Consider the following 113,132-nt stretch of genomic DNA (forward strand, 5'->3'; position numbering starts at 1 on the left):
ACGTCACCCCGAAGGGATCCGTCGGCTTCCTCCGCTCGACTTGCATGTATTAGGCACGCCGCCAGCGTTCGTCCTGAGCCAGGATCAAACTCTCCGATGAAGTCCGGCGGTGGCCGGGCCACCTCCGGACCGAGCTTGAAACGCTCATTGACAGGGTCATGTCTGCGCTCTTCAGTTTTCAAGGAACGCTCTCGTCGCGGCTTCCCGCGACCGCCGCTCCCTCGCGGCGACAAGTAATACTATAACACCGTCCAAAAGTGCAGTCAACACTTTTTTTCGTTTTTTTCTCCGCCCTTTTTTTCATTTCAGTGAGCGCCCGGAGGGCAGACGGTAATGTTGTTCCGCCACGCCTTTTCCGTTGATGATCACTTCTTCCACCAAGGCTCGGCGTACCAACTCTTCCATGATTAAAGACAAATCCAAACGGATTCTTTCCAGGCGAAGACGGTCATGGATCTGACTCAAGGTCCAGCAGCCGTCTTCGGAGGAAAGCAAATCCAAGAGGTAGCTGCAGTAAAACTCCAGCTTGTTCAAAATGGCATACTCCTCGGCCAACAATACGAGATGGATCCGCTGTTCCATCGACTCTTCTCCGCGAACCAGCTCTCTCATCAGTTTCACAATCCCCGGACTGATCGTTTTCACTTGGCTCCAAAGCTGCCCCCGGGGATACTGGCCCTTTTCGATCAGGGCTAGTCTGACCCAGTGTTGCAGACTTTTCTGCAAAGAACAAAAGGCGTCCAGCACATCCTTTTCTTTCATATAGTATTTGCTCTCCGAGTGGCCTCTTAACAACCCGGAAAATTCCACGCACATTTTTTTCCGTCTCAGTTCGTTTGGAAAACGGCGCAAATGGTCACAGAGATCCCGGAGGGTCTGCCGGGGGTCATACAGGACCTCCCCATCGAGCAAACAGTCGATCACCTCCTGCCGGTCACCGTTCACCACCTCCGCGGTTAATTCCTCCAGCCCGACCCAGAGCTCTTTTACTTTCCAAACACCCGCCATATAAGTAAGGTTCCAACCACTGAATTCCGGGTTTCCGGTCACAACCAGCACCAAGAGATCAGCCGGGCCTGAAACCACCGGGGGCTTCCGGTCGGCCGACAGGACCATGGCCCCCGCAGCATGGCGATTCTCATTCAATTGTTGGATCAGCTTCGGGTAGAGCGTTTGGATCATGGCCCGTTCCCCCATCTCCGGCAAGTTCGAAATGCGCTGTGGTATTCAACGTTTTCGACGATTCCGTGAAAACTCCTTCCCTTCGTCCGTTTTCGATTCTTCTTTTGAAAATGCTCCATTTTTCTCCTCTGCCGTCCCATGGTATACTGATACACAGCACAAGCATGAAATCATGCACCCGAGAGGGGGGACCCGGATGCTGTTCGCAAGCAAAATCAATAAATTCCGCACCATCGCTCTCCTGATGATTTTTGCGGGCATGGGTATCATGTATTTCGGTTTTCTCTGGCGGGAAGCGATGGTGTTTTTCTTCATACTTGGTTTGCTCGGAATCGGCTCCAGCGTCGCCATTTACTTCTGGGTGGGGGTTCTTTCCACCCAGGCGGTTCAGGTGGAATGCCCCGAGTGTGGAAGGATCACCAAGATCCTCGGCAAGAGCGATCAATGCATGTATTGCGAAGCCCATCTGACCCTGGATCCCCAACATGCAACAAAGGAAAACCCGTTGCAGGAAGATGAGTGAATCTCCGCCCCCGTGAAGGGGGTTTTTCAATGGACAAATAATTCAGCATCACCCCACATATTTTTTAAGGAAAATATCCAGAAAGTTCTATTGTTTTTGTCGTTGATTTTGGTATCATATGTGTACGCTGACGTACTGCCGGGAGGGTGTAAATAAAATATGACAACCGACACAAAACAGCGGGAATATCTCCATTCCCTCGATCAACTGCTCGGAGACAACCACCATGTCCCGGATCAGGAAAAGCGGCTCATTTCAGCCTCATTGGAAGCGCTTACGGAAAAAGGGTACATGGATACCACGGTGGATGACATCGTTGCATGCGCCCGGGCATCCAAAAGCACCTTTTACAAGTACTTCCGCAACAAAGAAGCCGTCCTGATCCGGACCCTCCACTTGCTGGTCGATGTCCTCATCAACAAAGTGGAAGAGGCGATCCGATCCCACCCCCCGACGACCAAACGTACATACCATGCGATCCGGACCTATATCGAAACCTGTTTTATGCACCGGGAAGTCACGAAGTTGTTGATGGTGGATACCGTCGGCGTCGCGCCCTCGTTGGAAACCACCCGCCTGATGTTCCATCGGTACTTTTTCAATATCTTCCACCGGGAAATCAGCGAAGCGGTGCGGAAAAAGAACCTGTCGAACTGCGACCCCTGGGTACTGTCTTATGCCATGGTGGGCGCCGTTCAGGAGGTGATCATCCAGTCCATCATTCTGGAAACTCCCCCCGCTCCCCGTCATCTGGCGGAGGTATTGGAGGGGATGATGAGCCGTTCTCTGCGGCCGGAGGGTTAACCCATACTCCTTATGGTGTATCTTCTTTCATAAGGCGTATACCCGTGTAAAGGAGGGAGACCCCATTGACCAAACCTGTCCGCGTCTTTTTGTTACTGGGCATCGTCGGCTTACTGGGTGTAGGAACTTGGGCGGCTGCCGGTCACAGCTCCTGGGCCGAAGAGCTTGAGGAGGTTCACCATAAGGCGGATCTGAACGGAATGCTGGAGAAGATCGGTAAAAACAACGACCGTCTGGGAGCCAGCAACCAATCGATCCTCGGGAACCTTCAAGCCATTAATCAAAAGTCCCTGGTCACCAAAGACATCCACGGGAAGCTCAACAACGTCCGGTCCGGGCTCGGGGGCCAGAACTCCACCTTGACCGACATCGAAAAGGTGACGGGGCAACAGGTGGGACTGAGTAAGAACCTGAACAGCCTCAGTATTTTCCTGGAAGGGAAAATGAGCGTGATCAACGGGAGCACCGAATCCCAGATCAGCCAGGTGGGAAATCTCCGTTCCATCACGCTGGATACCCGTAAGAAAATGAAGTCGGTTCTCAATGAAAATGTGACGCTGGAGAAAAAACTGCGCTCTGCAGCGGAGAAAAGCAAACGGGCGGAACAATCGATGCCCTAAAAAGGAGGGGAGCCACGATGATCCGTAAAGTGCTTTCCATCCTTGGAATCCTCGTACTCGCCGGGTTCCTGATCAACGGGGTGACCATGACCCAGAACATGAAAAAATTGCATGCGGGGTTGGAAGACAACCTGGAATCGACCGAAAAGCTGAATGACGTTCAGGCGGCGGTCATCGATAAAAACGAAGAGCTGAAGGGCATGTTGGTCACCGTCGACAAGGTCAACGGCAGCCTGGATGAGACCACGGACAAGACGGACCAAACCTTAGAACTGCTCTCCCAGGTGGTGGATTACAACGCGGATACCCTGCGACTCAACAATCAGATGTTGAAATATTCCACCACTTCAGGCGAGAACATCAAAGCAGTCGGCCAATCCCTGAAGGAACTGTCTCCGTACATGGACCAACTGGATGCCATGTTGAAGGACCTGGACAAAACAGCGGCCAAGGATGAAAAACACCTCCGTGAAATCCTGAAGGCCACCAGAAGCCTCAATAACAAGACCCCGGGAGGGACGCCCTGATGAAAGCCGCAATTGCCAAAATCAAGGTCGTCCCCGTCCTGATCACCCTCCTGTTGGGGGCGGCTGCCGGAAACACCTGGCTCCAGGTTTGGATTCAACAGGACATCGCAAAAAAATCGGAAGTCTTGGAAACCAAACTGGGAGAATCCGCCGAGAAGTCGAAAAAAATGAACACTCAGCTGGCGGATGTGCAGAAGCTGAAACAGCAAACGGACAACCTGAACAAAAAAGTCACCGGGATTGAAAAAAACACCGCCGGTCTTGACAGAGAGCTGAAGGAGCTGGATCGGGTGGTCGCCACCATCGCCAAACGGGTCCACGCCATCAGCGGCAATACGGCCGTGACGGAAAAAGACCTGAAATCGATCCAGGCGACCGTGGACAACAGCACCAAAGTGCTCCGTTCGATCCAGAACTCCAACGCCAATATCGTCAACACCCTGAACACGATGGAGAAAATCCAGCTTGAGATCAACGCCAACCTGAAGGAGATCAACCGGAAGACCCGGGCTGTCCCGGAGAAGCCGAGGGGGTGAGCTTATGTTAAAAAGGATTTGGGACCTGGCGATTTTCCATAAGAAAAAGGTGATCGCCGGGGCGGCCGCCATCACCCTTCTCTCCGTCTCCCCCGCTCTCGCCCGCTTCAGCGACGAAAAGGTTTTGCCGGCACTGTCGGAAAACAACATCTTCGGCCTCTTATCCGACCTCCAGGGCATGACGGGTGAGATGGTGGAGGACACCAAGGAGCTGGAAGACCAAGTCACCCAAGCGGAAAACGCCATGCAAGGCCTGGACCGGCAGGAAGCGCTGCTGAAAAAGCAGATTAACACTAACGAGGCCATCAAGGACGAACTGGATAAACAGCTCTCCGGCAACGTGGAGGCCCGGGGATTGATGGAAGCCATCCTGAAACGTGAGAAACAGACAGCCAAACTGACCGACACCGCAGCTGCAAAAGGAAATGAAGTGACCGCCCAAATGACCGACACCGTGGCCAGCCTCGGGGTTACGGCGGATTATACCGGCAAGGTGGGGAATGCCACCGCCAAGACGAACAGCCGGATGGACCTGTTGCTCGCCGAGCTGGACCGGTCCGTGGAAAACTTCCGATACGTCGCCCTCGTTCCGCAGTTTTTAAGCAGTCTGAACAACCTCCCGGGACTGGACTCACCGGATACGGGCGATGATAAAAACCCTCCGACTCCATCCTCAAGGGAGGTGATTGACGACACCGTCAACTCCCTGACAGGAAAAGAAAGCGAAGGCCAACAGGATGAAGAGGATGGGGAAAGCAACGGATTGCTTTCCGACCTTCTACCCTGAATGAAAGGGGGTTTTGACCCATGTGGGGTCGTACCCTGATCATCCTCATCAATCTCGTCTTCCTGGTGCTGATTGGAGTGGGAACCGCGAAACAGATCGAAACGCAGAAGGAGAACAACCAGGTGATGGCCGGTGTTCACGACAACATCAAAAAGGCCAAGGAACTGACCACGGAAACCAATGAAAAGCTGAAACCCCTCCGGGCCACCGCCGACACCATCGAAGAGATGAACGGCAAACTGGTCCGCACCAAGACGATGCTGACCGGCATGAATCAAAACCTTGCCGGTGTGATCAACAGTGAAACGAAGATCGTCCATGGTCTGGACGAATTGAACCGAAACACCACCCAAGTCATTCAACAGCTGGATGGGGTGAAGCAGAAGAACGCGGCCTTGCTCGGTCCGGCCAAAACCGTGGCGAAGCAGACGGGCACGGAATACGGAACCATCGAACGGCTGTATAGCCTGACCGGGATTTCGATTCGTGAGCTGGCGGAGATCAACAATAAATTCGGTTGGCTGAATGTCAACTATTAGGAGAAGCCATGTTTTTCAGCGTACTTTACCTGATCACCATCGTCGGCATCCTCGTCTTTTCCGGCCTTGCCATCGCCGCCATTATCCGGAACCGGGCCGTTACCCGTTGGCTGGCCGGCCTCGCCGGGGTGACATTGTTCTACATCCTTGCGGTTTGGATCACGGCCATGACCTAAAAACATCAAGGAAAGACCCGCCCGTATGATGGGCGGGTCTTTCCTTGATGGTGGATCAAACCGCTTTTTCGTTCTGACATTCGGCACAAACCCCGTAAATCTCCATCCGGTGGTTTTCCACCCGGAAACCGGTTTTGCGCGCCGCTTCCTTTTCCACATCGACCAGGGAAGGGTAGTCGAAATCCACAATCCTGCCGCATTCCCGGCAGATGATGTGGTAATGTTCTTCCATATTGGCATCAAACCGGCTGGAGGCATCCCCGTAGGTGAGCTCACGGACCAGCCCCGCCTCCTTGAAGACGCGCAGGTTGTTGTACACCGTCGCCACACTCATATTGGGGAATTTGTCCTCCAACGCACGGTAGATTTCATCGGCGGTGGGGTGGCCCATCGAGGTCAACAAAAATTCCAATATGGCGTACCGCTGCGGTGTCATGCGGACACCTGTCGATTTCAGTTTATCAATCGCTTGGTTGAGGCGGTTCTTTTCCATTGCCATCACCCCGTTGTCACCGCCAATAATGATCAGAAATGATTCTCTCTTAATAATTTCTACAATCAGTCTACTGCCCTTTCCGGGATTTTGTCAACGGTTCTTCCTGATTCCGGTTCTTTCCGTACCAGCAACAGGGGAAAAGGTCGCACCGTTCACACTTGGGATTGCGGGCTGTACAGATCCTGCGTCCGTGCCAGATGAGCCGGTGATGAGTGATGGTCCATTCCTTCCGCGGGATCCTCTTGGTCAGCTGTTTTTCCGTTTCCAGCGGGTTACTGCTGTCCGCCAAGGCCAGTCGGTTGGAAACCCGTTGGACATGGGTGTCCACTGCCAGGGCCGGCACACCGAAGGCGTTTGACAGCACCACGTTGGCCGTTTTTCTCCCCACCCCGGGAAGTTCTTCCAGCGCTTCTCTTTGAGCCGGCACTTTTCCGTTGTATTTTTCCACAAGTATTTGACAGGTTGCTAAGATATTGCGGCTTTTATTCCGGTACAGGCCCAACCCACGAATTTCCTCCGCCAGCTCCTCTTCGGTCAGTTGCAGGATCTCTTCGGGGCCGGGATATTTGGCAAACAGCTTGTCTGTCACGATGTTCACCTGGCGGTCGGTGGACTGGGCAGACAGAATGGTGGCAATCAACAATTCGAAGGGGTTCCGGTAATTCAGTTCACAATGGGCGTCGGGATACATATCGGCCAATGTGTCCAAGATTTTTCTGGTGGGTACGCGTTTGGGTTTTTCTTTCATCGTCTTCCTCCCCCTTCAGTATCCCCGGTCCGGGTCGAGAAGATTGACAACCTTCCCCTCCCCCGAAAGATACACGACGAGATTGCGATGAAACAGTTCCAGTGCCCGGGTCATGTACATCGGAGAGCGGCCCGATACGTGGGGGGTAATCAACAGGTTGTCCAAATTCCAAAAAGGATGTTCCTTCGGCAGGGGTTCTTGTTCAAACACATCCAAAACCGCGCCGCCGATCCGGCGGTGGGTGAGTGCGTTCAGGAGTGCTTCTTCGTCCACCACCGCTCCTCGGGCCATATTGATCAGGCAGGCGGTCGGCTTCATCCAGCCAAGCTCTTCCTCGCCGATCAACCCACGGGTTTGATGCGTGAGGGGCAGCGTGACCACCACGAAGTCCGAACGTTTCAGGATGGATTTCAGTTCTTCGGGACCGGCCATCTCATCAAACCCGTCCATAGGAGTTCCGGACGTGTTCATACCCAGTACCGTGACGTCAAAAGCTTTCAGCCGCTTGGCAATTCCTCTGCCGATCGCTCCCGCACCCAGGATGGCGACGGTTTTTCCCGCCAGTTCCGACACTCTGAGACTCCGGTCCCATTTTCGTTCCCTCTGACGGTCCACGAATTGATGAAGACGGCGGGTCCACTGGAGGATGACGGCCAGTGCGTACTCCCCCATCGGAATGGCATGGATGCCCCGGGAGTTGGTGACCATCACCTTCCTTTTTTTGAGTGCATCAAAGGGAAGCAGTTCCACCCCCGCGCTGATCACATGGACCCAACGAAGATTGGAAAGACGGGGAATATTGTCGGGCGTTAAGTCTTCCCCGTAGGTAATCAGGACTTCGGCTTCGGGTGCAGCGTCCAGCACCTCCCCGATCTCTTCAAAAAAGGAAAACCGGACTTGTGGAAACGCCTCCCTCAATCGCCTTTGGTGCTTTTCACTGATCCTGGCGGAAGAAGTGACATGAGTCATCTCCCATCCTCTCCTTTCTCCGGTCCCTGCGATCTCGCTTCCACCACCAACTCGCCGCTTTCCGGTCCGAAAGGCTCCCGGCGGAACCCTCCGAAACAGTGGACCACTTCAAACCCGGCGAGATTCAACAGGTGAAACAACTCGGTTGGAAAAACGTAACGGATGGAAAAACGGGTCCGCAATCGTTCAAGAGAGACTCCGTCAGGTGCGAACCGTTCATAGTAGCGGGTAACATTCGCCCGTTGGTAAAAATGTTCGTATTCCGTGTAATCGAAGACTTCTATCGTCTCTTTCGTACCGGGGACGGGAAAGTGCCCCCGGTGGACATAGCGTTCCTCCTCTTCCGCCATTTGGGAAAGATCGGGAACAAAAACATTGAAAGCCAAGATCCCCCCCTCCGTCAAGTGCTCCTTCACTTTGCGGAGGGTGGCCATTTGGTCCTTGACTCGAAGGAGATGAAGAAAGGAACGGTACGGAATCAACACCAAGGGAAACTCCCGCTTCAGTTCCAGTTCCCTCATATCCCCACACACCCATTGGCAACGGTCGGACAATCCCATCGCTTTCGCTTTTTTCTCGGCCATTCGGATCATCTCGGGTTGAAGATCCACTCCCACCACCTCCATCCCGTGACGGGCGATGCCGAGAGTGCAACGTCCGGTTCCGCAACCCAGTTCCAAAACGGGGCCACCCGACTCCATGGAAAGATGGGCATAATAGGCCACGTCCCCGTCCAACCCCTCGGAAGTCCAGTCGTAATAATCCGGCCAGCGGTACATATTGTCTCCCGTCAAAGGCAACCCTCCCGTCATCCAGCAAAGAAGGGTTGAAGATCCACCTCCTTCAACCCCTCCCGCAGATGCGAATGATTTACTTATTTCAGGTTCTCCCGAATCCACTTCAGGGCTTCGTCCACATGACCGTCGACTTTGACTTTCCTCCATACTTTGGCGATGGTGCCTTTTTGATCGATGATGAAAGTGGATCTTTCAATCCCGAGTTTCTTTTTACCGAACACGTTTTTCTCCTTGTACACCCCGTATTTTTTCGAAATCTCCGCCTCCGTGTCGCTGAGGAGGAGAAACGGCAGGTTATATTTTTGAATGAATTTTTCGTGGGATTCAAGATCGTCCAGGCTGACACCGAGAATCACCGTGTTCAGGTCCGAAAAATCCTTCTCTCGATCCCGAAAGTCACAGGATTCGGCGGTGCATCCCGGTGTGTTGTCCTTCGGGTAAAAGTAAAGGACCACGTTTTTGTCACCCCGGTAGTCGGACAGGGACACATTCTCTCCGTTGGATGCAGGCAAAGTGAAATCGGGTGCCTGATCGCCTTCCTTGATCATGTGCAGCCACCTCCATAGATTGTTTCTCTTTTATTTTATCATTTCACCGATGAAGGAGGGAAAACGGCAAATCAAAAAAAGCCGGAAAAACCCGACTTTTTGAAGGAAATGAGGGTGGAAAGGGAAGCTTCCATGGTTCATTACAGAGAATCTTTGAAAAACGGAGGACCGAACAACGGATCCGGTCTCATTTGCCGAACAGATGTTCAGGAACCATCGGAACCGGCGGGATGACGGGGCGCGGGATGACATAGAAGGGTTCCGTTGACGGAAAAGAACCTCCGCCCTTTGCGGCCTGCCCTGCGTCAGTCCGGCGTGAGGCTCTGGAGGTGGTTCCGGAAGAGCCGGGAGGAGTCGCCGGACCGGGAGGTGAGGGCGGGCCGGGAGGAAGGGGAGGCTCGGCAGGTTCTTCCGGAGGAGGTTCCGGTTCCCGGTCCGGAGGCCTTGGAACCGGTTCCCTCTCCGGCGGAACGTCTCTTTTCAAACAAACATTGAGCGTACTCCCGATATTGACGGAACCGTAATTGCTCACGGCGTTCACGTTTAACTTGTAAGTCTTGATACAAAGATTCATGCCAACTTCCACCCGCCTCACACTTGGTCGATGACATCGGGGTCGATGGCCTGGTTGCGTTCGAGGTCAATGTTTTTCGCAAAGTCCCCGATGGGTGAGGAACCGCCGAGAGATTTGGAATTGCTTTCCGCACCGATGTTGACGGTATTTCCGAAATTGACAGACCCGGCGCTGGAAACGCTGTGAATTTTCAGGTTGAAGATATTGTTGATGGTTCCCATGAATCGAGCCTCCCCGCTGGGGTCTAAGGCATCGTATGTCCCGGTTTTGGGCGATGTGCCTGTTTCCAGTCAGTCCCGGATGCGTATGGACGGAGAATCGGATTCAACCTCCCCCCTGGGAAGCCGGACTTCCAGCACCCCCTTCCGATAACGGGCGCTGCTGTTTTTCCGGTTTACGGAGGCCCCGAGCTGGATTCGCCGTTCAAAATCGCCCGTATACCGTTCCTGCAGGACGGGCTCGTAATGCGTTTGTCGGGGGCTCATCCTCCCCTTGACCAGCAGGGCATCCCCTTCGACACTCAACCGGATCTGATTGACATTTTCCAATCCGGGAAGGTCCACCAAAACCAGTAATTCATGATCACCGTGATACACGTCGGCTTTCGGGACGGTGGCCGGCAGGTGTTCGATCACATCGGACCAGAAATCATCCCCCAAAAATTTCTTTGCCAACTGACTCCATTTCATGAAATTCTGGTGCGGATCCACTCTTCTCTCCTCCCCGTTCGCCGGAATATTCCCTCGATATCAACCTATTCAGCTGACGCCCAGCCTGACACACCTCGTGAAAAGGTCATGATTTGTCGGGGAAAAGCCATATAATGAAGCAAGGCCGGGGAGGGGAGGAAAGAAAACGTGTATGCCTATTTGTGGGACCGGATCAACCGCATGGAGCAGGAGCTCGAAGACCTGAGGAAAGAAAACCAGGAATTGCGGAAAAAGATTGATTCCATCCAGCCGGTTTCCATCGAACAGTTGGTGTACAAGATCCAGGAATTGAACGTGCAAACCCTGAGCGGAACCCTGAACGTGGGCTTGACCGCTCAGGGAGACGGGGAAAACGTCACCCAGCTGATCGAAAAGCTTCACCGGGAAGGAAAGACCCAGTTTGAAATCGGGGACCCGGAGGAAACCCATACCGTTCCCCTCCGGGAGGATGAAAGCTCCTCCGCCTCCGTCGATCCTCCCGGAGAACCCTCTCCCGAAACCCAACCGGACGCCGATGATGACAGATAAAAAGCCGCCGAGCTTTCAGCATTCAGTTTCCGGCTCCCCGATAGTTTCGGATCCCCCGGTTCCACACGGCGACCCCCAACATCAGCCAAACCGCTCCAACCAGCGGCGTCAGCAAGGCAAAGGTCATCCAACGTTCCTTGTCCAAAAGGAAGCTGGCCGGATAGAAGCCGACAAAAGCAAAGGGGATCACCCAGGTCAGCACCAGCTGGATCACCCGATTGTAAACGTTGATGGGATACCGACCATAGTTTCCGACATTGTACATAATCGGCTGGATATCCGTCTTGGAATCGGAGTACAGACTGATACTGGTCAGCAAAATGTAGATCCCGGCATAGATCGCCGCCCCTCCCGCCACGAACAAAATGAACAGGAACGGGTCGTACCAGGAAAAATCCACTTCCATCTCCTTCACGGCCCACCCCATCACCATAAAACCGGTGACCGCGCCGGTCAGAGACTCGGGAGTCATCGTTTCCAGAATGACCTGATAGAGGCTGTGGGCGGGGCGGGTCAACACCCGGTCCAATTCCCCTTTGATGATATAGCGTTCATTGAAGTCCCACAGGTTGAAAAAAGCGGAGAAAAAGGAGAAAGGAACGAGAAAGTATCCATAGATGAAGATGACTTCTTCCCGGGTCCACCCGCTCAGTTCGGTTGTGTGGGAGAAGACCACCAGGATAAAGACCAGGTTGACCGCCTGAAACAGAAGATCGGTGGCCAACTGAACCAGAAAATCGCTCCGGTACGCCATCCGGATCTTCAGATACTGCATGAAATAATGAAAAAACAATTTCACATGGAACAACGTTTACCCCCCCTGTACGATCAGACGGCGCCGAGCCGTCATCCACAGGAGCTGGATGGGGATCCACAGAAGGATCCCCCAGAGGAGTTGGATCCCCAGATACCGGAACAGCTCCTCCATAGGCAGCCCTCGGGAAAGAATGGTACTCGGGACGTAACTGATCCCTTGGAATGGAAGGTAAGACAGCACCCGTCCGGCCCATTCCGGAAAAAAGTGGATCGGGATGATCAATCCGGACAGAAGGTCCACCAACACCCTTTTCGCCCGGATCAAACCGGTGTTATTCAGGATGAAGAAAGCCATCAGCCCGGTGAGAACATTGATCTGGGAGTTGATCACAAAAGCGAATATGAGGCTGATCACAAACCCGAGCCAGCGTCCCGCATCCGTCGGCAGGTGAATGGGGAAGACCAGGGAAACGATCACAAGCCCCGGCACACTGAACAGGAGGAGACGGAACAATCCCTCCCCCAGGCCTTGGAAGCACTTGACCAGCAGATAATGATAGGGGCGGATCAGCTGCACCGCCACGGTCCCGTCCCGGATCTCTTCCGCAATTTCCCGGTCCAGGTTGTTGAAATAAAAAGCCCGGGACATCCAGGCCACCGCCACATAGGTGGCCATCTGGACCGCCGTGGTGCCGTTGACCGTTGAATTTTCCCCGTAAATCGCCATCCAGAGGAAATAGTACACCCCGATATTCAGGCTGTAGATGATCATTCCGCTGTAATAATTGACCCGGTAGGCCAGCATCATCAAAAAGCGAATGCGGATCAGCTCCAGGTAGGTGTTAAGCATGGGCCGCTCCCTCCCGGTAGATCCGCCGGACGATGTCCTCCGTGGTCGCCTCCTCAATCTTCAATTCCTGTACAGCCACGGCGGGCACCAGACGGGAGAGAACGTCGGACACCGTCGTTCCCTTCTCCAGACGCGCCGTGTAACGGGTGCCTTCCCCTTCCCATTTCACGGAAAGACCCCGGGTTTTTTCATTGAGGACAAAGGACGGAACCTCCTCCTTCAGTTCCAGGATCAAACGCCGCCCGTCGCCCCATTGGGTCCGGAGTCGTTCCAGGTCCCCGTCGTAGATGATATTCCCCTTGTCCAACATCACCACCCGGGAACAAAGCGCCTCAATATCGGACAGATCGTGAGTCGTCAAAAGAATCGTGGTTCCGTATTCGGCGTTGACCTGTTTGAGAAATCGGCGGATATTCTCCTTAACCAACACATCCAGACCGATGGTGGGTTCGTCCAGGAAGAGCAACCGCGGCTGATGCAAAAGGGCGGCCGCCAGCTCACACCGCATCCGCTGCCCCAGGCTCAACTTGCGCACCGGCTGATCGAGGAATGGACCGATCTCCAGAACTTCCACCAGCCGATCCAAATGCTGCCGGTATCCTTCCCCGGAAAGCCGGTAGAGCTTTTTCAGGAGACGGAAGGACTCCTTCACCGCAATGTCCCACCACAACTGGCTTCTCTGCCCGAACACCACACCGATGGTTCGGACAAATTCTTCCCTTTCCCGGTGGGGGTCGTACCCGTTCACCCGAAGGCAGCCTCCCGTGGGTTCCAGAATGCCGGTCAGCATCTTGATGGTGGTGGATTTGCCGGCTCCGTTCTCCCCGATGTATCCGACGATTTCACCCGGTTCGATGGTCAGGTCGATCCCGTTTACCGCACGGATCGTGCGGTATTGCCGGTTGAAAAGATCCCGAAAGGCGCCCGTCAAACCGGACCGGCTCTGATAAACCTTGAATTCCTTTGTCAGCCCGCGGGCTTCAATACTCCGCATCTTCTACCACTCCCCGGTGCTCCCGCCCACAAAAAGGCACCCCAAAACCTGGGATGCCCGTTCCGCGGTGTGGGCGAACTCCGATTTATACCGAATCGTTCCTACGAAATGGAAACCGTTCTTCAACCGCTTTATATGTTAACACACTTCCGGTAAACCGGCGAGGCTCCTGACATGGGCCATCCGCCCATCAAAAAGACGGCAGGAAATATTCCTGCCGCCAACGGAATCCCGAACCCCTGAGTCCTCGTCAATGGGAATGCTGGTAAATCAGGTCAGCCAGCTTACGTTCCAGTTCCTGATCCCCGCCTTTCACTTCCTCGGCGGTGACCGACACCCGGAATGTCTTGCGATCCAGCTCCAGGGCTTCCTCCAACGAAGTCATCAGGTCGGTTGCCCTTCGATCCACTTGGAAAATCGCCTCCAGCCGCTCCTCACCCACGTAAAACATCAGATCCAGTTCATCCAGTGACCCTCTCAGGTCGCCGGTGGGTTTAAACTCAAATTCCTGAATGAAGGGATGACGGGAATAGAAGTTTTCAAACTCAAAATCGATGTCCACCAACTGGAAGCCGATCCGTTCCACCACTTGAAGCACTTTCTCCACCAAGGGGTGGGGGAGGACTTCGATGCCATCGGTGTCATCGGGATCGACCGCCATCTGGATGTCGAGACCGGTTTTCAGAAATACCGGGCATCCTCCCGTGGTGACGGGAGTGTCGTGGGGCAACTGAAATTCGAAGGGAATCACTTTGGTCTCCCGAGGACCGATGGTAAACACCTCCGAAAGTCGGTGCTCTTCCATCACATATTCGTGCTGAGAATTCTCCCGGTGGTAGAGGATAACCAGGTAAAGGTAGATTTCATCGATTTTCTGTTCCACTTGTCCTCCCTGGATGAAAACTTCCCCCTCCACCATTTCTCCCTGACGGTATTGGGCCTGTTTCAGCCGGGTGTCCACTTTGGCGTTACCGATTCCGGGGCTGGCCACCGGCTCGTGACGACCGCTGTGGTCATTGGTGAGCGAACCGTCCGGATCGTTCAATTGCCAGCTGAAGGAAGTGTTCAGCGTGCGGGTCCCCCGGCTGATTTCCACATCCATATGAACTTCATGCGCCGAAACATCGAAAAAGAGATTCATTTCGTCCAGATAACCGTGATACCGCTCCGCCGGCCGGAACTGGAAGATCTGAATGAAGGGCAACGTCTTGGACTGGGGAACATGTTCATTAAACAGGCGGTACATCAGAAACCCGGATTGTTCGATCTCTCCGAGCACTTTCTCGACGGTGGCGTGAGGAAAAACCTCAATCCGGTCCAGGTCGGTCGGATCCTTGGCCATTTTGATGTCGAGACCCGTTTTCAGATAGATGGGGAAACGGCCGCAGGACATGGGGGTCTGGTAGGGAAGCCGAAATTGGAACGGTATGATCTGATAGCCCTTTTCCTGAATTTCAAAGGATTCACTCAGGTGAAATTTTTCCATGACAAAGGGAACTTTCCTATCATTTTTTAAATAATGAATGATTAAGTACAGGTAGATGTCATCCACCACCTGACGGGCACCCCCGCCTCGGATCATCACTTCCCCCCGGACAAGATCCCCCGGTTGGTACTGGGTCTTCTCCAGCCGGGTATCCACTTTGGCGCTCCCCACCCCGAGGCTGGCCAGGGCTTTTGTAAACATGGGCTGTTTCACCTCCTGAAGGGGTTTCGTTCGGCCGGTCCATCATCCTCCGGGATCAGGTTATCGGGGTCGAGGACCCGCTCGGCTTCCTCCTTCGTCAGGATCTTCTCCTCCAGGATCACCTGCCGGACGGTTTTCCCTTCCCGGAACGCTTTTTTGGCCACTTCCGCCGCTTTGTCGTATCCGATGACCGGGTTGAGGGCGGTGGCCAGAGCCAGGGACTGTTCCATCAGGCTGCGGCAACGCTCCTCGTCCACTTCCAAACCCTCAATGCAACGTTCCCGTAAAGCGTCCATCCCGTTGGTCAGGATGTTGATGGAGTGAAGCAAATTATGGGCGATCACGGGCATCAACACATTCAGCTCCAATTGGGCGTGCTCTCCTGCGGCGGTAATGGCGGCATCGTTACCGATCACCTGCACGGAGATCATGTTCATCATTTCGGCCATCACGGGATTGACTTTCCCCGGCATGATGGAAGAGCCGGGCTGAACGGCGGGGAGCCGGTACTCGGCCAGACCCGTCCTCGGGCCGGAGCTGAGCAGGCGAAGATCGCTTGCCAGCTTGCCGAGGTGAACAGCCAGAACTTTGAGCGCGGAACTCGCTTTGATCGCCGCACCCGTATTTTGCATAAAAGCATACCGATATTTGGGTTGACGGAAGGGAAGACCGGTCCTCCGGGCGATTTCCTTCACCGCCTCATCCGCATAACCGGCGGGAGTATTGATCCCGGTGCCTACCGCGTTGCCGCCCAGACCGATTTGACAGAGAAGGTCCAGGGTTTCCTTCACTCCATCCCGCGCTTGTTCCAAAGCCCCGATGTAGCCGGACAATTCCTGCCCCACACGCAGCGGAACCGCATCCTGCAGGTGGGTGCGGCCTGATTTGACGATTCGGCCGAATTCTTCTTCCTTTTTCCGAAGGGATTCAATCAAGGATTCGAGAGAGGGGACCAAGCGATGGACCAGCTCTTCCGCCGCAGAAATGTTGATGGCTGCGTGGATGGTGTCATTGGTCGATTGTCCCCGGTTCACATGGTCATTGGGGTGAACGAGGGAAGTGTCCCCCACTTCCCCGCCCAGAATCCGGGCCGCACGGTTGGCGATCACTTCATTGGCGTTCATGTTTTGGGAAGTTCCCGCTCCCGCCTGATACACATCGACCACGAAGTGTTCATCCCACCGGCCCTCGATCACTTCTTCCGCCGCTTGGATGATGGCGGCGGCAACCTTCTCTTCCAGATCCCCGCATACCCCATTGGCATGGGCGGCGGCCGCCTTGATCAATCCCTGGGCCCGGATAAACCGGCGGGGCAGCCGCCAGCCGCTGATCGGAAAATTTTTCACGGCCCGCTGTGTCTGGGCCCCGTAATACCGGTCCGAAGGGACACGCACTTCCCCGAGCGAATCCCGTTGAATCCGAAAATCTTTCGACATGCTGGTTCCACCCCCGGAAAATTTTTGGTTCCTCCGTTACTTTTCCCGGGGACTATCGATTAAACACGTGCTGCACGTATTCCTCCATCTGGGCGGCGATCCGGTCGTGCTGCTCACGTTCCAATTTGGCACGGGACAGCCGTTCCCTCTCCAGCCGTTTCGCCTCTTCCGCTTTTCGTCTGGCCGCTTCCCGTTCCCGGCGTTCTTTTTCGAGGCGTCCCGCCTGGAGAAGGATCTGACGGGCCCGTTCCAGGTGGGCTTCTTGTTCCGCTTTCCGCCTCGTCTCTTCCGCTTTTCGGTCTTCTTCCTTTGCCTGTTCCTCTTCCGGGAGGGCTTTTTCTTCCGTTTTCCGCTCTGCTTCTTCCTGTTCGAGGCGTTCCCGCTCCAGGCGCTCCCTCTCCTCAGGGGCCCGCCGTTCTGCTTCCAGATGGTCCTTTTCTTCTGCTTTTCGCTCCGCTTCTTCCTCTACCCTTTGCTCCCGTTCCTGACGCTCCGCCTCCTCACGGGCCTGTCGTGCCTGTTCTTCTTTCATTCGCCGGGCTTCTTCCAGTCGTTGCTGAAGCACCTGGGATGGTGGCGTGCCCGGTTCCTTCCCGACCTCCCGGGATTCCGTCTCCTCCTCCTTTCCGGAGGGCTGGGGCCGCTTAAAAAGCTGGTCCAAGAGGCCTTTGGATTCCCGCTTTTTAAGATAGGCATCCATTCGTGAAGCGACATAGCCGGCGGGTCGGTTGAAGCTTTTTTGAATCAGTTTGGCCAACGGTTTAGGAAAATCGGCATCGGCAGGGAGCTTTTTGATCGGTTCATCCACCAGATTTCCGGAGAACAACATATAGAGAAGGTTTCCCCAATCCATCTCCGGATTCGGAAGCGTCCGTCCCTCCACCCCGCAGTAGAGGACCTGAAGTTCTCCCGAAGCAGTGATGGCGATATTCGCCGGGTGAAGGAGGGTATACATGCGAAGGGGTTTTTCCTTCAGGATGTTCTCCACGGGAAACAGACTTCTCACCCAGGAGAGGATTCTTTCCTCTTCCAACCCGCCCCGGGCCATACGTTCGTGGAGGCGATCCTCAAAGGGGACATAGGGACGGATCATGACCAATGACCGCTCTTCCGAGTAAACCTGAAGGTACGGTACAATGGAGCGATGTTTCAGAGACAGATACTGCTGAATCGCCCGGGGCGGTGCCGGCCGTTGCAGACGGGTGTATTGAAGATAGAAGCGTTTTCCGCCCGCGGCTGCCACCGCCAGTTCCCCCTGAAAAAACGGTTCCACATGTTCAATTTGATATGTATCCCGGTAGATCTCTCCAACGTTGAAAAACGACAATATCCTCCCCCCACTCCATGATTTCAAGGGCTGGATCAAGGCGAAAATCATAGAAAATGCCATTTTCAGAATACCACAGCCCCTTTCGATCGTACAGTCGGTTTCCGACAAAGAGTTCCATCCGCCGACACATTCCGATCATTCAATACCGTCCGCTTTCCGGACGATGGGGCGCCTACAAAAAAAACGGCCGCCTGAAAAAGCCTGCGAATTGCATCGCGGACTTTTCAGGCGGCGTTGTTCTCTCAACTCTCCGTATCCAGATACAGGTTCCCCCGATCATCCCGGCGCCAGCAATGACCCCGCGTGAGCCGTGCTCCTCCCAGCCACCAGTCAATGCCGGAGGCCCGGACGCGATCCTCGCTGCCTGACAGCACCTCTTCTCCCAGGGGGGTCAGGAATATCCGGCCCTCCAGCCCGTCCGCTTCCCCATCCCCCTTCTCGGTCCGGATCAGGGGAAACGGGCCGTCTCCGAGTTCGTTCAGCAAAGCCGCGAAATGAACGTCGCTCAGTCCGTCACCCTCCCGGGCCCGGCTCACTTCCCGGAAGAGCTCTCCGAATGTCGGGGCTTGCTCCCGGATCCGATTCATCGCGAGTTCCTCCACCCGGTTCAACCCGTTTTCCGCCGACGGGAAATAGTCGAGATGCCGGCGAAAGCTTGCGAAAAGGTATGGCAGGTGATTGTCCTCCGTCTCCAACCAGCGTTCCACGTCCCGGGGATCGGTGGAGATGTAAGCGTTCCAGGCGGAGACGGCTTGTTCCATGTGGCGCTTCTCCAGCGGAAGCCGATCTTCGTACAACCGGACGAGATCTTCATTGGACAGGGATTTGCCTTCGGGAAGGTCGACCCAATCCACGTTCTCCAACCCCAGCCGGTCCATCCGTTTCAAAAGATAGATCAGCATCATCTGGTCATAGCGGTCGGGTTCAAACCAGAGCACCACCCTGGAGGACTCCGGGATCCTTTCCAGGCGCTGCTCCTGGTAGCGGGTCACCATTTCCAGCTGTTCCGCCGGAATGCCGATCCGGTCTTCGAAAAAAGCCGCCCGGTCCTCCAGACTGACTCCTTCTTCCCATTGGGGGGAAAACGGGCCGAAATCGTACATTTCCCGCCAGACGAACACTTCTCCTTTCAGGGGGGCGCAATCCCGCAGGCGTTCCCCCGGAACATCCCCGTTCACAATGTGGATCAATGGCCTCTCCCCTTTCTGTCTCAGCGGCTTCCTCCATCACGAATCTCTTCTTTTCCAGCATGACATAACCACCCGCCTGTTTCCAAGCGTAAAAAACCCGGGCGGCAGCCGGATTTAATGACCAAGTTTGTCAGAAGATCCTTCCGCTTTGAAGATGCCCCATCGTCCCCCTCTCCCCCAGCCCCAATCAACCCCATGTTTTTGTTTTGGGTTTCTCTTCAGATGTCTACTTTTGTGTGTCACAAAGGAACCGCGAATAAAGCTCGCAAAAATAGTTGGGCCTGAATAAATTGGCAGCATGACCGGCCAACGGAATCTCTTCATAAACAACATGGGGAAGAATGGTGTTCAGATCATAGAGACACGACTGATACAGTTCATCATGTTTTCCCATCACCCAAAAAGTCGGTTGACTCAGTTTCCGTAAACGGGACTTAAGATCGAACTCCAGACGATGTCGCAGAGATTCCGGAAGAATGGATGGATGCAATTCCATTCCCAGACGATAGTAAATTTTTCTGGAAATCAAAGCGCTCGATGATTGCCGATTAATCCATGGATAAATACGATCGTTTCCTTCCCCGGATCCTTTCTTGTTTGCAAGGATAATCCCCTTTCAAAGGATGAATGATTGGATTACCGCGTCAAACGATTCATCAGGGATATCTTAACCTCTCACTATGTAGCTTATATAAAGATCGGATTGAATGTGGAGCAGGAATCGGCGGAAACCCAGGCACACCCAAGAGACCCCGCAGGATCAGACCCGTCGTCATTTTTCCCTCCCTCGTGTACACAGTTGGGAGCCTCTCCGTTTAACCTCCTGATTCACTCTTCCCCTCCTTTTCCAAACATATCTTTCCACGCATCCGGGGCTGTCTTGCCGCTTTCCGGTTTCACCCCGTACAATGGGAGAGAACCCGAAAAGGAGGCAGCCATCATGACATACCCGAAATCCCAATCCTTACATAAAGAAGCGACGGATGTGATCGTGGGCGGCGTAAACAGCCCCTCGAGGTCCTTTGCTCCCGTCGGCCTGGATCATCCGGTGTATATGAAGAAAGCCGCGGGTCCTTACTTCTGGGACGAAGACGGCAACCGGTACATCGATTATCTGGCCGCATTCGGCCCCATCATCCTGGGCCACGCCCACCCGGGAGTCACCGAGGCGATTCAACGCACGGCCGAAGAAGGAGTCCTGTATGGCACCCCGACGGAAAAAGAGATCCGTTTCGGAAAAATGCTCCGGGAGGCCATTCCCTCCTGCGAACAGCTTCGTTTCGTCAACAGCGGAACCGAAGCGGTGATGAGTACCATTCGACTCGCCCGGGCCTTTACAGGAAAAGATAAGATTATCAAATTTGCGGGCTGTTACCACGGGCATTCCGATCTGGTTCTGGTGGCGGCCGGCTCCGGCCCCTCCACCCTGGGAACGCCGGACAGTGCCGGTATTCCCCAAAGCATCGCCAACGAGGTGGTCACCGTCCCCTTCAACGACACGGCAGCTCTGGAAGAAGCGCTCACCCGCTGGAAAGATCAGGTCGCAGCGGTGCTCGTGGAACCCTTGGTCGGCAATTTCGGCATTGTCGAACCGGCTCCCGGGTTTTTGGAGTCGGTGAACGAACAAGCCCATGCTGCGGGAGCATTGGTCATCTATGACGAAGTGATCACCGCGTTCCGTTTTCATTACGGAGGCGTTCAGACCCTTTACGGGGTGGAGCCGGACCTGACCGCCCTGGGCAAAATCATCGGGGGCGGACTGCCGATCGGCGCCTATGGCGGCCGCCGGGAGATCATGGATAAAGTGGCGCCCACGGGCCCCACTTACCAAGCGGGCACCATGGCGGGGAACCCCCTGTCGATCTCAGCCGGCATCGCCTGCCTTGAAGCCCTGTCCGTGCCCGGAACCTACGAGGAACTGGACCGGAAAGGGGCCACACTGGAAAAAGGACTTCTCTCCGGAGCCGAAAAAGCCGGCGTCCCCGTCCGGATCAACCGGAAAGGCGGGGCCCTGACCGTCTATTTCACCGAGCATCCGGTGACGGATTACGAGGGAGCCCAACAGGCGGACGGCCGGCGCTTTGCCCGCTTCTTCCGGAGCATGCTGCGGGAAGGGGTCTACCTCGCCCCTTCCAAGTACGAGGCCTGGTTTTTGACCACCGCCCATTCCGACACGGATATCGAAGACACGGTCGCAGCCGCGGAAAAAGCTTTTCAGGAATGTGTCTGATCCGATTTCACGGAGAGGAGGCAACCGATTGTCACAGGAACCCTTGACGATTTATGAACGCATCGGCGGCGACGATGCCGTCACCCGGATTGTGGAGGCCTTTTATCCACGGGTTCAGAAAGATCCGCTGCTGGCCCCGCTCTTTCCCGAAGACATCCGGCCGGTGATGGAAAAACAACGGCGGTTTCTCACCCAGTTTTTCGGGGGACCGCCTCTGTACAGTCAACAGTATGGACACCCCCGGCTCCGGGCCCGCCACCTTCCCTTCCCCATCACCCCCCGCCGGGCCGAAGCCTGGCTTCGCTGCATGGCGGAAGCATTGGACGAAGCCGGAATCGAAGGCGACGTCCGGGAAGAGATGTGGAGCCGCCTCTACTTCACCGCCGGTCACATGGTGAACACCCCGGAAGGAGAAGAAACGTAAAACCGGCTTTGGGATTCGAAACGGTCTCCGCAGCCGGAGCGGCATTGAGTAAATGCTGCCGCTCACATTACGCGTAACCACATCGGTCCCTCCGCCCCATGCTGACCCTCAACCGCCGAATGGGATTTCAAATCGGCGAAAAACGGGGATACAATGACCCTTCCCCTTTCTGAATATTAACCCCCACCCGCGGTACAAGCGGGTGGGGGTTTGATTTGTGATCACAGGGACCCGGTCAGGATCAGAAGACATAACGCCAGGGAGATCAACGGAAACGCGCTGAGCATTCCGCCGATGATCACTGCATGGGCGGTGATTCTCTTTTTCAGGACCTCGTTGGAGCGGGGGTCCTGAACCACCTGCATTCGGGTCAGGAAAACGTTCACCCATCCGAAGATGAGGAGCAAAAAGATCAGAATCAGGGGCACTTCCACTTCGACGGCCCCTCTCCCCTCCAGGACTTGAATGAAAAAGAATATCACGAGAAGGAGGGGGAGACTTTCAATGACAAGCATTTTGATGAAGAAGCGTGTAAACTCCCGTTGAACCAGGGATGGAACCCCTTCTTCAGCCCCCTCCATTTGGCCCGCCGAGAGGACGTTGGAAACCGTCTGTCGAAAAGCAATCACGATGCCCACCACGACGATTGCTGAGGCTGCAAACAACAGCCAGGCCGGATTTTCCACCAACATACGCATTCCCCCTTTCCGATGTTTGGGAAGATCGGCGTTCCCCCCTATTACCATACCGTATTTGATTGGAATGAAAAGTGCAATTTTTCCGCCCCCGAATCCCCACACTGTTCCCGCCACAAAAAAAGGTGGCCCGAAGGCCACGAATTAACCACCATTTCAGCAGAGAGTACCAGCTACTCTTATTATAGAAGATTCGTTCCGGAAGTACAAGAACATTCGTTCCTCTTTTCATGGGAAACTTGAGCTGTGTACGTGGAAAACGGGTCCAAGAATTGACGGATCTATCTGCCGGAGCGGGGAGATCGGGTGCTTGAGTCCCCGGAAATGATGTTCCGTCCGGAGGGTTTGAAGGCGGAACCCATCGGTCAGACTTCCTTTGAGTCCGTCGAACCCGGGGGGAGAGCGAAAACGACCTGGCGTGTTCTCCGCGGATGAAGTCGTAGTCCGGGTTGTAGTTGAACGTGACGATCGATACGGGGTGTCCCTTTTTTTCATAAAGAAGGTTGGCCCGCTGGATGAGGTTCCGGGTCAGCCCCCCTCGAATGTGACTGACCGAGTTCAATAGATAATAGAGGGGTACCATTAACACACCACCTACAAATTTCAGACTTAAAAACAAAGGAAAAATTCATTTGATATCAAAATTATGGCTTATAATCGATTGTTTGATCTTTCTCTTTTTACTCTTTTATCTGGTTATTCGAAACCAGATCCCTGTGTTTTGGTGTTATTTTGTCGATTATCGACCAAAATCATTTCTGAAGAAAATTTATTTTCGATTATCTCCAAGACCGGCAGGTCATGACCGTTCATGTCATGGTAACGATACCCGAACGGGCAGCCGGGGGGTTGATTGAATGGCCCCTCATGAAAAACATCCATCCAAGGTTCTTGTCCGGTCTGAAACGGTGATTCCACCGTTCATCCCCCCCTGTCAAACCATTCACTTTCCGGAGGAAGCAATATGAACCTGAATGATCCCTTATACGGCTGTTTTGAAGTGGATGAGGTCCTGGCAAACTTGATCCGTTCCCGGCCGGTTCAACGGTTGAAGCGGATCCATCAGACCGGAACGGTTCCATTGCAGGATATATCCGTTACAAGACGCCACCGGACATCGTTCAATTCCGGGAGGCCCCGGTCCCTTCCGGAGACGGGGCGATCCAGTCCGTGGTCTCTCCCTTTTTTTCGGTGACTGCTTCATCGTCCGGGATCCCATATCGGTCTTTCTCCCCCTCCCGGCGGACCCATTGCAGGAAGGTGTGGCCGAGCGCCACGGCGTAAGTGATCTCTTGGAGGATTTTCATGGTCACCCCACCCAGTTGCTGATCGTTCTCCGGGGAAAGGACCGAAAAAATCGCCGATCCCGAATAGGAAGCGAACAGCAGGTGATCGGCGAAGATGATCAGTGCGCAGGCGGGAGTCAACAGCCAACCGGCCGCGGCGATATAAACCATCTTTTTCAGGGGGGAGAGTACCTCCGCCTCACTCAGGGGTGTCATCACCGGCCACCACATCAGCGTTGCGGTGAGGACCAACAGGCCATGGGAAAGCAGATGGTATCCTTCATTCCCCATTAAAAAATCGAGTACCCGCGGCACGTGATAGAGGGAAAAGAGACCGTTAAACATCAGCAGGGCCACCACCGGCCTTTTTCCCCATGACGCCCATTTCTTGCCCGGTGCCGTTTGCAGGATTCTCTTCCACATCCAGGGGGCGATTCCCCGGATCAAGAGCGGAGGCATGATCAGGTAGAGGATCGACTGTTGCAACATATGCACGCTGAATAGTTCATGGCCGATCGGATGGATGGGACTGCCCAGCGCAAGGTAAAAGAGCGCCAAGCCGGTCAGAAAGAGCATTTTTTTGCCAATGGGGACCGGAGTGGAACCCGGGAATTGTCCCCTCCATCTCCCGGTGGCTGACAGATACAGCCCACCGATGCTCACCACGACCCAGTTGAACCCCACATTCCACAATCCGGGGGTGAAAAACGCCCCGATCAAGGCTTCCATATCCTTCCCTCCCCGTCCTCGCGATTCAGGGGATCATCCCCATCAGGTAGACCACTGTGAAAATAAAAATCCAGACCACATCGACAAAGTGCCAATACAGGCTGGCCACATAAAACTTGGGGGCCGTATGAACGGTAATCCCTTTGTTTCTCCCCTGGATCATCAACCCCAGAATCCACAGCACTCCGAACAGCACGTGGCTCCCGTGGGTCCCCAAGAGCAGGTAAAAAGAGGAGCCGAAGGCGCTGCTGGTGATGGTGTGCCCCTCGTGGATATACTCCACGAACTCATATACCTCCAACCCCAGGAACACCGCCCCCAACAGGATGGTGATCCCAAACCAGCGCAGCATTTTTTGAAGATCATTTTCGTGCATGCCCATAATCGCCAGCACGCTGGTCAGGCTGCTGGTCAGGAGCACCAGCGTGGAAGCCGCGACCACCGGCATCTGGAACAGTTCATATGGAGTCGGCCCGTTCAGGCTGGACCCCTTCAACGCCAGGTAAGTGCCAAACTCCGTGGCGAAAAGGGTGGTCTCCGCGGCGATAAATAACCAAAACCCAAGGATTTTGTTTTTTCCTTCCAGGGTCGCCCGTTCCGGCTCGGCGGGGAGACCTGCCACCGAAGCATTCTCCTCGATTTTCATCAATGTTCCACTCCTTTCAACTCATCCGGCTGAATGTGGTAGCCCGGATCCTCCTGGAAGGAACGGACATACATCGTGACCACCACGACGATCAACCCCAGAACCCCCACCTGCCAACTGTGAAAGACAAAGCCGAACCCCGAGATGAAGAAGCCGAGGGACATCACAAAGGGCAGGTGCGACGGAGAAGGCATGTGGATGGGGCCGAGGGGCTCGGCCGGTTTCAGTTTGCCGTCCCCCTCGTGTTTCTCCAGCCACCAGGGATCCAGTCCCCGGACCCGGGGAGTTTGGGCGAAGTTATAAGCCGGGGGCGGGGAGGAAATCGCCCATTCCAGCGTCCGGCCGTCCCAGGGATCCGGGCCGGCCGCCTCCCCGTGACGGAACGTCTGAACGACATTGTACAGGAGAAAAAGAAGCCCGGCCGTCATCAGGATCGCTCCGAGGGAACTCAAGAGATTGCCCAACTCCAGATTGTAACCGGCTTCATAAGTGAAGACCCGCCGCGGCATCCCCCACAGCCCGAGGAAGTGCTGCGGAAAAAACGTGAGGTGAAAGCCGAAATAAAAGAGCCAGAAATTCCATCTCCCCCATCTTTCATCCAGCTTGATGCCGAACATCTTGGGCCACCAATAATAAACACCGGCCAGGATCCCCATGATCGTTCCCCCGATAATCACATAATGGAAGTGGGCCACCACAAAATAGGTGTCGTGAAACTGGTGGTCGGCCGGCACCACCGCCAACATCACCCCCGTGACCCCGCCCATGACGAAGTTGACGATGAACCCCGCGGCGTACAGCATGGCCGTGGTAAACCGGATCCGTCCCCCCCACATGGTGAACAGCCAGTTGAAGACCTTGATCCCGGTGGGAACGGCGATGGCCATGGTGGAGACGGCGAAGATGCTGTTGGCGATCGGCCCCAGTCCGACGGTGAACATATGGTGAACCCAGACCATGAAACCCAGGAAACCGATCAGAACCACGGCAAAAACCATGGAATTGTACCCGAACAGACGCTTGCGGGAAAAGGTGCTGATCACATCCGAGAAGACGCCGAATGCGGGAAGAACCAGGATATAAACTTCCGGGTGTCCGAAAATCCAGAAGATGTGTTGCCAAACGACGACGTTTCCCCCGCCGGCGGTGACGAAGAAGCTGGTTTCAAACAGCCGGTCGAACATCATCATAAATAACCCCGCTGTCAACGGCGGAAAGGCGAACAGGATCAGGGCGGAAGTGACAAAGGTAGTCCAGGTGAACAGCGGCATCCGGAGATAGGTCATTCCGGGTGCCCGCATGTTAATGATGGTCACCAGGAAGTTGATCCCGCTGATCAATGTCCCGATCCCGGCGATCTGCAACCCGAGCACATAGTAGTTGACTCCCGGACCCGGACTGAAATCGTTCAGGGCCAGGGTCGGGTAATTGAACCAACCGGAATCGGGGGCACCGCCGAAGAGCCAGCTCAGGTTGAGAAGGAGTCCTCCGGAGAAATACAGCCAAAAACCCAGGGAATTGAGAAAGGGAAAGGCCACGTCCCGTGCCCCGATCTGCAGGGGAACGATGAAGTTCATCAAACCGAACAGGAGTGGCAGCGCCACCAAAAAGATCATCGTCGTTCCGTGCATGGTCATCAGCTGATTATAAACGTCCCCGACAATGAATTTGCTGTTGGGGAACATGAGCTGGATCCGGATCAGAAGCGCCTCCAGCCCTCCCATAAGAAAGAAAAACCCGCCGGCAATCAGATACAGGATCCCAATCCGCTTATGGTCGACGGTGGTAATCCAGTTCCAAAGCCAGTTTTCCTGAAGAAGATCCAAGTATCTGCGGTTGTAACCACCGGTCAGGATGGCTGCGAGAAACAGGATGAACACGATCAATACGACAAGGGTGGCCAAGAAACTCCCTCCTTTACGGATATGGTGCTCCTGAACTCATTTGAGCTCTTGCAGATAGTTCACGATGGCGTCCAGATCTTTTTCGCTCAGATGGTCAAATGCCGGCATCCGGTTACCCGGTTTGATGTCCTGGGGATTTTTCAGCCAGGCTTTCAGATTGTCCCGGTTGTTGTCCAGCACACCGGCAATGCGGGTCCTCTCTCCGAAGGCGGTCAGCTCGGGGCCGGTGCGGCCCAGGACTCGGTAGCCGGCTCCGCGCACCGCATGGCAACCGATACAGTTTTGTTCCACCCATCGCCGACCCTCTTCCGCCCTTCCGACTGTCGGTCGGGACTTTGGATTCTGTTGGGAAGAAATCCATTGATCAAAGTCTTTCGGCTCGTGGGCGATCACCCGGAAATTCATCAATGAGTGGGACGCCCCGCAAAGCTCCGCACACTTCCCCTCATAGATTCCGGGTTTGTCCGCCTGAAGGACCAACCGGTCGGTCTTTCCCGGGCTCAGATCCTGTTTCCCTCCCAGGCTGGGCACCCAGAAAGCGTGAATCACATCATGGGCCGTCATGATCAAGTCCACTTTTTTCCCGGTCGGGATATGGACTTCATTGGCGGTGGTCACTTTCTGTTCGGGATACTCAAACCCCCACCAGTATTGGTATCCGGTAACGTTAATCCGGAGAGAGTCGGCGGGATCGGGTTTTTCTTTGAGGCTAAAGGTGGTGGCAATGGTGGGCACCGCGAGAACGATCAGCAGCATGATCGGAATGACGGTCCACAGGACCTCCAGCTTTTTGCTCCCGGCCACCTGCTCCGGAATCCCTTTCTCTTCATCTCCCGGACGCTCCCTGTATCGCCACACGACATAGATGTAAATAACGGTGACAACGACCACAACGAAGGTCATGATGCCGGTGCTCAGATAGATCAGATTTAACTCTGACTTTCCGACGGGACCCTGGGGATCCAGAGCAGACATATTATGGTTGCCGCACCCGGTCAGCAGGCTGAAGGCGGTAAGGATTCCCATCGCGGCCCCACTTGCGGGCAGACATCGTTTCATCCTGGCTCACTCCCTTTCTTCACCTCGTGATGATATTCCCGACAGGCTGGAAGGACCTCATGGCAGAGCTGTGTCGGCAAATACGGCCAATGCCGTCAGGATGACGGTCAGATATGCCAGGGAAAACCGGAACATCCTCCGGGCCCACTTTTTTTCCTCGGTCGCAAACATCCCCCGAACCGAAAGACAGAAATAGATCCCCCCCAACACCGATGCAATCAACAAATACCCCCCTCCCACCGTCCCGGACAAGACCGGCAGCAAGGAAACGGGTATCAGAAGAGCCACGAATGCGGTCATTTGAATCCAGGTGGCACGGCTTCCTTTCACCACAGGCAACATCGGAATATCAGCCTTCCGGTAGTCTTCCTTTTTTAAAATGGCCAAGGCAAAAAAATGGGGGGGCTGCCAAAGGAAGAGAATTCCAAAGAGCACCCAAGCGGGCCAGTCCAGCGTATCCCGGACCGCCGTCCAGCCGACCAAGGGCGGCACGGCTCCGGAGAGACTGCCGACAATGGTGTTGGAAACGGAAACCCGCTTCAGCCACAAGGAATAGATGACGACGTACAGAAAAGCTCCACAAGCCGCCAAAAACGCCGTGAGAGGATTTACACCCAGAAAGAGGAGGGCTTCACCAACCGCCGTCAGGAGGGCTCCCAGGGCAAAGGCGGTTTCCCGATGAATTCTTCCAGCGGGGACCGGGCGGTTCTTCGTTCGCTCCATGAAACGGTCAATATCTCCGTCCATGCTGTTGTTCAGCGCACAACTGCCTCCCACCACCAGCAAAATTCCCGCCAGGGTCAGAGACAGATTCCCCCAATCCCATGCTCCGTTTGAAGCCAGCCAGAGCCCGGTCAGACAAGCCCAGGCGTTGGAAAGATTGATTCCGGGCTTCGTCAGGGAAAGAACATCCTTCCAACCGACGACGGACACGGACACGCCCTCTTGAAGAGAAGCCCGATCCGAGGGGGTTCCCTGACCGGAAACGGAAGTTTGATCCATGCGATTTCTTCCTTTCTGACTGTTGACTGACATCACCATTCAGGGGAGATGTTTCATCAAGCATTAAGGTTCCTAAAACCGGTGAGGATTATGTAAAAAGTTGGATCGGATGGTTTTTCTTCATGGGTTTTTATTTCTTCAGAGGATTCATTTGGAAAGGTCGTTGGCCTGTATCTCGAGAAAAAACCGGTGCCACGTTCCCGCCTATCCAGACTCGGAAACGTTCAGCACCGGTTTTCAGGCAACTTCCCCGTCAACAAATCCTCCAAAGTGGTCCGGTCCAGGACATGGGCGACGGTGTCGCGAACCAACGCCCACAGGGGCTTTAACAGGCACCCTTCTTCCAACGGGCAAGCCTCGTACGCCGTCAGACTGACACACCCCATGGGAGCCAGCGGTCCCTCCAACTGCCGCACCACTTCTCCGATCACCACATCCTTCGGCCGGACCCGGAGAGTGTACCCCCCGTTGGAGCCCCGCTTGCTTTTCACGTATCCGTGTTGTTTCAACCGCAGAAGAATTTGTTCCAGATAGGGAGCGGGTACCAAAATTTGTTCCGATATCCCTGACAGCGGCATCATCTCTTCTCCCCTGTTTCGGGCCAATACCAACAATGCCCGGAGAGCGTATTCCCCTCGACTGGATACCTTCATGTTTCTTCACAATCCCTTGAATGAATTAAAGGTGAGGTCTTGAATCCTGTGGTTTTTCCCTTTCTTTTTTTCGTTTCCACACGGCCAACGCCAAACAGGTGACCCAAAAAACAGACAAAATGCCGTAGATTGCGGTGTGCCAAGAGCTCGGCACGGACAAAGATTCGAGCAGCGTCCGGGCATTGATGGTGATGATGAGTCCCCCCACCAACACTCCGAGCAGATAGGAAGGGATCATTCGGACAAACCACGCCGCAATCGGGGCAGCCACGACTCCCCCTGCCATCAGCATCCCCACCCAGATCCAATCCACTTCCCCGAGGCCGAGGGATAATAAAAAACCGGCGGAGGCGGATACGGCTATGGCAAATTCGCTGGTATCGACGGACCCGATCACTTTTCTCGGTTCCATTCCTTTGTGGGACATGAGAACCGGGGTGGTCAGCGGCCCCCACCCGCCCCCGCCGGTGGAATCAAAGAATCCGGCGAACAATCCCAATGGAACGGTCCAACGCCCGGGCTTACCGGATCGTTTGTTTTGCTTGGAAGACTTCATGAACAAAAAACGGTAAATCACGTAAAATCCGAGCAAAAACAAGAATACGGCGATAAAGGGTTTGACCGTGTCCCCCGGCAGGCTGCTGAGAAAGCAGGCCCCGATGAAAGCTCCGATGGAGCCGGGGATCATCAGACGCCGGACCACGGTTTTGTCGATGTTTCCTAACTTCCAGTGGGAAACGCCGGCCGCCGCCGTGGTCACCACTTCAGCCATGTGGACGGATGCCGAGGCGACTGCCGGAGCGATCCCGTACATCAAGAGCAGCGAAGTGGAGGTGACCCCGTAGGCCATTCCGAGAGAACCGTCGATCAGTTGGGCAACAAATCCGATAAAAGCGAGGACGATCAGCCTTTGCATGAACCCTTTCCTCCCCAAAGCGCAATTCTGCCGGTTTCCCAGGCCGGAAGTGGACCCGGGGCCAAACACGACCTTTCCGAGTATTTTGGTCGGGTTCGGAACGATACGGCATCTTATGCGCCGGAAAGTCGTCCGGTTCCAGATCGATTGCCCGGGAAATGAATCCAATAAAAAAAGCGTGCGCAGATGCACACGCCTTGTTCCTTCAGTCAATTCCCACAGGCCGGAGAGGAAGAGTTCCGCCCCTTTGCCGTTTCCTCCTGTTCCGCTTTGTCTGCTTCCCGCTGCTTTCGCACCCATTGGAAGAAAGTGAAGCCCAAAACACTTCCATAAGCGATCTCCTGAATGATCTTCATGACGACTCCGCCCAGGGACTGATCATCCAGGGGCCCCAGGAATGCAAACACCTGAGGCGCATCCCGGTACATTTCGTACATCAGGGTATCGGAGAATGCGATGATCGCACAGGCGGGGGTGAGAAGCACACCGTCCGCAAAGATATACGCCATTTTTTTCAACGGACTGAGACGATCCCGTTCCGGCAACGGACAGACGATCGGCCACCACATCATAAAGGCCACCACCGTCAGTACCAGGTGGGACACCCCCATCCACCACGCACTTGCCATAATGGTGTCAAATACCATCGGAATATGATAGAGCGAGATCAACCCGTTAAAGGAAAAAAGGGTGATCAAAGGGTGTGTCAGGAAGGAAAAGACCTTCCGCCGGAGTGTTCCCCCGAACAGCGGACGGAACACCCAGGAAGGCAGCCCCGCCAGTACCAGGGGTGGAACCAGCAAATATTGCAGGGACATTTCCGTCATGTGGGCGCTGAACAGCAGTTGACCGAAAGAATGGACCGGGCCACCGGCCACGTAATACAGGATCAGACCCAACAGGAACAGAAACTTTTGCTTGGTCGTCGGTGCCTTCAGATCCTCCCGACGCATCGGTCCCGTCAGGATGAAATACAATGCACCGATCGCCAGGACAAACAGCAAGAAGGGGGGATGAACCAGGTTCCAAACATCAAAGGGATCGTGGGAAGCATGGTGATGATGCATACCGACTCCTCCTTCCCAGCCGGGATTGCGGGAAAAACCGCCGTATACGGATCCCCCCTCGCACCGCGGCGAGGGGGGAATTCATCCGTTTTTGGGTTAAACGAGAATCCAGAGGGCAACGGCGCAGATCACGCCGATCCCGATCCCGGTGAACATGAACATGACGGTCAGCCGGTGTTTCTTGAAGTCCAGGTGCATGAAGGTGAAGAGTTGCAGGAACACCTGAACCACCGCAAGAGCCAGAATCAAGGGGATGACCAGATTCTGCGGCACGATGTTCAGGGCTACGGCGGCAAAGGCGACCGCTGTCAAAAGGATCATCCACCCAAATGAGATCAGGTGCTTCAGGCTGCTTTCGGAAGACTGTTTTTTTATCTGAGTTTGGTTTTGTTGAACCTTGGCTTCCATCTTTAACCCACCTTCCCCATCAGGTAGACGACAGTAAAGATGAAGACCCACACGACGTCCACAAAGTGCCAGTAGAGACTGGCCACGAAGAATTTCGGCGCGGTGTCCAGGTTGATTCCCCGACGGCGGGCCTGGATCATCAGAGCGGTAATCCAGGTGATTCCGAAGAGCACGTGGGCCCCGTGGGTCCCGACCAGCGTGTAGAAGGCGGAGCCGAAGGCGCTGCTGGTGAAAGTATGTCCTTCATGCACATACTCCACGAACTCATAGATTTCAAGCCCGAGGAAAGCGGCACCCAACAGAACGGTGACTCCGAACCAGAACATCAGCTTCTTGTAGTTGTTCTGATGCAGTCCCAGAACCCCCAGGACGCTGGTCAGACTGCTGGTCAACAGAATGATCGTGGCAGCCGCCACCATCGGGATCTTGTAGAGTTCCTGGGTGGTCGGTCCATCCAGGGTCGATCCTTTCAGAGCCAGATAGGTTCCGAAAAGACAGGCAAACAACACGGTCTCGGCCCCGAGGAAGAGCCAGAATCCGAGAACTTTGTTCCGACCTTCCATGGTGGCCCGCTCGGGATGGGGGGGCAGCCCGGCCGAAGTTTTTGCGTGCTCCAGTTCGGCTGTGCTCATTATGCGTTCGCCCCTTTCTCCGTTTTTTCAATCTCATCCGTTTCCACGTGATAGCCGTGGTCTTTTTCGAAGGAGCGGACAAACATTGTCAGGATCACGATGATCAACCCGAGGACCCCCACTTCGTTGGAACGGAAGACGAAGCCCAGACCGGAGACGAAAAATCCGAGGGTCATGACGAAGGGCAGGTGAGTATCGTTCGGCATGTGGATCGGACCCAGCGGTTCCGCCGGTTCCATCTCTTTTCGGCCGTTCATTTTCTCGTGCCAGAAGGCGTCCAGAGCCCGTACCCGCGGCAGTTGGGCAAAGTTATAGAAGGGCGCCGGGGACGAAATCGTCCACTCCAAGGTCCGGCCGTCCCAGGGATCGTTGCCTGCAGGAACGCGGTGACGGTAGCTGTAGACGATGTTAACCACCAACAGAATCGAGGCCACCGCCATCAGGAAGGCGCCATAAGTACTGATTTGGTTGATCAGGGTGAGGCCGTCCTCCGGCTGATAAGTGAACACCCGGCGCGGCATCCCGAACAGACCGATGAAGTGCTGAATGAAGAAAGTCATATGGAAACCGATGAAAAACAGCCAGAAATTCCATTTCCCGATCTTCTCATTGAGGGTATAGCCGAACATCTTGGGCCACCAGTAGTAGAGACCCGCCAGGACCCCGAACACGGTCCCTCCGATCAGCACATAGTGGAAGTGAGCCACCACGAAGTAGCTGTCGTGGTACTGGTAGTCCGCCGGCGGGGAAGCCAGCATGACCCCGGTCACTCCCCCCATCACAAAGGTCGGAATGAACCCGACGGCATACAGCATGGCGGTGGTGAAGCGGATCTTGCCGCCCCACATGGTGAACAGCCAGTTAAAGACTTTGATCCCCGTGGGGACGGCAATGGCCATGGTTGCAATCGCGAAGATCGAGTTGGCGACCGGTCCCATGCCCACCGTGAACATGTGGTGGGCCCACACCATAAACCCGAGGAATCCGATCAGGATGGTGGCGAACACCATGGAAGTGTAACCGAACAGACGCTTCTTGGAGAAGGTGGAAATCACTTCGGACATCACGCCGAAGGCGGGCAAAATCACGATGTACACTTCCGGGTGACCGAAAATCCAGAACAGATGCTGCCAGATGATGGGGTTTCCGCCTGCGGCCACATCGAAGAAGTTGGCTCCGAAGAGACGTTCAAACATGATCAGAAAGAGGCCGGCGGTCAACGGCGGAAAACCGAACAGGATCAGTGCGGAAGCGACGAAAGACGTCCAGGTGAACAGCGGCATCCGCAGGAAAGACATCCCCGGAGCCCGCATGTTGATGATGGTGACGAGGAAGTTGATGCCCCCGATCAGAGTCCCGATTCCGGAGATCTGAAGACCGAGCACGTAATAATCGATCCCCGTACCCGCACTGTATTCGTTTGCGGCGATCGGTACATAGTTGGTCCAGCCCGCGTCCGGAGCGTTCCCGAACAACCAACTCAGGTTCATCAGCAGCCCGCCGGCGAAAAACAACCAGAAACCCAGAGCGTTCAGGAAAGGAAAGGCAACGTCCCGCGCACCGATCTGAAGCGGAACGGCCACGTTCATCAGGGCGAACAACAGGGGCATGGCCACAAAAAAGATCATCGTCGTGCCGTGCATGGACAAAAGTTCGTTAAACGTCCGTCCCACAATGAAATCATTGTTGGGATAAAAAAGCTGCATTCGCATGAGCAGGGCTTCGATCCCGCCGAAGATGAAGAAAAAGCCGCCGCCCAACGCATAGAGGATCCCGATTTTTTTATGGTCCACGGTGGTGATCCAGTCCCAGAGCCAGTGGGACCTGAACCGCGCCATCAGTTCCTTGTTGTAACCACCGGTCAGGATGGCGCCGAGGAACAGGATGAATACGATGATGGTAACGATCGTAGCCAAAGGTTTTCCCTCCTCCAGTCACTGCCGACCCGCCCCGCAGCCAGGGGCGGGAGGGCCCGGATTACTCCAGGCTCCGCAGATATTCTTTCAGGTTGTTCATGTCTTTTTTGTTCAGGTAATCGAAAGACGGCATGTAGGTCCCGGGTTTGATCTGATCGGGGTGCTTCAACCATTTCTCCAGGTTCTCATCGTTGTTTTCCATCAGACCCGCCACTTTGTTCCGCTTGGCGAATCCCGTCAGGTTGGGACCTTTGTCTCCCTTGGTTTTCATTTTGGTGCCATCGATCGCGTGACAGCTCATGCAGTTTTGGGTGAATACTTCTTTACCCGCTTTCTGCTCGGCTGTCTGCGGTTCAGAGGAAGGGTTCTTCCTTTCGGCTACCCATTGGTCGAAGTCGCTCCTGTCTTCGGCCACGACTTCAAAGTTCATCAGGGCGTGGCTCGCACCGCAAAGCTCCGCGCAGCGCCCTGCGTAAGTACCGGGTTCCTTCGCGTCCAGCCACATCGTGTTGGTTTTTCCCGGATTCAGGTCCTGTTTACCTGCGAGCTCCGGCACCCAGAAGGAGTGAATCACATCATCCGAAGTCAGTTCCAGGTACACCTTTTCGTTCGTGGGAATATGCAGTTCCTGGGCGGTTTTGATCCCTAAGTCCGGATACTCGAACTCCCACCAATATTGGTGTGCCGTCACCTTCACCCGGAGGGCGTCCCCGTTGTCGGGGGCTTCCTCCGCCAGGGAGAAAGTGGTGGACAACGTGGGTACCGCCAGGATCGCAAGCAGAATGATCGGGATCACGATCCAGAGCAATTCCAGCTTCATGCTTCCTTCAATCTGCTTGGGAATGCTGTTATCCCCCGGTTTCTGACGGTAACGGATCAGGACATAGAAAAAGATGGCCATAACGACGACGAACACGAAGATCATGATGTAAATGCTCAACATGATCAGGTCAAGCTGGCTTTCACCGGCGCTCCCCTTGGGGTCGAACACCGTTTTGGCCGGTTCTTCGCATCCGGTCATCAAAAGGGTCAATATAGCGAAAATGGATAAAAGACGCGCTGAATGTTTCCCTCGACTCATACCCGTTTAACCCCGCTTTCTCTCTTCAAATCGATCAGACCGAACCCTATTTTATATCAAACAACGTCGCCGGACATTTGGGAATTGGAGCCAGGCGACCGTTGAATGCGTAGGTGGGACACCCGTATGGGCGACATCAACCGAAAAGCACCGGATCAATAAACATGGCCACCTGCATCAGGGTAAGATAGAGAAGTGAATAGAGGAACATCTTTCGTGCCCATCCTTCATCGTCTTCAGAAGACCAACCCGCCACGGCAAGGTAAATCCAGGCGCCGCCCAGAACCAGGGCCATCGTCAGATAAAGCCAGCTGACCACACCCGTCCCGAAGAGAAAGATCGAAACAGGCAACATCAGGGCGACGAAGAACAGCATTTGACGCCTGGTTTCGGCGAACCCTTTCACGACCGGAAGCATGGGAACACCGGCCGCCCGGTAATCTTCCACTTTCATCATCGCGAGAGCGAAGAAGTGGGGAGGCTGCCAGACAAACATAAACAGGAACAACATCCACGCGGGAAGATCCAAAGTCCCTTCCACCGCAACCCAGCCGATCATCGGAGGGACGGCTCCGGAAACACTTCCCACCACCGTGTTCCAGACCGTCGTCCGTTTCGTCCATGCAGTATAAACAAATACATAGACGAAAAAGCCGATCGCCGCCAAAAGCGCCGAAAGAGGATTCACAAGGGCCAGCAACACAGTGACGCCTGCCAGGCCCAGGAGGATTCCCATCCACAGGGCGGTCGGCGGCCGAATCCGTCCGGCAGCGACGGGACGGTTTTGCGTTCGTGCCATGAGGGGATCGATATCGCGGTCGATGAAGTTGTTGACTGTGCATCCACCGGCGATCACCAAGGCGGTTCCCAATAAGGTCGCCAGCAGGAGAGCCATGTTAAAGCTGTCATAACCGGCCAACCAGAACCCGGTGAATGCCGCCATCAGGTTGGACGCGTTGATCCCGGGTTTGGTCAGGGTCCAAAAATCTCTCCAAGTGGCTCTTTCCGCCATTTCCGAAGGAGATCCGCCGGTAAGGAGCCTGCCCGAGGATTCTTGAGTAATCGGTCGTTTCACGGTACCCCTCCTTTCTATGGACCGGGCCCACCGAGTTTGTATACTGCCCCGCTCCGCAGGCAACTTCACAGGATTCGCGGCCTCGTTGCCGGAGGGAAGAACGCCATTCTCAAACCCGGCAGGTTTGTTGCGATGGACAAAAAACTGCGCTGGAAATCCCCCGTCGCAACCCATGTGCTCCTCAAAGGGGATCCAGCGTTGTTTCCCCGGCGATTCAGGGCGCCAGCCCTTTGGGCACCGGAGATCTTCCCTGTTTCCTTCTTTCATTACCCGAGAAAAAAATATGGAAGTCTAGCAACGGGACAACGCATACAATGAATGGCAGCATAGTTCATTAACATTGTAGATGAGCCCAAATAACAACGTCAAGCAATCCGAAAAAGGTTCAAAATATGGATACATTAGTGGTGGGAGCGCTTTCGGAATACATAAAAAGAAGATCCGGTCCGCCGGATCACCTTTACGCTACTCCTCCGATTCCACCGTGGAGACATCGAGCCACTTGCGGACTTCCACACAAGTCCCTTTCCCCTCCACCGCCCGGATGGTGAAATCGTCCATCAGTTCCCGGACCTGACGCAACCCGTAGCCTTCCGTCGACGCCGGCGACTCCGACCGTTTGATCACCTGGTCCAGATCCTCAATCCCCGGTCCGAAGTCCTGAACCACAATCCGGATCCCTTTCTGATCCCCTTCGTGGACCTCCTCCACGAGGACCACCCCTTCTTCCGCATGATGCACCACATTCCGGGCCAGTTCGGATACCGACTGGACGATCCGGCTCTGTTCCAGTTCGTCGAACCCCAGGTCTTTGGTCACTTCCCGAACCTTGCTGCGGATTTTGACCACATCCCATTCATATTTAATGGGGATGATCTTACTCAACAAAGATCTCCTCCCGATCGGTTCACGGTGCACCGGTACGGATCGCCGGCGCATCGGACCTGTCCAAATGTTGTACGTTAAACAGCCGGGCGTACTTCCCTTCGAGCGCCATCAACTCCTCATGGGTCCCGCTTTCGACAATCCGCCCTTCTTCGATCAGACAGATCCGGTCCGCATGGGTGATCGTCGATAAGCGATGAGCGACCATCAGTGTGGTGCGCTGAACGGTCAACCGTTTGAGCGATTCCTGAATCAACCGTTCCGATTTGAGATCCAGGGCGGAAGTGGCTTCGTCCAAGATCAGGATCGCCGGATCCTTCAAAAACACCCGGGCAATCGCGACCCGCTGTTTTTGCCCACCGGAGAGCTTCACTCCCCGTTCCCCGATTTCCGTGTCATACCCATGAGGAAGCTCCATGATGAATTCATGGGCGTTGGCCGCTTTGGCGGCGGCAATCACTTCATCCATGGAAGCCCGGGGGTTTCCCATCCGTATGTTCTCTTGCACGCTTCCACTGAACAAAATATGATCCTGCAACACCATCCCGATTTGGGCCCGAAGGCTTTTCACCTTCCAATCCCGGACGTCGACCCCGTCCACCTCCACACGGCCCTTCTTCACATCGTAAAAACGGGGAACCAAGGAGACCAGGGAGGATTTCCCCCCTCCGCTCATCCCGACCAGCGCCACCGTCTGTCCCGGTGAAATCTCCAGGTCGATGCCTTTCAGCACTTCCTCTCCGCCTTCCTGGTAAGCAAAATGCACGTCCCGGAAGGCAATCTCCCCCCGTGCACGTTCGAGAGGACGGGCCCCGGGCCGGTCCACAATATCGTAGGACTCATCCATCAATTCAAACACCCGGTCCATCGAAGCGAGGGCCTGGGTCAGGGTGGTGGACGCATTCACCAGCCGGCGGATCGGGGAATAGATCAGCTGCAGATAACCGTAAAAGGCAGTCATCTCACCGATGGAAAGATCCCCCTGGATCACCTGGAACCCGGCGAAGGCAATCACCAGGATCGGCGCAATGTCCGTAATCGTGTTAACCGCGGCGAAAGTCCGGGCATTCCAACGGGCATGTGCCAGCGCCTTCCCCAAAAAATGCCGGTTCCTCTGTTCAAATTGTCCCTGTTCATGCTCTTCCAAATTGAAGGCTCGGATCACGGAAATGCCCTGAATGCGTTCATGGAGGTGACCCTGCATCTCAGCCAGTGCCTGAGAGCGTTCTCGGGTCAACCTCCTCAAACCCTGATAAAAATATTTGACAGCCAGCCCATAGAGGGGGAACACCGAAAGGGAAACCAAAGTCATCCAAGGATCCATCCACAGCATGATCCCGACGGCGATCGACAACGTGGTAAGATCCAGCCAGATGTTCATCATTCCGGTGACGACGAATTCCTTGGTCTGTTCCACGTCGTGGATGACGCGGGATATCACTTGTCCCACCCGTTGGTTATTGTAAAAACGAAGTGACAGTTTCTGCAGGTGGTCCATCAGACGATCCCGCACATCGAACAACACGCGACTGGCTGTCCATTGAGCAAAATACTGTCGGTAATATTCAATCGGCAGACGTAACACCGTAAAGATAAATAACGCACCGGCTACCACCCAGGTCAGGTCCGTCACCTTTTCCCGTGCGGGCAAATCCGCCAGCAGGATATCATCAACCGCGTATTTGAGGATCAGAGGCAACAGCAACGGAATGCCGAATTTGAGGACGCCCACTCCCATGGTGGCGGCAATCTGCTTCCGGTAAGGGCGGATAAACCGTAGATATCTACGAATACTCCCCAACCGATTTCAACTCCAGACTTATGAAATCTCAATCACGTTCTTCTCAATTATATCAGAGGCAGGATACGCGTTCGGAGTAAAAAGAAGGATGTAACAAGAATGTACGATGTTGTTCATCCCTTTTACTCCGAATAACGGTTTCGAAGTCGCTTAAGTTTTTATGTAAATCCGTCTTCGGAAATATTTCTCCAATTTTTCGATATCTATCCCCTGATCACCTCTTCGTCAAGCTCCTTGTACGGCCTGCGACTTCCTTTCCCGTTATGAATCGCTCGGGGATCTGCTTGGAGGTGCTTTTGAACCCCTTCATAATGGGCTCTGTTCAGATATTGCCAAATCACCGTCATCTCTGTGCCGCTTCCATTGATCCACTGTCCCACAAGTCTGGCACCGTACTTGGCTTCGTTGGGATAAAGGACCCGGTGAAAGTAACGGCGGAACGCTTCCTTCTGCTCGGGACTGATTTGGTAAACCCGTTTCCGATAAAACACGAATATCCCTCCATCTTCCATCAAAGTCAATCGATACACCATCCGGTATCCCGTCATCCAACACCGCTCATCATTCATGTTATTCCCGATGCAAACCGTTTTTTCATTCCCTGAAAAGAAAAAAAACCGCCTGTTGGCGGCTTTTCTTGAGGCTGCTGTTTCAGCTCCGGGCTTTTTCCAGAGCGGGAAGCAGCTTGTTGTTCAGGATTTTGATATAGGTGCCTTTCATCCCGAGAGAGCGGGATTCCACCACACCCGCGCTTTCCAGTTTGCGGAGAGCGTTCACGATCACCGATCGGGTAATGCCCACACGGTCGGCGATTTTGCTGGCGACCAACAGGCCTTCGTTCCCGTCCAGCTCATTGAAGATGTGTTCCGCGGCCTCCAGTTCACTGAAGGAAAGCGAGTTGATGGCCAGTTGAACCACGGCCCGGCTGCGCGCTTCCTCTTCAATTTTGCCGGCCCGTTCCCGGAGAATTTCCATACCGACAACGGTCGCGCCGTACTCGGCGAGGACCAGGTCATCATCCACAAACTTTTCGTTGATCCGGGACAGAACGAGGGTGCCGAGATGATCCCCACCGCCCACGATCGGTACCAGCGTGGTATACCCGTGTTTGAACATGTCTTTCATTTCCACCGGATAAGCCGTCAGTGGATCATCGACACTGATGTTGGAAGAGGTTTTTTCCACATCCATCAGCATGGTCGCATACTCTTCGGGAAATTGCCGCTCTTTGAGATACTTCTGCATGCGTTCGTTTTCGATTTCATGGTTGATGGCCAGTCCGAGGATGTCCCCTTCGGGGCTCACCACATAAATGTTGGCACCGATCACGTCACACAACGCTTCGGCCACCTGGTCAAAATCCACCAGATGGTGACCCACATTTTTTTGCAGGATCTTGGAGATCCGTCGGGTTTTGTTCAACAGATCCATGATACTGTTCCCCCCTAAAATCAATTCAAATTCAAAGGTTTGTTTTTCTATTCACAAATTGCACCGGGATCGTGTAAAATATTTCTGCACTCGACACGCTTTGTATGATCCGATGCTTAGATCATTGTCAATTATGTGAAGCGGTGGGCAAACCCCACACTTTTCCCATTATGCAACGACCTTTTCCCGCGCGCATCCGGTATTTGTGAACAGTTTTTGACTTTTTGCGTATTATTTGAAATCGCTTCCTCTTTCCGTCAGAGAAAAGCAGCCAGGGACGGTCTCCAGAGGATGAACTCCACCTTCCCTTCGATCAGATCGTCGGGCACCTGACCTACGCTGGGATACCTCGAATCCCTGCTGGCATAGCGGTGACGGTTATCCCCCATGACAAACACATTCCCCTTTTTCACAATCATCGGACCGAATTTCCCGTCTTCGATTTCGCTGTCGATATAAGGTTCACGGACCCTTTTACCGTTCCGGTAAAGTTCACCTCCCTTGATTTCGATGCGGTCTCCGGGAATGCCGACCACACGCTTGACCAGGTATTTCCCGCTGTGTGAAGGATCTTCGAAAGTGATCACGTCCCCCCGCTGGGGCTTTTCAAACATAAAATGGAACTTGTTGATTAACAGACGATCTCCGTCCTGCAGGGTCGGCTCCATGGAAGTCCCGTTCACTATGGAAAACGCCATCCCGAATTGGTTGATGACCAGAGCGGCGGAAACAGCCAGGAGCAAGGTTCGAACCCACGATACAAAACGGGGTTTACGACTTTTCATCTTTACATCACTTCACCCCATTAACTTGGTTTGCATACGAAAGATAGAGATAATAACTGTTTTCCACAAACCCGGGGGTGAACGGTTCTTTCCCGTTTTCCGCACGATATTCCAACTCGGAAGCCGCATCCAGCACTTTTTTCACCACATCGGACGGATAGCCGTATAAACGCCGGTTTTTCAAGAACTCGTCCCAATCGAGCCAGCGGAAGTTCCCTCCGGGTTCCACCAGAAGATCCAGGTCATAATCGATGTAAACCAAGTTTCCATCCTCCATCTCAAAGGGGGAAGCCAGGTTGCAGTAAAATCGGTGGGATCCCTCGGGGGAAAACAATAATATCGTATTAAACCACTTGTTTCTATGAAACTGGCAAACGGCCAACCCTTCGGAAATCCACGTTCTCCCGTCGGATTCCGTCACCTTCACATCCCGGTTGGCCACCCGGAGGGATGATCCGACAGTCAGGACAACGGATCGTTCCCAGGAGCGGTGAAAGCTGCCGTCGTGTTTTCGGCTGATAATCCGGATGTGGTCTTTCGGTTGAACCATTCGGATCGAATCCTTTCTCTCTACCCATTTTCCTGTATTGCCAAAAAGAAGGATTTATAAACAAAAAATCAGAATTGATACGAAGCGCTCTTTCTCCCACCTGGTTCCGTCGCTTATTTACCACCCAAAGCTTCGAGGTTCAAAACCCGGTTCCAAAGGCGAAAAGGTGTCATCAAAGGACTCCTTTCGGGCACGATTCCTCGATTTTAACAGTCCTGACTTGACATGGTTTCCGGCGGTATGCATAATAATAAAAACCACAATTAAGCATGAACGTAACAAACGCAATGAAGGGGCCAGTAAGGCCGGGCGTCCGTTCAGAGAGCGAACCCCGCAGGCTGAAAGGGATCGCCGGCAACGCCCGCCCCAACCCACCCCGGATGCGGACGGCGAAGAGCCGGAACGGAACATCCCCGTTATCGAAGGAGGAGGCTGATCCAGCCTCCCGCAAAGCTGGACACATCTGTGTCAACTAAGGTGGTACCGCGGAAGAAAACCCCTCTTTCGTCCTTGAGGCGAAGAGGGGTTTTGTGTTTGGAAAAAGAGGGCGAAGGAGGAGTAAGAAATGGAAGATCAAAAGCAAATTCTCTTTCTCGGAGCGGGTTCCATGGCGGAAGCGATTCTGTCCGGCCTTTTATCCAACACCCAAACCACAGCGGACCGTATTCATGTCATCAACCTTAAAAACACGGAGCGGATTCGGAGACTGGAGGAAAAATACCGTGTCCTTTCTCCAAGGAACAAGAGAGAAGCCATTCATAACGCGGACACGGTCATTCTTGCGATGAAACCGAACGATATGGGATCAGCCCTTCAGCAGTGGGGATCCTGCTTTTCTTCCGGACAATGCGTCATTTCTGTCGCCGCCGGGATTTCCACCCGTTTCATCGAAGAGCGGATCCCCGCCCGTACGGCAGTGATCCGGGCGATGCCCAACACTTCCAGCATGGTGGGGGCGTCGGCCACGGCCCTGTGCAGAGGGCAAGATGCGGATGATTCGGACCTGCAGGAAGCCATCCGTATCTTTTCCTCCATCGGAACCACGGTGGTGGTTGAGGAGAAGGATATGGATGCGGTTACCGGACTGTCCGGGAGCGGGCCCGCTTACATTTATTATTTGGTGGAAGCCCTGGAACAGGCGGGCATCTCCGCCGGGCTCACCCCTCCCGTCGCCCGGAGGCTCACGCTGCAGACATTGATGGGGGCCGCACGGATGCTGGCGGAAACCGGTGAGGAGCCTGCGGAACTTCGACGCAAAGTCACCTCTCCCGGAGGGACGACCATGGCCGGCCTGGAAACGCTGGCACAGCACCACTTTCAGGAATCTCTGATCCTGGCGGTACAGCGGGCACGACAACGCTCCAAAGAACTGGGAAGCACCTTCGCCTCCCCCGCCGCCCGTTAAAAAAACCACCCCTCATGGGTGGTTTTTCATTTTCAGCTTTTCATTCCCAAGGTAGCCTCTTGGACGTTGCGGTATTCTTTCGCCAGTGAGACCGCTGGACGAACGTCCAGATAACCTGCCTGATCTCCTTCCATCTCCTGGGCGGTATGCATCAGGATGGCTTTGACGTCATTGGGGCTGAGCCGCGGGTTGGCTTCCAACAGGAGTGCTGCCACGCCGGCGCAGAAAGGGGTCGCCATGGACGTTCCCGACAGGCTGATGTAATGTTCATTCACCATGTTTTCAGGAAGTTGCTCTTCAATGGGCGAACCGGGAACCGACAGGGAAATGATATGGGTGCCGGGGGCATAGACATCCGGCTTCACCAACAGGTCAATGGTCGGGCCACGGCTGGAATAAGGGGCTTTTACATCGTCTGCCCGATCCACGGTATTGCGGTCATCGGCGGCTCCAACCGTGATGATCACAGGGTCAAACCCGGGCGTACTGATGGTTCCCGGATAGGGACCTTCGTTGCCGGCAGCGGCACAGACCACGATGCCGTGATGCCAGGCCACTTCCGCCGCCTGAGCCAGGGGGTCGTCCCTGTAGGACTCATAGGCGGGAGCCCCGAGGGAAAGGGAAAGGATTCGGATCCCGTATTTCTCCCGATTCTCCACACACCACTCCACCCCTTTGATTACGGTGGACAGTTGACCGCTTCCGTTCGCATCCAACACTTTGACACCGACGATGTTGGCTTCGGCGGCCGGTCCTGCGTATAACCCTTCCGACCGGTAGCCGTTCCCTGCAGCATCCCCCGCGCAATGGGTGCCGTGGCCCTGATCGTCGTACGGTTCTTCTCTTCCGTTTACCAGATCCGCGAAAGCGATGATCCGGGAATCGGGTTTCATCAGGTCATCATGAGGATAAACGCCCGTATCGATGACCGCAATGGTCACGTTCTTGCCCGTCAGACCCTCTTGGGCCTGCACATCCGCCACACCGCTCGATTTCCGTGCCACGTCAAGAAAAGCCCGGACTTCCCGGTCGTAGTAAATGCGACGGACTTCTTCCCTTTCGGACAGTTCCCGGAGGGTGCCGGGCCGGACCTTCCCGTGGAAACCGCCCAACAGCTTCAATTCCCCATCCACCGTGTTGCACGACCCGTCCCGGCAGAGGTTGAGCACTTCCTCCCGCTTGGAGTCTTCCGCTTCGCGGTGGAAGCTGACGATGACCGGAACCGCTTCATTCTCCTCATCCGCTCCGATCTCCCTCAGCCGCTTCAGTTCCCGGACCAAACCGGGATCGAGAAAGCGACCGGGTTGTTCAAACCATGCTCCCTGTTCTTTAGCCATGCCACCACCTCCTGCCGTTACATTTGGACATCCACAGGATAATCCCCTTCTTTAAAATGTATATTTTTAGAATCTTTTTCCCTATGAATGAACAACAAAAAAATCCGTACCCGTTTGGAAGTACGGAAGTCGACTGCATATACAAAAGGTTTTGTCAATTGACTCCAAAATAAGATCAAAAAGATACAAATGCATGATACCCATGGAAGTCAAACCGATCCCGATACCCGAAAATGATGCAGTCCGTTCTTCTCCGACTGTGAAGACCGGATCCCCTGGTATCCCAGATGCTGATAAAAAGGGTAGAGTTTCTCCGTTCCTTCGTCCACCATCACCTGAATCTGACGAACCCCTTTGCTACGAAAACGGTCTTCCAGCATTTCAGCAAGACTGCGCCCCACCCCGCGCCCCTGATATTCGGGATGAACCGCCAAACAGTAAAAATAACCCGTATCTTTCTCCATCGTTCCCACAATCGCACCGACAACCCGATCATCGATTTCCGCCACCAAGACCAGGTCCCGGTCATAGGCCAACTGCTTGGACAAGACCTTCAGCGTCTCCTGTTCCTTTTCCATGGAAGCCGTCAGCTGCCAGATGGAAGTGACCGCATGAATGTCGGAGAGCTGGAAAGAACGCAGCATCATAAGGCAAATCCTCCTGTGATGATGGTGCCATTAGTGTACTAGATCAGATGAAGCCTGTGCAATTGTGATCATTGTGTAAAGAAAACGCTTACTCCGACCTGTACAATCTTCGTTCGCCCGTTTTTTGCTTTTTTCTTCAAACTGATCCCGGCACTCAGGGAAATTATCCCTTTTCGGTTGCCACAGGGGATTCCTTCCGGTTGCGGATGATCTCCTTCGCTAAAAACCAGGACCAGGGGACCGTCAGCAGAAGGGAACATGCGGTCAACCAAGGCAACAGGTTTTCAGACCAACGGAAAGCGAGGGAGGAAAGCAGTACAAAACTCCACACCGCCAGGGAATAAAGGGCGACGCGATTGGAAAAGTGATCTGTCCGGTACATGACCGCCGTATATATGTAACCACTGACCGCAAAGCAGGAGCAGCTGAACACCCCCAACAACTTTCCCAACAACGCCTCCCATTGGATGATGTAACCCGCCATACGCTCAGTAGGCACCTCCAGAAACATTTGGGAGAGCGCCGGCATGAAGGTCATCTGGATGATGTCGTGCAACATCCACGCCATCGCGCCGATGATCCAGATCAACAGAGCCATCTGAAGAACCGGCCGGTAACCGGAATCCAAGACGCGAGTCAGAACCGCAAACACTCCCGTCAACGCCAGCACCGCCAGCAGATTGCTCCCCCAGGACCAAAACACGACTGTCTTGTTCGCGTGGATATACATCATCCGTTCGCCCAGGGAACCCGTCCCCTTCCCCGTCAAGAACATCAGCGTCAAAATCACCGCCGCCAGATTTACCGCCGCCGTTGCCCGCATCCACCACGGGGCCCAGATCCTGTAGCCTTTCATCCTGCCCCCCCTTTTTATTGCCGCCTTTCGGACTCTTCCCATCCATGAATCGGGTATGTGACCCCAAAGGAATACTCAAAAAAGAGTACCCGTCCGTGTGGGTGCTTTGCTCCCGGTCTCCCTGAAAACATTGTGAAAAAGGGAGCGGCGGCATTCACCCGAAGACGCTCCGGTTGTACTCACAGAGTACAAGTCTCGCCGGGGTCGCTCACTCCCGGTCTCGCTATGCACTCACAGAGCACAAGTCTCGCCGGGGGTCGCTCACTACCGGTCTCGCTATGTACTCACAGAGTACAAGTCTCGCCGGGGTCGCTCACTCCCGGTCTCGCTATGTACTCACAGAGCACAAGTCTCGCCGGGGGTCGCTATGCTTCCTTAAGGGATGCAGGCACGGTCCGCTCCGAATCATCCTGCTTCGGGCAGGGCAAAACGCCTGCGGATGCAACACAGAGAAGCTTTTGCCCCTGAACGCCCTTGCCGGCTGATTCTCCGCCGGGCAGGACAGCAAAGGCGCTGTTTCGGGTAAACGCTTCCCTTCTTCTGAGCCTGACAATATATACAACGCTTCTGAGAGAGAATGGTGTCTTTCAGCATCAAGGTACTGGATTCAACTGTTCTTCCTATATTTATATGGTGGGGCAACCCCTCTCTTGACTTTCGTTGTCACCATTTTTTCCTCCACAAACGGGTTTTAAACGGTATGGGTTGCGTGCAGCGTCATACCCGGACAGCAGCCTGGTTGACTTTTTCCACCCCGGGGATCCCGTCCAGTTCTTTCATCAGTTCAAACAGGGCGTCATCTTTCTTTTTTGCCTCGATCATAATATCCAACCGGTCACAGTGCTTCCGGGCCATTTTCATAAACGGGAGGAGATCGTCCGGATCCACGTAGTCAGCGTGACTCCGGAAGTCTTCTTCACTTTTGGGAGTCGATACATGAATTTTGGGTGGAAAGGTTTCCTTCTCCCATGTGTTGACGATTTCAGGCCACAGCTCCTCCAGGCTTTCCCCGTCATGATTGCAACGATGATGATGAATATCCAACACCATGGGCACGCCGCAGCTTTTGGCAATTCCCAGAGTCTCCCCCGCCGTAAAGGCTTTATCGTCGTTTTCCAGACAGAGATATTGCTGAAGCTCCGGTTTCAGACGGGCAAAATTTTTCTTAAAGGTCTCCCCGGAGGCTTTTTTGTCTCCGTAAACCCCGCCCACATGGATATTGCATTTGTAAGCGGAATCCAACCCCATCGCCTTCAACATGTTGACATGACGTCTGAGATCGGCCACCGAGGTCTGGAGCACCTGCTTTCGGGGGGTGTTGAGCACGGTGAAATGATCGGGATGAAACCCGCTTCGAATTCCGTTTTCCCGGACGAATTGTCCCAGGGGCTGAAAATCCTTCGCCAGGACTTTGACGAAATCGATCTTTCGCACCGACTCCAAACCCGCCAATGGAATCAGTCTGGAGGAAAAACGGTAGAAGTGGATATCATGGGCTATGCAATGATAGAGGATCCGCTGGGTATTATGCAGGTTTTCCCTCGCGATCCGCACAATTTTTTGGAGGGCCGCTTTCCGGTCCGCAATCTGTTCGAAGGTTTTCTTCGTCATCGTTTTGGAAGGAGAGGCGTTTTTCACGTGGAGACTCATGGCGACGAAGCCGAAACGAACCAACATCCTGATCACCCTCCGTAGGTTGCCCTCAAGAAGCCCGATGTATGAAAACCCGGGGATCAACCATACTGTGGGTGAGGTGATCCGTATGTACATGGGAAGAACGCTGGACGAATTGACCGGTGTGCCGGTGTCGGAGTGGGAGATGGAGGAGCTTTCCTATCATCACTTCGCCATGTCCCAGTTATCCCCGCTGATGAATGCCCAGGGTATCAGCCTCCACCATCAGGTGATCAAAGAAATTGAACGGAGGGGCGGCCTTCATGACTCGAAGGATGAAAACCACCCCGGAACCGACAGGGAGAGTTACAACGAACACCGGTTCACGTTTTGAAAACCCCAAATCACCCGCGGATTCAGCGGGTGATTTGGGGTTTCAACGAATCTGTTCCACCGCTTTCTGATAACGCATATTGCCGGGATCGAGATCCAACGCCTTTCTGTAATGGTCCGCCGCTTCCTGTTTCCGGCCGAGCCGTTGCAACACCACACCGAATTGATAGTGGTAAGCGGCTGTTTTTGGTTTCAGTTCCATGGCTCTTTGGGCACTCTCCCCGGCTTTTTGGTATTCGCCTCGGTAGTACAGGGCGATGGAAAGAAAATAATGGGCTTTCGCGTTGTCGCCATTCAGCTCGATGGCGTCTCTCAAGGTCCGGACGGCGGCATCCACCGACTTCGCCGCCTTCTTTTCCTGTCCCTTTTCCTTTGAGTGCCTTTCTCTTTCCGCCAGATGGGCCTGTCCCAAACGGATCCGGTATTCCGGTTCATTCGGCTCAGATTCAACGGCCTTGCGGGCATGTTCCACCGCTTTTTTTGAATTCCCTTCTTTCAACAAATATTCGGCAAGGGAAAAATGATAAACGGGTTCTGCCGGAGACAGACGAATCGCCGATTCGACGGATTGAACGGCCGCGCCGTAATCCTGCCGGGCGGCTTCGATTTTACTCTGGTGAAAATAATATTCCGCGTTTTTTGCGTCGAGAGAAACCGCTTTGCGAACCGATCTCTCTGCGAGGTCCAGATCATTGGAATAAAGGGCGTACACCGCCAGCGCATCATACATCTCCGCTTCGGGCACACTCTTCACGCCCCGGAGCATGACCTTTTTTGCCTGCTCGTATTCCGCTTTCTCTCCGTACAGCCGGGCGAGGTAAAGCCAGTATTCCTTCCCGGAAGGATCCGCCTCCACCGCCTGTTTGGCTTTAGCCAAGGCCTGTGCGCGCTCCCCGCTCTGCATGAACCTCACGGATTCCCCGTAATACCGGGCGGCGTCTTCCGCATGATCGGCAAACAAGCTCCCTTCAGTGAAAAAATAACCACTCGCTCCCAACCCCAAAGCCAACAGCACACCCGCCGTCCAGAGAAACCGCTTGGTCCGGCGCGGCGGGAAAAATCCCCGGGGCTCTCCCTCTGTGTTCTTTACCGGAGCAAGGGGACGATCCGACGAAACATCTCCGCCCTTGCCCGGCACTTTGCTCCAAACCTTTAACCCAGGGGAAAGTTCCCGGGATTTGTCATGACCTTTTTCATCCGATCCCTCTGCCGGGCTCGATCCCTTTTCCCCATTGGCCGGGAAAGGACGACCCGCTGTCCACCCCTCCCAGCTCCCGGGAGTCAGGGGATGGGCCGGCAGGGACGGCTTCCCGTGCAGCCACGATGCGAAGGGATCGTTCCGGATCCCTTTCGGACCGTTTTCTGCCGGGGCAGCCTCCGGCTCGTCCGTCTCTGGGACAGGCGCATCCAGAGATTGAATCAACGCAGCCAAACCGGGACGTTCCCGGGGATCGGGACTCAGGCTCCGCTCGATCCATTCCTCGATTTCAAGGGGCACATTCTTCCGGTGCCTGCAAAGAGGTCCGCCTTCGGCCGAGGAAGGCCCGGTCCCCGTCAACATGAAATAGGCCAAGGTGCCCAGGGCGTGAACCTCCCGGGCTTCATCCGAACCCCTCATCTCCCCCGGATTCAGCGCCCCGGAGTTCGCAACCGCCCGTTCGGGCAAACACCCCTCCGGCCCCCCCAGGAGGAAGCGGGCCCCGTCTCCGGTGAGAAAGATATTCTGAGGATGAATCACCGTCACACCGTCTTCCATCTTCATCTCCGCCAAACCGGCGGCGACGGCTTTCAATATGCGAACACTCCCGGACAGGGACAAGGGAGCCGAACGGTAGAGGTGATGGGCCAACAAGGTCCCTTCCAGATTTTCGAAGACTTGATACAGAACCCCGTCTTCCACGAACAGGGACTCCACCGGGAAAAAGGGGGAGGGGTCCCGGTGGAGAAACGATTCCGGCCGGGTATGCCGATCCAGCCAACGGAGATCCATGGCATGAATGAAACGGGTGGACGCTTTTTCCTCCCCGTTACCTGCTTTCCCGGGATCGAGCCGAACATAGTACAGCGTTCCCACCACGAAAGGATATACCTTTAACACCCGAAAGACTCCCCGGATCCATTCATCCTTTCTCTTTTTGATCATCCGCACCTTCTCCTTATCCCCTATCAACTGAATTCACTGAAATTATGACTCGGAAAACGTTTTTTCCACAGGCTCGGGTCTTTTTCATCTTACCACGGACCACCGGGAAGCGTTGTGGAAAGTGAGCGGCAGCATCCACCCAAAGCCGCTCCGGCTATTTTGGGTAAACGCTTCCCCTTTCCTTGAAAACCGATCATTTTATTATTATGACTAAATTAAAACTTATGGCGGATACCACTTTACGGGCCGGAAGGCCATAATGGACAGGAATATGTTGTAAGGGAGGAATCAAGGCCTTGCCCAGCAAAAAAGCCAAATTTGCCGCCATCACCTCCATGTCGTTGATGGGCCTGCTGGTGGCCAGCCCCGTTTACGCCAACCCGTCCGATTCGTTGCAAGATCCGGAATTATCCGTTGAAGTCGATCCCGGCTCCGGGGACGGGACCCCGGTATCGGTTCAAAGCCCGTTGGATCCGATCCTCAATCCCTCCCCCAATCAACCCGGCAACCCTTCCAAAAATCCGGAAGAACCCGAACCGGGAGAGCCGGCCCCGGAACTCCCTGGTAAGGGTGACGATGGGGATGAGCTCCCCGGTGGGGACGATAACATCGGCCTTCCCGGCGGCGATCTTTCGGGGGAGGGGGATGACAACAACGGCCGTGATGACAAAAACGGCGGCGACCACAGTGGTAACAACGACGGTTCCGATGACAACGGAACGGACGGTTCCGCACCGGAAGAAGATGAGGACCTGGTAACCCCGCCGGATCCGACCGATCCCCCCGAAGACAAAAAACCGGAATCGGTCAGCTACCTCCATCATGCCAAAGAACAACAAAAAATGACGGACAAATCCTCCGGGGAAGAGGGTGGCAAAATTCCCGACACCTCCACCTCCCACCCGGCTCAAATGCTCGCCGGGCTGATGGCCGCGTTGACCGGTGCCGCCCTTCTGTGCTTCCGCCGCTTCCGCTCCCAACAGAGTTGAAGCCATCCCCTGGACCGTTTCCCGAATCCCCCTTGAAAGGGGGATTTTTTTGTTGACACACGCCGGCAGATCCGGCAGGAAAAAGCGGAAGACCCGAAAGACCAATGAAAGTTCTCCCGCTTAAAATAATCCACGGTATCATTGTCTGTTCCCGGACTCCATGGGAAGTAAGCAGGGATCGATTCAGGGATTAAAAAAGGCGTCCCTGGATCCCTTCCGGAGTTTCGGACGCGATTTTCACCGCTTTCCGATAGACGTTGGGCAGTGCGTAGGCCGTTACTTCCGACTCTTCGACCCAGCGGCAATCCTCGGGAAGAGATCCTCCATCACCAAGACACAGCGCCTCCACCAACGTCACATACCATCGTCGGTGGCTGAAGATGTGCTCCATTTCTCCGAGAATGGAGCCCAGTTCCACCGTCAGGCCCTGATCGGCAAGAGTTTGTTTTAAGGTTTCACCCGGGGAGGATTCCTCCGGCGGGTGATCCACGGTGGGCAGTCCCCACATGCCGGCCAAAAGGCCCTCTGAGGGACGGCGGTGAAGAAGCACCCGGTCTCCCTTCCGGATCCAACCGAAGGTGACGCGGGCAGGGACCGGAGGTTTCCCCTTTTTCTTGACAGGCAGCTCCTCCTGAATTCCTTCCTTCCGGGCCCTGCATTCTCCGCGCACCGGACAGGTGTCACAGGTCGGGGACTGGGGAGTGCATACCAAGGCTCCCAGTTCCATCAGCGCCTGATTAAAGTCCCCCGCCCTTTCTTCGGGAATGAGCTGCCGGTCGAGTTCTTCCATCCTGCGCCGGGTCGAAACCTTGGAAATATCCTCCCCCAAGGCAAACCACCGGGACAAAACGCGGAGCACGTTCCCATCCACGGCCGGTACCGGCCGGTCAAATGCGATACTCAAAATGGCCCCCGCAGTGTAAGGACCCACTCCTTTCAGACGGGAGATGGCATCGGGATCGGAGGGCACTTCACCCCCGTAGTGTTCCACTACTTCTTTCACCGCGGAATGAAGATTTCTCGCCCGTGAATAGTAACCCAACCCTTCCCAGGCTTTGATGACTTCCTCTTCATCCGCCTGCGCCAAGGCTTTCAGAGTCGGAAAATGGGCCATGAACCGCTCGTAATACGGAATAACCGTATCCACGCGGGTTTGTTGCAACATGATTTCCGAAACCCAGATCCGATAGGGATCCTTGTTTTTCCGCCAAGGCAGATCCCGCCGGTTTTGATCGTACCAATCCAGGAGATGCCTGCGGATGGCCCCGATCCACTCCCCATCGGGTTTTGGAATGGAGTCGCCCGCCTTTAATGCCATGGAAACCCTCCCCGTTCCGTTCTGTGTGGTGTTGGTTGGTCTCATTCCGGGGCCTCCCGGCTCTGTTGGAGACGGACGAGTTTCAGGACTTCCCCGTTTTCCGTTCCTTCGCGAAGCAACAGTTTGTTCCGCTTTTCGGACAGATAAAAACCATGAATCCATCGGTCGGTTTGATAGATTTGTTTCTTTTCCATCCGCTCACTCACATAGAGGATTTCGTGTTCCCGTGCCAGCCAGACTCCATCCGGACCAAACCGGATATAGTCGGCCTCGCTCTGCACCTGATTTTCCACCTGACTGTAAACATCGTAGACACGGGATTCCAGACTCCTCAGATCGATCAGCTTCAAAATGCCGTTGACGGTATAGGACAGGTAGTCGCTCCCGGAACTCAACGTCAGGTGATTCAACCGGGTCGGCATCAGGTTTTGCTCATTCTCCACGTAATGAAACATTTTCCCGTCGGTGACGTGAATCTTCCCGAAAAACAAATCGCCCTTCACCTTTTTTCCGGTGGGAAAGGCCAGGTACCGTCCTTCCGGGTCCCAGACGGCCGGCCCTGCAATCCACTGATCCGGTTCGGTGCGATAATAGGTGACCGATTTCCCGCTTTCCATATCCAGCACAACCAGACGGTCGCCCAAAAGAGAAGGGCGGTCGCCGTCACTCTCCTCTTTCACCTTCCTGGATCCGGCGACATAGGCGAGCCGGGCACCCGTCGGGGACCAGACACCGGTATTTCCGGCCAGGGTCATCACCTTTTTTGCGTCTTTTGTTTCATAGACGGCACGGGCCATCAGGAAGTACTCGCCTCCCGGGGACCAGCGCACCCAGTCGGCTCCGGTGGCAGCGGTCTTGTTGACTCCTTTCCTTAGGACCCGGTCCCGTCCGTCCTCCACGGAGTACAGGTGCAGATCCAAATCCGCCCCCGATTCCCGGGTGTAAATAAAGGCATTGCCTGCGGGGGAGACGGAGACCGGCTCCTTTGACAGGGAGAGAGAGTCGGTGATCTTGGTGGTCCCTCCGTCCCGCTCCAACACCAGGGAACGCCCCGACTGTTTGTCCAGGATCCTTACCTTGACGCCTTCCCCCAGGTGGTACACCTCTTTGCTGTCCCCGTACCGCCGGGTCCAGTCTTCCTTGACCAGGCGTCCGGTGGTCAGGTCAAAAATATAGTAATCGCTCCCCCGATCGGTCTTTCCCCTGAAATAAAACCGATCCCCCTGAAAGAGGTAGGGGACCACCTCACGAAATCCCTTTTGTTCCAATACGGTTGAAGAGGAGGGACCTTCACGGACAAGCCAGATGACCCCGATCCATCCACCGATCAAGAACCCGAGGAGCAGGATGGAAACCCACCCCGTTCTGACGCGATCCCAACCGGTCCATCCGGCTCTTCCAACCCCCGGCATTTCATCGTGCCACCGTCGCCCCAGATTCCACATCCCCGTTACGCCCCTTAAGCGTTCAAAATCAAACCATCCTAATGTACTTCGCGCACCGTCGCGACTCCCTTTTTTTTCCGCTTCAAAGAAACTCTTCGGATTCAGTTTATCAAAAAGTTTTTGCCCTTTGAATATATTTTCGTCGCCGTTCGTCTGTTATGATGGATCGATACTCCGCCGAAAAGAGGGACATTCTCTCGGAAAAGGGAGAGGGTTGGATTGTGGAGGGTCCTCCGGCTCTCCCTGTGCTATAATGGAGCAGGATCAAATCCGCCACCTTCCATTCCCGAACGTCCGTCTCATATGGGGAGGAATCGGATGTCGACCGGTCCTTCCCCGTCAAATCACCGTTTTCCCGGCTTACGGGGTACGAACGATTCGATTGAACCACTTCTGCACGGAAGGTGAGACAGAATGAGCTTATTTGCAATCCAGCGGTTGGCAACCACCTGGTTCTGGACAGCCGAATGGATGACAGACATGGAAGGAATGCAAAAAAAAGCGGAAAAGGTCGTCGAGGACCCCTCAAACGAGCTTTGGAGTCCCTTGGTCGACAAAGTTCTGATTCCGCTCGGACAGATCACCCTGATTATCCTTCTGGCCTACATCGCCCTCCGTTATGTGGACCGGGTGATCGACCGCCTGCTGAATATCAGCCGGTTTCATCAAAAAAAAGGGGCCACCCTGAACCGCCTCATTAAATCGACGGCGCGATATGCCATTTGCTTCATTGCAATCATCGCCGTTCTGGAGAAATTGGACGTTCCCGTCACCTCCATCCTCGCGGGAGCCGGTATCGTCGGTCTCGCCGTCGGTTTCGGCGCCCAGAATCTCGTCAAAGACGTGATTTCCGGCTTTTTCATCATCTTTGACAACCAAATGGATCTGGGCGATTACGTTCAGATCAACGGGAACATCGAAGGCACCGTGGAGGAGATCGGCCTCCGGGTCACCAAGATCCGGGAATTCAGCCAGCGCCTCCATTATGTCTCCAACGGGGAAATCACCCGGGTGACCAACTACAACCGGGATCGGATGCGGCCTCTGGTGGGTGTGACCGTCCCCTATGAAGCCGATCAGGAACTGGTTCAGCGGACCCTTCACGATATCAACGAAGACTTAAGCCGGAGGCTGGCCCCTTATGTCATCGAGCCTTTCAGTCTCTTCGGGGTCACCAACATCCAGCATGATGGTGTGGAATACACCATCATGGGGGTCGTCACTCCGGAAGAATACTGGATGGTGGAACGGGAAATGCGGAAAACCATCGTCCGCGTATTCCATGAAAAAGGAATCGAAATCGCATACCCGCGACAAATCCTAGTCCCCTCCCAGGATCTCCGGCCCATCTTCCCTGTGGTTCCGCAGAACGAAAAGAAGCCGGAAGAACAAAAGCGGAAGGAGATCGAAACGGAACCAAGCCGGGAAAAGGGAGATGTTCCAGAAGGAGAAGACGGCTGAGAAACTCCCTTGCGCTCAGATGGTGCGCATGATGGCGGCCAGGATCGCCGTCACTCCCAGGGAAATTCCCACCCAAAAGACCAGCCGTTTCATATCCGACGCCAGCGTTTTGGTGTGATCCACCGGCTGGCGTTTTTGCTTTTTCTTCTGCTTTTTCGACATGGTTGCCACTCTCCTTGAATCGGTTAGTACCAAGACCTGAAGCCCTTGTCATTATGATCTTCATTTTACAAAAATATCTTTTCGCTGTAACATAGATGTAAAGCTTCTGTTAAAAGGCACATTTCCCAGGTCGCTCACATATTTTTTATCAGGGGTTTCATTCCGTCTCCAAATCATTCATTTGGCATAGGTTCTCTGCGAAAAGGGAAAAAGCAGAGTAGAGGTGAACAAGATGTTTTTCAGGGAGAGTATGACCGTCATCCACCAATCCTACGGTACACCGCGAGTGATCTATTCCTTGCAGAACCGCCTGGAGCGGGCGAATATCCCCAGCGAATTGAAAGTCCGACAAGGAAAAAGCATAACCACCTATCAACTGCTGGTGCCCCGGCGGGATGCCAAAAGAGCGTTGGAACTCCTGAACCGCTACAAATCGGAGCTGGAACAGGCCTGAATCTCCGGTTCACCCGCTGAGAAAGTCCCACAGATAAAAGGTGACGTAACTCCTCCAAGGTGCCCAATCTTCCCCCCATTGCCGCACCTCGGCTTCCGTCGGCTGATGGGCCAGACCGTACAGTTTTTTCAGAGCGTTTCGGAGCCCGATATCCGCCGCCGGCAACAGGTTGGGACGGCCCATGCCGAACAGCAGTAAACATTCCGCCGTCCAACGGCCCACTCCCCTCAGGGCAACCAGACGTTCCACCACCTCTTCGTCGGGCAGCCGTTCAAGTGCTTCAAGGTCCAATCTTCCATCCGCGATCATCCTGGAGAGATCGATGATGTACTCGGCTTTCCTGCGGTTAAACTGCAGCTTTTGAAGGTCCGTATATTCCAGGCGGGCCACCTGCTCCGGGGTGGGGAATACGGGAAGCCGTTCATCCCCGTACTCGAGAGTTTCCCCCGCAAGCTCCACCAGACGCCGGATCAAAGTCCCGGCGAAGGAGAGATTCAGCTGCTGGCTGACGATGGTTTTTATCAGGCATTCATATAGGGTGGGATCCAACATGAAATGGAGTCCGGCCCTGGCTCTGATCACGGGTGCCAGGCGGGGCTCCTTTTTCATTTGTTCGTAAAATGGCTGGAGATCCACATTCAGCGAGAGCATTCGACGGACCAACCGCTCCAGGAGCTCCCGTTCCTTACGGCTCAGGTCTTCTTCCACCCGTACCCGGACACCCCCCGCTTCCCAATCCAGCTTCACCGTCACCGGGCGATGGCCCAGTCGCAGCGTCCTGTAAAAACAGCCGCCACGATAACGGTAAAACGTTTTTTCAAACAGAAGCAACCGTCGGGTGGTCCGCTCGAAAGAATAGGGTTGGGCGGGTTCCAATCTCAGTTCGGTCATCCTCGGATTCTCCTTCCCCGCAAATCGTTTCTATTATATCATCCCTTTCTTTCCGTCGGAACGCGAGGACGAAGACAAGGCCGACGAAAGGGGCATTCCCTTCCGCCGGCCTTCCGGCATCCTCTATTCCACGAAGCCCTGACGGCTGCGGTTCATCACTCCACCAGTTCCACCTGGACCCCTTTTTTCACCCCGAAACGGCGGGCTTCATCCACTTCGTCCATATAGACGTCAATCCGTTGACCCTGGATCGCACTGCCCGTATCCTGCGCCACCCGGTATCCGATCCCCTCGATATACACCAGGGAACCGATGGGGATCACGGCAGGATCCACCGCAATGGTGTATCCCTCCTCCACCCGGGCCCCGCTGGAAGTGATTCCGTAACCGGGATCACCGGGGGATTTCCCCGTGGATTCCCGTCCCGATGTGTACGCGGTCAACGTGAATTCACCAAGGGATTTCCCCCGCGCCATGGCGGGAATCGCATTCCCTTCCTTCCCCTTCTTCCCGGAGCTCTCATTTATCGGAATACGAAGTTCCTGGCCAATCTGGATCTTCGAGGGATCCGCCAGGTGATTCAGTCGGGCGATGGCATTCACATCCGTTCCGTGTTCACGGGCAATCCCGTAGACGGTATCCCCTTTTTCCACGGAGACGGTCTGATACTTCGTACCGGCTTCCGCCATCTCCGACAACCGGTCTCCGTTTCCCCAAATCAGGGCCCCCAATCCCGCCAGGCAGAGGGCCGCAGCCAACCACCGGTTCTCAGTCATCGACGATCACCTCATAGATAGATTTCATTTCTTTTACTAGATTTGCTATCCATCATGGCCGAAACCGGAAGAGGTTATACCTGCTTCATCCCGTTGAGGTAAATGGGCAGCTTCTTCCAACTTCATCAGAGGTGAACGTTCTTCGATCCGGAAGGATCGGGACCTTCCGCCTGCGCTTTCGCAACCAAATAAAAAGGGCCTTAACGGTTCTCCGTCAGGCCCTCTTCCGATAATTCATCCAGAGTTTTGGTGAAGCTGGGGGCGAAATGTTCCAGGAAATAGTCGATCTCCGGCATCTCCAACCGGTCCAACCGGGTTTTCAAATCTTCTTTGGCGATGGCAAACTCCCGGTTTCCGGCGGACATTTCCGTCAGGCACTTCAAATACCCGTCCAAAAGATCCGCCCCTTTCACCCATTTGTACAACTCCGGTTCCGTCTCCCGGATCAGAGGGGCGTAGCTTTTTTTCAACTCCCGCGGGATCAGGTCACACAGCCGGTCGGCAGCCAGATCTTCTATCTCCCGGAATCCTTTTAATATCCTTGGGTTATGGTGTTTGACGGGACTGGGAATGTCCCCTGTGATCACTTCCGTGGCATCATGAAACAGGGCGAGGGTCACAGCCCGCTCCACAGGCACGTTTTTCCCGTAAACTTCTGCCGCGATCGTACAAAGGGCATGGGTGAGCACGGCCACGTGATAACTGTGCTCGGCGACGTTTTCCGGCATCACGCTACGCATCAGGTTCCACCGTTGGATGAAGCGCAACCGGAACAGATTGGCAAAAAAGGAGTTCAAGTCTCCCACCTCGGTTGTCTCAATGAGTCAAAACCCAGAAGCGTTCTGTGAGTGCAGCCGGAGCGGCTTTGGGTAAATGCTGCCGATCACTTTTTCACAACGCTTCTAGCTAGTGTCTGTTCGCTTCCGGAACCTGCGATTCCTGCCGGGAAAACCATTCCGGGCGACGAAGGCACCGCTTTTCATATTGGTCGTGGATGACGATCACGGCCAACATGAATATCAATCCGATCTGGGGAGCGATAATGGGATAATCGTACATCCCGTGACCGAGCAGGGCAAAAATAATCGACGTCAGTGCGCCCGCCAACCGTTTCTCCTCTTTCTGATTGGCCGTCTTCCGCCACCGTCGGGCACGGTGAGTCGTTACTGCAATCAGGCTGAGGAAAAGCAGCAGTCCAACCCCCCCGTACTCCACTGCCATTCCCAGAAGAATGTTGTGGGCATGAAAGAGGTACTTCCCCGTCATCTGGTCAAACAGGTAACTGAAATGAAGGGGCAGCACCCCCGTCAGCCAGTTTTGTTCAAACAACCGGAAAGAGTTTTGCCAGACAAAAATGCGGACCTCCGCCGTGGCGAATAACGTCTCCTCCCGGGGAATCAGCGTTTTGTTGGTGTAGATGATCAACCCGAGGAAGAGCAAACCTAAAAAAAGGAGCACCGTCCGCTTCCGGTTTCCGGTCATCCACACCTGAATCAACAATCCGATCACCAGTCCCACCCACGCTCCGCGGGAACCGGTACACCAAATCCCAACGCAATAAATCACGAACGAAGCCAGGGCCCCGATTCGATGCCACCGTTTTTTCAACACCGAAGAAGCGTAAATGCTGAGCAGGGCCAAGCAAATCAGCATCGCCGCCGCGAGGTTGGAGTTGGAAGCGGTTCCGATACTTCGAACCGATTCGGCCTGTTGCATCGGATAAAAGCCCAGTAAATAAAAAAGGATGGATTTCTCGGTCGGGATCCAGTCCACACGCTGAAAGACGGTGACGAAAGCCACATACAAACCGAAGAACCAAAATTGGAGATAAAGTCTCTGAAATTTCCGCCAGTCCCAGTCCAGAACCTCTTTGACCCAGACGGAAAAGAGATAGTAAAGGCCGAAAAACAGAACGGGAACAAAGCCGACGGGAAGCCATCCGAACAGCAGATAGGGATTAAAAAACCAACTGATTAGAGACCAAATCACGAAACCGAGAAAAATCCGTTCCGGCCATTCGAATAGATTCCATTTTCCCCTGTTGATGAACAAAACAGCGATCCCGAGTGCCAACATCACCAAAACGGGAAAGAGGGGGGAAATCAGGATGTTGATATGTAGGAATTGCATCCATCGTTTATATATTTCATCTCTGCGCGAGTCCATATCCACTGACAGACTCCCTTAACCGAAAATTACGTTGCCCTTTGCATTATATCCATGCAATGGCAAAAGAACAAGATATAGAAAAAACACAAACTCAGGATGTGATTGGAAAAGCGGTCGGTCAGGAAGTCAACAGGTTCAGGACAGCATTGACGCTGTGGGAGGGATGAATGTGATGCCGCCAGTTCAACATCCGTTCACGGAGCCGGTCCAAGCAGGGATCCTTCGACAACAATCGTCGGAACCAAAGATCCAGGTCCGCATCATCCACCGCCGCTTCAGCCAATCCTTGTTCGACCATGAAGCGGCTGTTGTTTTCCTCGTGGCCGGGTATCGCCCCGTAAATCAGAAGAGGCTTTCCCTTGGCGATCGCCTCGGAACAAGTCATTCCCCCGGGTTTGGACACAATCAGGTCCGCTGCGTCCATCCAATCGGCCATCCGATGGGTGTAACCGGTGATCCGGATGTGGGGGTGATTCATTCCTTCCTCTTTTTCCAGGGTTTCTTTCAGTCGCCGGTTATGGCCCGTGCAAACCAGCACCTGCATCCGATCCTTCCATTTGGCCGCCGCCCGCACCAGCCGGTCGGTCCTCCCGATTCCCAATCCTCCCCCCAGGATCAGGACGGTGGGCATGTCCGCAAGTCCCATCCTTTTCCGGACTTCCTCCCGGCTTTGCGATTCCCAGAACCGTGGATCCGTGGGGATGCCGGTAATGAAAATCCGGTCGCCCTCCACTCCCATCCGCTCCAGCTGGTCCTTCACCCCGGCATGGGTCACCAGGTAACGTTCCGTTTCCGGGTGGATCCAGGAACCGTGGGCGGAAAAGTCGGTGATGAGGGTACAGAGGGAGACGGGGAAACCCTCTCGGATCAGCCGGGCCACTCCCGAGCTGGCGAATGGATGGGTGGAAACAACCAACCGGGGCCGGTAGCGCATGAGGTAGTCAGCCAGACTGGAATAAAGAGCCTGATACAGACACCATTCCACCCACCTCGGGAACGCGCGGGAATGATGCTGGCCATAAACTTTTTTCCACAGACCCGGGACCTTCTGAATCATACCCAGGTAAGAAGCCAACAGCGCCCGATGGACTTGAGGCCGCAACTCGCGTCCCAGCTCCACCGTATGGACACCGATTTGACCGTTTGATTCACGGATCCCTTTTTCCAGTGCTTCGGCGGCCTTGGTATGCCCCGTACCGAAATTTTCCGACACGATCAGTACGTTTTCCGTCTGCGTCCCGTCACCCGTTTCCACTGCAACGGGACCATCCGCCCAGGCAGTTTGGTTGATCATACCCTTTCCACCTTTCTCCGGTTCCGACCCGGCAGTCGGCGATCACCCGACAGGCTGCGGTGTATTTCCGTTCGGCTTCACAAGTGGCCCTCATTATACCATAGACAGCTGATGGACAACTGATTCAAGCCTTTGTCCGAGTCCGGCCGGGGTCTCTTGAAGCGTTGCGAAAAAGTGAGCGGCTGCATTTACCCAAAGTCGCTATTTTGGGTAGACGCTTCCCCTTTTCTCGAAACGAACATGAAATCACAAAGGCTTCTTGTGGCAAAAGAAAAAATCAGGCGCCTCTTCGCCTGATTCTTACATTCGGTATATAAACGTCATTTTTTGGCCAGGTGTTTCTCCAGATCATCCAACATCTTATTGGCGCCCTGGATTCCGCCGGAGAGGTTCCAGTAAACATCGTTCACTTCATAAACCTTTCCTTCCTTCACCACGTCCAGCTTCTTGAAGAGGGGTTTGTTCATCCATTCTTCCTTCAGCTTGGTGGCCTTTCCGTCCCCTTCTTCCATTGTCAGGACGAACATGACGTCCCCGTCCATCTCGGGAATCCGCTCTTCGGTCACTTCACTGGAGTGCTCCTCTTTGATCTGGGATTTCGGGCGCTTCAACCCCGCTTCTTTCACGATGGCATCCGGGAAGCCGTTGTGGTGAATCCGGACCAGCCCCGGAAGGAACCGGATAATGGAGACCTTGGTGTCCAGTTTATCCCCCATCTTTTCCTGAAAGTCTGCGATCTTTTGGTCCCATTCCTTCAGCAGTTGGTCAGCTTTTTCTTCTTTATTCAAAGCTTTGGCGTACAATTTGAAGTTGTCCTTCCAGACATGGCCGACCGTTTCGCTGTACACGGTGGGGGCGATGGCGGACAGCTTGTCATAAATCTTTTCGTGACGGACTTTGCTGCCGAGGATCAGATCGGGCTTCAGTGCGGCGATCTTCTCCAGGTTGGGCTGGACTTCCTCGCCCACCACTTCAACGCCCTTCATATCATCCTTGATGAAATCATACCAAGGGTCCCCGATCCAGGATTTGACCGCACCCACCGGCTTGATTCCGAGGGCCAGCGCATTATCGACCCCGTCATTGGTCAACACAACGACCCGTTCGGGCGTTCCTTTGATCTTGGTTTCCCCCATCGCGTGTTGAATCACACGGGTTTTTTCGTTGTTGGCTTCCTGATCCCCGGAAGCGGATCCCCCGGTTGACGCACCGCTGCCACAACCGGCGGTAAACACCAGAAGCAACGCCAATCCGACCGCAAGCCAACTCTTCTTGGCAAAGCTCATGGAATATACCCTCCGTTTCTCATTGAAAACGATTTTCAATTACAGTCTTCATCTTAATCTCACAGCCAAAAAACTGTCAAGAACAAATTTGAAAATGATTATCATTTATTGACCCGTCATCTGATAATGATTATCATACAAGTGAGTACCTTGGTTGCAACATGAAGTTACCGATGACAGGAGATATCCCATGCGCTCTCATCCACTACATACTCCTTTCCGCCTCACCTTCGGCTTGACTGCGGGTGTTCTTCTTCTGCTGACCGCTTTTATCGGCAGTATCAAATTGGGTTTGACCCGGGTGGATTGGCAAACCTTGTTGGAAGCTTTCCGGACTCCGGACCCAACCAAAGAGCAGCTGGTCGTCCGCTCCACACGGCTTCCCCGGGCGCTGATCGCCGTGTCCGTGGGAAGCAGCCTGGCGATGGCGGGAGCGTTGATGCAGGCATTGACGAGAAACCCTCTCGCCTCCCCGGGGATCTTCGGCATTAACGCAGGAGCCGCTTTTTTTGTTGTGGCGGCCTCCGCTTTTTTCTCGGTATCTTCCTTCCAGGCTTACACCTGGATCGCGTTTTTCGGGGCGGCGATCAGCAGCCTGGTGGTCTATGGATTGGGCTCAACGGGCCGAAGCGGGCTGACTCCGCTGAAACTCACCTTGGCTGGAGCGGCGATCACCGCTTTTTTCGCCACCCTGACCCAGGGAGTGCTCGTCACAAACGAATCCACCTTGGATGAAGTGCTCTTCTGGTTGTCCGGATCGATTGTGGGGCGGGACTTGAGCGCCCTGGCGCAGGTCCTTCCTTTCATGGCGGTCGCCTGGATCCTCACCTTGGGAATTGCCCGCCCCATCACCACGCTGATGATGGGGGATAGTGTGGCCCGGGGGCTGGGTCAGAGAACCGGTTGGGTCAAATTCTTCGCCTCCCTCTGTGTGGTCCTGTTGGCCGGCAGTGCCGTGGCGGTGGCGGGGCCGATCGGAATGGCGGGACTGGTGGTCCCCCATGTCGCCCGGTATCTGGTGGGAAATGATTACCGATGGATGCTCCCCTACTGCGCGGTCCTCGGAGGGGCCTTTCTGCTCCTCGCCGACATCGGAGCCCGGTATCTGATCATGCCGGGGGGGCCGGTGGTCGAGCTCCTCTCCGGAACAGGGGCCCGCGTGCTCGCCGACGAAGTGCCCGTCGGTGTGATCACGGCGCTCATCGGAGTCCCCTTTTTCATCACCATCGCCCGAAGGAGCGTTTCGGAGTGAACCAAAAAATCACCTTTCGAATCCCGTCCCTCGGCCTGTCGTTCATGATGGAGGCAGGCACCCTCCTGTGGATCACCATACTGGCCTTGGCGTGCGGGGCGGTGTTTGTAATCAGCATCGGGATCGGAGAGATGAACATCGCTCCCCCGGATGTGTTGAAAGCATTGTTCGGCCAAGGGAATCCCGCCGATGAGATGGTGATCACCACCCTTCGGCTGCCGCGGGTCCTGGCCGCCCTGTTGGTCGGAGTCGCCCTGGCGGTGGCCGGTGCCATTCTGCAGGGAGTGGTGAGAAACCCTCTCGCCTCCCCGGACATCATCGGCATCACCGGCGGGGCCTCGGTGACAGCAGTCGCTTTCATCACCCTTTTTCACGACGCCGGAGCCCGGTGGCTTCCCGTCGCCGCCTTCGCCGGCGGCGCAATGGCCGCCTTGTTGATCTACACCCTGGCATGGAAAAAAGGGGTCTCTCCCTTCCGGCTGATCCTGATCGGAATCGGGGTCAACGCCGCCGCAGCGGGTTTGACAACCCTTCTTCTGATCATCAGCCCGATTTACACGACCAGCCAGGCCGTGGTCTGGCTGACCGGCAGTGTATACGCCAGCTCCTGGAGCACGGTGTGGGCGACGTTGATTCCGATCGCCGTCTTTCTCCCGCTTTCGCTTCTTTTTTCCCGTCATCTGAACGCTCAGGAGCTGGGAGACGCCCTGGCGACAGGCTTGGGCAGCCGCGTCCAACTCCACCGTCTTCTGCTGGTTTTGTTCAGCGTCGCCCTGGCCAGCACTGCGGTGGCGGCGGCGGGGCCGATCGGTTTTGTCGGTTTAATGGCTCCCCACATCGCGCGTATGTTGACAGGTCCGTCACAAGGCCAGCTGCTGCCCGTCGCCGCCCTGACCGGAGCCCTCCTGGTGATGGTGGCGGACCTGACGGCGCGCACCGCCTTCAGCCCCCTCGACTTGCCCGCGGGTCTGTTCACCGCTGTGTTGGGAGCTCCTTTCCTGATCGCTTTGATTTATCGGAGCGGGCGAACGGTCTGACCGGACCCGGTCCAATCTTGGTGGGAGGATGATCTTCGATGAAACCGACCCTGGAAACTAAAAATCTCACTCTTGGTTACGGAAAAGAGCCTGTTATCGATGGTTTGGATCTCCGCATACCCAAAGGGAAGATCACCGTACTGGTGGGAGCCAACGGCTGCGGCAAGTCCACTCTTCTCCGGTCCCTGGCCCGATTGTTGAAACCGGAGAAGGGCTCCGTCCTGCTGAACGGAAAAGACCTCACCCGCCAATCCACCAAGAAAACGGCAAGAGAACTGGCCATTCTCCCCCAGGGACCGGTGGCCCCGGAAGGGCTGACCGTTCTTCAGCTGGTCAAGCAGGGCCGTTATCCGCATCAACACTGGTTCAACCAGTGGTCGCCGGAGGATGAACGGTGCGTCCGCTGGGCCTTGGAAGTCACCCGGATGACGGAACTGGCCGACCGCCCCGTCGATTCCCTCTCCGGCGGGCAGCGTCAACGGGCCTGGATCGCCATGACACTGGCCCAGGGAACCGACACCCTGCTCCTGGACGAACCCACCACCTACCTGGATATGACCCACCAAATCGAGATTCTGGACCTGCTTTTCGAACTGAACGAACGGGACAACCGGACGATCGTAATGGTCCTTCACGATCTCAACCAAGCCTGCCGCTACGCTCACCACATGGTTGCCGTTTACAACCGGGGCATCCACACTCAGGGGCCGCCGGAGGCGATTGTAACCGAACGGTTGGTAAAAGAAGTCTTCGGCCTGGATTGCGATGTCATTCCCGATCCGTTGTTCGGCACGCCCTTGTGTGTCCCCCACGGGAGAGGACGGCGGATTGCTCCACAACAAGCCACCGGAACGGGGGTTTGATCACCGATGGCGATTCACACCCTGAATCAAGAGAAAACGGCGGAGAATCCTGTTCCTTCGGTTCCGGACCTCCCGGTCCGCTCTCTCCTGCAACCGGATCTGAGGGATTCCCTCCTGCGGGCGTGGGGCGACAAAATCAGCGCCGACCATTCCGCCGTCGCCGCTTCCATGCTGGCCAAACGGTATCTGTCCGTCCTTCTGGCCGAGGGGCTTTACGCCATCACCCGGCGGAACGAGTGCCCGGATTACAGCCTGGGCAATCTTCGGCTTCGTTTCGGGAAAGGGTGGGACCTCACCCTCTCCCTCGGCGTCGATCAACGCTCCCGTCCCCCTTCGGGTGACCGGGACGTTTGGCGGAAGGAGGCCTTCCGCCACCTGTTCCGCGAAAACGTGACCCCGGTGCTGACTTCCCTCTCCGCCCATATTTCTCCGGCGATCCTGTGGGAGAGCGCCCGGGGTTATGTCACCCATCATTATGAGAAATGGTTGGCGGAGACGGAAGCCCCCGGGGAAAGGGAACAAATCCGGTCCGACCACTCCTTTTTGACGGAGGAGCGCAACCACCGGATCAGCGGTTCTCTTCCAAACCCCCTCTCCCTGCCCTTCCGCTTGTCTCCCGATCCCGAAAACCCCGGCAGAGAACTGCGCTTCAGGCGGACCTGCTGCCTGTATCACCGCCTCCCCGGCGCCCGTCCCTGCCCCACCTGCCCGGGGATCTGCGCACCCGGGAATCCGAAAAAGAGCAAATGAAAAAAGTCAACCTCAAAAAGACTGAACCACTCCGGATCGCCGGGAGTCGGTTCAGTTTTTTAATTGAAACCGTCTTGGAACATTTCGTTTGCATTTTCAAAATAATCGGCATTGTATAAAATAAAACCAAAAGCCGGAAGGAAGTGAACAACGGTTATGGCACAAATGGAAACCTGCGAGATCGGAGAAGTTATAAGGAAAATCCGAAAAGAAAAAGGATTGAGGCTGGAAGATCTTTCGGACGAACATATTTCCCCCGCCACCATCAGCAACCTGGAACGGGGCATTCCCCATGTGAAAAAAGAAAAACTCCTTTATCTTCTTGAGAAATTGGACCTGTCCCTGAACCAATTGCCGGAATTGCTCATGGATGAAAAACAAAATCTGGCCCATGTTCGGTTTCAACTGGAAGCGATTGAATCGATGCAGCGTTTCAATCAGTTGGATCCAGCCTTGGACTCATTAAACGCTTTGGGTTTGGACGACGGTCACCCCTACGCCCCGACGATGTATTGGTTAAGAGGAGTCTGCTATATGTTTCAGAATAAAATCGAACGGGCTGAAAGGGAACTCTTCAGTGCGATTCGACTGTCCAGCCAAAGCAGCCAGGCAAAATGGGACAATATCGAATCCTACAGTTTTAATGATTTGGGCCTTTGCGCTTATAAACAAAACGACTTACAAAAAGCACTAAAGTTCACCGGGAGCGGACTGGCATCCTTTGTTCCCGAAGGAAACCGGAAGGTCGTCAAATACATCCTGCTTCGAAATAAGGCAATCTATTTGGAGCGATTGGGTCGCACCGTGGACGCGTTGAATACCGTTCAGGACGTATGGAACGATCTCGCCCACATCGAACAATCGGAAACCCTTTTTACCTTCTACTGGCTGCGGGGTGAATTGCTGCGTAAAAGCGGGGCGATTGACGAAGCCATTCAATATGCACGTAAAGGCATCGAGCTCGCCTCGTTGAACAGCTACTACAAAAGCGCTTTCGATCTTTGGTCACTCCTCGGCAGCTTATACACGGAAAAAAGTGCGTGGGATGAAGCGGAAACATGCTTCAATCTCGCCATGAGTATGCCGAAAGAAATGGTATACACCAACCAGTACATAAACACCTGCACCAAGCTCGGGAATTTATATTTGTATAAAGGCGACTGGGAAAAAGCGGAGGAATATTTAAACTTGGCCATCCGGGAAGGAGAAGATTACACCTCCCCCACTTATTTAACAGATGCTGTTTTAATCAAAGGTCACTTTTATTACAAGCAAAAAAGGATCCGGAAAGCCATCGCTTCTTATCAAAGAGCCGTCGAATTGTCAAAAAAATTTCATTTTCCGGACAAAGAATACCAAGCCTGGTATCATCTCGCCAGGTGTTGGAAGGATATGGACGGGAAGGAATTTATGCACTCCACGGAGAATATGTTTATTGCGCAAGAAAAACTGACACAAAAAGAAAGGAGGGGGGATCATTTTGAAATGGTTTAAAGCTCCGTTGGTTGCTGTCATTTTTTCCGTGCTGGCGTTCACAGCCTGGACAAGCCTTCCCCTGGAACACTCCGTCCAGCAATCCGCCTCAAGTGACCGTTCCGGAGAACCGGGACACTAAAAAGCCGGGGGTTTCCCGGCTTCTTTTTTGTCCGGCCCTTGCGTCCCCTTTCCGGCATCCAACGTCAGCCTCAATTCCACTTCGATTTCCTCTGTTACCTCCGACGGGCCGGAATCTGCGTGGAGGTCCCTTTCTTTCTTCTCCTCAGCCTCTTCCGTTCGATCGGATGGGCCTCCGTCCGATCTGCGAATCCACTTTCATTTTTTCCGTCGAAAGCGAAGCCAGCCGGGAGTACCCGGCTGGGTGATGGATTACGGCTTGGGACCTGCCTTCTCCAACACGATCTCCAACCAACCTCTCAACTCCCGGACTTCCCGTTCCAGGCTTTCCAACCGGGCTTCCAGGTCCGGGGAGGGACGATCGGGAGCTCCTCCGTTCCGGTTCAGCTTCCACCGCTGAAAGCGTTCGTAGAGAAGGAGGAGGCTGGGATCATTGACCACGGTGTCGATCAAGGCGTCCTCGAAGGTCTCCCGGTAGCCCGGCATCCCGTGGTCGCTTGCGTAGATGAGGTGTTTTTCCAGGAGACGGGGGATCTGTTCGTTATTCGGTCCGCCGCTCTGCCGGTAGAACGCCTCAATGCGTTCATCCATCGTCATTTTTTCATTCGCCATCTCATTCACTCCCATGGGATTTATTCTTTCTCACCCAGAAAATCCGCCAGGGCGTCAACGGCCCGTTTCGCCTCCTTCCCTTCCGCCGACAGAATGATCTTCGTCCCGGAGGTGATGTTCAGGTTCAAAACCTCCGTCAGATTCTTGGCGTCCGCCTTTTGATCACCCCGCCGAACCGTAATCTCCGCCTCGTATCGATTGGCCTCCCTTACAAACGGAAGCGCCGAAAGGAGTCGACCGAGACCGCCCTTTAATGTTACAACCACTTCTTTCACCGTTTCCCCCGCTCCGCCGTCATCCATCCCCGGAATCTCACCGCCTCCGTCATCGGGAGGGAGAAGGGGCGGTTCAGCTGGCTGTGGTGATTTCGGGTCGGGCAGACGGGGTTCTGCAGGCGGTTCCGCCGGTTCGGGAATCGGCGTGCTCTTCGGCGGTTTCGTCGGTCCAGGCTCCTCCGAACCCGGCTCTTTCGATAAGTCTTCCCCCGACAATCGGCCCAGCGTCCCGTTGACGAGGTCCGTCAATCCTTTCAATCCTTGAACCTCGGGCAACCGCTCCAGGTCGAAAACAGGGTCGTCGGACGCCAGGGAAACCTTTCCTTTCGTCTGTAAATCCATCTGCGGCATGCCGACGTGATCCGCATCCAGCCGCTCCACCTTCAAATAGACGTCGTAAAGAACAACGGAAGGAAGCGATTGATCCAGTTTTAACGGAGGTCCTTTCACTTTGAACCCCAAGGCGGTGGCATCGGCATCCAGGTTTTGGATCGATACGGGACCCGCGTCGCCGATCTCCGCCCCCCACGGCCCCGTCGGCGTCTTTTGTCCCGTGACCAATTTCATGCCATAGGCCTCCGCCCGCTTGGCGGAGAGGCGGATCGCCACTCGACCGGTCTCCGTCACCGTCAGGGAAGGGATCAGCCCTTGGATTTCAAGACGTTCGGCACGGACGACGACCCCTTCCTCCGGAGCCGTCCGGGCAAGCGGTACGCTCAGCTTCTCATCCTCCGGGGAACCCGGCTTCTCCGTTGCCGCCTCATCCATTGCGGAACTTTCCGCTTCCTCTTCCTTCGGAAGGGTCGTCTCCCCCTTCGAAGCCTCCTGCCCGGGAGACGGCTTCAGCACTCCGGGCATCCGAGGGTGCTCCGGTTGAGCCAGCACGCCCCCGTCCGCAAAAAACACCATCGAGCCACAGAATGTCAGGACCAGAATCCTCCCGGCGGTCCGGCGAAATGACGATGGCAAACTCTTCACCCCCTTGATCCACCCTTTTTCATTCATTCCTTCCTACTTGAACCATTGATGCCATGTAGCGGCAGCTTCCCGTTCAGCGGACCCTGTGTCTTCTCCGCATTCTTCCTTCGCGTCTTCGGCCCCTTCCTCGCCCGTGCCCGGGGAAGCCGGGCCCCAAGCAAGGCATAGAGCTCCACCCACAATTCCCAGCACAGTGCCGATGATCAGCCCGCCCAGCGCTCCGATGATCGAGGTGATCGACAGGATCATCGCAAATGCCCCCAGAAGTCGTACATATTGCGGCATCAACCACCCCAGAACTCCGCAGCTGAGCACCAGCACGCCGAACATCAACCCGGCAAAGGCGAAACTGCCCGGAACGAACGCCAGCCAATACAGGTTGACCGGAATCCACAAAATGAACAATCCGGACAGACACACCAAGGTGAGAGCCAGCTTCGGCCGCTTTTTTTCGTCAAACCGGCGGTCTGCCTGCGAATCCGGTCCCGAATGGTTCAAAGACCTCTCCCCGACGACGGTTTCCCGCATGTTGACACCCCTTTACTTAGAAGCGTTGTGATTGAATGTTCGTTTCGAGAAATGGGGAAGCGTTTACCCAAAATAGCGACTTTGCTGTCCTGCCCGGCGGAGAATCAGCCTGCAAGGGCGTTCAGGGGCAAAAGCTTCTCTGTGTTGCATCCGAAGGCGTTTTGCCCCTGCCCGCAGCAGGATGATTCGGAGCAGACAGTGCCTCCATCTCAGCAGGACAGCATAGCGAGACCGGGGAGCACAAGCGACTCAGGCGAGACTTGTGCTCTGTGAGTGCAGCCGGAGCGGCTTTGGGTAAATGCTGCCGCTCATCTTTTCACAACGCCTTAAGGGTTCATCTCAAGTTTCAAGCTGAGCCCCGGCAGCGAAATGCTGTTGGCAAAAAGGTAGTGACCTTGAATCGACGGCTTTTTCAGCACCACTTCGGGAGCGGACAAGCCAAATTTTTGCTGCCAATCGCTTCTGTTTTTCTCCGCTATTTTCAGTTTGTTAAAGGATGCGTCCGCATCCAGCTTGCTTAGATCGAGGACGAGCCCCGAAGCTTTCACATCTTCGGATGCCGTAATCAGCACACGGACTTTTCCTTTTCCCGGGACATTGAGATCTTTGTACAACTTGAGGTTTTTGATCACGCCATCCAGCTGGGCGCTTCCTTGCGGATATGCCGCCCGTTCGCTGGTTTCGCCGATCTTGGGCAACAGCTTGAAATTACTCATTTGGATCTCGTCCGCCTCAACGGTGAATCCCCCGATCCCCCCGATGGGCACGGCCAGGGCCACACCCCCGGTCCAAATTCCCAATACCATGGCGAACACCAAACACAGGGCGGCGACCACGCTCGACCAGAACCATTTTCCCCGGTACTTCAACATCGGTTCCTCCTTTGACAGTGATGGATTGCTATCATTCAAGCTCTCTTGGAGCGAATGACCCGCCATATGAGATAAACGCTGAGGGCAGAAGACCCCCACAGCATCCCCGTACCCAACCAACGAAGGGATGGAATCGCATTCAATATTTCTGTTCCAAAGGAGAGCAAGATGGAGGCTCCCGTGAACAACCCGCCGGCCATCACGGCCAAGGTCACCCGGTTGACCATTTTGTTTATTTTGTGAATCAAATGATCGTCCACCCGGTTTTCCACGATCAGTTTCAGATCATTCCAAGCCAGTTTTTCCAATATTTTGTTGATTCGCCTGGGAAGGGTACCGACCAATTTGCCCGCTTCCGTAATCAGACTGGCATTCGCCCGGAAGTTGAATCGGCGGGACAACCAGCGACGTAACATCTGCACATCCGCCGACTCCACCACCGTGTGGTAGCTGATCTCCGGACACAACCACCGGGCCGTCCCCTCCGCCGCCGTGAACCCTTTCGCCCACAGTGCCAATCCGTTGGGGATCCGGCAGGAGTTCAGCATCCCGATGGTGATGATCTGAATGACCAGGTGGCCCCAGTTGTATTTGCTGGCCTGTTCGCTGTTGACATAGTGGATGAACATCGAACGCAGCTGATCCTTTAAATGAACCGGATCGGTATAGGGGGTGGGTTGGACGATGTCCAGAGTCGCTTCTGCCGCGTCCTCCGCTTGATTCAGCCGGGTATGCAGCAGCATGCGGAAAATCGCTTCCGTGTGGAGTGAATCCATTCGTCCCACCATGCCCCAATCGATAGCAAACGCTTTTTTGGAATGGCGGTCAATCATGATATTGGAGCCGTGGGGATCCGCGTGATAAAAACCCTGGGAAAAGGTTTTGATGTAATAATGGGCCAAGTCCGTCATCCGTTCAAAACGCTCTTCAAAGCTCAGTAAATCCACCGGAAACTCTTTTAAATTCCATCCATCGACAAACTCCATCACCAGGACATGTTCCGCAACCGCATACACCTGGGGTACGTCGATCGTTTCAAACTCCTCCATGATCTCCCGGTGATCATTCATATTGCGCGCTTCGATGCGCATGTCCAACTCATTGGTCGAACTGCTGTAATAGTCGTTGATCAACCCCGGCAAGTCGGCGGAGGCCGCCAAGGCGGGCGGAAGCAGCTTTTGCACCCGCTTGACCAGCTTTCTGATGATGGCGATATCCGTTTGAAACAGTTTGTCGACCATGGGGCGGACCACTTTCACCGCACACTGCCGCCCGTCTTTCAACCGCGCCCTGTACACTTGGGCCAAGGAAGCGGACCCGATGGGCTCCGGGTCGATCCATTCAAATGTATCCAACCCTTCGGGAAGCTCGTCGTCCAGGATGGCGGCCATAAACGAAAACGGCATGGGTGGCACTTCGTCCAACAATTCCGCCAGTTCCGTCGTAATCGGCTCGGGGATCAGCTCCTGCCGGGTGACGAGCACTTGACCCAGCTTGATAAAGGTGGGACCCAGTTCTTCGAACACCAGCCGCAGGCGGCGGCCGATGTTGTGCAGTTGTTCTTCCTCCTCTTTGTTGCGGTTCCTTCGGAACAGCCGGAACATTTTCCGGTCGCGCAAAAGGTGAAGCAGTCCGTGTTTGGCAAACGTCCGCACCATCGCCCGGTAACGCTTCCCTTTCGTGATCCCCTCTCTCATTTTTTGAATGGCAAGTTGCGCCCGTTTCTTATCTGCCGCTGAAAATTCCTCTCCTGTCACGCCTCGCCTTTTTTCCGACAGCTTTTCCACCGGAGTCGCAGTCACCATGATTCCCCCGTTTCCGCCAAACTTTAAAAATCCAATGATCATTCATAATGGATAATCGGCGATGGAGGACTGGAAGTCTACCATCGCCGATCCGTAACAGAACGACTCACCACACTTTCCAAGACGGAACCACGCTTCTAGGTCAAGTTCACCCACACGCTCTTCACTTCGGTGTAATGCTCCAGAGCGTAGGGTCCCATTTCCCTTCCCACTCCGCTCTGTTTGAACCCGCCCCAGGGGCTGGCGGCATCAATCATGTTGTATCCGTTCACCCAGACCGTACCCGCCTTGAGGGAGTGGGCCACCCGGACCGCTTTCGCAATATCCCGGCTCCAAACCCCTGCCACCAGACCATAAGGGGTATCGTTGGCCCGTTTCACGACATCGGGTACATCCTTGAAGGGAAGGACCGTCAGAACGGGACCGAATATCTCCTCCCGGGCCACTTCCATGTCGTCCCGTCCTTCCAACACGGTCGGCCGGATGAAGTAACCCTTCCCTTCCCCCCGTTCCGCTCCGGCGAGGACGCGCGCCCCTTCCTCCTTCCCCCGCTGGATGTAGCCCCAGACCCGGTCCCGGTGGGTTTCACTGATCAGGGGCCCCATCTGGGTGGTCAGGTCCACCCCGGGTCCCTGGCGGATCGTATGCGCCCTCTCCACCACCTTCTCCAGCACCTTGTCATAGATGTTTTGGTGAAGATAGAGGCGGGAACCGGCGGCGCAAACTTCTCCCTGGTTAAAGAAGATACTCATCATCACCCCGCCGGCGACCGCATCGGGGTCGGCGTCAGGAAACACAATATTGGGAGATTTTCCACCCAACTCCAAAGAAAGGCGCTGGAAGTGGTCGGCTGAGTTCCGGACGATCTCCCGGCCCACCGCCGTTGATCCCGTAAAGGAAACTTTGTCCACCTCCGGATGGCGGGTGAGCGCAGCCCCCGCCGTCGGACCGTAACCGGGGAGGATATTGACCACCCCCGGCGGGATGTCGGCCTCCTGAACCAGCTCTCCCAGACGCAGCGCCGTCAGGGGGGTCAGTTCCGAAGGCTTCAGCACGACGGTGTTCCCGCAGGCCAGGGCCGGCGCCAGTTTCCAGGAAGCGATCATCAGCGGGAAGTTCCAAGGGACGATCGCCCCCACCACCCCCAGGGGTTCCCGACGGGTGTAGGCCAGATATTCCCCGGGAAAGGAGACCGGGAGCGTCTCTCCCGTCAGCTTGGTGGTCCACCCCGCGAAATACCGGAAATGGTCCACTGTCTGAGGGATGTCCACCATCGATGTCTCCGTCACGGGTTTGCCGGTGTCCAAAGACTCCAGCTGGCTCAGCTCTTCGGCGTGCTCCTCGATCAGGTCGGCCAGTTTCCACAAGAGCCGCCCCCGCTCCGCCGGGCTGATGTTCCCCCAGGTACCCTCCAGTGCCCGGCGGGAGGCGGCAACGGCGTCGTCCACATCCTCCGCATCCGCTTCATAAAGCTCGGCCAGGGGTTCCCCCGTCGCCGGATCCATCGTTTGAAACGTTTTTTCCGAACGGGAGGCGACCCGCCGGCCGCCGATCAAAAGTCTCAAAGGCGCCCCTTGCACAAACCGTTTCACATCGGGGTGAAGGGTGGGTGTCTCCAGGGTGGAGGTCATCGGTTCACACTCCTTCTTCCAGAGGGGACGACCAGACTTCATCCAGGTTCCGCTGGGTGTTTTCCAGCCGGTCCATCCGGGCACTGAACTGTTTCATGGCAAAGTCCAGGAAGGTTTCCTTCTCCATGCCGAAGGGGTTACCTTCGATCCGGTCCCACAGTTCGTTGACCACCCCGATGGCGTAAGGGAGGAGGAGCTCCATCCGCTTGCTGAGGACTTCCCACAGATCGGGGTCCGCGGCCACCAGGCGTTGAAGAAGATAGGTGCCGTAAGCAATGTGGCGGGATTCGTCCCGTTGGAGGTAACCGATTCCTTGGACGATGCCCGGCATTTTGCCCTGCTCTTTCAATGCCTGGTAAAAGGCCTGGTAGCCGGTCTCCGCCAACACCCCCTCCACGATCATGTTGTAAGTGACGGAGGCTTCCACCATCGCCTCAGGAGAGGGATCCCCGATCAGGCGTTCCATCGCCCGGGGAAGATATTCATAAAAGATGGCCCGGTAATTATCCTGAAAGTTGGGAGTGAGGTCCCCCTCCGCCCCGATCACCTCGTCCAGAAACCGGCGGAACAGTTCGGTGTGCTTCGCTTCTTCAAACAGGAATGTGGTCAGGTACATCTCCTCCTCCACCCGGCCTTCCAGGGAGATGGCCCGGATCAGCGGCAGGAGGTCGCGGGTGACTGCTTCTTCCCCCGCCTGGAACATGGAGCAAAGGCGAAGGATGGTCTCCTTCTCCGACTCGTCCATGGCCTTCCAGTCTTTGATGTCCCGGGAGAAATCGATCTCTTTCGGATCCCACACCCCCAGCTTCTTCGCCTTGTGATACAGGCGCATGGGCAGAAGATCGTGGTTCAGCCCCTGCTCCCCCGTCGTCTGCAATTCCCTCATGTTCATCCTCCTTTGTTATAAGGAACCATCCAGGATCACCTTGCTCGCTTCCCGTTTGTCAAACAGCCGGTACCCTTCCGCCGCCTGACTGAGGGGAAGGCGGTGGCTCACCACCACCGTCGGATCGATCCGGCCGCCCCGGACCAGGGCCAGTGTGGCATCCATATCCCGGTGGATGTTGGCCAATCCGATCCGGAACGTGACATCCTTGGTCAGGCTGTTCATCAGCGGATAGGCAAAGGTATCCTCCGCCGTCACTCCCACCGCGGAAATCCGGCCGCCCCCCCGCACCAGCTCAAAGGCCAGTTTCAGAGTGGGAGATCCGCCCACCGCTTCGATGACCACATCCACTCCCTCCCCGTCTGTTCCGTTCAGAATGCGGGAGGATGGGTTCACTTCCCCCGACGGGACAGGGACAGCCCCCAATTTCTCCGCCAGGTCGGTCCGTTCTCTCACCAGATCGACGGCGAATACCTTGGAAGCCCCCATCGCCAAAGCGCTCTGGACCGCCATGATTCCCACCGGACCGCAGCCGATCACCGCGACGGTCTCTCCGGGTTGCAAACCGCTGTTGGCCACGGCCCCGTAAGCGGTGGTGAGGATGTCGCCGGAAAAAAGCGCCTGTTCATCGGTCAATCCGTCGGGTACCCGGCGCAGGGTGGTATCGGCGAAGGGAATCCGGGCGTATTCCGCCTGGGTTCCGGCGAGATCGCCGAAGGCAATCCCGTAACCCAGCACCCCGCCGTGCTCGCACTGATTGTAGGCCTCCCGCCGGCACATCCGACAACGGCCGCAAGCGACGTGAAATGCCCCCACCACCCGCTCGCCCTTTCGAAAAGCCGTCACTTGGGAACCGACCTCTTCCACCACTCCGACATACTCGTGGCCGATGATATGGCCCGGCAACAATCCCGGGATGGCGTTGTGGTACAGATGCAGATCGGATCCGCAAATCGCGCCCGTGGTCACCCGGATGATGACGTCCGCCGGATGCTGGATCCGGGGGTCTTCCACCCTTTCCACGCGGACATCTCTTTCCCCGTGGAACGTAACCGCTTTCATTTCACCGCCTCCGGAAACTCCGCTTCCACCTGCAACGCGGACTCCACCAGGTACTTGGCGGCAAGGACGTATGCCGACAGGGTGGACATATTTCCCTTTTCCAGCTTCATCCTCCCCCTCATGATCGTGGAGATCGGCTCCAGTTTCCGATCGAAGATCTGTTTCCAGGTGAATACATCGGCGCTGATCACATAGGGCGCGGAATCGATGTCATCCGGACCGGCCACTTTCGCTTCCCGGCACTCCCCCCGGTACAGGTCCAGAAAGATCGCCTCATCTTCCTCCAGTCCCAAAGACGGATCTTTTTCCATCTTCAGCACGAGAGGCCATTCCCAAGTAGCGGCGGCTTGCTTGTACTGAGGGTTTTGGTTGATCGCTTCACACCAGGCTTTCGCCCATTCTTCGTCGAAAACCATCATGATCATCCACTCCTGTCCTGGGTGTGTTTATTCGGTTTTGTATATCGAATAGTATAATCATTCAGATATTATCACAACCCCGAAATTTCGGGGTTTGCTCCCCCCATGTTTATGGGGGTACGATGTTGTATTATTTTAAATTTTCATCTCACCTGTTGAATCGAACCCGTGGTATACTGTGAAATAACATTGATTCCATCCCATTTCTGCGGAAAGGAGGAACTTCCGATTCGACCCCCCGATTTTCCGGCCTATCCTCTCGTATCCCGTCAGGAGCTGAGCCGGATCCTGGAGACGGTGCATCGCGGCAGGCAGGAATGCTTGGCCGCCTGGAAGGTCCGTCTTTCCACCTTCCGGATGACGGCCCGGGAAAAGCAGGCGGCCCAAGGGTTGTTCCAATATCTCCTGGACCACTTCCACGATTCCGCCAACTTCTCCGGCTTTAAAGAGCAGTTCTTCCAACGCACGGCGGAGTACCGTTCAATTTTGGGCTTGCAACACACGGTGGCGGTCATCGGGCTGTTTGAAGAGATCATCCTCGTGCTGCTGTTGGAACGGCAGGGACGTCCCGATGTACACACCAGTTACCGTTGGCTCCACTCCCTGACCCTCTCCCTTCTCTGCTCAATCACCCGGGAGCATTCGGAAGGCCGCCGAAAGGAGAGGAACGGGCCAAAGCTTCCGTTACCCGGATCGGACGAAAGGTCGCCGAGATTGAAGCGGATGGAAGCCATTACCCGCTTGGATGAGTGGCTGCTGACCTCCCGCACCCTGGAGGAGGCGCTTTCCCGTTCGGTCCGTTTTATCACGGAGGCGACGGGATTCCGGCGGGGAGCCCTTTTTTGGTATTCCTCCCTTTCCCGGACCGTGGAGGGAATCTACGCCCACGAGGTGGACCTTGGCGAAATCCGCCGAATCCGTGATGTGGAGGGAAACATACCCGCGATCGCCCGGGTCATGAAGGAAACCAAACCCCTTTATCTCCGGGAGGCGCGACTTTACTTTCCCGCCCACTATGTGGAAAAGTTCGGACTCACCTCCCTTCAGACCGCCACCCTGTACGGCCCTCAACGACAACCGGTGGCGTTTCTGTTGCTGGACCAGGAAGGCCGGCCCTTTGAACCGGATCCGGACACTGAACACCTCCTCACCGATCTGATTTCGCGGGTTTCGCTCACACTCCGGTTCCGGTTGTTTGAAAACGCTTTCACCCATGTGGACGCCGCTCCCCCGTTGACTCCACGGGAACGTGAAATCCTGCAGATGATCGCCGACGGCCATTCCACGCGGGAAATCGGACAGGCGCTTCACCTGAGTGAACACACCGCCGCCGAATATGCCCACTCCGTTCTCCGGAAACTGAAAGCCAAAAACCGGCCCGAGGCGGTGGCGGTCGGTTTGAGGAAAAGCTGGATCCGTTGACATCCTTTCAAAAAAAAAACCCCGGCAGGGGCAAAGAAAGCATTTTCGTTTCTTAAACGGCAGACGGGATAGTTTCATGTTGAGTTCAAGCAACCGAGACCCTGAGATCCACAACAGAGGTCTGTCCCCGGGTGAGGAGGACTGTGTCTCGAATATATCGAAAAATCACACCGGACACCATCCTCTGAAATACCGGTTTTCCCCTACGCCTTTTTATGGATTCCCCTCTCGACAGGTTATACGAATCACCAAAACGGGAATCATAGAAACAGAAGACAGAATTCCCAGAAACCCCCGTTGCGTACCCCTCCTTGTTTCCTTGACGAATGGAACGGCAACCACTATAATTCCAAAAAAAGCCTCACATATGAACCATCTCTTCTTCCTTACACCCCAACTGTAATGTCACTGGTTTCAGTTCGGCGGGATGTGCCGACATCATCCGAAGGTGGTGCATAACCATGACGACCCTGCTTCATTTCAACATGCAGGACGGAGACTGGGTAAGAGGGAAAACGAACAATGACGAGCTCTTTCACGGATATATCGAATCCATCGACCATCAAGAAGGCATTGTCAAAGTGCGGGTGATCAATTCGGATAACCGGTTGACCATCGGCAAGGTGTCCACCAGCACCTTCGACCGGCTTCAAAAACTGGAAAACACTCCGCTGAACGAGGAAGGCCACATCCGCAACCTGATTGACATCGCCCTTTCCATCAAAGACAAAAAATGGTTCATGGAACTGGCCGACGCTCTGAAACAGGCTCAGGCAAAACAGGAGGAAGAATTGACAGCCTGATGAAAAGACCCATCATCCACTGATCACCCGCAGCACCTGTGGTGATCAGTTTCCTTTTGGAGGGGGTTTTCATGAACAGCGACTTCTCTCTTGCGGTTCACAGCCCCGCTCTCCTGTCACGCCGGTCCGGAGGGCTGGTGACCAGCGATCTGCTGGCGGAAAGTGCCTCTGTCCACTCAACTCCCATCTTTCCGATGTGCTGGAAGATTTGAGAGCGCGTAAAGACGACTAAAGCACGGGGTTCCCCGTGCTTTTATTGTGTCTTCTTCTTTCACGATTCGGCTCTCTCCGATCCAACGACTGCAAAGAAAGCGGAAGCCGTCCCCGGTGATTCCATGCAGAAATTCCTCAGGCATACATCTCCCTTACTTTTTCCTGCAAGTCTTCGTCGTCCAGGTACTCGTCGTAGGTGGTCATCTTATCCACCAGGCCCCTGGGGGTCAGTTCCATGATCCGGTTGGCCACGGACTGGACCAGCTGATGGTCATGAGAGGTAAACAAAACCGTCCCCGGAAACTCCTCCAGCCCCTTGTTGAGCGCCGTGATCGCTTCCATGTCGAGGTGGTTCGTCGGCTCATCGAGGATGAGGACGTTGGCGCCGGACAGCATCATCCGGGACAGCATGCACCGCACCTTCTCTCCACCGGAGAGGACATGGGCTTTTTTCATCACTTCTTCCCCGGAGAAGAGCATCCGGCCGAGGAAACCGCGGACGAACGTCTCCGACTGGTCAGGGGAATACTGCCGCAACCAATCCACCAGGTTGAGGTCCACGCCGTCAAAGTAAGCGTTGTGGTCTTTGGGGAAATAAGCCTGGCTGGTGGTGATCCCCCAATGGTACTCCCCGGCGTCCGGTTCCAACTCCCCGGCGAGGATCTGGAAGAGGGTGGTTTTGGCGAGTCCGTCGGGGCCGACAAAAGCCACTTTGTCCCCTTTGTGGATAGTGAAACTGAGGTTGTCCAACACCTTCCGGCCATCCACCGTTTTGGTGAGTCCCTCCACCCGAAGAAGGTCGTTCCCCGCTTCCCGTTCCGGTTCAAACTTGATGAACGGATACCGCCGGGAAGAGGGCTTGATGTCTTCCAAGGTGAGTTTCTCCAGCAACTTCCGCCGGGAAGTTGCCTGGCGGGCCTTGGCTTTGTGAGCACTGAAACGGGCGATGAAGGTTTCCAACTGCTTTCGTTTCTCTTCCAGCTTCTTGTTTTTCTCCTTCATCATCTGCTGGGCCAGCTGACTGGATTCGTACCAGAAATCGTAGTTCCCCACATACAGCCGAATCTCCCCGTAATCGATATCCGCCATGTGGGTGCAGACGGTATTGAGGAAATGGCGGTCGTGGGAAACCACGATGACGGTGTTGTCAAAGTCGAGGAGGAAATCCTCCAGCCACCGGATCGCTTGAATGTCCAGGTGGTTGGTCGGCTCGTCCAACAGCAGGATATCAGGCTTTCCGAACAGCGCCTGGGCCAGGAGCACCTTCACCTTATCCTTTCCGTCCAGCTCTTTCATCTGTTTCCCGTGAAATGCCTCGGCCACTCCGAGACCGGAGAGAAGCCGGGCCGCTTCCGCTTCGGCTTCCCAGCCGTCCAATTCGGCGAATTCCCCTTCCAGCTCCGCCGCCCGGACCCCGTCCTCTTCGGAGAAGTCCGGTTTGGCGTACAGGGCATCCTTTTCTTTCATGATTTGATGGAGACGTTCGTGACCCATGATCACCGTCTCCAGCACCTGATTCTCCTCGTACTGAAAGTGATCCTGCTTCAGCACCGCCAGCCGGTGGCCGGGGGTGATGGAGACTTCCCCCTTATTGGGCTCAATCTCCCCCGACAGGATCTTCAGAAACGTCGACTTCCCGGCCCCGTTGGCCCCGATCAGGCCGTAACAGTTCCCCGGCGTAAATTTGATGTTTACATCTTCAAACAGCTTCCGCCCGCCAAACTGCAGGCCGACGCCTTGTACCGTGATCATAAACGCATCCGTCCTTTTAACAAAAAATACTCCCACCCATTGTACCACGGGGGTGAGAGTTACAGGAGTGCCTGAAGCGTTTTAAACCAAAGGTCATCTATCATATAGGTAAATCCAACCATCTTTTTGGTGAGATTTTCCAGCGAAATATGATAGAATGAAGCTTGGGACGATGAAGCATCGGTTTGAAGAGTCCCTCTTTCGTGGGATGAGATCCACATGAAAGGGGGGCTGTGTGTGAACGTACAAGACATAGCAGCTGCCATTGCCGCAACTGTTGCTCTCGCTCGCCTCTGGCTCGACTGGTGCAGGAACAAACCCAAGCGCCCGAAGAGATAGAGGTAAGCGCGTAGTCCCTTTCGGCCGGAGCATGTAAAAACCCTCTGGTAGGACCGCCATCCTCCAGAGGGCTCCAGCCCCGAAAATGGGGCTTACGCCAAAGACCGTTTGCTTCGTTCGTCCTTTATTATAATATACCCATTATCAGGAATCAATTACACCGGATTCTTTTTTTATGTAAGTTACCCCCGGCTGTTCCCGGGGGGTTTTTCATAGCCTTCTCCATGATCGCTTTTCGACTCGGATTCGGGTGGATCAACGTCGTGTTGATGTTTGAATGTCCGGCCTTGCTTGCCACATCATGAATGCTGAAACCCTGTTCCAAGGCAGAGTGCAGAAGTACAGGGAAGCGGTTTTCCATGATGGGCAATTCGGTGTATCGGTTTCCGTCGTGTTACAAGACAATACGTCCCTCCGGGAGCAACCGGAGGAATTCGCCGTCCGGCCCGGCGCACCACCAAGGTTCGTTCATTTCCCCGTGCATCATCGCCCCACGGGGCGAGCATCCGGCTGTAGAGCTGTTCACTCCTGGAAATTCCGGACAAAAAGGCGAGTATCGCTTCATCCTCCGGCGCCGGTTGATACTGTTTCAATCGAATCTGTTCCCTCCTTTGGGGTCCGGTAACTACGGTCCATCCATATTCTTTTGTTCATGATGACCAACCTCCTTCCGTTTTGCCTGTCACAATATTCCCATTAAGAGACACATTCCTTTCCCCCAACAATGAACAAGAGGTTCGGGATCACCGTTTACTGGAATCTGCTTCAAACCCCTCAGGCCTTCGTTGCAGTCCGCCCCTGCCAAACTCCCCGATTTCATTCACTTTCCAGTCTGATTCAGCAATTGAGCACTCCCCCGAGCAGAGTCGGCAAACTCAACCAAAGCGTCGAGATCGTTGGAACAAACTTTGGGCACATTCGTCCGAGTCCTTTTTAAACAGGAGCAGGATCCCCGGTGGATCACGTTGTACTCCGCTTGATTGCCGCCGAAGAAGTTGAAGACATAACCCCGAGGATTTTCAGCCTGCCAAGATATGGAATTTTTGAATATTTTTTACCATTCACTTCCCCTTTCCTGAGTGACCGGATTTCTTACTCATATACATCCAAGAACTCTTGAAGGCGGGAAATGGTTTGTCCATCCCTTCCTCCGGCAGGGAATTCCACACAAAGGATTAGTATTGAACGGGGGAGATCTTCATGCCGGGAATACAACGTCCACAGAAGGCCTTGTTTCCATATTCGAATCTGGAGGACCTGTTTTTCCTTGGATCCACTCCGTTGGCGGAAGTTGACAGTTCAGTGGGCAAAGGCACGTAATCATGAGGAGGAGCGATCGGATGATAAAAATAGGGATCTTGGGAACGGGTTTCGGCAAAGTGCACGCAAGTATTTACGATAAGATGGAAGGAGTGGAGGTTGCCGGGATCTTCGGGGGAACACCGGAAACACTGAATAAACTTAAAGAAGAATTCGATGTCCATGTAACCACGAACGCCGATGACCTGCTCCATGATCCCGAAATCGATTTGATTGATGTTTGTCTGCCTACATCGGTTCATAGAGAATATGGTATCCAAGCCCTAAAACAGAAGAAACATGTCTTTTGTGAAACCCCGGTGAGTTATGCCTTGGAAGATGCAGAAGAAATGAGGACCGTTGCAAAGGAATACAATCGAGTGTTATTGGTTAATTTGTTCTTTAAATTTTCGGATCCCCATCGGTTTGCGATAGATAAAATCAAGTCCAAAGCGTTAGGTAATCCCCTGGTGGTCACCGCTTACCAAAAGACACCTCCGCATTGGGGGAATATGAACTTATACAGGATGGTCCAGGATTTTACGCTGCATAATTTTGATTTCATCAATGAGATCATGGGCACGCCGAAAGAACTCACCGCCAGGGGGATTCATCGAGAGAGAGGAGTAGAATGTTGGGTTTTCTTGGATTGTCTTATTTTGATGGTTGGGAAATATCGTTACGATTCGCTGTTGCTCTCATGTTTTTATTCACAGCGACAGCTCATTGGGGAAAGAACGTCCGGATCTTATCAAAATGGTACCTCCAGTTCTGTCCCATCCGGATTGGATTGTGACGGCTACCGGTATATTCGAGATCGCAGGTGCCTTCGGCCTGCTGATTCCGTTGGGTTGGCATTCTTACTGATTGTGATGTTTCCGGCTAATATTCGCGCAGCACGAAAAGGGATCAGTATTGGCGGAAGACCCAGTACTCCCCTTGTGCCGCGAACCATTTTACAAATCATATTTTTGACAGCTGTCATTTTGGTCGGATCATGAATGAGGAGAAACGATGTCAACTGAATCCCCGAAATTTATAGGCCAACGGACCTCCCCGGCGGAAGGTCCTTTTTTATTTTTTAAAATCTGCCCGCTCCGTCCTTATTCCAACCCCAAAATCTCCCGGATCTCCTTTTCGCTCAGCGAGGAGAGCATTGGTTCGCCGGGTTGGATGACTTGTTCGACGAGGGCCTGTTTTTTCTGTTGCAGCTCGTGGATTTTTTCCTCGATCGTGCCGCGGGCGATCAGTTTGAGTACGTCCACCGCTTTCTTTTGGCCGATGCGGTGGGCGCGGTCGGCGGCTTGTTGTTCCACGGCGGGGTTCCACCAGAGATCGCAGAGGATCACGGTGTCGGCGCCGGTCAGATTGAGGCCGGTGCCTCCCGCTTTCAGGGAGATGAGAAAGAGATCCTTTTCCCCGGCGTTGAACCGGTGGGCCATCTCCAGCCGCTCTTTTCCAGGTGTGCTTCCGTCCAGATAATGATACGATATCCCCCGCCGGTCCAGCGCATCCCGGATCAGGGCCAGCATGCTGGTGAACTGGGAAAAGACGAGGATGCGACAATCGTTTTTCAACCGCTCTTCGAGGGTTTCCAGCAGTTGATCGAACTTGCCGGAGCCGTCGGTGTAATTTTCCAAGTAAAGGGACGGGTGGCAACAGATCTGGCGCAAACGGGTCAAGCCGGCCAGGATCTTCATCCGGCTTTTTTGAAAACCGTCGGTGATCAAAGCCTGTCGGGTATCCTTCCGGATTTTCCGGAGGGTGGCCAGGTAGAGCTCCTTCTGCTTGTCGGTCAGTTCCGAGAGGTGAATCGACTCGGTTTTTTCGGGTAATTCATCCAGAACGTCCCGCTTGAGACGGCGCAGGATGAAGGGACGGATCCGCCGGGCGACCTGTTCCGTGGACAGCCCCCGCAAAGCCGGCCGGCCGGGAAACAACCCCGGCAGCACCACATCACAGATGGAGCCCAGTTCGTCCAAGCTGTTTTCTATCGGGGTTCCGCTCAGGGCGAAGCGGGTCTGCGATCGCAGGCACCGGACCGCCTGAGCCGTCCGGGAGCGCTGGTTTTTAAAGTTTTGAGCCTCGTCGAGGATCAGCGTCCGAAACACATGGGGTTCATACCACTGGACATCCCGCCGAAGGAGTGGATAGGAAGTGATCAGCACATCGACGCCGGTAAGGTCGTTCATCCGCTGCTCCCGTTCCCTTCGGGAACCGGCAATGACGGCGGTCTTCAGCCGGGGGGCAAAGCGGGTGCACTCCCGCTCCCAGTTGTAAATGAGGGAAGCCGGGGCGACGACGAGAGCCGGGGACCGGGTCGGCGTTTTCGGCGAGTCTTCCGAAGCGTCCTTCTTCAGCTCGGACACGATAAAAGCCAGGGCTTGTATCGTTTTTCCCAGGCCCATGTCATCGGCCAGGATGCCCCCGAAACGGTAGTGAGCCAGCGTTTTCATCCACTGGAAACCGAACCGCTGGTAGTCGCGCAGGATCGGTTCCAAGGAGGCCGGAGGTGAGAACTCCAGGTTTTCCGGATCCCGGAGGTTGCGAACCAGCCGCCGGAAACGTTGTCCCCGTTTCACGCTTCCCCCCTTCTCTTCCAGCATCTCTTCCAACTGCAGGGCCCGGGTGGCGGGCAGTTTCAGTTTGGAACCGTCGATGACCGGACGGTTGTTTCCCTCTTCCTCGAGCAGGGAACGGATCGCCTCCGTCTTTGAATCTCCCAAGGGGAGAAACGCTCCGTCAGGCAAACGGTAATACCTCTTCCTTTCAACCAACGCCCGCAACAGGTTTTCAAGCTCCCGTTCCTCCACATCGGGCAAATCAAACTGCACTTCCAGCCAGTCCGACGCGGCGTCGACGTCAATGCGGGAGACGGGACGGTGTCCGGGCTCGACCAGCAGGTTTCTGACCGCTGCGGTGGCATATACTTCGGCCAACTCTTCCAACTGTGGGATTTTTTCGTACAAAAAGCGGCAGAGGTCTTCTTCGTCGTCGAGATGGAGTTCCCGGCCGTTGAATTGAAAGTTGGATTCTTCAAAGATGTTCATGATCCGCTGCTCTTTTTCCATATCCCGGATCAGTACGACCCCGTCACGGCCCTGTTCGTCACCGGATGATAACGGATCGACGGTGATCTCTCCATAGGTGTACCGGAGGGTGGCCGTCAACTGGTCCCCCGTCTCTTCCACCATCCGCCGATCCAACCGGATCTCCGCCTGCAAGGGATGTTGGACCATCCGTTGGGAGACGCGGCCATCCACCCTCAGGCAACCTTCCTTTTTCAACGCCGGGAAGATGACGGAGGCAAAGGCTTCTCCCGCCTTTCGGAAGATCAACAGCTTCTTCCCCGGCAACCGGCGGATCCGGCGGTACAGGGGCAGAATCATCTCTCTCTGCACCTGGTTGAGCCGATAGATCGTCCCCGAATCAAAACAATACCCGTCCCCGGAGAGGAGGGTCGGCTCCTGCTTGCCTCCTTCCTTTTCCAGTTGCAACACCAGAGATTCCCCCTTCTCATTCAGGGAGAAGGCCACAGGGAAGCGGTTTTCCATGACGGGCAATTCGGTGTATCGGTTTCCGTCGTGTTCCAGGACAAAACGTCCCTCCGGGAGCAGCCGGAGGAATTCGCCGATCCGGTCCGGCGGCACCACCAAGGTTCGTTCATTTCCCCGTCCATCATCGCCCCACGGGGTGAGTATCCGGCTGTAAAGCTGTTCACTCCTGGAAATTCCGGACAAAAAGGCGAGCATCGCTTCATCCTTCGGCGCCGGTTGATGCTGTGTCGGATCGTAGGTGAAGTTTTTGGTGAAAAAGAGGGGCTGTCTCTCTTCAAAAGACGCGAGAAAATCCCGGATGTTTTTGACCACATACCGCCGTTTGGAACCGACCTTCAACCGGACGGTCAACCACCCATCCTCCCGGCCGCCCCGTGAGGGGATCAGACCCAGCTCGTATTCCACCCCCAGCAATTCAACGGGGGAAGCGGACACCGCCCCTGATGGACCCTGCTGAAAAAGGTCGAGGATGTCGCGAACCGCCCGTTGGTGTTCATTCTGTTCCAAAGAGGCGGCGGCGACCGGGGCACTCCCCTCCCTCTCCTGTCCGCTTTCGCGAAGGTGAAGCAGCAAAGCGACAATGTGTTTGCAATACCCATCATAGGAAGAAAAAGCCGGACAGGCACATTCCGCGTCCTCCAAACCGCCCCGGGGATCCGTGTAAATATTCACCTCATAAGTGTACATCCCTTCAACAAAGGCGCGCCAGACGGGAACCGATGGGTCAAAGGCCGCCTCTTTCACCCGTCCGTTCTTCATATAGCGCATTCCCCGCATGTAGGTCTCTCCACTGGAGCATAAACTCTGGATCTGACCGAGGCTGATCACCAAAGACATTGTTCGAATGACTCCTTTGAATGGCTCTTGTTCAGCCCATTGTAGCATAAACCGGGGCGGAAACTCTCGCCCCACGTCCGGTGGCTGTTAAACGCTTCCGCTTTTCTCGAAACGAACATGAAAGCACAACGCTTCCAGTGGATCGGCAGCTTTCTTCGCTCAGCCGAAATTCCTGCGTTGGCTAAGTTCTTCCGGAAAATGTCTTTTACTGTCGGCGGCCCCCGGTGTATGCTGTACACAGCCATTCAATGAACACGGGAGGTTCACATGTTTCGTACCGTCATCCAGCCCCGCGTCTCTGAAACAGACGGAGTGGGGCACATCAACAACACCACGGTGCCGGTCTGGTTTGAAGCAGGCCGCGAGCCGATCTTCAAAATGTTCACACCGGATTTATCCTTCGACCGATGGAAAATGGTGATCGTGAACATGAATGTGGATTACCTGGACCAACTCTATTACGGTAAAGAAGTCGAGGTGCTCACCTGGGTGCAAAAGATCGGAAACACGAGCCTCGTGCTGGAGGAAGAGTTGCATCAGGAGGGCCGGCTGTGTGCCAAAGGCACAGCGACCTATATCAACTTTCATTTGTCCACACAGAAACCGGAACCGATCCCCCCGGAGATTCGAGAACAATTGGAAGCTCACATGAGGGGGCAGGATCCAGCATCAAAAGGCCAAGGGGATTGATTCCCCGCAAATATCGATCCCAGGGAAGGGTAATATTACCCATAATGACCGGGGGGGGAGCGAATGTGACTCCCCCTTCCGGTGGACTCGATAAAAAAGGCCACATAAGGTGGCCATTTAAGAAGACAGGATGCGAGTTCCAGGTTCAAATCAGGATCGATGAAATCCCGCCGTGGACCGGCAATCGGTCCCGATTGTCAATGGACTCATTTGAAGTAGCTGTCCATTGCCATACAGTCATAACAATAAATTTTATCGGGATCGATTCCCATGAGCTCGAACCGCCCAAGCGGTTCCATTCTTTCCGATACCGCTTTTAACACCGCCTCTTCACTTGTTTTTGTTTCGATCACTCTTCCGCATGTGTCGCAGGTGGCGATATACTCCCCTGTGTTCTCATCGCGCTGGATCATCCCGATCACCTCAGTATATTATCGGGAGAAATTTATCTTAAATATACAAAAGGGTTTTTAAAACAGAAACGATGGTTTCAGTGCAGTCGCCCGCTCTCATGCTGAGGGGGAATCACAGCCAAAATCACGAACGGGACTTCAACATCTTCAATCGCTCCGCTCCGGCCGGCTTATTTTTTCACTTTTCCGAAAACATCACTTGGGTTTCCTCCGGAATGTGAGGGGACCATCTTGTTAAAAACCGCCTCTCCCCCTTTTACTTCAAGGGGGAGAGGCGGTTTATACAAGTCCCCTCTTTCTTCTGTGACCGCAGTTACAATCTCCCTTCCTCTTTTCGCTTCCGAAACACCGTCACACACTCCACATGTCCGGTTTGGGGGAACATGTCCACGGGCTGAACCTCGTGGTTGACGTATCCCCGTTCCTTTAAGTAAGCGGCGTCGCGGGCAAGGGTAGCGGGATTGCAGGAGACGTAGACGAGGCGGTCGGGATTCATCTTCACAGCTGCGTCCAGGAATTCGGGCGCGCAGCCTTTGCGGGGCGGGTCGACGACGATGACGTCGGGGCGGATCCCCTCCTCCGCCCAGCGGGGCATCACTTCCTCGGCGGTCCCCGCTTCGAAGGAGGCGTGATCGATCCCGTTCAGCGCCGCGTTGTGCCGGGCATCCTCCACCGCCTGGGGGATGGATTCCACTCCGAAGACGCGGGCGGCATCTTCTGCCAGGCAGAGTGCGATGGTGCCGATGCCGCAGTAAGCATCGATCACCGTCTCCCGGCCACTCAGTTCCGCGTGTTTTTTCACCTGCTCGTACAGGATTTCCGTCTGGGCAGGGTTCACCTGGAAAAACGAATGGGGCGAGATGACAAACCGGACCGGGCCGATGGTGTCATGGATGACCGGTTCTCCCCAGAGAATCCGGTTTTCCGGGCCCAGGACGACGTTGGTCCGCTTCGGCTGGATGTTCTGAACCAAGGAGACGAGCCCCGGAATGTCTTCCCGCAACCCCTCCACCAGCCTCTGCCGGCCGGGAAGCTTCGGACCGTTGGTGACCAGGACGACCATGACGTCCCCGGTGTGGACCCCGGTCCGAACCATCACATGGCGGAGCACCCCCCGGTGTTTCCGCTCGTCGTAGGGCGGGATGCCCAGCTCCTTGACCCGTTCCTTCACCCGTTGGATGGCCCGGTCGTTTTCGGGCTGCTGGACCATGCAGTGTTCGAACTCCACAATCTGATGGGAGCCGGCGGCATAAAAGCCCGCCCGGACCCTTCCCCTGGAGCCGCCGAAGGGAACTTGGGCCTTGTTCCGGTAATTCCAAGGCTCCTTCATGCCGAGGACCGGAAGGACCTCCACGTTCTCCAAACCGCCGATCCGGGCAAAGGCGTCGGCCACCTGCTTTCGTTTGGCCTCCAGCTGGACGGGGTAAGCGATATGTTGCACCTGACACCCTCCGCACCGTTCAAAGACGGGACAAGGCGCGTCCACCCGGTTCGGGCTGGCTTTCAGCACCTTCTCCAGACGGGCGTGGGCATAGGTTTTTTTCACCCGGGTCACCCGCGCTTCCACCCGTTCCCCCGCAATAGCGAGGGGAATAAAGACGGTGAAACCCTCCACTTTTCCCACACCGTCCCCGGTATGACTTTGGCCCGTGATCTCGACTTGTATGCGTTCACCCGGTTCCACCGGGGGCTTCAGCTTCGGCATGTTGTCCGACTCCTCCACAGTTCATTCACAAAACCTCATTTTATCAGTATATCCCACTGCAGTGGAAGGAGCCATCCCGCCCGACCGTCACCACGGCCGAATACGATCCGATGAAACGGAGGTTGGATCTCATGGGGCACGAGAGCCCGGAAGAGACAAAACCGCAGATTCCCGAACAGGCCAAGCATGCCTACGGCATCAAAACCAACCGCTTTCTGGGCGGGTTTGAAAGCTGGATTTACGAATACGACCATCCCGCCGGAACCCGGATCCTGCGGATCACCCCCCTGTCCCACCGATGTCCGGATCAAATCCGGGCCGAACTGGACTGGGTGCGGTACCTGGGCGAAAACGGTTTGTCCGTGTCCAAACCGGTCCCGACTTTGGACGGGCGGTGGGTTTTCCACCTCGACGAAGGGGATTCGGCCGGTACCGCCGCCGCTTTCCTCAAGGCACCGGGGAAACCTCCCACCAATGAAGATTGGGACACTCCTCTCTTCCGCAACATGGGGGAGTTCGTAGGGAAGATGCATGCCCTGACGAAAGCCTACACTCCCCTCAACCCACAGTGTCGCCGACCGGAATGGCGGGAAGAGCTGGACGACTGCGGGGACCGTTACCTGGACCGGGTGGATGACGGCATCGCCAAACGGTTTTGGGAAAACCGGGAGTATCTGGATCAACTCCCGAAGGGACCGGATTCCTTCGGTTTGGTTCATTCGGATGTCCACAGAGGCAATTTTTTTCTGGACCGGGGAAAGATCACCTTGTTTGATTTCGACGACAGCACGTATTCCTGGTTTGTGGAAGATATCGCTCTGGCCCTTTTTTACGCCGTCTTTCCCGGAACGGAAGAGAGAAGAAAGGACGCCCCCCGGTTCTATGAAGCCTTCCTGGAGGGATACGCGCGGATGAACGCCTTAAGTTCACAGTGGCTGAAGGAGATTCCTTTCTTCATGAAAAAGCGGGAGTTGCTTCTGTACCTGGTTCTGACCGGCCGGAAGAGGACGGATCACCCGTTCATGAAAGGGCGAAAAGAGCGTCTGTTGGAAGACCTCCCCGTGGTGGAGATCCCCTTCTAGAAGTATGGTGAAAAAAGTGAGCGGCGGCATTTACCCGAAATCGCCCCGAATTTTCCGGCTGCGGGCAGGGGCAGGCGCTCCGGGATCCGGTTCCCTCTGTTATCCGAATCAAGCACCTGATGGAGTCATCACGCTGTCTGACGGCCCCGGGTCCCGAAGATCAGGAACAGGACGGCCCCTAAAGCCTCCAGGAACAGAATGATGAAAAACCACATCCATTTGGGGCCCCGGGTGTCCGGAGCTTTCCAAAGGCGGACCCACGCATAGACAACGATCACCAGGTTGATTACGAACAAGAACAGCTCCACTGCCGTTCACTCTCCTTTGACATGACGTTGGTTTTCAACAAACCATCAAGCGAAAAAAGCATCCGCTTATTACGGGCGGGTGCTTTCGACGATTCGTTTTTCCAATTTCGGAATCCATACACAGCGCGTACCCTCCGGTGCTTTCTTCCACCCTTCCCTGAAAAGGAGCAAGCCGGCCCGGCTGACATCGACCTCCCGGACCGCAACGGTGCCGAGCTCTTGGTCATCCGCCATCAGGGTTCCGAAAAACTCAAGATTACGGACTTTCATCCCATTTCACCTCACTGCTTTCTATTGTTGCCACTTTTTAAAACCGGATATTCCCTCCGAAAGGAAAAAACCTCCCGCATCAGCGGGAGGGATCGCGTTCCGAAAGGATCGCGCTCTGCTGCACCTTCTCCGGCACCTGGACCTTATCCACTTCCCCTTTCAACCGGTGAATCCATTCCTGGCGGACTTTTATCTGTTCATTTTCCAAATCGAGGGTGTACTCCACCGCTTTTTCGGCTTTGGTCAGGCGGAACGTCTCTTTGTCGACCCAGAGACGCACCTTGGCGGCGGGTCTTACGGGCCGGGCTTCGGCGTCGGCCGGAATGGGGGTCCAACGCTCCGACAGAGGGTCGAGTAAGGGTTCTGCCGGTTTTCCCTCCAGACGGACGGTGATCACCAGTCCGTTTTTCTTTCGCTCCACTTCGGTCTTCTCCGCCGCGAACCGTATTTTTTTCAACACCCACAGGGGATCCGTTTCCCGGTTCATGGTCATCCCGGCACCGTCCCGCTTCCGTTCCCTCCAGCGGTTCCGGTCAAACCGGTATTCTTTTTTTTCCGTTACGTACGTGCGTCGGGGACGGGTTTCCCGGAGGTATTTCCGGTGAAGGGACCACGTCCCGTCGATATGGATCCGGACGGGCTTCCGCGTCATTTCCACTGTTTGCTTCATGTCCACCCGGGTGTTTTTCTCCGGTTGGTTCCGGAACGCCAACTGCTGGCGGTGGGTGCTGTTCCACCGGTATCCTTTCATTTTGCCCATGGAGTTCAGGGACTCTCCCAGGAGGTCCTCCGGGGTCATTTGCCGGATCCGCTCTTCTTTCGCCTTTTTTCTTTCTCTCTCCGGTTCCCCGGATGCGGGACTGCAGCCGGACAGAACCAACAGGAGGGAGAGAGCCAAGGCGGTCCATCGGTAAAGGTACATGAATGATCCCTTCCACAAAAAAAGTCTGTGGAACGGATTCTACCGGATTTTGCCGCTCTGTCAACAGAAAGGAAGTGGTGTTGCAGAGGGGTCAACAAAACACTTCCAAGTGTCCCGCCAGGATTTCCACCCGGCCGGAAAGCTCCCCGCCCCACTCTCCGTCCAGGTTGAGCTTCATCGTCTCCTTGGGGGTGATCACCATTTGATCCGCCTGAAAATAAAGGATTCGATCATCCCGGAGATGCTCTCCCCGGAGGACGGCCCTCACCAGTTGAACGAGGTCCGTCAACCCCGCTTTCCGGACCACCAACACATCCAACCGGCCGTCGCTGATGTCCGCATGGGGAGCCAGTTGATCAAAACCGCCGATGGAGGGACTGTTGGCGATCAGCAGAAGCAGGATTTCTTCTTCCACCACCCGGTCCGGAGTTTCCACCCGGATCCCGAAGGGGCGGAACAAGCTTCCCAGCTTTTCCAGCCCTTTGGCATAGTAAGCCGCTTGTCCGAGAAGGGTTTTGAGCCGACTGGGAGCTTCATAGGTCACCTCGGTCATCACTCCCGCCGCGGCCACATTGACGAAATACTGATCCCCCACTTTTCCCACGTCCATCCGGGAGGTGCAGCCTTTTCCGATCACGTCGCAAGCTTCCAGCAGATTCCGGGGAAGACCTAAGGCCCGGGCCAGATCATTGCTGGTGCCGCAGGGAAGAATCCCGAGCCGGGGCCGATGTTCCCGTCGGGAGAGACTTCCTGCCACTTCGTGAACCGTCCCGTCGCCGCCCGCCGCAATGACGACCTCGAAACCGTTATCCACCGCCTCTTCGGCGGCGTTGGCGGCGTCCCCCGGACATCGGGTCGAGTGACAGGAGGTTTCCAGCCCATGCCCCTCCAGACGTTCCAGAATGCGGGGCAGTTGCCCTTCAAAAACTTCCCGCCCCGCTGTTTTGTTGTAGATGATACGCGCCCGTGTCCGCACCCCGATCCCCCCTTCAAGCTTTTGGACAGATGAACCCGCCGTTTGCCGCATACAAATGAAATCAGAACACCCCGGAAGGAGGGTTGCTCAAATGAAGACTTCCGAATCCGGGCAAAGCCGGGCGAAGCAAAACCCTTCGGCCGGGCCCCGCCCCGAGCGGTTGCAACCGGCAAAAAACGCCCTTTTCCAAAGTCTGTTCGCCGAATCCATCCTTCTCAGTATCGCGGGTCAGATGGCCTCACTCCCCGGGATCCACGAACGGCCGGAACTCCGCTCGGTCCGGGAAGAAGACATGCGGAGAGGGCATCACCGCCTGACGGCCCAAGGCTGCCTGGAACGGATCGGCGGCGAAGACTGGCATGAAACGGTAGTCTCCCAGCTGGTCGGCAGTCTGTATAACGCCCGGCGCCATGACCGGATCCAACGGGGGAATCTGATGGAACTGAAACGAAAGATTCCTGCGGACGCCCGGACAGCGGTGGAAAATTGGATTCAATGGCTGGATTACTCAGAAAATACCCTTCAGGAAGCCATGGTTCATTCCCGGGAACTGATCGGAAGCCTGCAGTGGAATCGTTTCGCCCCCCGATAAGAAGGGCCACGTCCATCGTGGCCCATTTCTCATCCATATATTTTATGCCCTTCCATGACGGGGTTAAACCTCATCCGTCCCGGCCTTTCCAAGAAAAAGGGAGCCAAACCGGCTCCCTCTCTCTTCTTTAGCCTCAGTACTGCTGATATTCGGCGGGGTTGTTGATGGACTGCGCCTGCTGAATCTTTTGCTGAGCCTGGCTGAGGTCCTGCACCGCCTGCTGCAACTGCTGTTGTTGCTGGGAGTTCATCTGCCCTCCCTGGCTCTGTTGCAACTGTTGAACCTGTTGTTGGGCTTGCTGCAGTTGCTGCTGGGCTTGATTCAAGGCTTGAGGATTGGCCTGGTTTTGGGCCTGCTGAACCTGTTGCATCGCTTGGCGGGCTGCTTGAACGGCCTGCTGGTACTGCTGGTTTTGCTGCTGTTGCCCTTGCTGCTGGTTGTTTTGCTGAACCATAAAACAAACGCCCCCTTTTTCCGAATCTTCGGCGGGCGGCTAAAGAAACCCACCGACAGCTATTGTGCTGCACATCGCCGGCTCTTATACGTCTGAAGAGGGTAAAAAAAAGGCCCGCCGGCAGGCGGACGGTCAGATCGAAGTCAATGCCGGAGACGGCGCCGGCCCTGCAGGGCCAGATAGGCGAAAAACAGGCTGACCAACCCGAAAATCGCGTTGTTTTCCGCGAGGAAAAACTGGATCATCGCGTTTCCTGTCAACAGGAGGCTCAGGAGAAGGTACGTCCGGCGGGAAAAAGGCTTACCCCTGAATTCGTACAGGATGACGAAAAAATACAGCGCGATCACGAAAAAATTGACCGCATGAGGGGGCTCATCCTGCAGGTAGCTCAGTCCCAGCCCTAAGGAAAACAGGACGATCGCCCCGTACCAGATCTGCATGCGAAACACCTCATTTATCCCCACTTCCACCCGATCCCCCGGTCGATCCGGAACCGATCATCGGGTCTCACCCGTTGATTCTCTCCAAGATCAGCCGGTTGACCATTTGGGGATTGGCTTTTCCTTTGGTCGCCTTCATCACTTGGCCAACCAAAAAGCCAAGCGCCCTGTCCTTCCCGTTTTTGTAATCCTCCACCGATTGCGGATTGGCTTCGACCACTTCCGTGACAATCTCTTTCAGTTTCCCTTCATCACTGATCTGTACCCAACCTTTTTCTTCCACGATTTTGGCCGGATCTCCGCCGTTTTCCACCAGTTCCTTAAATACTTTCTTCCCGATTTTCGAGCTGATGGTCCCCTTTTCGATCAGCTGGATCATCGAGGCAAGGGAGGAAGGAGTGATCCGGGTGTCTTCCAGTTCCCGGTCCTGGTTGTTCAAATACCCCAGGAGTTCGGAAGAAACCCAGTTGGCCGCACTTTTGGGGTCCGCACCTTCGGCGGCCACCTGGTCGTAGAAGTCGGCAATCTTCTTGGTGGCCGTCAACAGATCCGCATCGTAAGCGGACAGACCGAACTCTTTCATGTACCGCTCCCGGCGGGCGTCCGGCAATTCCGGAAGACTCTTTTTCACTTCTTCCTTCCAACTCCGGTCTATTTGAAGCTGCACCAGATCGGGTTCCGGGAAATAACGGTAATCGTGGGCTTCCTCTTTGGAACGCATCACTTTGGTCCGGTTTTCGTTTTCCAACCACCGCATTGTCTGCTGGACAATGGTGCCTCCTTCAGAGAGCACCCTGGCCTGCCGTTCCTCTTCGTATTTGAGCGCCCGCTCCACATTCCGGAAGGAGTTGAGGTTTTTCATCTCCGTCTTGGTTCCGAATTCCCGGCTTCCCGCCGGCCGGAGACTGATGTTGGCGTCACAGCGCAGCGATCCTTCTTCCATTTTAACGTCGGACACACCGGTGTATTGAAGGATCTGCTTCAGTTTTTCCAGGTAGGCCCGTCCTTCTTCGGGAGAGCGCATATCGGGCTCGGAGACGATCTCGATCAACGGGACGCCGACCCGGTTATAATCCACCAGGGAACCGTCTCCGTTTTCCGAGTGGTTCAGTTTCCCGGCATCTTCCTCCAGGTGCACCCGGGTGATGCCGATCCGTTTTTTCTCCCCTCCCACCTCGATCTCGATCCAGCCGTTCTGTCCGATCGGTTGATCGTACTGGGAGATTTGATAAGCCTTGGGCAGGTCCGGGTAAAAATAGTTCTTCCGGTCGAATTTGCTGACTTCGGCAATCTTGCAGTTCAGAGCCAGGGCGGCTTTCATGGCGAATTCCACCGCCCGCCGGTTCAGGACGGGAAGCGTTCCCGGATGCCCGAGACAGATCGGGCAGGTGTGGGTGTTGGGCGGAGCTCCGAATTCGGTGGAGCATCCGCAAAAGATCTTGGATTCCGTGGACAGTTCGGCATGAACCTCCAGACCGATCACCGTCTCAAAACGGGTCATTGGACCTCGCCTCCCAACTTCGGTTCCGGCAAGCGTTCCCCGTGCTGCTCATAAGCATGGGCCACCTTCAGCACACCGGCTTCGTCGAAGGGACGGCCCACGATTTGAAGACCGACCGGCAGTCCCCCGGAAAGGCCGCAAGGAACGCTGACCGCGGGCAGCCCGGCCAGACTTACCGGAATCGTGCAAATGTCGTTCAGATACATGGTCAGGGGATCGGCGGTCTTTTCTCCGATTCGGAAGGCCGTGGTCGGAGCCGTCGGTCCCACCACCACGTCATATTGATTGAAAATGTTTTCGAAATCGCGGCGAATCAGGGTCCTCACTTTTTGCGCCTTCAGGTAATAAGCGTCATAGTAACCGGAACTGAGGGCATAGGTTCCCAGCATGATGCGCCGCTTCACTTCCTCGCCGAAGCCGGCGCTCCGGGTGTTGCTGAAGGTGTCGATGAGGGTCTCCCCTTCCACCCGGAGCCCGTAGCGGACGCCGTCGTAACGGGCCAGGTTGGAAGAAGCTTCCGCCGGGGCCAAGAGGTAATAGGTGGCCACGGCGTAATCGATGTGCGGAAGCGACACTTCTTCCACCCGCGCCCCCAGATCCTCCAGGACTTTGAGGGATTGTTCCACCTTCTCCCTGACACCCGGATCGATCCCTTCCCCCATCCACTCCGCGGGAACCGCCACTTTCAGGTCTTTCACCTCTCCTTTCAGAGCGGAGAGATAATCCGGCACTTCCACATCGGCGGAAGTGGAGTCCAGGGGATCGTGTCCGGCGATGGCTTGCAAGACGTAAGCGGCGTCCTCCACATTCCGGGTGATCGGCCCGATCTGGTCCAGAGACGATGCGAAGGCGATCAGTCCAAAGCGGGACACCCGACCGTAGGTGGGCTTCAGTCCGACCACACCGCAGAAGGCCGCCGGTTGCCGGATGGAGCCGCCGGTATCCGACCCCAGGGCAAAGGAAACCTGCCCCGATGCAACCGCCGCCGCCGAACCCCCGCTGGAGCCGCCGGGGACGCGCTCCGGATCCCAAGGATTCCGGGTTTCGAAGTAGCCGGAGTTCTCATTGGAAGAACCCATGCCGAATTCATCCATATTCATCTTGCCGATCATGTTGGCCCGGGCTTTCTCCAACTTCTCCATCACCGTGGCATGATAGAGGGGCGTGTAATGGTCCAGGATCTTGCTCCCCGCGGTCGTCAGGACTCCCCGGGTGTTGATGTTGTCCTTGACACCCATCGGCAACCCGGCCAAGGGACCGAATTCGCCCGAGTCGTCCAGCTTCTTCGCCCGGTCACGGGCGCCCTCTTCATCCAGCTTCAGGAAGGCGCGGATTGTTCCGTCGATCTCCCCGATCCTTTCCAGGGAAGTGTTCACCAGGTCCGTGGCGGTCAGTTCCCGGTTTTTCAGCTGTTTATGTAATTCTCTGATCGGTTGTTTCACAAGCGACATGATTTTCCTCCTTTACTCCTCAAATACATCCGGTACCCGGAACATGCCGTCTTTTTTCTCCGGCGCGTTCAATAGGGCTTTTTCCCGATCCAGAGAAGGTCGGCTTTTGTCTTCCCGCAACACATTGGCCATGGGCCGCACGTGACTGGTGGGTTCCACGTCCTCCGTGTCCAGTTCATTCAGCTTTTCGGCGAACTTCAGAATGTCGTTCAGTTGTTCGGTGTACACCTTTGCCTCTTCCTCCGTCAGATTCAGTCGGGCCAGTTTGGCCACATGTTCCACCTGGTCCTTGGAAATTGCCATGACATCCACCTCCGTCTGCAGATCTCGTTTCAAGAAACAAAGCGGCGCCCAGTAACCCGTCGCCGCCCACTTTTCCGATGATCGGACAAGGCCTCTCTTTCTTCATAACAGTATAGCACAAACCGGCCGCCTTCTACCCCCGTCCCCTGTGACAGCTCATTGGAAAAAGAAAGGCCTGTTCGGCGGGAGGGACCGGGATTCTGACAAAGGGGGACTGGGTTCCCCCGCCGTGGAATCGTACCGGACATGGACACCGATACGTCGTCCTCTGAGGGGAAAGGCATGATCACGGTCGCCGGGGTCCACCCGCTCCCATTTTTCGATGGAGATTCCGTCCAACATCACCGTGCCCCTGTCGGGCCGGTGGTCCAGCCCGATGACATGCCGCTCTCCATCCAGGGTGACGGTCCGGCTTTTCTTTTCCATCCCGGCTCTCCTCTGTAAACAGGTTTCATTTCCTTATTCGAAAAAAGACCGAACGGCAAAGATCCGTTTCGGTCGGGAGAAGCCCTGTGCGTCCATCAATCCGTTTGGGTGGGGTCGGGCCGGAACCAGTCGAGGTGGATCGCCTCGGCCATCGCCTCATAACCTGCGTCGTTGGGATGCAGATGGTCTCCGGAGTCAAAGGCGGGGTTGAGCCGGTCCGGGTCGGCCGGGTCCGCCATCACTTTGGCGAAGTCGATCACGCCGTCAAAGGCCCCGGAAGTCCGGATCCATTCGTTCACTCTCTCCCGGACGGCATTTCCTTCTTCGGTGTAATAGTACGATCCCTCGTAAGGGAGAAGGGTGCCTCCGTATACCCGCAACCCTCTTTCATGAGCCCGGTCTATGATTTCTTTCATCCCCCGGATCAAGTGCTCCGCATCCTCATCATGGGGTTCATGGCCGATATCGTTGATCCCTTCCAACAGGATCACGTCGGTCACACCCGGCTGGCTCAGCACGTCCCGTTCCAGACGGTGGAGAGCCGACGGTCCGTACACCCTGTCATCGCGCCAGATTTTGTTTCCGGAAATTCCCGCGTTCATCACCGATTTTCGGATCTCTTCCTCCCGAAGGCGTTCCGCCAGGAAATCCGGATACCGATGGTTGGCGTTGGGGGTGGAACCGGCTCCGTCGGTGATCGAATCCCCCAAGGTAACAATCCCCCCCGTGGTTCCCGGATGGGGAATCACATCGAGTCCGGTCAGCCAGTACCAGGAATGAATCCGTCGGGTGTAGGCATCAGCCTCCGTGGTGGCCGCGTGGTTCCCCGGTTCGGAAAGGTAGGAACGCTGCCTCGCCAGCCGGTGCCAGCTGACGGGACCGGTGGCGTGAGGCACATAGAGGCTGACGGCCAGGTTTTGTCCGGCCTTCACCTTGAAATTCAACGTGTCGCTTGTCACGGCTTCCCCCACGCCCAGAGTGACGGAAGGCTTCCCTCCGAAGGTGACCCGGGTGTTGCTGCGCGGAACCAGCGAAGCTCCATCCCCCGCCACACCCAGGTAGACTTCCTTGAAGGTGACCGATTGCTGTCCGAACGGATTGGACAGGCGGAGTCGCACCTTTTTTCCCGCCAGATGGGGATGAATGATCATTCGCACACTCCGGTTTGCCACCCCTTCCAGTGCCGTGCCGGAAGGGGTTTGCTGGCTGGCCGTCCAGGAACCCACCCACTGTTTTTCCGGGTCGACCTCTTCCGCCTTCCCTTGGTTGTCAAAACCGGAAAACATCCACACCGACACAAACATGATGAACAACACGACCAATGATTTCTTCATCCTCGCCCTTCTCCGTTCTCTGTTTATTTTCGGTTGGCACTGAAAGTATTGTGAAAAAGTGGGCGGCGGCATTTACCCGAAGCCGCTCCGGTTGCTGTCCTGCAGGGATGTATACAATGTCCGCTCCGAATCTTCCTGCTGCGGGCAGGGGCAAATGCCTGCGGATGCAACACAGAGAAGCTTTTGCCCCTGCCCGCCCTTGCTGGCTGATTCTCCGCCGGGCAGGACAGCAAAGTCGCTGTTTCGGGTAAACGCTTCCCTTCTAATGCCTAATCACTACGCTTCTAAACAACAATTGCCCTGATTATGTATTCAGTGAAAACCCTATTTTTCATTATAATGATTTTGTTTACAGATCGAAAAAGCTCAGATTAAGGAAAAATGACAACTTGGGGACCGCTTTCAAAGGGGCCCCGCTTCTGCCGTCCAGCCTGTGTTATGATAGATTCAACTGACAACCCGGCTGAGGTGAGTTCCGGTGAAAAGGACCCGATTTTCCGCCCCGCTGGCATGGGCTGCACTATTGGCGGGGATTCTCATGGTTCACTTTTTCCTTACGTTTCTCTACCTGACTCCCAACAATCCGGTGAAGAACCGACATTGGGATTCGCTTCATGCTTACATGGATCCGCTGTTCGCCCAGAATTGGAAACTGTTCGCCCCCAACCCCGTTTCCCAGCACCGGGAGGTTTGGGCCAAAGCCCGCATCCGGGATCCCGTCACCGGGGAGATCAGGGAAACCGGCTGGAAAAACGTCACCCGCCCCATGGTCCGGGAAAGGCAGAATCACCGGATCTCTTCCGAAGGAAGGGTGCTCCGCTTCCTGATTTCCGGTTCCCGCGATTTTAAATCGGAGGACCCGGAGGAAAAGGAAAAAGGAAGCTGGATGCTGCAACGGGCGACTTCCACTTACCTGGGAGAAGTACTGCCCGGGGAAACCATCCAACAGATCAAGTTCCGGGTGGTCACCGACACCTTTCCCCGTTTCGACGAACGGCACAAAGCGGATGGCTCCACACTCCATTTTGCGGAGTCGGACTGGCTGGGTTACCGACCCGTCCCTTCCGGACCGGCAAAGGAGTGGCCCCGATGAGGGAACGGCTGGAACGCTTTCTGACCACGAAACACCTTTTGATCGGCACCGCCCTCACCCGGATCGGCCTCGGGGCGGGAGTGCTTTTCCATCTCCTTTACCACTATTCCGAACGGCATCTCCTCTGGGGGGGGGAAGGACTCTGGCCGACGGCCAAATTCCTGGAGGGCTCGGAAGAGCGGGGGATCTGGACGCTTTTTCATATCAGCGAATCCCCCTGGTTCTTTGAAGGGGTTTATCACTTGGGGATCCTGGCCACCCTGATGTTCATCCTGGGTTTTAAAACCCGTCTGGCCACGATCCTCACCTTTCTCACCGTCTGGTCCCTGTACTACCGGAACCCTTTCGTCACCAACGGCGGGGACAATATCCTCCGGATCCAGCTCTTTTATCTGATGTTCGCCCAGGCGGGAGCCCGTTTCTCCCTTGACCGGGTTTTCCGGAAAAACAAAAAACCCGGCCGGGCGGAACCCTGTCTTTCGATCCTGCACAACGCCGCCGTGGTGGCCGTCATCCTCCAGCTGTTGTTTATGTATTTCACATCGGGAATATATAAAGTGATGGGTTCCATGTGGCAGGAAGGGACCGCCGTCTATTACGCCATGCGGGTCCAGGACTACGTATGGCCCGGGGTGAGCGAATGGATCTGGAGCTCGGAAGCCAGGATCGTCTTTCTGACTTATTCCTCCGTCCTCTTCCAGGTTGCCTTCCCTTTCCTGCTTCTGAACCGGTACACCAAATACCTCGCGGTGGCGGGAGCGTTCGCCTTCCACACCGGTGTCGGCCTGATGATGAACCTGGCGCTTTTCTCCTGGTATATGATCTCCTGCGAGTGGATTCTGCTCACCGACCGGGATTACCGCCGGCTGGCCCGCCGGTGGCAGCGCCTTCGGTCCAAAGGAGGGTCCTTGATGGAAAAACACCGCCCCCTGTTTCTGACCCGGCAGGAAGTCACCGTCTTTTACGACGGATGGTGTCCTTTCTGCACCAAAAGCGTCCGGACCGCCCGGAAACTGGACTGGTTCCGGCTGTTGCATTTCGTTTCCTTCCGGGAACCCCACGTGGTGAAAACGCACAACCTCGATCCGGACCGGCTGGAAAAACGCCTTCACAGCACCCGGGACGGGAGACGCTTCTGCGAAGGCATTGACGCGATCATCCAGATGGGAGCCCGTCTTCCCCTTCTCTGGCCCGTCCTGCCATTCCTCCTCCTGTCGAAATGGCTGGGTCTCGGACAGCGGGTCTACGACGCAATCGCCGCCCGCCGGACGATCATCCCCACCGGCGCCTGCGACGAACACTGCTCCTTGGAAGACCGGAAGCGGACTTCTTGAAAAGAACGACGCGGTGACATGGGCAAGGCAAAGGACCGGGAAACCCAATCCGCGGTCCTGAGAAAAGCCCTTCAGACACTGGAAGAAACAGATCCCCGGAAAAATAACCGAGGCGGGGATCCAATACACCTCCGGCAAGTGATAAGAAACGGCTTCCGCATTTCACGGAAGCCGTCTTTTGGGTGCCGCCACTCCATGACAGAAAGGAAGTGGATCCTTTCGATCACCTATCTTCTTCCAACCCGGTCATCCAAGAACAATCGGGCTGATGTTTTTTTAATCCTGGTCCCCTTATAGAGACCAGGCTTGGAATGATCAGCGATCCGTGCTTGGAATCTTCTCGTAATCTTCCGGGTCGATCTCGTGGACGGTTCCGGCCGCCACGGAATCAAGGATCCCGTTCAGGCCCGTTTCCACCGCCTTGACCAACTGACCGCGCTTTTTCTGTCCCATCGACTGGGTTTGTCCGCGAACTTCAAACAGCACGGTACCGCTGCCGTTCAGAGCGAAGGACCCCAATGCAGTTCCGGGGAGATCCAAGCCCTGCGGGTACAACGTGATGTTGTCAAAGGGCGAATGGCCCATCTCTTGCAGGGCATTGTAAGCTGCTACGTTGAGCTGCCGGGAGAAATCGTAATTGTACCGGTCCGCGTATTCGGAGTATTTGGCCCCCTCCGGGCTGTTGGGGTCCGGGACGAACTGTCCGGACAGGGAGAGGGTGACCAGGTCGTCGCTTCCCTCCACTTTATAATAAGGTCCTTGGTGATGCAGGTCGATGTAAACATCCACTTTTCCGTGTGTTTGAGTAAGCGAGCGGTATACATCGCGTATCGTTTGCGCTTCAGGAGTAATGTACCATCCCGGTTGAGAGGACCGGCCCGGGAAGTCTTCCGGCTGCGGTTGGTAATCCAGATCGGGATGGAAGTCCCGGTTCACATCAAAGCCGGGACGTTTCGAATAATCATGACCTTGAATCGTTCGGGTATAGTAGTTCCATGCCGGTTCGACATTTGCCAGACTCGGAAAGGACGCGGTCACATCCTCCCAGGGCATGTCATTGGCCCTCCGGTTCAGGACGGCGGCGTCGGGATTCATCTGCGGAATCGCCACCAGGGTAAGCTCGTTTCGCAGCTGTTCCGCCCGCGGGGACCGGCTTGATCCCAAATATTGAAGGAGGTTGACCAAGGCTTCTGTTCCGGTGGGCTCATTCCCGTGAATTTGGCTGGTGATCATGATCACCTTGTCCCCGTGGCCCACCGTGGCTGTGTGTATCGCCCGTCCTCGGTTTGAATGGCCGGCCGCCTCCACACTCACCCGTCCCTGGCTGTTCTGCTCAATCTGCTTCAACTTGGATACCAGCTGTTCATAACTTTTAAAGCCGGAAACGGAAAAATGCTGATGGTCCGGTGTTCCGGGATTCGTCTCTTGTGCTTGTGCGGCAACCGGCGAGATCGCCAAACCCGCCGCTGCAATCAACGTCCCGAGTCGTGTCAGCGCTTTTTTCATTTCTCTTCCCTCCGTTTTTCAACTGTTTTCGGGTGAAAAAGCTTGTCCTTCGCGAATCCGTGCCGTGCATCCCCCATCGATACAAATTTTATTTAATTTTACCTAAATTCATACAATATTAATTTTACCCGGAACCCGTATTCCTTTCAAGATCATATCCCGATGATTCCATCCTTTGCCCGGTGAAATATAAAAAAACGGACCACGCTGGATACCTGCGTGAGCCGTCTTTCCAGGCTTTTGCTTGTAAAGCGGAGGCCCTTTTTATTTATGTCTCATCAGATAATCGGCCACCCGCCACACCCTTTTTTGCACCTCTTTTCGATCATCCAGGTGCGTGGCGATATTCAACAATTCGTGATACGCCTTGTGCATCGCTGCGCTTGCTTCTTTATAGAGAGCTTCCCAATTCATCGTCGGTTCAGGCATCGTCGGTCGGCTCCTCGGCTCCGATGATGATGGAGAACGGGAGCATCTCCTTATCCTCTCCGTTCCGCATGACCAGCCAACGCTCCACGGGATCGACCTTCACCACGTGACCGAGGTACTTTTTCGGTCCGTATTTGCTGGCGTAGGTCACCACGATCGGTTTCTCCTCCAGCTTCGACCACTCAATCATGCGCCCGATCTCTTCCAGGGCATCGGGGGCCAACTCCGGCGGGCGGTACTCCTCTTTTCTCTTCCGCTCCTGCCAAAGTTGGGCCTCATGTTCCGGCAACATCATCCGGTGGCCTTCCCACAACTTATTCCCACGCTCCAACGCCTTCACGTTCATCACCTCATTTCTCATTATACCCGAACATATATTCGCATTATAAGCGGGAATTTATGACAGGAACGTCAAAACTGACGGAGCATCGGTTTTGGTGATGACTGCCAAACCGTGATCACGGTCGGACATCATAAGAAAAAGGCCCAAAGAGGGCCTTTTTCCGGGGCAAGAAGCGGTATGGGCTGGAGGAGGGGATTGGTTCCCCCGCAATGGCAGAATAACGAATGAATATGAACCATTTGATAAGCGTCCTTTTCTTTTTTTTAAAAAAACAATCCATCTGAATATTTATATTGCCATTAATTTTCATTCTATTATAATATTAACTGACACATATTTTAATTATGTTCAGTATTCATTCTGATGAGAGGTGATCCCGTGAAAAGATGGATCCCGTCCCTGTCGGTTCTGCTGGCTGTCGCCATGCTGGCCCTCGCCTTCGGGGAGCGGCCGGCCGTCCGGGCTTTCCAATCCATTGAGCCTTCCGGCGCCGAAGCGGCGGAAGGGGAACTGGACGTACGCAAGAAGCAGGAGAGGATTCAGCCGACCGACAAAATCAAAAACGCGCTGAAAGATCTCTCCCTCGAAGCGGGAAGCGGTCTGAGGGTGACCTGGAACCCTGCCTTCGGCACGCCTTCCTTTCTCTTCAAAAGCAAAGGTTACCTGTCCAAGCCGAAATCCGGTTCGGCGGAAGAAGTGGCACGGGGATGGCTGTCCGCCCACCGGGAACTGTTCGGATGGTCGGAGGCCGAAGTGGACAAGCTTCAGCTGGTGAGGGATTACGCCCTTCCCGGTACCGGCCTTCACCCCGTCACCTTCCAGCAAACCTTTGACGGCACCGCCGCCGCAGCGGGAGGCCGGGTCATCGTCGCCGTGGCCGAGGACGGGAAAGTCCTCTCCGTCTCCGCCAGCGCCCAACCCTCCGCCTCTCTGGAAGGAAGCTTCCAACTGAGCGCGGCGGACGCCCTGGACAAAGTGGCTTCTTCCCTCGCTCCCCAAGTGGATTTCACCCCGGGTGAATCCAAAGAAGAAAAGGGTTGGCACGTTTTTCCCGGAGGCAACTTCCCCGCCGGGCAGCGGGTGAAAAAAGCGGTCTTCCCCATGGGAAAAACCGTTCGCCCCGCCTGGCGGATTCTCTTCATCGGGAAACTGAATGAGGGATATGAGGTCCTGGTCGACGCGGAAACGGGGAAGTTCCTCTTCAAACGTTCCCTCGTCAACCACAGCGGACCCGAGGGGAGCGTGTTTGAAAACTTCCCCGGGGCTCCCGCCGGCGGGACCCAAGTCATTAAGTCCTTCCAAGGGGACCCCGACGCTTCCCCCAAAGGGTGGGTATCCCCCGTGGAGGGCGTGGACGGTCCGACCACCGCCGGCAACAACGCCGACTCCTACGCCAACTGGAGCAACTTTCTCGTTCCGGAGGGAACCGGGATCGTCCGGCCGGTCAACCCCCTCTCCCATTTCCATTACGGGTTTGCCGATGCCTGGCACCGCACCCAGTGTGAAGACACGCCGCCTTCCTACGCGGAGGACGTGAACAGTGCCACGACCAATCTGTTCTACCATCACAATCTGTTCCACGATCACCTCTATCACCTGGGTTGGACGGAACCGGCGGGCAACCTCCAAGTGGACAACTTCGGCAAAGGCGGCCTCGGAGGGGACCCGATTCTGGGTCTGGCCCAGGCCGGTGCGCTGACCGGAGGGGAGCCCACTTACACGGGACGGGACAACGCCTATATGCTGACCCTCCCGGACGGAATCGCCTCTTGGAGCGGGATGTTCCTTTGGGAACCGATCCCGGGTGCCTTTGAAGGGAAATGCGTCGACGGCGACTACGATGCCGGCATCATCTACCACGAGTATTCCCACGCCCTTTCCAACCGCCTGGTGGCCGGGGGTGAATCCCTCAACAGTTTCCAGAGCGGTTCCATGGGAGAAGGCTGGGGCGACTGGCTGGGTGTCTCCTACCTGATGTCCCGCGGGCTCCAGGAGACATCCGTGGTCGGGGAGTATGTCACAGGAAACGCGGAAAGCGGCATCCGAAACTGGTCGCTTGCGGACAACCCCCTCGGCTTCGGTGACCTGGGATATGACATCACCGGCCCCGAGGTCCACGCCGACGGCGAGATCTGGTCCGCCATCCTCTGGAAAATCCGGGAAGTGCTGGCGGCCAAATACGGGGAAGAAAAAGGCGCCCGGGTGGCGGAACAGCTGATTGTCGACGCCATGCCGATCTCCGCGCCCAACCCCTCCATGATCGACATGCGGGACGCGATCCTGGCGGCCGATGTGGACCGCCACCACGGAGACCACTTCCATGAGTTGTGGAAGGTCTTCGCTTCCCGCGGCCTCGGGGCCGGTGCCGCCGCCGACAGCGCCGACGACACCGATCCCCGTCCGGCCTTTGACCATCTGGACAGCAACCAGAACGGGCAGCTGGTCGGAAAGGTGATCAACGCTTCCACCGGCAAACCGGTGGAAGGAGCCCGTGTGATCGTGGGATCTTATGAAGCCCGGACCAGCCACGCCGCCAAAACCGGCACCCGGGGCGGCTTCGGAATCGACATGACCGAAGGCACCTATGACATCACGATCCAGGCCCGGGGATTCGGCTCCCGCACCCTGAAAGACATCCCCATCACCAAAGGGAAAACCCAATCCCTGAAGGTGAAGCTGAGTCCCAACTACGCCTCCCTGGCCAACGGCGCAAAGGTGATGTCCGTCACCAGCGAAGATGCGGCCCTGAAGGCGAAAAACGCCTTCGATGACACCGAGGCGACCGTCTGGGCGACCCAGGAAAAGGAAAGCGGTTTTGACGGGGAACACGTGGTCCTGAAACTGGCCGGCGACGAACCGGTAACGGTGAAAACCATCCAGGTCAGCGCATTCAAGGACATCTCCAAGGCGCGATTTGCCGCCCTGAAGGATTTCACCCTGCAAGTGTCGGAAGACGGGATCGTTTGGAAAACGGTCCAACAGGGGACCTTTAAGGCCAGTAAACCTCGGCCGACGGCCCCCGAACTCCACTACCTTACCTGGGAGTTGAAGCAACCGGTGAAGGCCACCCACATCCGCTTCTTCGCCGACCATGCCCAGGATGACTCCCTCGGGTATGCCCAGACCGCGGAGATCCAGGTGTTTGGCGACGGCCGGCAACCGGAGGTGGAACCCGCCCCTCTCCCCGATGAAGATCCCGTGGTGGAAGAAGGGACCGTCGAGGCGGGCAACCCCACCTCTGATACGGCGGGCGGCGTGACCCAGAATGATTTCGCTGCCTCCTGCAACCCCAACCCCGCCACCGAAGGGTTGGACGGCTGGGTGATGGAAGTGCCCGAATCCTTCGGGGACGGCACCCACACCGTCTCCGCAACCGGCCCCGGCGAGGGCACGTACGACTTCGATCTCGCCTTCTACTCGGCCGACTGCCGGCTGCTGGGCACCAAAGCCTCCAGCGCGGCGGACGAGTCCGGCGTGATGCCGGGAGGTACCTGGTACGTGGTGGCCAACCTTTGGCTGGGTGCCCATGTCCCCGTCAAGATGACCGCACGCCCCGCGGAATGAACGGCATTCAAAGAGCCGGAAGGATGATCCCTTCCGGCTCTTTTTTGTTTTACACCGGTTCCTGGCGGCTGTGATCGGCCATCAGCCAGCAATCCTCATATTTGCCTTCATGTAATTCATGTTGCGGTAAAAGACGTACTTTTTTCGAACCGCTGGGCAGGACAGCAAAGTCCATTACCATCTTATGGCATGTTGATTTACCATTTGTAAAAATGCCTTAAGAGCTGGTGACAGCCACTTATCTTTATGATAGGCCATTACCGTTGCCACGGAGTGGGGTTCTTTCCAGGGTATACCCGCCAATTTCCCTTCCTCAATCTCAGATTGAACCGCAATGCGGGGCAGTAACGATATCCCCAAGCCGCACATGACACACTGTTTAATCGCTTCCACACTCCAGGACTCCACGGACGTTTTGGGAGCAATCCCATTCTTCTGTAAGTAATCCTCAAAGAGCATTCGATAACTGCATCCTTGCTCCGTATACAAAAAGGTTTCCTCCACGAGGGCCGGAAGTGTCGAAGTGGATATTTCCCGGAAACGGTGATCGGGAGGAGTAATGAGCACCATGGGTTCGTCCACCAATTTTTTGATTACCAAATCCGGATCTTTCCACTCACTTTCCAATAAGAACACCAGATCGGTTTCCCCTGTACGCAAACGGCTCAGTGCTTCCCGATTAGGTGAAGGTTTCAACACCATTTCCACCTGCGGATACCGTTGTTTGTACTCATGAATGACCGGTGGCAGTCGATAAACCGTTAAGGATTCGGGTGCCGCGATTGTCAAAGTTCCGGTGGGACACTCGTCATCTTCCCGGATTTCTTTTGCTTTCTCATAGAGCTTTAAAAATTGGATTGCGTAAGGTAAAAATCGGCGACCGGTTTCGGTAAGAATCGTTTTCTTTCCGAGTCGGTCAAATAAGGGGGACTCCAACTCCTCTTCCAAGAGTTGAATATGACTGGTGATCGTGGACTGAGCATACCCCAAATGTTCAGCTGCTTTTCTGAATCCCCCTGCATCAACCACTGCCTTAAATGTTTTCAAGTGCCGAAGCTCCATTCTTTACCCCCCTCTTGTTTGGTTTTCTTGAGTATATCACGAAAACCGATCAATACGTTCGTATTGTTCTATTTTATAAATCATGGTCAAGAAGATACAATGAATATATAAAAGCAACAGCAAAGGATATTGTTGTTATCAGAGGTGAAGAGATGTTTGGCTTCATGGAAGAGATGTCAAGAACACGCCGGGAAGAGATTCGGAGAGAATACCGGGAAACCAACCGGGGGCACCGGTTTCGATTCATTCGTAACCTTTGGAAACGGCTCCAAAAACCTGAACATATGAGTCAAGGGGAAGCTGGCTGTCCGGTACACCATTGTTGCGTTAAGCCTCAGATTTCACTTAATAAGGCGGATTGCCTCTGGAATGTGAAACCCGATAGGAGATGATATTTTATGGGGATCGCAGTGCTGTACGGAAGTTCCCGTAAAAACGGAAATTCGGAACGGTTGGCGAGATTATTGGTCAGAGGATTCGATGCGGATCATATTTATTTGACCCACTACCGGATTGAACCCATTGTCGATTACAGGCATGTGGAGCCGGGCCCGTATCCGGACGATGATTACCGAAAACTGATGAACCGCGTTCTGAAGCAGGACACCCTTGTGTTCGCGACTGCGATCTACTGGTACGGTCTGCCGGGTCGTTTGAAACTCTTCATTGACCGCTGGTCCCAATCCTTGCGGGAGAACCGGGGGGATTTTCTCGCCAAACTGTCCGGCAAGCAGGCTTATGTCATTGCTGTAGGGGATGACGAACCACATGTGAAGGGACAGCCATTAATCCAACAATTCCAATATATTTTCGATTTTGTCGGAATTAGATTCGCAGGCCATGTAATCGGAACGGGAAACAGGCCCGAAGATATTGAGCAGGATGCCGAGGCACTTTCCGCCATTCAGACCATCAGGTTCAAACTTAGCGCTGACGGTGACAGTTCTATGAAAGAACCTTGAAAGGAGTGTAGCCCGTGAGAAAGTGGGTGCAAGTCTTTGGATCAGTATGGAAAACGTTAGATGAAGGCTATCCCCATTATGCAAAACGACAAATCGCTTGTGCTGTACCGCCGCCTGGCTACGAAACCCCTTTCAGAGAAAAAGGGGAAGAATACGTAAATCTGGGACCCTCGATTCACTTTTGAATACCATGTTTGTTCAGGGGACAATATCGGTGCCGAATATATGTAATTTTCTCGCAAATTTTAACCAGTCTGTGGTAATCAGATTATTGGTAGTTTCTTCCTTGGCAGAGTGTTATAATGCTCAAATAATGGCTTGGGGCAGGCGGTAACTCCCTTGTGAATGGGGCGGCCTTTGCTGACTTCTATCTGGTTCAAAAGTGATGCTTGAAATTTGGCGTTTAATCGAAGAACGGATCTCCCAGAAGAAAAGGCATACGCCCCCGGCCCTTTCGCTCAGTTGGGGGCTTCTGCGTCCTCAATGCAACCAACCTTCGCCAATCGTCGCGGTACATCGACCGTCGGGGGTGCCACCCCGGCGGTCTTTGTTATTCTGTGTGCATCGTACCCAAATTCATTTGGACCTGTAAACCAACCACCTTGGGAGAAACAACCGCAGGATATTTGTCCCACGTGCGCCGACCTTCAAAAGAAAAGATCACTTTTGTTTCAGTGTACCTTTTGGTTCTGAGACGAAGCTTCGTCACGATTCGGGAATCCTTCTTCCCGGGAAAAATAAGCCCGGTGCAGGGTTGAGGCTTGGACAGAAACGACAGGCGAGTCATCCGGGGAAAGGGAATCCTTCCCGGAGGGGGAAAAAGTTTTGCTTTCCACAAACCATGATATAATGAAATCGGTTTCCTTAAGGACATCATAACGGAAAACCGGCTCCGAAAGCAGCTTCGGGGTTCTTATTCGTGTCCTGATCCCTATCCATCGGCATAACCGAAGCGTCCAAAACGGAAACCGGGAATCCAATCAGTCTGTGAGGGATGAAGGATGTCTATCGCACGAAAAGCTGTTCTGACCGTCACCGCCAACCCCCTGGTGACAAAGCTGGTCTCCAAGTACGGGATGAAGCTGGGTGCTTCCCGCTTTGTCGCCGGGGAGAACATGGCCGACACCATCCGCAAGGTAAAGGAACTGAACCGGGAAGGGCTGGTGGTCACCCTGGACCTCCTCGGTGAAAGCGTCACCACCCGGGACGAAGCCACCGCCGCAACCCAGGCAGCCGTCGATTCCTTCGAGGTCATCCGGGAGGAAGGGGTCGACTCCAACGTCTCCGTCAAGCTGACCCAGCTGGGATTGGATATCGACTTTGATTTCTGCCTGGAAAACATGGACCGGATCGCTGCCAAAGCGAAGGAAACGGACAATTTCGTCCGGATTGACATGGAGGACTCCCCCCGGGTCGAGGCCACCATGGAGATTTTTAAAAAGCTCCTCGCCAAGTACGGCAAGAAACACATCGGCCTGGTGATCCAGTCCTACCTGTACCGTTCCGAAAAAGATGTGGAAGAGCTGGGTGAGCTGGGGGCCAACCTGCGAATTGTCAAAGGGGCCTATAAGGAGCCCAAAGACGTGGCCTATCCCGACAAAAAAGACGTGGATGAAAATTATCTCCGCCTGGTGGAAACCCATCTCAAAAACGGCTGCTACACCGCGGTTGCCACTCATGACGAAAATATTATTCAATGGACGAAGAACTTCGTCCAAGAGCACAACATCCCCAACGATCAATTTGAATTTCAGATGCTCTTCGGAATCCGGGAAACCCGGCAGCGGGAACTTGCCAAGGAAGGCTACAAAGTGAGGGTCTACACTCCTTACGGCAAGGACTGGTACCCTTACTTCAGCCGTCGGATCGCAGAACGCCCCGCCAATGCCCTCTTTGTGCTGAAAAGTCTCTTCCAAAAGTGAGCGCTTCAACACCGCAATGGAGCCATGAGGCTCCATTTTCATTTCTTCGGTCCGTCGTTCAACGGGTTTTCCCACGACAACTTTGAAACAATCCCATCGACAAACTGATAAAATGGAACCAG

General features: G+C 55.2%; 113 protein-coding genes, 1 rRNA gene and 1 pseudogene. 35 read left to right on the forward strand and 80 right to left on the reverse strand.

Annotated features, from left to right (window positions below):
* Together C8P63_RS07010 and C8P63_RS07015 are read right to left on the reverse strand one after the other, a co-directional pair.
* A 16S ribosomal RNA gene (locus tag C8P63_RS07010) occupies positions 1-100 on the reverse strand; the annotation flags it as partial.
* Positions 101-300: 200 nt separating this feature from the next.
* Positions 301-1,182 (reverse strand): nucleotidyltransferase-like protein, encoded by an 882-nt coding sequence (locus tag C8P63_RS07015; protein ID WP_170109541.1) that lies wholly within the window; start codon positions 1,180-1,182, stop codon positions 301-303.
* A 196-nt stretch (positions 1,183-1,378) separates the two neighbouring features.
* On the opposite strand from C8P63_RS07015, the gene C8P63_RS07020 reads away from it, so the two are divergent.
* From C8P63_RS07020 to C8P63_RS19025, 8 genes are all read left to right on the forward strand, one after another.
* A complete protein-coding gene (locus C8P63_RS07020) occupies positions 1,379-1,705 on the forward strand; it encodes a YgzB family protein (protein ID WP_108022646.1) in 327 nt (108 codons plus the stop codon).
* Between the two features lie 159 nt (positions 1,706-1,864).
* Positions 1,865-2,509 carry a TetR/AcrR family transcriptional regulator gene (locus tag C8P63_RS07025; RefSeq protein ID WP_108022647.1) on the forward strand — a complete coding sequence of 215 codons (645 nt, stop codon included), beginning with the start codon at positions 1,865-1,867 and terminating at the stop codon, positions 2,507-2,509.
* Positions 2,510-2,574: 65 nt separating this feature from the next.
* Positions 2,575-3,129, forward strand: coding sequence for a hypothetical protein (locus tag C8P63_RS07030; protein WP_108022648.1), 555 nt, complete (start codon positions 2,575-2,577; stop codon positions 3,127-3,129).
* Positions 3,130-3,146: 17 nt separating this feature from the next.
* Positions 3,147-3,656 (forward strand): hypothetical protein, encoded by a 510-nt coding sequence (locus C8P63_RS07035; RefSeq protein ID WP_108022649.1) that lies wholly within the window; start codon positions 3,147-3,149, stop codon positions 3,654-3,656.
* The gene (locus tag C8P63_RS07040; RefSeq protein WP_108022650.1) at positions 3,656-4,192 is read left to right on the forward strand and encodes a hypothetical protein; all 537 of its coding nucleotides are present in this window, start codon (positions 3,656-3,658) and stop codon (positions 4,190-4,192) included. Before C8P63_RS07035 ends, C8P63_RS07040 begins: the two co-directional genes overlap by 1 nt.
* Before the next feature lie 4 nt (positions 4,193-4,196).
* The gene (locus tag C8P63_RS07045) at positions 4,197-4,979 is read left to right on the forward strand and encodes a hypothetical protein (protein ID WP_108022651.1); all 783 of its coding nucleotides are present in this window, start codon (positions 4,197-4,199) and stop codon (positions 4,977-4,979) included.
* Positions 4,980-4,999: 20 nt separating this feature from the next.
* Positions 5,000-5,518: a hypothetical protein gene (locus C8P63_RS07050; protein WP_108022652.1), complete on the forward strand. Its 519-nt coding sequence runs from the start codon at positions 5,000-5,002 to the stop codon at positions 5,516-5,518.
* 8 nt (positions 5,519-5,526) lie between these two features.
* Positions 5,527-5,694, forward strand: coding sequence for a hypothetical protein (locus C8P63_RS19025; protein ID WP_170109542.1), 168 nt, complete (start codon positions 5,527-5,529; stop codon positions 5,692-5,694).
* Between the two features lie 55 nt (positions 5,695-5,749).
* Here the strand turns inward: C8P63_RS19025 and perR are convergent, their stop codons facing one another.
* From perR to bcp, 5 genes are all read right to left on the reverse strand, one after another.
* Complete coding sequence (gene perR / locus C8P63_RS07055) at positions 5,750-6,187, reverse strand: peroxide-responsive transcriptional repressor PerR (RefSeq protein ID WP_425437258.1); 438 nt, start codon at positions 6,185-6,187, stop codon at positions 5,750-5,752.
* 70 nt (positions 6,188-6,257) lie between these two features.
* Positions 6,258-6,938, reverse strand: coding sequence for an endonuclease III (gene nth / locus C8P63_RS07060; RefSeq protein ID WP_108022654.1), 681 nt, complete (start codon positions 6,936-6,938; stop codon positions 6,258-6,260).
* Positions 6,939-6,953: 15 nt separating this feature from the next.
* Positions 6,954-7,907, reverse strand: a complete 954-nt coding sequence (locus C8P63_RS07065) for a D-2-hydroxyacid dehydrogenase (protein ID WP_108022655.1) — start codon at positions 7,905-7,907, stop codon at positions 6,954-6,956.
* Positions 7,904-8,701 (reverse strand): class I SAM-dependent methyltransferase, encoded by a 798-nt coding sequence (locus C8P63_RS07070; RefSeq protein ID WP_245920762.1) that lies wholly within the window; start codon positions 8,699-8,701, stop codon positions 7,904-7,906. Before C8P63_RS07070 ends, C8P63_RS07065 begins: the two co-directional genes overlap by 4 nt.
* Positions 8,702-8,781: 80 nt before the next feature.
* The gene (gene bcp, locus C8P63_RS07075; RefSeq protein WP_108022657.1) at positions 8,782-9,252 is read right to left on the reverse strand and encodes a thioredoxin-dependent thiol peroxidase; all 471 of its coding nucleotides are present in this window, start codon (positions 9,250-9,252) and stop codon (positions 8,782-8,784) included.
* A gap of 264 nt (positions 9,253-9,516) precedes the next feature.
* Between bcp and C8P63_RS07085 the strand changes: the two genes are divergently transcribed.
* On the forward strand, positions 9,517-9,747 hold the full coding sequence (locus C8P63_RS07085; RefSeq protein ID WP_108022659.1) for a hypothetical protein: 231 nt from the start codon (positions 9,517-9,519) through the stop codon (positions 9,745-9,747).
* Positions 9,748-9,843: 96 nt separating this feature from the next.
* On the opposite strand, the gene C8P63_RS07090 is transcribed toward C8P63_RS07085, so the two are convergent.
* Together C8P63_RS07090 and C8P63_RS07095 are read right to left on the reverse strand one after the other, a co-directional pair.
* Positions 9,844-10,047, reverse strand: a complete 204-nt coding sequence (locus C8P63_RS07090) for a spore germination protein (protein ID WP_108022660.1) — start codon at positions 10,045-10,047, stop codon at positions 9,844-9,846.
* Between the two features lie 69 nt (positions 10,048-10,116).
* Positions 10,117-10,536: an Hsp20/alpha crystallin family protein gene (locus C8P63_RS07095; protein ID WP_108022661.1), complete on the reverse strand. Its 420-nt coding sequence runs from the start codon at positions 10,534-10,536 to the stop codon at positions 10,117-10,119.
* Positions 10,537-10,683: 147 nt separating this feature from the next.
* Between C8P63_RS07095 and gerPC the strand changes: the two genes are divergently transcribed.
* A complete protein-coding gene (gene gerPC, locus C8P63_RS07100) occupies positions 10,684-11,064 on the forward strand; it encodes a spore germination protein GerPC (protein WP_108022662.1) in 381 nt (126 codons plus the stop codon).
* Between the two features lie 22 nt (positions 11,065-11,086).
* On the opposite strand, the gene C8P63_RS07105 is transcribed toward gerPC, so the two are convergent.
* From C8P63_RS07105 to C8P63_RS19515, 8 genes and pseudogenes are all read right to left on the reverse strand, one after another.
* Positions 11,087-11,872: an ABC transporter permease gene (locus C8P63_RS07105; protein ID WP_108022663.1), complete on the reverse strand. Its 786-nt coding sequence runs from the start codon at positions 11,870-11,872 to the stop codon at positions 11,087-11,089.
* Positions 11,873-11,875: 3 nt separating this feature from the next.
* Entirely contained in the window at positions 11,876-12,670 is a 795-nt protein-coding gene (locus C8P63_RS07110) for an ABC transporter permease (protein WP_108022664.1), read from the reverse strand.
* Positions 12,663-13,664: an ABC transporter ATP-binding protein gene (locus tag C8P63_RS07115; protein WP_108022665.1), complete on the reverse strand. Its 1,002-nt coding sequence runs from the start codon at positions 13,662-13,664 to the stop codon at positions 12,663-12,665. Before C8P63_RS07115 ends, C8P63_RS07110 begins: the two co-directional genes overlap by 8 nt.
* A 250-nt stretch (positions 13,665-13,914) precedes the next feature.
* Entirely contained in the window at positions 13,915-15,351 is a 1,437-nt protein-coding gene (locus C8P63_RS18760; protein ID WP_146172131.1) for a sporulation protein, read from the reverse strand.
* Between the two features lie 8 nt (positions 15,352-15,359).
* On the reverse strand, positions 15,360-16,787 hold the full coding sequence (locus tag C8P63_RS07125) for a class II fumarate hydratase (protein WP_108022666.1): 1,428 nt from the start codon (positions 16,785-16,787) through the stop codon (positions 15,360-15,362).
* A 52-nt stretch (positions 16,788-16,839) separates the two neighbouring features.
* Complete coding sequence (locus tag C8P63_RS07130) at positions 16,840-18,114, reverse strand: hypothetical protein (protein WP_108022667.1); 1,275 nt, start codon at positions 18,112-18,114, stop codon at positions 16,840-16,842.
* A 245-nt stretch (positions 18,115-18,359) separates the two neighbouring features.
* Positions 18,360-19,307, reverse strand: a complete 948-nt coding sequence (locus C8P63_RS07135; RefSeq protein ID WP_170109543.1) for a DUF1835 domain-containing protein — start codon at positions 19,305-19,307, stop codon at positions 18,360-18,362.
* A gap of 226 nt (positions 19,308-19,533) precedes the next feature.
* Positions 19,534-19,839: pseudogene (locus tag C8P63_RS19515) on the reverse strand (alpha/beta fold hydrolase); the annotation flags it as partial.
* 408 nt (positions 19,840-20,247) lie between these two features.
* On the opposite strand from C8P63_RS19515, the gene C8P63_RS07145 reads away from it, so the two are divergent.
* Entirely contained in the window at positions 20,248-21,537 is a 1,290-nt protein-coding gene (locus tag C8P63_RS07145; protein WP_108022669.1) for a glutamate-1-semialdehyde 2,1-aminomutase, read from the forward strand.
* A 28-nt stretch (positions 21,538-21,565) separates the two neighbouring features.
* Positions 21,566-21,961 carry a globin domain-containing protein gene (locus C8P63_RS07150; RefSeq protein ID WP_108022670.1) on the forward strand — a complete coding sequence of 132 codons (396 nt, stop codon included), beginning with the start codon at positions 21,566-21,568 and terminating at the stop codon, positions 21,959-21,961.
* 221 nt (positions 21,962-22,182) lie between these two features.
* On the opposite strand, the gene C8P63_RS07155 is transcribed toward C8P63_RS07150, so the two are convergent.
* The 21 genes from C8P63_RS07155 to C8P63_RS07255 all read right to left on the reverse strand — a co-directional run bounded on the left by C8P63_RS07155 (position 22,183) and on the right by C8P63_RS07255 (position 42,482).
* Positions 22,183-22,653: a hypothetical protein gene (locus C8P63_RS07155; RefSeq protein ID WP_146172132.1), complete on the reverse strand. Its 471-nt coding sequence runs from the start codon at positions 22,651-22,653 to the stop codon at positions 22,183-22,185.
* A 699-nt stretch (positions 22,654-23,352) separates the two neighbouring features.
* Complete coding sequence (locus C8P63_RS07160) at positions 23,353-23,574, reverse strand: hypothetical protein (protein WP_108022672.1); 222 nt, start codon at positions 23,572-23,574, stop codon at positions 23,353-23,355.
* 203 nt (positions 23,575-23,777) lie between these two features.
* On the reverse strand, positions 23,778-24,671 hold the full coding sequence (locus C8P63_RS07165; RefSeq protein WP_108022673.1) for a cytochrome c oxidase assembly protein: 894 nt from the start codon (positions 24,669-24,671) through the stop codon (positions 23,778-23,780).
* A 25-nt stretch (positions 24,672-24,696) separates the two neighbouring features.
* A complete protein-coding gene (locus C8P63_RS07170) occupies positions 24,697-25,317 on the reverse strand; it encodes a cytochrome (ubi)quinol oxidase subunit III (protein WP_108022674.1) in 621 nt (206 codons plus the stop codon).
* The gene (gene ctaD / locus C8P63_RS07175; RefSeq protein ID WP_108022857.1) at positions 25,317-27,170 is read right to left on the reverse strand and encodes a cytochrome c oxidase subunit I; all 1,854 of its coding nucleotides are present in this window, start codon (positions 27,168-27,170) and stop codon (positions 25,317-25,319) included. Before ctaD (C8P63_RS07175) ends, C8P63_RS07170 begins: the two co-directional genes overlap by 1 nt.
* Positions 27,171-27,257: 87 nt before the next feature.
* Positions 27,258-28,280: a cytochrome c oxidase subunit II gene (coxB, locus tag C8P63_RS07180; RefSeq protein WP_108022675.1), complete on the reverse strand. Its 1,023-nt coding sequence runs from the start codon at positions 28,278-28,280 to the stop codon at positions 27,258-27,260.
* A gap of 57 nt (positions 28,281-28,337) precedes the next feature.
* Entirely contained in the window at positions 28,338-29,282 is a 945-nt protein-coding gene (cyoE, locus tag C8P63_RS07185; RefSeq protein ID WP_108022676.1) for a heme o synthase, read from the reverse strand.
* A 224-nt stretch (positions 29,283-29,506) separates the two neighbouring features.
* Positions 29,507-29,935: an RrF2 family transcriptional regulator gene (locus tag C8P63_RS07190; protein WP_108022677.1), complete on the reverse strand. Its 429-nt coding sequence runs from the start codon at positions 29,933-29,935 to the stop codon at positions 29,507-29,509.
* 25 nt (positions 29,936-29,960) lie between these two features.
* Complete coding sequence (locus C8P63_RS07195; protein ID WP_108022678.1) at positions 29,961-30,851, reverse strand: sulfite exporter TauE/SafE family protein; 891 nt, start codon at positions 30,849-30,851, stop codon at positions 29,961-29,963.
* Between the two features lie 209 nt (positions 30,852-31,060).
* Positions 31,061-31,918: a cytochrome c oxidase assembly protein gene (locus tag C8P63_RS07200; RefSeq protein WP_108022679.1), complete on the reverse strand. Its 858-nt coding sequence runs from the start codon at positions 31,916-31,918 to the stop codon at positions 31,061-31,063.
* A 96-nt stretch (positions 31,919-32,014) separates the two neighbouring features.
* Positions 32,015-32,326, reverse strand: coding sequence for a cytochrome C oxidase subunit IV family protein (locus tag C8P63_RS07205; protein WP_108022680.1), 312 nt, complete (start codon positions 32,324-32,326; stop codon positions 32,015-32,017).
* A gap of 2 nt (positions 32,327-32,328) precedes the next feature.
* The gene (locus tag C8P63_RS07210) at positions 32,329-32,958 is read right to left on the reverse strand and encodes a cytochrome (ubi)quinol oxidase subunit III (protein WP_108022681.1); all 630 of its coding nucleotides are present in this window, start codon (positions 32,956-32,958) and stop codon (positions 32,329-32,331) included.
* Positions 32,958-34,796: a cytochrome c oxidase subunit I gene (gene ctaD / locus C8P63_RS07215; protein WP_108022859.1), complete on the reverse strand. Its 1,839-nt coding sequence runs from the start codon at positions 34,794-34,796 to the stop codon at positions 32,958-32,960. The genes C8P63_RS07210 and ctaD (C8P63_RS07215) overlap by 1 nt, the downstream gene beginning before the upstream one ends.
* A 139-nt stretch (positions 34,797-34,935) precedes the next feature.
* Positions 34,936-35,955: a cytochrome c oxidase subunit II gene (gene coxB, locus C8P63_RS07220; protein ID WP_108022682.1), complete on the reverse strand. Its 1,020-nt coding sequence runs from the start codon at positions 35,953-35,955 to the stop codon at positions 34,936-34,938.
* Between the two features lie 136 nt (positions 35,956-36,091).
* The gene (cyoE, locus tag C8P63_RS07225; protein ID WP_108022683.1) at positions 36,092-37,030 is read right to left on the reverse strand and encodes a heme o synthase; all 939 of its coding nucleotides are present in this window, start codon (positions 37,028-37,030) and stop codon (positions 36,092-36,094) included.
* Positions 37,031-37,495: 465 nt separating this feature from the next.
* Entirely contained in the window at positions 37,496-37,915 is a 420-nt protein-coding gene (locus C8P63_RS07230) for an ATP-binding protein (protein WP_170109544.1), read from the reverse strand.
* A 22-nt stretch (positions 37,916-37,937) separates the two neighbouring features.
* Positions 37,938-39,716, reverse strand: a complete 1,779-nt coding sequence (locus tag C8P63_RS07235; RefSeq protein WP_281258691.1) for an ABC transporter ATP-binding protein — start codon at positions 39,714-39,716, stop codon at positions 37,938-37,940.
* 203 nt (positions 39,717-39,919) lie between these two features.
* The gene (locus tag C8P63_RS07240; protein WP_170109545.1) at positions 39,920-40,207 is read right to left on the reverse strand and encodes an NIPSNAP family protein; all 288 of its coding nucleotides are present in this window, start codon (positions 40,205-40,207) and stop codon (positions 39,920-39,922) included.
* A 160-nt stretch (positions 40,208-40,367) separates the two neighbouring features.
* On the reverse strand, positions 40,368-41,147 hold the full coding sequence (gene codY, locus C8P63_RS07245) for a GTP-sensing pleiotropic transcriptional regulator CodY (protein ID WP_108022687.1): 780 nt from the start codon (positions 41,145-41,147) through the stop codon (positions 40,368-40,370).
* Positions 41,148-41,404: 257 nt separating this feature from the next.
* On the reverse strand, positions 41,405-41,932 hold the full coding sequence (lepB, locus tag C8P63_RS07250) for a signal peptidase I (protein ID WP_108022688.1): 528 nt from the start codon (positions 41,930-41,932) through the stop codon (positions 41,405-41,407).
* Between the two features lie 7 nt (positions 41,933-41,939).
* Positions 41,940-42,482: a DUF402 domain-containing protein gene (locus tag C8P63_RS07255; protein ID WP_108022689.1), complete on the reverse strand. Its 543-nt coding sequence runs from the start codon at positions 42,480-42,482 to the stop codon at positions 41,940-41,942.
* Positions 42,483-43,047: 565 nt separating this feature from the next.
* Here C8P63_RS07255 and proC point away from each other — a divergent pair.
* On the forward strand, positions 43,048-43,887 hold the full coding sequence (proC, locus tag C8P63_RS07260; protein WP_108022690.1) for a pyrroline-5-carboxylate reductase: 840 nt from the start codon (positions 43,048-43,050) through the stop codon (positions 43,885-43,887).
* 32 nt (positions 43,888-43,919) lie between these two features.
* Here the strand turns inward: proC and C8P63_RS07265 are convergent, their stop codons facing one another.
* The 4 genes from C8P63_RS07265 to uvsE all read right to left on the reverse strand — a co-directional run bounded on the left by C8P63_RS07265 (position 43,920) and on the right by uvsE (position 48,404).
* Positions 43,920-45,224, reverse strand: coding sequence for a S8 family peptidase (locus C8P63_RS07265; protein WP_108022691.1), 1,305 nt, complete (start codon positions 45,222-45,224; stop codon positions 43,920-43,922).
* Positions 45,225-45,433: 209 nt separating this feature from the next.
* On the reverse strand, positions 45,434-45,871 hold the full coding sequence (locus C8P63_RS07270) for a GNAT family N-acetyltransferase (RefSeq protein WP_108022692.1): 438 nt from the start codon (positions 45,869-45,871) through the stop codon (positions 45,434-45,436).
* A gap of 163 nt (positions 45,872-46,034) precedes the next feature.
* On the reverse strand, positions 46,035-46,727 hold the full coding sequence (locus C8P63_RS07275; RefSeq protein WP_108022693.1) for a hypothetical protein: 693 nt from the start codon (positions 46,725-46,727) through the stop codon (positions 46,035-46,037).
* A gap of 717 nt (positions 46,728-47,444) precedes the next feature.
* Entirely contained in the window at positions 47,445-48,404 is a 960-nt protein-coding gene (uvsE, locus tag C8P63_RS07280; protein WP_108022694.1) for a UV DNA damage repair endonuclease UvsE, read from the reverse strand.
* On the opposite strand from uvsE, the gene C8P63_RS07285 reads away from it, so the two are divergent.
* Positions 48,376-48,735: a hypothetical protein gene (locus C8P63_RS07285; protein ID WP_146172133.1), complete on the forward strand. Its 360-nt coding sequence runs from the start codon at positions 48,376-48,378 to the stop codon at positions 48,733-48,735. The two genes, uvsE and C8P63_RS07285, sit on opposite strands and share 29 nt — an antisense overlap.
* A 42-nt stretch (positions 48,736-48,777) precedes the next feature.
* Here C8P63_RS07285 and C8P63_RS07290 read toward each other — a convergent pair whose 3' ends face one another.
* Positions 48,778-50,877, reverse strand: a complete 2,100-nt coding sequence (locus tag C8P63_RS07290) for a tetratricopeptide repeat protein (RefSeq protein WP_108022696.1) — start codon at positions 50,875-50,877, stop codon at positions 48,778-48,780.
* A 296-nt stretch (positions 50,878-51,173) separates the two neighbouring features.
* On the opposite strand from C8P63_RS07290, the gene C8P63_RS07295 reads away from it, so the two are divergent.
* Positions 51,174-51,866: a hypothetical protein gene (locus tag C8P63_RS07295; protein WP_108022697.1), complete on the forward strand. Its 693-nt coding sequence runs from the start codon at positions 51,174-51,176 to the stop codon at positions 51,864-51,866.
* A gap of 190 nt (positions 51,867-52,056) precedes the next feature.
* Here the strand turns inward: C8P63_RS07295 and mutY are convergent, their stop codons facing one another.
* On the reverse strand, positions 52,057-53,229 hold the full coding sequence (mutY, locus tag C8P63_RS07300; protein ID WP_245920763.1) for an A/G-specific adenine glycosylase: 1,173 nt from the start codon (positions 53,227-53,229) through the stop codon (positions 52,057-52,059).
* Positions 53,226-54,629, reverse strand: coding sequence for a TolB family protein (locus tag C8P63_RS07305; RefSeq protein ID WP_146172134.1), 1,404 nt, complete (start codon positions 54,627-54,629; stop codon positions 53,226-53,228). Before C8P63_RS07305 ends, mutY begins: the two co-directional genes overlap by 4 nt.
* Positions 54,630-55,043: 414 nt before the next feature.
* Here C8P63_RS07305 and C8P63_RS07310 point away from each other — a divergent pair, with 414 nt between their 5' ends.
* A complete protein-coding gene (locus tag C8P63_RS07310; RefSeq protein WP_108022699.1) occupies positions 55,044-56,090 on the forward strand; it encodes a mechanosensitive ion channel family protein in 1,047 nt (348 codons plus the stop codon).
* Between the two features lie 15 nt (positions 56,091-56,105).
* On the opposite strand, the gene C8P63_RS19030 is transcribed toward C8P63_RS07310, so the two are convergent.
* Positions 56,106-56,252, reverse strand: coding sequence for a hypothetical protein (locus tag C8P63_RS19030; RefSeq protein ID WP_170109546.1), 147 nt, complete (start codon positions 56,250-56,252; stop codon positions 56,106-56,108).
* A gap of 223 nt (positions 56,253-56,475) precedes the next feature.
* Here C8P63_RS19030 and C8P63_RS07315 point away from each other — a divergent pair, with 223 nt between their 5' ends.
* A complete protein-coding gene (locus C8P63_RS07315; protein ID WP_146172135.1) occupies positions 56,476-56,706 on the forward strand; it encodes a hypothetical protein in 231 nt (76 codons plus the stop codon).
* Positions 56,707-56,715: 9 nt separating this feature from the next.
* Here C8P63_RS07315 and C8P63_RS07320 read toward each other — a convergent pair whose 3' ends face one another.
* The 6 genes from C8P63_RS07320 to C8P63_RS07345 form a co-directional block, all read right to left on the reverse strand.
* A complete protein-coding gene (locus C8P63_RS07320) occupies positions 56,716-57,597 on the reverse strand; it encodes a DNA-3-methyladenine glycosylase family protein (RefSeq protein WP_108022702.1) in 882 nt (293 codons plus the stop codon).
* 155 nt (positions 57,598-57,752) lie between these two features.
* Positions 57,753-58,373, reverse strand: coding sequence for a 3D domain-containing protein (locus C8P63_RS07325; RefSeq protein ID WP_108022704.1), 621 nt, complete (start codon positions 58,371-58,373; stop codon positions 57,753-57,755).
* Between the two features lie 200 nt (positions 58,374-58,573).
* Entirely contained in the window at positions 58,574-59,179 is a 606-nt protein-coding gene (gene yfbR / locus C8P63_RS07330) for a 5'-deoxynucleotidase (RefSeq protein WP_425437260.1), read from the reverse strand.
* Positions 59,180-59,279: 100 nt separating this feature from the next.
* Complete coding sequence (locus tag C8P63_RS07335; RefSeq protein ID WP_146172136.1) at positions 59,280-60,539, reverse strand: O-antigen ligase family protein; 1,260 nt, start codon at positions 60,537-60,539, stop codon at positions 59,280-59,282.
* Between the two features lie 121 nt (positions 60,540-60,660).
* Positions 60,661-61,836, reverse strand: a complete 1,176-nt coding sequence (locus C8P63_RS07340; RefSeq protein ID WP_108022710.1) for an MGDG synthase family glycosyltransferase — start codon at positions 61,834-61,836, stop codon at positions 60,661-60,663.
* A 320-nt stretch (positions 61,837-62,156) separates the two neighbouring features.
* Positions 62,157-63,122 (reverse strand): ABC transporter substrate-binding protein, encoded by a 966-nt coding sequence (locus C8P63_RS07345; protein WP_108022712.1) that lies wholly within the window; start codon positions 63,120-63,122, stop codon positions 62,157-62,159.
* Positions 63,123-63,312: 190 nt separating this feature from the next.
* On the opposite strand from C8P63_RS07345, the gene C8P63_RS07350 reads away from it, so the two are divergent.
* From C8P63_RS07350 to C8P63_RS19745, 6 genes are all read left to right on the forward strand, one after another.
* Positions 63,313-64,374 carry a FecCD family ABC transporter permease gene (locus tag C8P63_RS07350; RefSeq protein WP_108022714.1) on the forward strand — a complete coding sequence of 354 codons (1,062 nt, stop codon included), beginning with the start codon at positions 63,313-63,315 and terminating at the stop codon, positions 64,372-64,374.
* The gene (locus tag C8P63_RS07355) at positions 64,371-65,411 is read left to right on the forward strand and encodes a FecCD family ABC transporter permease (RefSeq protein WP_245920765.1); all 1,041 of its coding nucleotides are present in this window, start codon (positions 64,371-64,373) and stop codon (positions 65,409-65,411) included. The genes C8P63_RS07350 and C8P63_RS07355 overlap by 4 nt, the downstream gene beginning before the upstream one ends.
* Positions 65,412-65,449: 38 nt before the next feature.
* Complete coding sequence (locus tag C8P63_RS07360) at positions 65,450-66,274, forward strand: ABC transporter ATP-binding protein (protein ID WP_108022716.1); 825 nt, start codon at positions 65,450-65,452, stop codon at positions 66,272-66,274.
* Positions 66,275-66,280: 6 nt separating this feature from the next.
* Positions 66,281-67,024: a (2Fe-2S)-binding protein gene (locus C8P63_RS07365; RefSeq protein WP_108022718.1), complete on the forward strand. Its 744-nt coding sequence runs from the start codon at positions 66,281-66,283 to the stop codon at positions 67,022-67,024.
* 156 nt (positions 67,025-67,180) lie between these two features.
* Positions 67,181-68,518, forward strand: a complete 1,338-nt coding sequence (locus tag C8P63_RS07370) for a tetratricopeptide repeat protein (RefSeq protein ID WP_108022719.1) — start codon at positions 67,181-67,183, stop codon at positions 68,516-68,518.
* Positions 68,505-68,639, forward strand: a complete 135-nt coding sequence (locus C8P63_RS19745) for a hypothetical protein (RefSeq protein WP_281258692.1) — start codon at positions 68,505-68,507, stop codon at positions 68,637-68,639. The genes C8P63_RS07370 and C8P63_RS19745 overlap by 14 nt, the downstream gene beginning before the upstream one ends.
* A gap of 251 nt (positions 68,640-68,890) precedes the next feature.
* Here the strand turns inward: C8P63_RS19745 and C8P63_RS07375 are convergent, their stop codons facing one another.
* From C8P63_RS07375 to C8P63_RS07415, 9 genes are all read right to left on the reverse strand, one after another.
* Positions 68,891-69,250 (reverse strand): chorismate mutase family protein, encoded by a 360-nt coding sequence (locus C8P63_RS07375; protein WP_108022721.1) that lies wholly within the window; start codon positions 69,248-69,250, stop codon positions 68,891-68,893.
* A 20-nt stretch (positions 69,251-69,270) separates the two neighbouring features.
* The gene (locus tag C8P63_RS07380) at positions 69,271-70,494 is read right to left on the reverse strand and encodes an HPr family phosphocarrier protein (RefSeq protein WP_146172137.1); all 1,224 of its coding nucleotides are present in this window, start codon (positions 70,492-70,494) and stop codon (positions 69,271-69,273) included.
* Positions 70,495-70,536: 42 nt separating this feature from the next.
* On the reverse strand, positions 70,537-71,031 hold the full coding sequence (locus C8P63_RS07385; protein WP_108022725.1) for a DUF6114 domain-containing protein: 495 nt from the start codon (positions 71,029-71,031) through the stop codon (positions 70,537-70,539).
* Between the two features lie 326 nt (positions 71,032-71,357).
* Entirely contained in the window at positions 71,358-71,903 is a 546-nt protein-coding gene (locus C8P63_RS07390; RefSeq protein ID WP_108022727.1) for a DUF6230 family protein, read from the reverse strand.
* 35 nt (positions 71,904-71,938) lie between these two features.
* Positions 71,939-73,705 (reverse strand): ABC1 kinase family protein, encoded by a 1,767-nt coding sequence (locus C8P63_RS07395; protein WP_245920767.1) that lies wholly within the window; start codon positions 73,703-73,705, stop codon positions 71,939-71,941.
* 140 nt (positions 73,706-73,845) lie between these two features.
* Complete coding sequence (locus C8P63_RS07400; protein ID WP_108022731.1) at positions 73,846-75,339, reverse strand: aldehyde dehydrogenase family protein; 1,494 nt, start codon at positions 75,337-75,339, stop codon at positions 73,846-73,848.
* A gap of 4 nt (positions 75,340-75,343) precedes the next feature.
* A complete protein-coding gene (locus tag C8P63_RS07405; RefSeq protein WP_108022733.1) occupies positions 75,344-76,225 on the reverse strand; it encodes a R2-like ligand-binding oxidase in 882 nt (293 codons plus the stop codon).
* 15 nt (positions 76,226-76,240) lie between these two features.
* Positions 76,241-77,287 (reverse strand): alcohol dehydrogenase family protein, encoded by a 1,047-nt coding sequence (locus C8P63_RS07410; protein ID WP_108022734.1) that lies wholly within the window; start codon positions 77,285-77,287, stop codon positions 76,241-76,243.
* Positions 77,284-77,706: an SCP2 sterol-binding domain-containing protein gene (locus tag C8P63_RS07415; protein ID WP_245920768.1), complete on the reverse strand. Its 423-nt coding sequence runs from the start codon at positions 77,704-77,706 to the stop codon at positions 77,284-77,286. Before C8P63_RS07415 ends, C8P63_RS07410 begins: the two co-directional genes overlap by 4 nt.
* A gap of 189 nt (positions 77,707-77,895) precedes the next feature.
* On the opposite strand from C8P63_RS07415, the gene C8P63_RS07420 reads away from it, so the two are divergent.
* The 3 genes from C8P63_RS07420 to C8P63_RS19035 all read left to right on the forward strand — a co-directional run bounded on the left by C8P63_RS07420 (position 77,896) and on the right by C8P63_RS19035 (position 80,143).
* The gene (locus C8P63_RS07420) at positions 77,896-79,128 is read left to right on the forward strand and encodes a helix-turn-helix transcriptional regulator (protein WP_108022736.1); all 1,233 of its coding nucleotides are present in this window, start codon (positions 77,896-77,898) and stop codon (positions 79,126-79,128) included.
* A 461-nt stretch (positions 79,129-79,589) separates the two neighbouring features.
* Complete coding sequence (locus C8P63_RS07425) at positions 79,590-79,931, forward strand: hypothetical protein (RefSeq protein WP_108022738.1); 342 nt, start codon at positions 79,590-79,592, stop codon at positions 79,929-79,931.
* A 71-nt stretch (positions 79,932-80,002) separates the two neighbouring features.
* Positions 80,003-80,143 carry a hypothetical protein gene (locus C8P63_RS19035; protein ID WP_170109548.1) on the forward strand — a complete coding sequence of 47 codons (141 nt, stop codon included), beginning with the start codon at positions 80,003-80,005 and terminating at the stop codon, positions 80,141-80,143.
* A gap of 136 nt (positions 80,144-80,279) precedes the next feature.
* Here C8P63_RS19035 and C8P63_RS07430 read toward each other — a convergent pair whose 3' ends face one another.
* Positions 80,280-81,896: an ABC-F family ATP-binding cassette domain-containing protein gene (locus tag C8P63_RS07430; protein ID WP_108022740.1), complete on the reverse strand. Its 1,617-nt coding sequence runs from the start codon at positions 81,894-81,896 to the stop codon at positions 80,280-80,282.
* Between the two features lie 1,679 nt (positions 81,897-83,575).
* Here C8P63_RS07430 and C8P63_RS19900 point away from each other — a divergent pair.
* On the forward strand, positions 83,576-84,535 hold the full coding sequence (locus tag C8P63_RS19900) for a Gfo/Idh/MocA family oxidoreductase (protein ID WP_342748063.1): 960 nt from the start codon (positions 83,576-83,578) through the stop codon (positions 84,533-84,535).
* Positions 84,536-84,637: 102 nt separating this feature from the next.
* Here the strand turns inward: C8P63_RS19900 and C8P63_RS07445 are convergent, their stop codons facing one another.
* The gene (locus tag C8P63_RS07445) at positions 84,638-87,928 is read right to left on the reverse strand and encodes a DEAD/DEAH box helicase (protein WP_170109549.1); all 3,291 of its coding nucleotides are present in this window, start codon (positions 87,926-87,928) and stop codon (positions 84,638-84,640) included.
* A 267-nt stretch (positions 87,929-88,195) separates the two neighbouring features.
* On the opposite strand from C8P63_RS07445, the gene C8P63_RS07450 reads away from it, so the two are divergent.
* Entirely contained in the window at positions 88,196-88,618 is a 423-nt protein-coding gene (locus C8P63_RS07450; RefSeq protein ID WP_108022745.1) for an acyl-CoA thioesterase, read from the forward strand.
* 206 nt (positions 88,619-88,824) lie between these two features.
* On the opposite strand, the gene C8P63_RS07455 is transcribed toward C8P63_RS07450, so the two are convergent.
* Positions 88,825-89,031: a hypothetical protein gene (locus tag C8P63_RS07455; protein WP_108022748.1), complete on the reverse strand. Its 207-nt coding sequence runs from the start codon at positions 89,029-89,031 to the stop codon at positions 88,825-88,827.
* A 313-nt stretch (positions 89,032-89,344) separates the two neighbouring features.
* A complete protein-coding gene (gene rlmD / locus C8P63_RS07460) occupies positions 89,345-90,736 on the reverse strand; it encodes a 23S rRNA (uracil(1939)-C(5))-methyltransferase RlmD (RefSeq protein ID WP_108022750.1) in 1,392 nt (463 codons plus the stop codon).
* Between the two features lie 131 nt (positions 90,737-90,867).
* On the opposite strand from rlmD, the gene C8P63_RS07465 reads away from it, so the two are divergent.
* Positions 90,868-91,818, forward strand: a complete 951-nt coding sequence (locus C8P63_RS07465; protein WP_170109550.1) for a phosphotransferase enzyme family protein — start codon at positions 90,868-90,870, stop codon at positions 91,816-91,818.
* A gap of 128 nt (positions 91,819-91,946) precedes the next feature.
* Here the strand turns inward: C8P63_RS07465 and C8P63_RS07470 are convergent, their stop codons facing one another.
* The 4 genes from C8P63_RS07470 to C8P63_RS07485 form a co-directional block, all read right to left on the reverse strand.
* On the reverse strand, positions 91,947-92,126 hold the full coding sequence (locus C8P63_RS07470) for a PLDc N-terminal domain-containing protein (RefSeq protein ID WP_108022754.1): 180 nt from the start codon (positions 92,124-92,126) through the stop codon (positions 91,947-91,949).
* Between the two features lie 69 nt (positions 92,127-92,195).
* Positions 92,196-92,396, reverse strand: coding sequence for a hypothetical protein (locus C8P63_RS07475; protein WP_108022756.1), 201 nt, complete (start codon positions 92,394-92,396; stop codon positions 92,196-92,198).
* 79 nt (positions 92,397-92,475) lie between these two features.
* Positions 92,476-93,318 carry a DUF6612 family protein gene (locus C8P63_RS07480; RefSeq protein ID WP_108022758.1) on the reverse strand — a complete coding sequence of 281 codons (843 nt, stop codon included), beginning with the start codon at positions 93,316-93,318 and terminating at the stop codon, positions 92,476-92,478.
* Between the two features lie 91 nt (positions 93,319-93,409).
* The gene (locus C8P63_RS07485) at positions 93,410-94,294 is read right to left on the reverse strand and encodes a YegS/Rv2252/BmrU family lipid kinase (protein ID WP_245920770.1); all 885 of its coding nucleotides are present in this window, start codon (positions 94,292-94,294) and stop codon (positions 93,410-93,412) included.
* Between the two features lie 91 nt (positions 94,295-94,385).
* Here C8P63_RS07485 and C8P63_RS07490 point away from each other — a divergent pair, with 91 nt between their 5' ends.
* On the forward strand, positions 94,386-94,886 hold the full coding sequence (locus tag C8P63_RS07490; protein WP_108022763.1) for a hypothetical protein: 501 nt from the start codon (positions 94,386-94,388) through the stop codon (positions 94,884-94,886).
* Positions 94,887-95,019: 133 nt separating this feature from the next.
* Here the strand turns inward: C8P63_RS07490 and C8P63_RS07495 are convergent, their stop codons facing one another.
* From C8P63_RS07495 to C8P63_RS07525, 7 genes are all read right to left on the reverse strand, one after another.
* The gene (locus C8P63_RS07495; protein ID WP_108022765.1) at positions 95,020-95,340 is read right to left on the reverse strand and encodes a hypothetical protein; all 321 of its coding nucleotides are present in this window, start codon (positions 95,338-95,340) and stop codon (positions 95,020-95,022) included.
* 143 nt (positions 95,341-95,483) lie between these two features.
* On the reverse strand, positions 95,484-95,810 hold the full coding sequence (locus C8P63_RS07500) for a hypothetical protein (protein WP_108022767.1): 327 nt from the start codon (positions 95,808-95,810) through the stop codon (positions 95,484-95,486).
* 37 nt (positions 95,811-95,847) lie between these two features.
* The gene (gene gatB / locus C8P63_RS07505) at positions 95,848-97,281 is read right to left on the reverse strand and encodes an Asp-tRNA(Asn)/Glu-tRNA(Gln) amidotransferase subunit GatB (protein WP_108022769.1); all 1,434 of its coding nucleotides are present in this window, start codon (positions 97,279-97,281) and stop codon (positions 95,848-95,850) included.
* Positions 97,278-98,732, reverse strand: coding sequence for an Asp-tRNA(Asn)/Glu-tRNA(Gln) amidotransferase subunit GatA (gene gatA / locus C8P63_RS07510; RefSeq protein WP_108022771.1), 1,455 nt, complete (start codon positions 98,730-98,732; stop codon positions 97,278-97,280). The genes gatB and gatA overlap by 4 nt, the downstream gene beginning before the upstream one ends.
* 12 nt (positions 98,733-98,744) lie before the next feature.
* Positions 98,745-99,035: an Asp-tRNA(Asn)/Glu-tRNA(Gln) amidotransferase subunit GatC gene (gatC, locus tag C8P63_RS07515; protein WP_108022779.1), complete on the reverse strand. Its 291-nt coding sequence runs from the start codon at positions 99,033-99,035 to the stop codon at positions 98,745-98,747.
* Positions 99,036-99,191: 156 nt separating this feature from the next.
* Positions 99,192-99,461: a hypothetical protein gene (locus C8P63_RS07520; protein WP_108022781.1), complete on the reverse strand. Its 270-nt coding sequence runs from the start codon at positions 99,459-99,461 to the stop codon at positions 99,192-99,194.
* A gap of 95 nt (positions 99,462-99,556) precedes the next feature.
* Positions 99,557-100,795, reverse strand: a complete 1,239-nt coding sequence (locus C8P63_RS07525; RefSeq protein WP_170109551.1) for an SGNH/GDSL hydrolase family protein — start codon at positions 100,793-100,795, stop codon at positions 99,557-99,559.
* A gap of 478 nt (positions 100,796-101,273) precedes the next feature.
* Here C8P63_RS07525 and C8P63_RS07530 point away from each other — a divergent pair, with 478 nt between their 5' ends.
* Together C8P63_RS07530 and C8P63_RS07535 are read left to right on the forward strand one after the other, a co-directional pair.
* Entirely contained in the window at positions 101,274-101,888 is a 615-nt protein-coding gene (locus C8P63_RS07530) for a DUF5819 family protein (RefSeq protein ID WP_108022785.1), read from the forward strand.
* On the forward strand, positions 101,885-103,222 hold the full coding sequence (locus C8P63_RS07535) for a DCC1-like thiol-disulfide oxidoreductase family protein (RefSeq protein ID WP_108022787.1): 1,338 nt from the start codon (positions 101,885-101,887) through the stop codon (positions 103,220-103,222). Before C8P63_RS07530 ends, C8P63_RS07535 begins: the two co-directional genes overlap by 4 nt.
* A gap of 315 nt (positions 103,223-103,537) precedes the next feature.
* On the opposite strand, the gene C8P63_RS07545 is transcribed toward C8P63_RS07535, so the two are convergent.
* The 3 genes from C8P63_RS07545 to C8P63_RS07550 all read right to left on the reverse strand — a co-directional run bounded on the left by C8P63_RS07545 (position 103,538) and on the right by C8P63_RS07550 (position 105,503).
* Positions 103,538-104,728: a M14 family zinc carboxypeptidase gene (locus tag C8P63_RS07545; RefSeq protein ID WP_108022791.1), complete on the reverse strand. Its 1,191-nt coding sequence runs from the start codon at positions 104,726-104,728 to the stop codon at positions 103,538-103,540.
* 264 nt (positions 104,729-104,992) lie between these two features.
* Entirely contained in the window at positions 104,993-105,157 is a 165-nt protein-coding gene (locus tag C8P63_RS19040) for a hypothetical protein (RefSeq protein ID WP_170109552.1), read from the reverse strand.
* Positions 105,150-105,503 (reverse strand): YolD-like family protein, encoded by a 354-nt coding sequence (locus tag C8P63_RS07550; protein WP_170109553.1) that lies wholly within the window; start codon positions 105,501-105,503, stop codon positions 105,150-105,152. The genes C8P63_RS19040 and C8P63_RS07550 overlap by 8 nt, the downstream gene beginning before the upstream one ends.
* A gap of 375 nt (positions 105,504-105,878) precedes the next feature.
* Here C8P63_RS07550 and C8P63_RS07555 point away from each other — a divergent pair, with 375 nt between their 5' ends.
* Positions 105,879-109,064, forward strand: coding sequence for a M36 family metallopeptidase (locus tag C8P63_RS07555; protein WP_211308258.1), 3,186 nt, complete (start codon positions 105,879-105,881; stop codon positions 109,062-109,064).
* A 174-nt stretch (positions 109,065-109,238) separates the two neighbouring features.
* On the opposite strand, the gene C8P63_RS07560 is transcribed toward C8P63_RS07555, so the two are convergent.
* The gene (locus tag C8P63_RS07560; RefSeq protein ID WP_108022798.1) at positions 109,239-110,126 is read right to left on the reverse strand and encodes a LysR family transcriptional regulator; all 888 of its coding nucleotides are present in this window, start codon (positions 110,124-110,126) and stop codon (positions 109,239-109,241) included.
* A gap of 398 nt (positions 110,127-110,524) precedes the next feature.
* Between C8P63_RS07560 and C8P63_RS07565 the strand changes: the two genes are divergently transcribed.
* Together C8P63_RS07565 and C8P63_RS07575 are read left to right on the forward strand one after the other, a co-directional pair.
* Positions 110,525-111,088, forward strand: a complete 564-nt coding sequence (locus C8P63_RS07565) for a flavodoxin family protein (protein WP_108022800.1) — start codon at positions 110,525-110,527, stop codon at positions 111,086-111,088.
* 1,001 nt (positions 111,089-112,089) lie between these two features.
* Positions 112,090-113,010 carry a proline dehydrogenase family protein gene (locus tag C8P63_RS07575; RefSeq protein ID WP_108022804.1) on the forward strand — a complete coding sequence of 307 codons (921 nt, stop codon included), beginning with the start codon at positions 112,090-112,092 and terminating at the stop codon, positions 113,008-113,010.
* The last annotated feature ends 122 nt before the right edge of the window (positions 113,011-113,132 follow it).

Source organism: Melghirimyces profundicolus (genome assembly GCF_003054245.1).
Lineage (GTDB): Bacteria > Bacillota > Bacilli > Thermoactinomycetales > DSM-45169 > Melghirimyces > Melghirimyces profundicolus.

What these genes read in the sequence shown, in the direction of transcription:
- C8P63_RS07015 (WP_170109541.1), bottom strand. Translation starts at nt 1,182, where the DNA reads ATGATCCAAACGCTCTACCCGAAGCTGATCCAACAATTGAATGAGAAT.
- C8P63_RS07020 (WP_108022646.1), top strand. Translation starts at nt 1,379, where the DNA reads ATGCTGTTCGCAAGCAAAATCAATAAATTCCGCACCATCGCTCTCCTG.
- C8P63_RS07025 (WP_108022647.1), top strand. Translation starts at nt 1,865, where the DNA reads ATGACAACCGACACAAAACAGCGGGAATATCTCCATTCCCTCGATCAA.
- C8P63_RS07035 (WP_108022649.1), top strand. Translation starts at nt 3,147, where the DNA reads ATGATCCGTAAAGTGCTTTCCATCCTTGGAATCCTCGTACTCGCCGGG.
- C8P63_RS07040 (WP_108022650.1), top strand. Translation starts at nt 3,656, where the DNA reads ATGAAAGCCGCAATTGCCAAAATCAAGGTCGTCCCCGTCCTGATCACC.
- C8P63_RS07045 (WP_108022651.1), top strand. Translation starts at nt 4,197, where the DNA reads ATGTTAAAAAGGATTTGGGACCTGGCGATTTTCCATAAGAAAAAGGTG.
- C8P63_RS07050 (WP_108022652.1), top strand. Translation starts at nt 5,000, where the DNA reads ATGTGGGGTCGTACCCTGATCATCCTCATCAATCTCGTCTTCCTGGTG.
- C8P63_RS19025 (WP_170109542.1), top strand. Translation starts at nt 5,527, where the DNA reads ATGTTTTTCAGCGTACTTTACCTGATCACCATCGTCGGCATCCTCGTC.
- perR (WP_425437258.1), bottom strand. Translation starts at nt 6,187, where the DNA reads ATGGAAAAGAACCGCCTCAACCAAGCGATTGATAAACTGAAATCGACA.
- nth (WP_108022654.1), bottom strand. Translation starts at nt 6,938, where the DNA reads ATGAAAGAAAAACCCAAACGCGTACCCACCAGAAAAATCTTGGACACA.
- C8P63_RS07065 (WP_108022655.1), bottom strand. Translation starts at nt 7,907, where the DNA reads ATGACTCATGTCACTTCTTCCGCCAGGATCAGTGAAAAGCACCAAAGG.
- bcp (WP_108022657.1), bottom strand. Translation starts at nt 9,252, where the DNA reads ATGATCAAGGAAGGCGATCAGGCACCCGATTTCACTTTGCCTGCATCC.
- C8P63_RS07090 (WP_108022660.1), bottom strand. Translation starts at nt 10,047, where the DNA reads ATGGGAACCATCAACAATATCTTCAACCTGAAAATTCACAGCGTTTCC.
- C8P63_RS07110 (WP_108022664.1), bottom strand. Translation starts at nt 12,670, where the DNA reads ATGCTTAACACCTACCTGGAGCTGATCCGCATTCGCTTTTTGATGATG.
- C8P63_RS07115 (WP_108022665.1), bottom strand. Translation starts at nt 13,664, where the DNA reads ATGCGGAGTATTGAAGCCCGCGGGCTGACAAAGGAATTCAAGGTTTAT.
- C8P63_RS18760 (WP_146172131.1), bottom strand. Translation starts at nt 15,351, where the DNA reads ATGTTTACAAAAGCCCTGGCCAGCCTCGGGGTGGGGAGCGCCAAAGTG.
- C8P63_RS07125 (WP_108022666.1), bottom strand. Translation starts at nt 16,787, where the DNA reads ATGTCGAAAGATTTTCGGATTCAACGGGATTCGCTCGGGGAAGTGCGT.
- C8P63_RS07145 (WP_108022669.1), top strand. Translation starts at nt 20,248, where the DNA reads ATGACATACCCGAAATCCCAATCCTTACATAAAGAAGCGACGGATGTG.
- C8P63_RS07155 (WP_146172132.1), bottom strand. Translation starts at nt 22,653, where the DNA reads ATGTTGGTGGAAAATCCGGCCTGGCTGTTGTTTGCAGCCTCAGCAATC.
- C8P63_RS07165 (WP_108022673.1), bottom strand. Translation starts at nt 24,671, where the DNA reads ATGGAAGCCTTGATCGGGGCGTTTTTCACCCCCGGATTGTGGAATGTG.
- C8P63_RS07170 (WP_108022674.1), bottom strand. Translation starts at nt 25,317, where the DNA reads ATGAAAATCGAGGAGAATGCTTCGGTGGCAGGTCTCCCCGCCGAGCCG.
- coxB (WP_108022675.1), bottom strand. Translation starts at nt 28,280, where the DNA reads ATGAAACGATGTCTGCCCGCAAGTGGGGCCGCGATGGGAATCCTTACC.
- cyoE (WP_108022676.1), bottom strand. Translation starts at nt 29,282, where the DNA reads ATGGATCAAACTTCCGTTTCCGGTCAGGGAACCCCCTCGGATCGGGCT.
- C8P63_RS07190 (WP_108022677.1), bottom strand. Translation starts at nt 29,935, where the DNA reads ATGAAGGTATCCAGTCGAGGGGAATACGCTCTCCGGGCATTGTTGGTA.
- C8P63_RS07195 (WP_108022678.1), bottom strand. Translation starts at nt 30,851, where the DNA reads ATGCAAAGGCTGATCGTCCTCGCTTTTATCGGATTTGTTGCCCAACTG.
- C8P63_RS07200 (WP_108022679.1), bottom strand. Translation starts at nt 31,918, where the DNA reads ATGCATCATCACCATGCTTCCCACGATCCCTTTGATGTTTGGAACCTG.
- C8P63_RS07205 (WP_108022680.1), bottom strand. Translation starts at nt 32,326, where the DNA reads ATGGAAGCCAAGGTTCAACAAAACCAAACTCAGATAAAAAAACAGTCT.
- C8P63_RS07210 (WP_108022681.1), bottom strand. Translation starts at nt 32,958, where the DNA reads ATGAGCACAGCCGAACTGGAGCACGCAAAAACTTCGGCCGGGCTGCCC.
- ctaD (WP_108022859.1), bottom strand. Translation starts at nt 34,796, where the DNA reads ATGGCGCGGTTCAGGTCCCACTGGCTCTGGGACTGGATCACCACCGTG.
- coxB (WP_108022682.1), bottom strand. Translation starts at nt 35,955, where the DNA reads ATGAGTCGAGGGAAACATTCAGCGCGTCTTTTATCCATTTTCGCTATA.
- codY (WP_108022687.1), bottom strand. Translation starts at nt 41,147, where the DNA reads ATGGATCTGTTGAACAAAACCCGACGGATCTCCAAGATCCTGCAAAAA.
- lepB (WP_108022688.1), bottom strand. Translation starts at nt 41,932, where the DNA reads ATGAAAAGTCGTAAACCCCGTTTTGTATCGTGGGTTCGAACCTTGCTC.
- C8P63_RS07255 (WP_108022689.1), bottom strand. Translation starts at nt 42,482, where the DNA reads ATGGTTCAACCGAAAGACCACATCCGGATTATCAGCCGAAAACACGAC.
- proC (WP_108022690.1), top strand. Translation starts at nt 43,048, where the DNA reads ATGGAAGATCAAAAGCAAATTCTCTTTCTCGGAGCGGGTTCCATGGCG.
- C8P63_RS07265 (WP_108022691.1), bottom strand. Translation starts at nt 45,224, where the DNA reads ATGGCTAAAGAACAGGGAGCATGGTTTGAACAACCCGGTCGCTTTCTC.
- C8P63_RS07270 (WP_108022692.1), bottom strand. Translation starts at nt 45,871, where the DNA reads ATGATGCTGCGTTCTTTCCAGCTCTCCGACATTCATGCGGTCACTTCC.
- C8P63_RS07275 (WP_108022693.1), bottom strand. Translation starts at nt 46,727, where the DNA reads ATGAAAGGCTACAGGATCTGGGCCCCGTGGTGGATGCGGGCAACGGCG.
- C8P63_RS07285 (WP_146172133.1), top strand. Translation starts at nt 48,376, where the DNA reads ATGGCGACGAAGCCGAAACGAACCAACATCCTGATCACCCTCCGTAGG.
- uvsE (WP_108022694.1), bottom strand. Translation starts at nt 48,404, where the DNA reads ATGTTGGTTCGTTTCGGCTTCGTCGCCATGAGTCTCCACGTGAAAAAC.
- C8P63_RS07290 (WP_108022696.1), bottom strand. Translation starts at nt 50,877, where the DNA reads ATGATCAAAAAGAGAAAGGATGAATGGATCCGGGGAGTCTTTCGGGTG.
- mutY (WP_245920763.1), bottom strand. Translation starts at nt 53,229, where the DNA reads ATGAGACCAACCAACACCACACAGAACGGAACGGGGAGGGTTTCCATG.
- C8P63_RS07305 (WP_146172134.1), bottom strand. Translation starts at nt 54,629, where the DNA reads ATGTGGAATCTGGGGCGACGGTGGCACGATGAAATGCCGGGGGTTGGA.
- C8P63_RS07310 (WP_108022699.1), top strand. Translation starts at nt 55,044, where the DNA reads ATGAGCTTATTTGCAATCCAGCGGTTGGCAACCACCTGGTTCTGGACA.
- C8P63_RS19030 (WP_170109546.1), bottom strand. Translation starts at nt 56,252, where the DNA reads ATGTCGAAAAAGCAGAAGAAAAAGCAAAAACGCCAGCCGGTGGATCAC.
- C8P63_RS07320 (WP_108022702.1), bottom strand. Translation starts at nt 57,597, where the DNA reads ATGACCGAACTGAGATTGGAACCCGCCCAACCCTATTCTTTCGAGCGG.
- C8P63_RS07325 (WP_108022704.1), bottom strand. Translation starts at nt 58,373, where the DNA reads ATGACTGAGAACCGGTGGTTGGCTGCGGCCCTCTGCCTGGCGGGATTG.
- C8P63_RS07335 (WP_146172136.1), bottom strand. Translation starts at nt 60,539, where the DNA reads ATGGACTCGCGCAGAGATGAAATATATAAACGATGGATGCAATTCCTA.
- C8P63_RS07340 (WP_108022710.1), bottom strand. Translation starts at nt 61,836, where the DNA reads ATGATCAACCAAACTGCCTGGGCGGATGGTCCCGTTGCAGTGGAAACG.
- C8P63_RS07345 (WP_108022712.1), bottom strand. Translation starts at nt 63,122, where the DNA reads ATGAGCTTTGCCAAGAAGAGTTGGCTTGCGGTCGGATTGGCGTTGCTT.
- C8P63_RS07350 (WP_108022714.1), top strand. Translation starts at nt 63,313, where the DNA reads ATGCGCTCTCATCCACTACATACTCCTTTCCGCCTCACCTTCGGCTTG.
- C8P63_RS07360 (WP_108022716.1), top strand. Translation starts at nt 65,450, where the DNA reads ATGAAACCGACCCTGGAAACTAAAAATCTCACTCTTGGTTACGGAAAA.
- C8P63_RS07365 (WP_108022718.1), top strand. Translation starts at nt 66,281, where the DNA reads ATGGCGATTCACACCCTGAATCAAGAGAAAACGGCGGAGAATCCTGTT.
- C8P63_RS07370 (WP_108022719.1), top strand. Translation starts at nt 67,181, where the DNA reads ATGGCACAAATGGAAACCTGCGAGATCGGAGAAGTTATAAGGAAAATC.
- C8P63_RS07375 (WP_108022721.1), bottom strand. Translation starts at nt 69,250, where the DNA reads ATGGCGAATGAAAAAATGACGATGGATGAACGCATTGAGGCGTTCTAC.
- C8P63_RS07385 (WP_108022725.1), bottom strand. Translation starts at nt 71,031, where the DNA reads ATGCGGGAAACCGTCGTCGGGGAGAGGTCTTTGAACCATTCGGGACCG.
- C8P63_RS07390 (WP_108022727.1), bottom strand. Translation starts at nt 71,903, where the DNA reads ATGTTGAAGTACCGGGGAAAATGGTTCTGGTCGAGCGTGGTCGCCGCC.
- C8P63_RS07400 (WP_108022731.1), bottom strand. Translation starts at nt 75,339, where the DNA reads ATGACCTCCACCCTGGAGACACCCACCCTTCACCCCGATGTGAAACGG.
- C8P63_RS07405 (WP_108022733.1), bottom strand. Translation starts at nt 76,225, where the DNA reads ATGAGGGAATTGCAGACGACGGGGGAGCAGGGGCTGAACCACGATCTT.
- C8P63_RS07410 (WP_108022734.1), bottom strand. Translation starts at nt 77,287, where the DNA reads ATGAAAGCGGTTACGTTCCACGGGGAAAGAGATGTCCGCGTGGAAAGG.
- C8P63_RS07415 (WP_245920768.1), bottom strand. Translation starts at nt 77,706, where the DNA reads ATGATGGTTTTCGACGAAGAATGGGCGAAAGCCTGGTGTGAAGCGATC.
- C8P63_RS07425 (WP_108022738.1), top strand. Translation starts at nt 79,590, where the DNA reads ATGACGACCCTGCTTCATTTCAACATGCAGGACGGAGACTGGGTAAGA.
- C8P63_RS19035 (WP_170109548.1), top strand. Translation starts at nt 80,003, where the DNA reads ATGAACAGCGACTTCTCTCTTGCGGTTCACAGCCCCGCTCTCCTGTCA.
- C8P63_RS07430 (WP_108022740.1), bottom strand. Translation starts at nt 81,896, where the DNA reads ATGATCACGGTACAAGGCGTCGGCCTGCAGTTTGGCGGGCGGAAGCTG.
- C8P63_RS19900 (WP_342748063.1), top strand. Translation starts at nt 83,576, where the DNA reads ATGATAAAAATAGGGATCTTGGGAACGGGTTTCGGCAAAGTGCACGCA.
- C8P63_RS07445 (WP_170109549.1), bottom strand. Translation starts at nt 87,928, where the DNA reads ATGTCTTTGGTGATCAGCCTCGGTCAGATCCAGAGTTTATGCTCCAGT.
- C8P63_RS07450 (WP_108022745.1), top strand. Translation starts at nt 88,196, where the DNA reads ATGTTTCGTACCGTCATCCAGCCCCGCGTCTCTGAAACAGACGGAGTG.
- C8P63_RS07455 (WP_108022748.1), bottom strand. Translation starts at nt 89,031, where the DNA reads ATGATCCAGCGCGATGAGAACACAGGGGAGTATATCGCCACCTGCGAC.
- rlmD (WP_108022750.1), bottom strand. Translation starts at nt 90,736, where the DNA reads ATGCCGAAGCTGAAGCCCCCGGTGGAACCGGGTGAACGCATACAAGTC.
- C8P63_RS07465 (WP_170109550.1), top strand. Translation starts at nt 90,868, where the DNA reads ATGGGGCACGAGAGCCCGGAAGAGACAAAACCGCAGATTCCCGAACAG.
- C8P63_RS07475 (WP_108022756.1), bottom strand. Translation starts at nt 92,396, where the DNA reads ATGAAAGTCCGTAATCTTGAGTTTTTCGGAACCCTGATGGCGGATGAC.
- C8P63_RS07480 (WP_108022758.1), bottom strand. Translation starts at nt 93,318, where the DNA reads ATGTACCTTTACCGATGGACCGCCTTGGCTCTCTCCCTCCTGTTGGTT.
- C8P63_RS07490 (WP_108022763.1), top strand. Translation starts at nt 94,386, where the DNA reads ATGAAGACTTCCGAATCCGGGCAAAGCCGGGCGAAGCAAAACCCTTCG.
- C8P63_RS07495 (WP_108022765.1), bottom strand. Translation starts at nt 95,340, where the DNA reads ATGGTTCAGCAAAACAACCAGCAGCAAGGGCAACAGCAGCAAAACCAG.
- gatB (WP_108022769.1), bottom strand. Translation starts at nt 97,281, where the DNA reads ATGACCCGTTTTGAGACGGTGATCGGTCTGGAGGTTCATGCCGAACTG.
- gatA (WP_108022771.1), bottom strand. Translation starts at nt 98,732, where the DNA reads ATGTCGCTTGTGAAACAACCGATCAGAGAATTACATAAACAGCTGAAA.
- gatC (WP_108022779.1), bottom strand. Translation starts at nt 99,035, where the DNA reads ATGGCAATTTCCAAGGACCAGGTGGAACATGTGGCCAAACTGGCCCGA.
- C8P63_RS07520 (WP_108022781.1), bottom strand. Translation starts at nt 99,461, where the DNA reads ATGGAAAAGAAAAGCCGGACCGTCACCCTGGATGGAGAGCGGCATGTC.
- C8P63_RS07525 (WP_170109551.1), bottom strand. Translation starts at nt 100,795, where the DNA reads ATGAAGAAATCATTGGTCGTGTTGTTCATCATGTTTGTGTCGGTGTGG.
- C8P63_RS07535 (WP_108022787.1), top strand. Translation starts at nt 101,885, where the DNA reads ATGAGGGAACGGCTGGAACGCTTTCTGACCACGAAACACCTTTTGATC.
- C8P63_RS07545 (WP_108022791.1), bottom strand. Translation starts at nt 104,728, where the DNA reads ATGAAAAAAGCGCTGACACGACTCGGGACGTTGATTGCAGCGGCGGGT.
- C8P63_RS19040 (WP_170109552.1), bottom strand. Translation starts at nt 105,157, where the DNA reads ATGCCTGAACCGACGATGAATTGGGAAGCTCTCTATAAAGAAGCAAGC.
- C8P63_RS07550 (WP_170109553.1), bottom strand. Translation starts at nt 105,503, where the DNA reads ATGAACGTGAAGGCGTTGGAGCGTGGGAATAAGTTGTGGGAAGGCCAC.
- C8P63_RS07560 (WP_108022798.1), bottom strand. Translation starts at nt 110,126, where the DNA reads ATGGAGCTTCGGCACTTGAAAACATTTAAGGCAGTGGTTGATGCAGGG.
- C8P63_RS07565 (WP_108022800.1), top strand. Translation starts at nt 110,525, where the DNA reads ATGGGGATCGCAGTGCTGTACGGAAGTTCCCGTAAAAACGGAAATTCG.
- C8P63_RS07575 (WP_108022804.1), top strand. Translation starts at nt 112,090, where the DNA reads ATGTCTATCGCACGAAAAGCTGTTCTGACCGTCACCGCCAACCCCCTG.